The sequence below is a fragment of the Magnetospirillum aberrantis SpK genome (assembly GCF_011022235.1).
Lineage (GTDB): Bacteria > Pseudomonadota > Alphaproteobacteria > Rhodospirillales > Magnetospirillaceae > Magnetospirillum > Magnetospirillum aberrantis.
In genome coordinates, this window is sequence record NZ_JAAIYP010000034.1 from 172,831 (window position 1) to 288,173 (window position 115,343).

General features: G+C 62.4%; 111 protein-coding genes, 1 tRNA gene and 2 pseudogenes (2 of these 114 only partly in view). 28 read left to right on the forward strand and 86 right to left on the reverse strand.

Going from position 1 to position 115,343, the window contains the following annotated elements:
• The 3 genes in view from G4223_RS07085 to G4223_RS07095 are tightly spaced (each overlapping or abutting the next) and all read left to right on the forward strand, a layout consistent with a single transcriptional unit that may run on beyond the window.
• A protein-coding gene (locus tag G4223_RS07085; RefSeq protein WP_163677032.1) for a site-specific integrase crosses the window boundary here: on the forward strand, positions 1-167 show its 3' end. 1,381 nt of this gene lie to the left of the window's left edge; the window shows 167 of its 1,548 coding nt (coding positions 1,382-1,548); the start codon falls outside the window, past its left edge; it ends in the stop codon at positions 165-167.
• Positions 164-2,389, forward strand: coding sequence for a hypothetical protein (locus tag G4223_RS07090; protein ID WP_163677034.1), 2,226 nt, complete (start codon positions 164-166; stop codon positions 2,387-2,389). Before G4223_RS07085 ends, G4223_RS07090 begins: the two co-directional genes overlap by 4 nt.
• Positions 2,376-2,870 carry a hypothetical protein gene (locus tag G4223_RS07095; RefSeq protein WP_163677036.1) on the forward strand — a complete coding sequence of 165 codons (495 nt, stop codon included), beginning with the start codon at positions 2,376-2,378 and terminating at the stop codon, positions 2,868-2,870. The genes G4223_RS07090 and G4223_RS07095 overlap by 14 nt, the downstream gene beginning before the upstream one ends.
• 56 nt (positions 2,871-2,926) lie before the next feature.
• Here G4223_RS07095 and G4223_RS07100 read toward each other — a convergent pair whose 3' ends face one another.
• Together G4223_RS07100 and G4223_RS07105 are read right to left on the reverse strand one after the other, a co-directional pair.
• Entirely contained in the window at positions 2,927-3,307 is a 381-nt protein-coding gene (locus tag G4223_RS07100; RefSeq protein WP_163677038.1) for a hypothetical protein, read from the reverse strand.
• Positions 3,308-3,458: 151 nt separating this feature from the next.
• A complete protein-coding gene (locus G4223_RS07105; protein WP_163677041.1) occupies positions 3,459-3,839 on the reverse strand; it encodes a hypothetical protein in 381 nt (126 codons plus the stop codon).
• An 80-nt stretch (positions 3,840-3,919) separates the two neighbouring features.
• Between G4223_RS07105 and G4223_RS07110 the strand changes: the two genes are divergently transcribed.
• Positions 3,920-4,159, forward strand: coding sequence for a helix-turn-helix domain-containing protein (locus G4223_RS07110; protein ID WP_163677044.1), 240 nt, complete (start codon positions 3,920-3,922; stop codon positions 4,157-4,159).
• Between the two features lie 239 nt (positions 4,160-4,398).
• Here G4223_RS07110 and G4223_RS07115 read toward each other — a convergent pair whose 3' ends face one another.
• From G4223_RS07115 to G4223_RS20435, 11 genes and pseudogenes are all read right to left on the reverse strand, one after another.
• Entirely contained in the window at positions 4,399-5,511 is a 1,113-nt protein-coding gene (locus tag G4223_RS07115) for a helix-turn-helix domain-containing protein (protein ID WP_163677047.1), read from the reverse strand.
• Between the two features lie 66 nt (positions 5,512-5,577).
• Positions 5,578-6,174, reverse strand: coding sequence for a hypothetical protein (locus tag G4223_RS07120; protein WP_163677049.1), 597 nt, complete (start codon positions 6,172-6,174; stop codon positions 5,578-5,580).
• Between the two features lie 148 nt (positions 6,175-6,322).
• Entirely contained in the window at positions 6,323-9,973 is a 3,651-nt protein-coding gene (locus tag G4223_RS07125) for an AAA domain-containing protein (RefSeq protein WP_163677052.1), read from the reverse strand.
• Between the two features lie 247 nt (positions 9,974-10,220).
• Positions 10,221-12,848, reverse strand: coding sequence for a GAP1-N1 domain-containing protein (locus G4223_RS07130; RefSeq protein WP_205762416.1), 2,628 nt, complete (start codon positions 12,846-12,848; stop codon positions 10,221-10,223).
• A gap of 2 nt (positions 12,849-12,850) precedes the next feature.
• Positions 12,851-13,696 carry a TRAFAC clade GTPase domain-containing protein gene (locus tag G4223_RS07135; RefSeq protein WP_163677055.1) on the reverse strand — a complete coding sequence of 282 codons (846 nt, stop codon included), beginning with the start codon at positions 13,694-13,696 and terminating at the stop codon, positions 12,851-12,853.
• Entirely contained in the window at positions 13,693-14,721 is a 1,029-nt protein-coding gene (locus G4223_RS07140) for a TRAFAC clade GTPase domain-containing protein (protein WP_163677057.1), read from the reverse strand. The genes G4223_RS07135 and G4223_RS07140 overlap by 4 nt, the downstream gene beginning before the upstream one ends.
• Complete coding sequence (locus tag G4223_RS07145; RefSeq protein ID WP_163677061.1) at positions 14,718-15,743, reverse strand: GTPase-associated system all-helical protein GASH; 1,026 nt, start codon at positions 15,741-15,743, stop codon at positions 14,718-14,720. The genes G4223_RS07140 and G4223_RS07145 overlap by 4 nt, the downstream gene beginning before the upstream one ends.
• Positions 15,743-17,098 carry a metallophosphoesterase gene (locus G4223_RS07150; protein ID WP_163677064.1) on the reverse strand — a complete coding sequence of 452 codons (1,356 nt, stop codon included), beginning with the start codon at positions 17,096-17,098 and terminating at the stop codon, positions 15,743-15,745. The genes G4223_RS07145 and G4223_RS07150 overlap by 1 nt, the downstream gene beginning before the upstream one ends.
• Before the next feature lie 320 nt (positions 17,099-17,418).
• A complete protein-coding gene (locus tag G4223_RS07155) occupies positions 17,419-18,834 on the reverse strand; it encodes a hypothetical protein (protein ID WP_163677067.1) in 1,416 nt (471 codons plus the stop codon).
• Positions 18,827-19,858 carry an AAA family ATPase gene (locus tag G4223_RS07160; RefSeq protein ID WP_420844439.1) on the reverse strand — a complete coding sequence of 344 codons (1,032 nt, stop codon included), beginning with the start codon at positions 19,856-19,858 and terminating at the stop codon, positions 18,827-18,829. The genes G4223_RS07155 and G4223_RS07160 overlap by 8 nt, the downstream gene beginning before the upstream one ends.
• Before the next feature lie 216 nt (positions 19,859-20,074).
• Positions 20,075-20,245: pseudogene (locus tag G4223_RS20435) on the reverse strand (translation initiation factor IF-2 associated domain-containing protein); the annotation flags it as partial.
• Positions 20,246-21,031: 786 nt separating this feature from the next.
• Here G4223_RS20435 and G4223_RS07165 point away from each other — a divergent pair.
• The 6 genes from G4223_RS07165 (at position 21,032) to G4223_RS07190 (ending at position 28,126) form a co-directional block, all read left to right on the forward strand.
• A complete protein-coding gene (locus tag G4223_RS07165; protein ID WP_163677072.1) occupies positions 21,032-23,278 on the forward strand; it encodes an alpha,alpha-trehalose-phosphate synthase (UDP-forming) in 2,247 nt (748 codons plus the stop codon).
• 11 nt (positions 23,279-23,289) lie between these two features.
• The gene (otsB, locus tag G4223_RS07170) at positions 23,290-24,036 is read left to right on the forward strand and encodes a trehalose-phosphatase (protein ID WP_163677075.1); all 747 of its coding nucleotides are present in this window, start codon (positions 23,290-23,292) and stop codon (positions 24,034-24,036) included.
• A gap of 5 nt (positions 24,037-24,041) precedes the next feature.
• Positions 24,042-25,850 (forward strand): glycoside hydrolase family 15 protein, encoded by a 1,809-nt coding sequence (locus G4223_RS07175; RefSeq protein WP_163677079.1) that lies wholly within the window; start codon positions 24,042-24,044, stop codon positions 25,848-25,850.
• Positions 25,851-25,921: 71 nt separating this feature from the next.
• A complete protein-coding gene (gene mazG / locus G4223_RS07180; protein WP_277395022.1) occupies positions 25,922-26,722 on the forward strand; it encodes a nucleoside triphosphate pyrophosphohydrolase in 801 nt (266 codons plus the stop codon).
• Positions 26,719-27,354: a hypothetical protein gene (locus G4223_RS07185; RefSeq protein WP_163677082.1), complete on the forward strand. Its 636-nt coding sequence runs from the start codon at positions 26,719-26,721 to the stop codon at positions 27,352-27,354. The genes mazG and G4223_RS07185 overlap by 4 nt, the downstream gene beginning before the upstream one ends.
• A 4-nt stretch (positions 27,355-27,358) precedes the next feature.
• Positions 27,359-28,126, forward strand: coding sequence for an SDR family oxidoreductase (locus G4223_RS07190; RefSeq protein ID WP_163677085.1), 768 nt, complete (start codon positions 27,359-27,361; stop codon positions 28,124-28,126).
• Here G4223_RS07190 and G4223_RS07195 read toward each other — a convergent pair.
• The 12 genes from G4223_RS07195 to G4223_RS07250 form a co-directional block, all read right to left on the reverse strand.
• Positions 28,123-28,890 (reverse strand): inositol monophosphatase family protein, encoded by a 768-nt coding sequence (locus tag G4223_RS07195; protein WP_163677088.1) that lies wholly within the window; start codon positions 28,888-28,890, stop codon positions 28,123-28,125. The two genes, G4223_RS07190 and G4223_RS07195, sit on opposite strands and share 4 nt — an antisense overlap.
• Positions 28,887-30,203 (reverse strand): GTPase HflX, encoded by a 1,317-nt coding sequence (gene hflX, locus G4223_RS07200; protein ID WP_163677090.1) that lies wholly within the window; start codon positions 30,201-30,203, stop codon positions 28,887-28,889. Before hflX ends, G4223_RS07195 begins: the two co-directional genes overlap by 4 nt.
• Positions 30,204-30,458 carry an RNA chaperone Hfq gene (gene hfq / locus G4223_RS07205; RefSeq protein ID WP_163677094.1) on the reverse strand — a complete coding sequence of 85 codons (255 nt, stop codon included), beginning with the start codon at positions 30,456-30,458 and terminating at the stop codon, positions 30,204-30,206.
• Positions 30,459-30,540: 82 nt separating this feature from the next.
• Complete coding sequence (locus tag G4223_RS07210; protein ID WP_163677097.1) at positions 30,541-31,209, reverse strand: HAD hydrolase-like protein; 669 nt, start codon at positions 31,207-31,209, stop codon at positions 30,541-30,543.
• The gene (locus G4223_RS07215) at positions 31,206-32,054 is read right to left on the reverse strand and encodes a D-amino-acid transaminase (RefSeq protein WP_163677100.1); all 849 of its coding nucleotides are present in this window, start codon (positions 32,052-32,054) and stop codon (positions 31,206-31,208) included. Before G4223_RS07215 ends, G4223_RS07210 begins: the two co-directional genes overlap by 4 nt.
• Positions 32,054-33,430: a Trk system potassium transporter TrkA gene (gene trkA, locus G4223_RS07220; RefSeq protein ID WP_163677103.1), complete on the reverse strand. Its 1,377-nt coding sequence runs from the start codon at positions 33,428-33,430 to the stop codon at positions 32,054-32,056. Before trkA ends, G4223_RS07215 begins: the two co-directional genes overlap by 1 nt.
• A 24-nt stretch (positions 33,431-33,454) precedes the next feature.
• On the reverse strand, positions 33,455-34,858 hold the full coding sequence (ntrX, locus tag G4223_RS07225; protein ID WP_163677106.1) for a nitrogen assimilation response regulator NtrX: 1,404 nt from the start codon (positions 34,856-34,858) through the stop codon (positions 33,455-33,457).
• Positions 34,848-37,088: a sensor histidine kinase NtrY-like gene (locus G4223_RS07230; RefSeq protein ID WP_163677109.1), complete on the reverse strand. Its 2,241-nt coding sequence runs from the start codon at positions 37,086-37,088 to the stop codon at positions 34,848-34,850. The genes ntrX and G4223_RS07230 overlap by 11 nt, the downstream gene beginning before the upstream one ends.
• 4 nt (positions 37,089-37,092) lie before the next feature.
• Positions 37,093-38,544 carry a nitrogen regulation protein NR(I) gene (ntrC, locus tag G4223_RS07235; protein ID WP_163677111.1) on the reverse strand — a complete coding sequence of 484 codons (1,452 nt, stop codon included), beginning with the start codon at positions 38,542-38,544 and terminating at the stop codon, positions 37,093-37,095.
• Positions 38,545-38,547: 3 nt separating this feature from the next.
• Positions 38,548-39,666 carry a two-component system sensor histidine kinase NtrB gene (locus G4223_RS07240; protein WP_163677114.1) on the reverse strand — a complete coding sequence of 373 codons (1,119 nt, stop codon included), beginning with the start codon at positions 39,664-39,666 and terminating at the stop codon, positions 38,548-38,550.
• Positions 39,666-40,673, reverse strand: coding sequence for a tRNA dihydrouridine synthase DusB (dusB, locus tag G4223_RS07245; RefSeq protein ID WP_163677116.1), 1,008 nt, complete (start codon positions 40,671-40,673; stop codon positions 39,666-39,668). The genes G4223_RS07240 and dusB overlap by 1 nt, the downstream gene beginning before the upstream one ends.
• A gap of 79 nt (positions 40,674-40,752) precedes the next feature.
• Entirely contained in the window at positions 40,753-41,433 is a 681-nt protein-coding gene (locus G4223_RS07250) for a cytochrome C assembly family protein (RefSeq protein WP_338086838.1), read from the reverse strand.
• 229 nt (positions 41,434-41,662) lie between these two features.
• Here G4223_RS07250 and G4223_RS07255 point away from each other — a divergent pair, with 229 nt between their 5' ends.
• Complete coding sequence (locus G4223_RS07255; RefSeq protein WP_163677122.1) at positions 41,663-42,814, forward strand: bifunctional 2-C-methyl-D-erythritol 4-phosphate cytidylyltransferase/2-C-methyl-D-erythritol 2,4-cyclodiphosphate synthase; 1,152 nt, start codon at positions 41,663-41,665, stop codon at positions 42,812-42,814.
• Here G4223_RS07255 and cutA read toward each other — a convergent pair.
• The 10 genes from cutA to G4223_RS07305 form a co-directional block, all read right to left on the reverse strand.
• A complete protein-coding gene (gene cutA / locus G4223_RS07260; RefSeq protein ID WP_163677124.1) occupies positions 42,811-43,134 on the reverse strand; it encodes a divalent-cation tolerance protein CutA in 324 nt (107 codons plus the stop codon). The genes G4223_RS07255 and cutA overlap by 4 nt on opposite strands.
• On the reverse strand, positions 43,131-44,222 hold the full coding sequence (locus G4223_RS07265) for a hypothetical protein (RefSeq protein WP_163677127.1): 1,092 nt from the start codon (positions 44,220-44,222) through the stop codon (positions 43,131-43,133). Before G4223_RS07265 ends, cutA begins: the two co-directional genes overlap by 4 nt.
• A 133-nt stretch (positions 44,223-44,355) precedes the next feature.
• Positions 44,356-44,432 (reverse strand) — tRNA-Pro (locus tag G4223_RS07270).
• 130 nt (positions 44,433-44,562) lie between these two features.
• Positions 44,563-45,123, reverse strand: coding sequence for a MerR family transcriptional regulator (locus tag G4223_RS07275; protein WP_163677129.1), 561 nt, complete (start codon positions 45,121-45,123; stop codon positions 44,563-44,565).
• Positions 45,123-45,443 carry an integration host factor subunit alpha gene (locus G4223_RS07280; protein WP_163677132.1) on the reverse strand — a complete coding sequence of 107 codons (321 nt, stop codon included), beginning with the start codon at positions 45,441-45,443 and terminating at the stop codon, positions 45,123-45,125. Before G4223_RS07280 ends, G4223_RS07275 begins: the two co-directional genes overlap by 1 nt.
• A gap of 138 nt (positions 45,444-45,581) precedes the next feature.
• Positions 45,582-46,556: a beta-ketoacyl-ACP synthase III gene (locus G4223_RS07285; protein ID WP_163677135.1), complete on the reverse strand. Its 975-nt coding sequence runs from the start codon at positions 46,554-46,556 to the stop codon at positions 45,582-45,584.
• Between the two features lie 9 nt (positions 46,557-46,565).
• Positions 46,566-47,621 (reverse strand): phosphate acyltransferase PlsX, encoded by a 1,056-nt coding sequence (gene plsX, locus G4223_RS07290; RefSeq protein ID WP_163677138.1) that lies wholly within the window; start codon positions 47,619-47,621, stop codon positions 46,566-46,568.
• Between the two features lie 31 nt (positions 47,622-47,652).
• Positions 47,653-47,841, reverse strand: a complete 189-nt coding sequence (gene rpmF, locus G4223_RS07295) for a 50S ribosomal protein L32 (RefSeq protein ID WP_163677141.1) — start codon at positions 47,839-47,841, stop codon at positions 47,653-47,655.
• An 89-nt stretch (positions 47,842-47,930) separates the two neighbouring features.
• A complete protein-coding gene (locus G4223_RS07300; protein WP_338086839.1) occupies positions 47,931-48,476 on the reverse strand; it encodes a YceD family protein in 546 nt (181 codons plus the stop codon).
• Complete coding sequence (locus G4223_RS07305; protein WP_163677144.1) at positions 48,473-49,012, reverse strand: ubiquinol-cytochrome C chaperone family protein; 540 nt, start codon at positions 49,010-49,012, stop codon at positions 48,473-48,475. The genes G4223_RS07300 and G4223_RS07305 overlap by 4 nt, the downstream gene beginning before the upstream one ends.
• Positions 49,013-49,148: 136 nt before the next feature.
• Here G4223_RS07305 and G4223_RS07310 point away from each other — a divergent pair, with 136 nt between their 5' ends.
• Positions 49,149-49,610: an outer membrane protein assembly factor BamE gene (locus G4223_RS07310; RefSeq protein ID WP_163677146.1), complete on the forward strand. Its 462-nt coding sequence runs from the start codon at positions 49,149-49,151 to the stop codon at positions 49,608-49,610.
• 102 nt (positions 49,611-49,712) lie between these two features.
• On the opposite strand, the gene G4223_RS07315 is transcribed toward G4223_RS07310, so the two are convergent.
• The 11 genes from G4223_RS07315 to rpiB form a co-directional block, all read right to left on the reverse strand.
• Positions 49,713-51,794, reverse strand: coding sequence for a sodium-translocating pyrophosphatase (locus tag G4223_RS07315; protein WP_163677148.1), 2,082 nt, complete (start codon positions 51,792-51,794; stop codon positions 49,713-49,715).
• Positions 51,795-52,050: 256 nt separating this feature from the next.
• Positions 52,051-52,503, reverse strand: a complete 453-nt coding sequence (locus G4223_RS07320) for a flagellar basal body-associated protein FliL (RefSeq protein ID WP_241004001.1) — start codon at positions 52,501-52,503, stop codon at positions 52,051-52,053.
• Positions 52,504-52,517: 14 nt separating this feature from the next.
• Positions 52,518-53,543 carry a thiamine-phosphate kinase gene (gene thiL / locus G4223_RS07325; RefSeq protein WP_163677149.1) on the reverse strand — a complete coding sequence of 342 codons (1,026 nt, stop codon included), beginning with the start codon at positions 53,541-53,543 and terminating at the stop codon, positions 52,518-52,520.
• Positions 53,544-53,552: 9 nt separating this feature from the next.
• A complete protein-coding gene (nusB, locus tag G4223_RS07330) occupies positions 53,553-54,050 on the reverse strand; it encodes a transcription antitermination factor NusB (protein ID WP_205762417.1) in 498 nt (165 codons plus the stop codon).
• Positions 54,047-54,505, reverse strand: a complete 459-nt coding sequence (locus G4223_RS07335) for a 6,7-dimethyl-8-ribityllumazine synthase (RefSeq protein WP_163677150.1) — start codon at positions 54,503-54,505, stop codon at positions 54,047-54,049. Before G4223_RS07335 ends, nusB begins: the two co-directional genes overlap by 4 nt.
• 17 nt (positions 54,506-54,522) lie before the next feature.
• Complete coding sequence (gene ribB / locus G4223_RS07340; protein WP_163677151.1) at positions 54,523-55,674, reverse strand: 3,4-dihydroxy-2-butanone-4-phosphate synthase; 1,152 nt, start codon at positions 55,672-55,674, stop codon at positions 54,523-54,525.
• Entirely contained in the window at positions 55,646-56,239 is a 594-nt protein-coding gene (locus G4223_RS07345; protein WP_163677153.1) for a riboflavin synthase, read from the reverse strand. The genes ribB and G4223_RS07345 overlap by 29 nt, the downstream gene beginning before the upstream one ends.
• A 13-nt stretch (positions 56,240-56,252) precedes the next feature.
• Positions 56,253-57,329 (reverse strand): bifunctional diaminohydroxyphosphoribosylaminopyrimidine deaminase/5-amino-6-(5-phosphoribosylamino)uracil reductase RibD, encoded by a 1,077-nt coding sequence (gene ribD, locus G4223_RS07350; RefSeq protein ID WP_163677155.1) that lies wholly within the window; start codon positions 57,327-57,329, stop codon positions 56,253-56,255.
• Positions 57,330-57,345: 16 nt separating this feature from the next.
• Complete coding sequence (gene nrdR, locus G4223_RS07355; protein ID WP_163677157.1) at positions 57,346-57,813, reverse strand: transcriptional regulator NrdR; 468 nt, start codon at positions 57,811-57,813, stop codon at positions 57,346-57,348.
• Between the two features lie 63 nt (positions 57,814-57,876).
• Complete coding sequence (gene glyA, locus G4223_RS07360) at positions 57,877-59,154, reverse strand: serine hydroxymethyltransferase (RefSeq protein WP_163677159.1); 1,278 nt, start codon at positions 59,152-59,154, stop codon at positions 57,877-57,879.
• 50 nt (positions 59,155-59,204) lie between these two features.
• A complete protein-coding gene (gene rpiB, locus G4223_RS07365) occupies positions 59,205-59,654 on the reverse strand; it encodes a ribose 5-phosphate isomerase B (RefSeq protein ID WP_163677162.1) in 450 nt (149 codons plus the stop codon).
• A 353-nt stretch (positions 59,655-60,007) separates the two neighbouring features.
• Between rpiB and G4223_RS07370 the strand changes: the two genes are divergently transcribed.
• Positions 60,008-60,463, forward strand: a complete 456-nt coding sequence (locus G4223_RS07370) for a Ros/MucR family transcriptional regulator (RefSeq protein ID WP_163677164.1) — start codon at positions 60,008-60,010, stop codon at positions 60,461-60,463.
• Positions 60,464-60,559: 96 nt separating this feature from the next.
• A pseudogene (locus G4223_RS07375) lies at positions 60,560-60,724 on the forward strand (IS5/IS1182 family transposase); the annotation flags it as partial.
• 82 nt (positions 60,725-60,806) lie between these two features.
• Here the strand turns inward: G4223_RS07375 and G4223_RS07380 are convergent.
• From G4223_RS07380 to mce, 11 genes are all read right to left on the reverse strand, one after another.
• Positions 60,807-62,555 carry a glycoside hydrolase family 17 protein gene (locus G4223_RS07380; RefSeq protein WP_163677165.1) on the reverse strand — a complete coding sequence of 583 codons (1,749 nt, stop codon included), beginning with the start codon at positions 62,553-62,555 and terminating at the stop codon, positions 60,807-60,809.
• Between the two features lie 33 nt (positions 62,556-62,588).
• A complete protein-coding gene (dnaE, locus tag G4223_RS07385; protein ID WP_163677167.1) occupies positions 62,589-66,053 on the reverse strand; it encodes a DNA polymerase III subunit alpha in 3,465 nt (1,154 codons plus the stop codon).
• Between the two features lie 4 nt (positions 66,054-66,057).
• Complete coding sequence (locus G4223_RS07390; RefSeq protein WP_163677169.1) at positions 66,058-67,323, reverse strand: HD-GYP domain-containing protein; 1,266 nt, start codon at positions 67,321-67,323, stop codon at positions 66,058-66,060.
• 37 nt (positions 67,324-67,360) lie between these two features.
• On the reverse strand, positions 67,361-67,654 hold the full coding sequence (locus tag G4223_RS07395) for an HNH endonuclease signature motif containing protein (protein WP_163677171.1): 294 nt from the start codon (positions 67,652-67,654) through the stop codon (positions 67,361-67,363).
• The gene (locus G4223_RS07400; protein ID WP_163677173.1) at positions 67,651-67,848 is read right to left on the reverse strand and encodes a hypothetical protein; all 198 of its coding nucleotides are present in this window, start codon (positions 67,846-67,848) and stop codon (positions 67,651-67,653) included. The genes G4223_RS07395 and G4223_RS07400 overlap by 4 nt, the downstream gene beginning before the upstream one ends.
• Positions 67,849-67,865: 17 nt before the next feature.
• Complete coding sequence (locus tag G4223_RS07405; RefSeq protein ID WP_163677174.1) at positions 67,866-68,552, reverse strand: ABC transporter ATP-binding protein; 687 nt, start codon at positions 68,550-68,552, stop codon at positions 67,866-67,868.
• On the reverse strand, positions 68,545-69,771 hold the full coding sequence (locus tag G4223_RS07410) for a lipoprotein-releasing ABC transporter permease subunit (RefSeq protein WP_163677640.1): 1,227 nt from the start codon (positions 69,769-69,771) through the stop codon (positions 68,545-68,547). Before G4223_RS07410 ends, G4223_RS07405 begins: the two co-directional genes overlap by 8 nt.
• Before the next feature lie 65 nt (positions 69,772-69,836).
• Positions 69,837-71,315: a proline--tRNA ligase gene (gene proS, locus G4223_RS07415; protein WP_420844437.1), complete on the reverse strand. Its 1,479-nt coding sequence runs from the start codon at positions 71,313-71,315 to the stop codon at positions 69,837-69,839.
• Positions 71,245-72,132 (reverse strand): hypothetical protein, encoded by an 888-nt coding sequence (locus tag G4223_RS07420; protein ID WP_163677179.1) that lies wholly within the window; start codon positions 72,130-72,132, stop codon positions 71,245-71,247. Before G4223_RS07420 ends, proS begins: the two co-directional genes overlap by 71 nt.
• Before the next feature lie 284 nt (positions 72,133-72,416).
• Positions 72,417-72,974, reverse strand: a complete 558-nt coding sequence (locus tag G4223_RS07425; protein WP_163677182.1) for a DNA-3-methyladenine glycosylase I — start codon at positions 72,972-72,974, stop codon at positions 72,417-72,419.
• 65 nt (positions 72,975-73,039) lie between these two features.
• Positions 73,040-73,444, reverse strand: coding sequence for a methylmalonyl-CoA epimerase (gene mce, locus G4223_RS07430; protein ID WP_163677184.1), 405 nt, complete (start codon positions 73,442-73,444; stop codon positions 73,040-73,042).
• A gap of 147 nt (positions 73,445-73,591) precedes the next feature.
• Here mce and G4223_RS07435 point away from each other — a divergent pair, with 147 nt between their 5' ends.
• A complete protein-coding gene (locus G4223_RS07435) occupies positions 73,592-75,976 on the forward strand; it encodes a penicillin acylase family protein (RefSeq protein WP_163677187.1) in 2,385 nt (794 codons plus the stop codon).
• A gap of 3 nt (positions 75,977-75,979) precedes the next feature.
• On the opposite strand, the gene G4223_RS07440 is transcribed toward G4223_RS07435, so the two are convergent.
• The 4 genes from G4223_RS07440 to yajC form a co-directional block, all read right to left on the reverse strand.
• Positions 75,980-76,357 carry an Mth938-like domain-containing protein gene (locus tag G4223_RS07440; protein WP_338086840.1) on the reverse strand — a complete coding sequence of 126 codons (378 nt, stop codon included), beginning with the start codon at positions 76,355-76,357 and terminating at the stop codon, positions 75,980-75,982.
• Between the two features lie 52 nt (positions 76,358-76,409).
• A complete protein-coding gene (gene secF / locus G4223_RS07445) occupies positions 76,410-77,351 on the reverse strand; it encodes a protein translocase subunit SecF (RefSeq protein WP_163677190.1) in 942 nt (313 codons plus the stop codon).
• A 14-nt stretch (positions 77,352-77,365) separates the two neighbouring features.
• Entirely contained in the window at positions 77,366-78,934 is a 1,569-nt protein-coding gene (gene secD, locus G4223_RS07450; protein ID WP_163677192.1) for a protein translocase subunit SecD, read from the reverse strand.
• 99 nt (positions 78,935-79,033) lie between these two features.
• Positions 79,034-79,390 (reverse strand): preprotein translocase subunit YajC, encoded by a 357-nt coding sequence (yajC, locus tag G4223_RS07455; RefSeq protein WP_163677195.1) that lies wholly within the window; start codon positions 79,388-79,390, stop codon positions 79,034-79,036.
• A 171-nt stretch (positions 79,391-79,561) separates the two neighbouring features.
• On the opposite strand from yajC, the gene G4223_RS07460 reads away from it, so the two are divergent.
• Positions 79,562-80,416, forward strand: coding sequence for an ATP-binding protein (locus G4223_RS07460; protein ID WP_163677198.1), 855 nt, complete (start codon positions 79,562-79,564; stop codon positions 80,414-80,416).
• Here the strand turns inward: G4223_RS07460 and G4223_RS07465 are convergent.
• From G4223_RS07465 to G4223_RS07480, 5 genes are read right to left on the reverse strand one after another with little or no spacing between them, the layout of a single operon-like run.
• The gene (locus G4223_RS07465) at positions 80,413-81,072 is read right to left on the reverse strand and encodes a DUF2461 domain-containing protein (protein WP_163677201.1); all 660 of its coding nucleotides are present in this window, start codon (positions 81,070-81,072) and stop codon (positions 80,413-80,415) included. The two genes, G4223_RS07460 and G4223_RS07465, sit on opposite strands and share 4 nt — an antisense overlap.
• A 60-nt stretch (positions 81,073-81,132) precedes the next feature.
• The gene (locus tag G4223_RS20200) at positions 81,133-81,258 is read right to left on the reverse strand and encodes a hypothetical protein (protein ID WP_277395023.1); all 126 of its coding nucleotides are present in this window, start codon (positions 81,256-81,258) and stop codon (positions 81,133-81,135) included.
• 34 nt (positions 81,259-81,292) lie between these two features.
• Positions 81,293-82,393 carry a M23 family metallopeptidase gene (locus G4223_RS07470; protein ID WP_163677204.1) on the reverse strand — a complete coding sequence of 367 codons (1,101 nt, stop codon included), beginning with the start codon at positions 82,391-82,393 and terminating at the stop codon, positions 81,293-81,295.
• Positions 82,394-82,441: 48 nt separating this feature from the next.
• Complete coding sequence (locus G4223_RS07475) at positions 82,442-83,056, reverse strand: response regulator transcription factor (RefSeq protein ID WP_163677208.1); 615 nt, start codon at positions 83,054-83,056, stop codon at positions 82,442-82,444.
• Entirely contained in the window at positions 83,046-84,680 is a 1,635-nt protein-coding gene (locus tag G4223_RS07480; protein WP_241004002.1) for an ATP-binding protein, read from the reverse strand. Before G4223_RS07480 ends, G4223_RS07475 begins: the two co-directional genes overlap by 11 nt.
• A 196-nt stretch (positions 84,681-84,876) precedes the next feature.
• Here G4223_RS07480 and G4223_RS07485 point away from each other — a divergent pair, with 196 nt between their 5' ends.
• A complete protein-coding gene (locus G4223_RS07485) occupies positions 84,877-85,725 on the forward strand; it encodes a universal stress protein (protein ID WP_163677211.1) in 849 nt (282 codons plus the stop codon).
• 4 nt (positions 85,726-85,729) lie between these two features.
• Positions 85,730-87,484 carry a YbaL family putative K(+) efflux transporter gene (gene ybaL, locus G4223_RS07490; protein WP_163677214.1) on the forward strand — a complete coding sequence of 585 codons (1,755 nt, stop codon included), beginning with the start codon at positions 85,730-85,732 and terminating at the stop codon, positions 87,482-87,484.
• Here the strand turns inward: ybaL and G4223_RS07495 are convergent, their stop codons facing one another.
• The 13 genes from G4223_RS07495 to G4223_RS07555 form a co-directional block, all read right to left on the reverse strand.
• Positions 87,485-88,129, reverse strand: coding sequence for a protein-L-isoaspartate(D-aspartate) O-methyltransferase (locus G4223_RS07495; protein ID WP_163677217.1), 645 nt, complete (start codon positions 88,127-88,129; stop codon positions 87,485-87,487).
• A gap of 31 nt (positions 88,130-88,160) precedes the next feature.
• The gene (gene surE, locus G4223_RS07500; protein WP_163677220.1) at positions 88,161-88,949 is read right to left on the reverse strand and encodes a 5'/3'-nucleotidase SurE; all 789 of its coding nucleotides are present in this window, start codon (positions 88,947-88,949) and stop codon (positions 88,161-88,163) included.
• On the reverse strand, positions 88,949-90,211 hold the full coding sequence (gene serS, locus G4223_RS07505; protein WP_163677223.1) for a serine--tRNA ligase: 1,263 nt from the start codon (positions 90,209-90,211) through the stop codon (positions 88,949-88,951). Before serS ends, surE begins: the two co-directional genes overlap by 1 nt.
• Before the next feature lie 48 nt (positions 90,212-90,259).
• Positions 90,260-91,057 carry a twin-arginine translocase subunit TatC gene (gene tatC / locus G4223_RS07510; RefSeq protein WP_163677226.1) on the reverse strand — a complete coding sequence of 266 codons (798 nt, stop codon included), beginning with the start codon at positions 91,055-91,057 and terminating at the stop codon, positions 90,260-90,262.
• A 36-nt stretch (positions 91,058-91,093) separates the two neighbouring features.
• Entirely contained in the window at positions 91,094-91,501 is a 408-nt protein-coding gene (gene tatB / locus G4223_RS07515) for a Sec-independent protein translocase protein TatB (RefSeq protein ID WP_163677228.1), read from the reverse strand.
• A 45-nt stretch (positions 91,502-91,546) separates the two neighbouring features.
• Positions 91,547-91,762: a twin-arginine translocase TatA/TatE family subunit gene (locus G4223_RS07520; RefSeq protein WP_163677231.1), complete on the reverse strand. Its 216-nt coding sequence runs from the start codon at positions 91,760-91,762 to the stop codon at positions 91,547-91,549.
• Between the two features lie 99 nt (positions 91,763-91,861).
• Positions 91,862-92,512: an SMC-Scp complex subunit ScpB gene (scpB, locus tag G4223_RS07525; RefSeq protein ID WP_163677233.1), complete on the reverse strand. Its 651-nt coding sequence runs from the start codon at positions 92,510-92,512 to the stop codon at positions 91,862-91,864.
• Complete coding sequence (locus G4223_RS07530) at positions 92,509-93,294, reverse strand: segregation and condensation protein A (protein WP_163677236.1); 786 nt, start codon at positions 93,292-93,294, stop codon at positions 92,509-92,511. The genes scpB and G4223_RS07530 overlap by 4 nt, the downstream gene beginning before the upstream one ends.
• On the reverse strand, positions 93,294-93,980 hold the full coding sequence (locus tag G4223_RS07535; RefSeq protein ID WP_163677239.1) for a site-2 protease family protein: 687 nt from the start codon (positions 93,978-93,980) through the stop codon (positions 93,294-93,296). Before G4223_RS07535 ends, G4223_RS07530 begins: the two co-directional genes overlap by 1 nt.
• Positions 93,977-94,999, reverse strand: coding sequence for a beta-N-acetylhexosaminidase (nagZ, locus tag G4223_RS07540; protein WP_241004003.1), 1,023 nt, complete (start codon positions 94,997-94,999; stop codon positions 93,977-93,979). Before nagZ ends, G4223_RS07535 begins: the two co-directional genes overlap by 4 nt.
• Positions 94,986-95,951 (reverse strand): SPOR domain-containing protein, encoded by a 966-nt coding sequence (locus G4223_RS07545; protein WP_163677242.1) that lies wholly within the window; start codon positions 95,949-95,951, stop codon positions 94,986-94,988. The genes nagZ and G4223_RS07545 overlap by 14 nt, the downstream gene beginning before the upstream one ends.
• 1 nt (position 95,952) lies before the next feature.
• On the reverse strand, positions 95,953-97,704 hold the full coding sequence (argS, locus tag G4223_RS07550) for an arginine--tRNA ligase (protein WP_163677245.1): 1,752 nt from the start codon (positions 97,702-97,704) through the stop codon (positions 95,953-95,955).
• Positions 97,701-98,903, reverse strand: coding sequence for a deoxyguanosinetriphosphate triphosphohydrolase (locus G4223_RS07555; RefSeq protein WP_163677248.1), 1,203 nt, complete (start codon positions 98,901-98,903; stop codon positions 97,701-97,703). Before G4223_RS07555 ends, argS begins: the two co-directional genes overlap by 4 nt.
• 177 nt (positions 98,904-99,080) lie before the next feature.
• On the opposite strand from G4223_RS07555, the gene erpA reads away from it, so the two are divergent.
• Positions 99,081-99,434: an iron-sulfur cluster insertion protein ErpA gene (gene erpA / locus G4223_RS07560; RefSeq protein WP_163677251.1), complete on the forward strand. Its 354-nt coding sequence runs from the start codon at positions 99,081-99,083 to the stop codon at positions 99,432-99,434.
• 3 nt (positions 99,435-99,437) lie between these two features.
• Here the strand turns inward: erpA and G4223_RS07565 are convergent, their stop codons facing one another.
• Positions 99,438-100,109, reverse strand: coding sequence for a hypothetical protein (locus G4223_RS07565; RefSeq protein ID WP_163677254.1), 672 nt, complete (start codon positions 100,107-100,109; stop codon positions 99,438-99,440).
• A gap of 89 nt (positions 100,110-100,198) precedes the next feature.
• On the opposite strand from G4223_RS07565, the gene xth reads away from it, so the two are divergent.
• The 3 genes from xth (at position 100,199) to G4223_RS07580 (ending at position 104,445) form a co-directional block, all read left to right on the forward strand.
• Complete coding sequence (gene xth / locus G4223_RS07570; RefSeq protein WP_163677257.1) at positions 100,199-100,972, forward strand: exodeoxyribonuclease III; 774 nt, start codon at positions 100,199-100,201, stop codon at positions 100,970-100,972.
• Positions 100,973-101,107: 135 nt separating this feature from the next.
• Positions 101,108-101,884, forward strand: coding sequence for a ferredoxin--NADP reductase (locus G4223_RS07575; RefSeq protein ID WP_163677259.1), 777 nt, complete (start codon positions 101,108-101,110; stop codon positions 101,882-101,884).
• 125 nt (positions 101,885-102,009) lie between these two features.
• Positions 102,010-104,445 (forward strand): HAD family hydrolase, encoded by a 2,436-nt coding sequence (locus G4223_RS07580; RefSeq protein ID WP_163677262.1) that lies wholly within the window; start codon positions 102,010-102,012, stop codon positions 104,443-104,445.
• Here G4223_RS07580 and G4223_RS07585 read toward each other — a convergent pair.
• The 3 genes from G4223_RS07585 to G4223_RS07595 form a co-directional block, all read right to left on the reverse strand.
• Complete coding sequence (locus G4223_RS07585) at positions 104,442-106,259, reverse strand: glycosyltransferase family protein (RefSeq protein WP_163677265.1); 1,818 nt, start codon at positions 106,257-106,259, stop codon at positions 104,442-104,444. The genes G4223_RS07580 and G4223_RS07585 overlap by 4 nt on opposite strands.
• A gap of 60 nt (positions 106,260-106,319) precedes the next feature.
• Complete coding sequence (ilvD, locus tag G4223_RS07590) at positions 106,320-108,170, reverse strand: dihydroxy-acid dehydratase (protein WP_163677268.1); 1,851 nt, start codon at positions 108,168-108,170, stop codon at positions 106,320-106,322.
• A gap of 85 nt (positions 108,171-108,255) precedes the next feature.
• Positions 108,256-110,178, reverse strand: coding sequence for a lytic transglycosylase domain-containing protein (locus G4223_RS07595; RefSeq protein WP_163677271.1), 1,923 nt, complete (start codon positions 110,176-110,178; stop codon positions 108,256-108,258).
• A gap of 251 nt (positions 110,179-110,429) precedes the next feature.
• Between G4223_RS07595 and dapA the strand changes: the two genes are divergently transcribed.
• From dapA to G4223_RS07620, 5 genes are all read left to right on the forward strand, one after another.
• Positions 110,430-111,302, forward strand: coding sequence for a 4-hydroxy-tetrahydrodipicolinate synthase (gene dapA, locus G4223_RS07600; protein ID WP_163677275.1), 873 nt, complete (start codon positions 110,430-110,432; stop codon positions 111,300-111,302).
• A gap of 55 nt (positions 111,303-111,357) precedes the next feature.
• A complete protein-coding gene (gene smpB, locus G4223_RS07605) occupies positions 111,358-111,822 on the forward strand; it encodes an SsrA-binding protein SmpB (protein WP_163677278.1) in 465 nt (154 codons plus the stop codon).
• 25 nt (positions 111,823-111,847) lie between these two features.
• Positions 111,848-112,507, forward strand: a complete 660-nt coding sequence (locus G4223_RS07610; RefSeq protein ID WP_163677281.1) for a sulfite oxidase-like oxidoreductase — start codon at positions 111,848-111,850, stop codon at positions 112,505-112,507.
• Between the two features lie 192 nt (positions 112,508-112,699).
• A complete protein-coding gene (locus G4223_RS07615) occupies positions 112,700-113,194 on the forward strand; it encodes a phosphatidylglycerophosphatase A family protein (RefSeq protein WP_241004005.1) in 495 nt (164 codons plus the stop codon).
• The gene (locus G4223_RS07620) at positions 113,191-113,679 is read left to right on the forward strand and encodes a CinA family protein (protein ID WP_163677287.1); all 489 of its coding nucleotides are present in this window, start codon (positions 113,191-113,193) and stop codon (positions 113,677-113,679) included. Before G4223_RS07615 ends, G4223_RS07620 begins: the two co-directional genes overlap by 4 nt.
• Here the strand turns inward: G4223_RS07620 and G4223_RS07625 are convergent.
• Entirely contained in the window at positions 113,659-113,970 is a 312-nt protein-coding gene (locus G4223_RS07625) for a hypothetical protein (RefSeq protein WP_163677290.1), read from the reverse strand. The two genes, G4223_RS07620 and G4223_RS07625, sit on opposite strands and share 21 nt — an antisense overlap.
• 102 nt (positions 113,971-114,072) lie before the next feature.
• Between G4223_RS07625 and G4223_RS07630 the strand changes: the two genes are divergently transcribed.
• Positions 114,073-114,711, forward strand: a complete 639-nt coding sequence (locus tag G4223_RS07630) for a cyclic nucleotide-binding domain-containing protein (protein WP_163677293.1) — start codon at positions 114,073-114,075, stop codon at positions 114,709-114,711.
• 27 nt (positions 114,712-114,738) lie between these two features.
• On the opposite strand, the gene G4223_RS07635 is transcribed toward G4223_RS07630, so the two are convergent.
• Positions 114,739-114,900 (reverse strand): hypothetical protein, encoded by a 162-nt coding sequence (locus G4223_RS07635; protein WP_163677296.1) that lies wholly within the window; start codon positions 114,898-114,900, stop codon positions 114,739-114,741.
• Positions 114,901-114,948: 48 nt separating this feature from the next.
• On the reverse strand, positions 114,949-115,343 hold the 3' portion of the coding sequence (msrA, locus tag G4223_RS07640) for a peptide-methionine (S)-S-oxide reductase MsrA (RefSeq protein WP_163677298.1). It continues 247 nt past the right edge of the window; 395 of the gene's 642 nt are visible here — the last part of the coding sequence; its start codon lies off the right edge, out of view; the stop codon is at positions 114,949-114,951.

Sequence of the window (115,343 nt, forward strand, 5' to 3'; positions counted from 1 at the left end):
ACATCCATCGGCAGGTTCTTGCCGATCTGAGGGGCGTGGTGCAGTTCTTCTTCGACGAAGCCCGCGGCGGAATTCAATCGCAGTCGTACAGGCAACTGGCATCGACGTTGGAAGCAATCCAATCGGTGATCAAGAGCGTCAAGATGACCGGCGAGGTGCCAGTATGATAGAGCCTTTTACCTCATTCGTTGCCACGCAGAAGGCCATTGCCGATCAATGGGGAATTGGCTGGAAACTGCCCCTGAAGCCAGACGGGAAAATCCGCCCGGGCCACGAATGGAATCTCTCTAAATTGGTTGGTGCGCCGGGGCCGGTCCATTGGCTTAGCGACCTTGGGTTCGATGCGAAGACGCTGACGGTGCTGAACCAGAGGCTGGCCGCGAAGGGGCGAGCACCTCTCAAGAAAATGGCTCTATCCAGTGGCTGGCAGGATCTGATCAAAAGCGTCGTCATCGAGCAGATCCTTGTCCGAAAAAACACCCCTTCGCACGCGGCCCTTCAGGTGATGCGGCCTATGAAGGTTCTGGGCACCTGCGTCCAAGGCTTGTCGGGGAGTGAACCGTGGGACATGAATGGGGATGACGTGCAGTTCGCATGCGAGGTTGCTGCCGGCGTCCAGCCCTCCGGGAAGCTCGGTGAACTGGTTATCAGCAACATCAGGTCGGTGATCGACGCGAAGCACCTGTGCTCCCGAGGTCCGTTCTTCCACCTTGTCACGTGCGAGACCAACGTTAGACGGAAACGCGGACAGCAGACGCTCGGCAGTTTATCTGAGCGTAAGCATGCCGAGCTTTTGCCCGATGTCCGCGCCCTATGGGAGTTGGTGCGCATTGTATTCACGGAGAAGCCTCGAACATTCATCGACGCAATCCGCTTCGCCCAGATACGAGTTATGTTCATCTGCGGCTTCAGGGTCGGTGAGGTGTGCCGCATACCGCTCGACTGGCGGCGGACGCGCGAATACGTCTCGGTTGATGGTGTGCCGCTCGGCGAACTGGGCGGGGTGTCGAAATCCTTAATGATCAGGCACTTCGCAGAGAAGATGAAGGGACGCGAGACCAATTCAGTCGAGCTTATAGAGGCGGCCCAGCATGTGCCGATCATCTTCGAGCAGATATTGTCCGAAACTTTGGACCGGATCGCCACCATGACGGAGCCGCTACGCGAGCGGCTCCGCCTGCAATTCGAGACGGGACGGTGCTTCCCCGAGTTTGCCGAGAACGAACGATTGCGTATCGAAGACCTGTACGTCCGGCTATCAGGCAACCCCGAAACCAGGCGCAGTACTCCTGACCATCTTATTGCAGACTACCGCGAAAGCTTCAGCCGATCAGCTCTGGAAGCCATACGGCAATATCAGGAGCAATCGCCATCAGGCCTGAATAAGGCGGTCCATCGTTTCTGGGCTCGCGCAGCCGAGAACGGACTCGCCAAGCTCCTCGTTCGCGACGTTGAAGTTTACGTGCGCAAGAACCTGCCCACCAAGCTGCCCGACACCGCTCCATTGCCCCTTCATGGCGGACGGAAGATGCCGCCGCACGAGATGCTGTTCTTGGCCCCGAAGCGTGCTCTGATCGAAATGCGCAACGGCGGCATCTGCGACATTACCAGATATTTCTCGGTCGGGCTCGTGACGGCCGAGGACATTATACTCAACCTGTCTGCGGCCAAGGGAAGCATCTTCGACCGCTATGGCGACACCGAAGAGGATAGGAAGCTCGGACTGAACACCCACTCCCTACGACACCTTCAGAACACCGAACTGTTCCGCCAAGGAATCGCCGATACAATCATCACCAAGCGGTTCAACCGCCGCAGCGTTAAGCAGAGCTACGAGTACGACCACCGAAGCTTGGCTGAGCAACTCACCGCCATGGACCTTCCCAAGTCCGCCCGCCTCATGCATCCGAAGGCACAGGGACTGGCCGGGTTAATTAAGATAGGTAAAGCCAGCGGGCCACTCGTCGATCAGTTTAAACGCATCCAGAAGGATCGGGGCGACGACGAGGCCTTTTTGTTCCTCGCTGGCGAAGCTAGCGGCTTCCACGCGACGCCTTATGGGTTTTGCATCAATGACTTCATGGTCGACCCCTGTGCGAAGCATCTACAGTGCTTCGACGGCTGTAAGTATCTAGTCGCTTGCATGCTGGACCGGCAGCGGTCCAACCTTGAGAAGTTGCGAGAGCGGATACTGCGAACCATCACGGAAATTGAGCACCGGCGTAAGGGAATTGGCCGGGATAACCAACTGAAGCATGCTGAAAGCTTGCTGGCCAATATCGAGAAGTTGCTTGCAGCCGAAAACGGCGACCTCGTTTTTGAGGATGGGCGTGATCTTTCAGACCGCCTGGGCCACAACCAAGGACCGTTGATCGATGCCGTCATTTGAATACCCAAATCGCCGCAGCTCTGCCGCACATCAAGTTGATATCGATTTGGTGAGCGCTCTCGAAAAGATGTTGGAAAACAATCAGAGCATTTCCCTTCGGTCGGTCATCAGCCAACTGGACGGCATCGGACAACCTTCATCCATCAGTCGCGACGAATGGCGGAACAGCATCCTGCAAAGCTATCAACATCGACAACGCGAGGTGCGGGCGTTGATGGAGCGTGCAGATAAAACCTCAAAGGCAAATGTTCTTGGCCAATTGCAGAAGGCCAAGAAGCGGATAAGCGAGCTAGAAGCCCAGGTAGAGGCCCTCACAGCCTCCCATAAAGCCCTCATTCAGGCCGTTGGCCAAGTGGGCGGCATGTCCGCTTGGAAGGCGTTTTATGATCGGTACCAGACGGTTGTCGATGACCTTAATCGACAGGCAGCTTCCCCCATGGCGGAGGTAGTTCCTCTGCGGGCGGCCGACGAATGTGTATGAGGGCATCGCGGCAGGAGGTCCTCCTTCACACCTGATCGCTTATGCGCCGTTGTAGATTAGTGCCGTTTGGAAACAAGGTGCTCCATAGAAAAAACGCGGGGCCCGTCCTGATGCTTATCTGGCATGATGTGGTTGGCAAATACAGCCATCGCCTTTAGGTAGATCGCGACGCCATTTTTCTTACCGTGCTTAGAAACATAATGGCGTTTAAGGTCAATTATCCAGTCAGGCAGCGTTATCGACACCATTTTTCCGTCATCGGATAACTCTACATCGTCGATTAGGCGCGCCTCCCCCTCCTCGGCCAATAAAGTCACAAGATCGTGCATGTCGCTTTCCATGCCTGCCCAAGGACGCAAGAGCTCCCTCTGGTATGCGTGGGGGTCTTTTTCCATTAATTCACTGAGCTGCTGATCATCTAGTATGGGTTCGGACATGCCCCCCCTTCCCGCCCCCAATTGGGAGGCTTTTGTAAAAGGTTGTAGGTGCCTTCGACGACCAGGTTCTCCCGTCGTTGTGCCCCATATTGCGCGTGCGACGGCTTGCCACTTAGGTAGCCCTTCAGGCAGACCGTCGGATTTCACGCGCTCATTTTGCTCCTGAGCTATAGCTCGTTCCGCCGCCAAAATTCATGCTCTGGCTTGAATAGGAAGCCAGGGTTCCATCGGTCGCAAACGTGATGGACACGGTAGCGGTTGAATAGCCGGACTCGTTCGCGAACAGGCCCACGATAGGTATGGCGGCTTTTGGATCCATACGGACCTTCTGCTGCGTGTAAACGAGGACGCGCTCCCCATTCGGCATCAATTGGGCGGCGCTGGGCTGCCCGAATTGTGCGGTCACATCTTGGATCGTAGCCCTACCCTTCTTGAGCTCTGCAAGGCGCTCCTCACTTATGCTCGTGCCGGTAGTCGAGGTGCACGCGGCGACCATCACCACAGCTACGCAGGCAAAGAAAAGCCTTCTCATGATCTCCCCCTTCGGTTTCGAGTGCATTTTGTTCAATATATCGAGGTGCGCGAGCGGAGCAAGCCGGTTGCCATGTGGGGATGGATCTCAGGCAGCTGTTCGCAACCAATTTGCGCCGATTGCGCCACGCTAAGGGCTGGTCACAAGACGAGCTCGCCCTTGAGGCTGAGATGAGTCGCAGCTATCTCAGCCAGATCGAAAAAGGGAAATTCTATGTGAGCCTCAAGGTGCTTGGGCGCTTGGCAGAGGCGCTTAATGTCGAACCGGTTGAGTTCTTGAAGCCGCCAATGTCTCCTTCTCGGGAGACTGGCGTTGAATGAGCCATCAATGGCGGTCCGATCTGGACTGGCAGAGGCTCAGAACAGAACGAATTCCCGCGGAGGCCGATCCCTTAGGGCAAATCCGACAAGGAGGCTCGCTCCTTATCGGTCCCTCTCAAACCGCCGCGGCGCAAGGGTCCACGCTTGGCCACCATTAGGTGCTCGTTCAGATCAACGGGGACCAGTAGGGCATGGCCGCGATGTACGCTAACAGCGCTACGTCGCCCACGGAAGGGAGCCTACCCTCGTGCCGGGAACCGGATAATATTACCCGTCTCGATTACCCCATCCTCTGGCAGCTTACGCCCAGCAACCATTTCAAACAGCCTTTCGCCTAGCCCCATGCTCCGCGCGAGAGCCCTAGTTGACCCAGGTTTTGATCTTTCGAGCTTATCGAGCGCCGCGTCAAAGAGTTCGGGCGGCTCCATTGGCAGTTGATCGTCGTAGCGCTCACACTTGGCCTGGCCGGATTTGACCAAGTGGATGTTCGCCGTTCGGTATTGTGCGGCCGAGATCGCGCCGAGGTCGTAGGCGCGACGGACAATCGCTCTGGCAGCTACCTTCCAGCGAAGCTTCATGTTGAAAATTTCGGTCCAGTTAAGCGTCCTTCCTCGTGGAAATTCACGAAGAAACGCAAAACGTGGGAGAAGAAACGCACTCGCAAAGCGGTTCGCCTGATCTTCTGTCTCTCGATCACCCGTTTGGAGGCCTCGGTGCATGACCAAATGGCCAGTCTCATGGGCGAGATCGAAACGCAGTCGGCACAGGCTCTCCTTTGCGGCGCTCCTAACAATGATCGGCCGCGGCCTGTCCATCGAAAGTGCGTCCACTCGCTCAGAGATACCGCCCAAACAGGTCACGACCGCGCCAGCGTTTTCGACTACGCGCATCATGCTGATGATGGGTCCATCCGCCCCTAAGCCCCAGTGCCGGCGAGTTTCCTCAGCTGCCCTTTCGATTTCTTCCGGTGCGGAAATTGGAATGTCAGGAAAATTTACAGTTGGCAGCCGCAGTAAGCGATCAAGCTCCCCGGCTAGACGGTCCAAGATGCTCCCCCGCGCCAGTACTAAGCTGGTCACGGAAACGGGCGTAGTCATTTGTTTCCGGAAGTGGCACTGCTCCGGCTTGACACTGCTACGGATATGCGACCGAAGGAACAAAGGCTCGATACCCAGAACATCTGCCAATGCGGCAACCATGTCCGAGTTTGGCTTCTTAGCACCTGTTTCCAGTTGCTGAATGTACTGCCTTGTCGCTTGGACAGCTTGACCCACTTCCTCCAAGGATAGCCCCCACGCAATCCTTGCAAGGCGCAATTGCTCTCCGACAAAAGCTTCGACGTCTCTTTCCATGCAGGAAAAGCCGGCTCATTCGCCGGCGCCCTCTCAATGTCATCAAATTCCCGTTCCGCTTGAAAATTAACCCGCCTTACTATCTTCGGCGGCTTCATCTTCTGGCAGCCCCACATGAGGGGGCGGCAACTCTACACCGCCCGCAGACGTGGAGCCAAGCGGGTACAGAGTGGTAACGGAGTGTGCGAGCGGAACATCCCAAACGTGCACAGGTTCTTCCTCTCGGAGGGCCACGAACTTGATGCTCGTGATCTCGCCGTCGAGGCCCGTTTCCACGGCAAACCGGAACAGGAAATCGCTCGCGTCCGCGTCATGCGGAAAAATGAACGAGAGCTGGCGCAATTCTGGGAAAGATTGTCGCAACGTCCTGTCGGTAGGCTCGTCCGCGATTCCCTTGTAGAAGCGGACGGGTACCTCCCCAATCTGGAAGATCAGCCGCAGACTGCCGTCCACGATCTGAAGCCAAGGGTATTCGCCGCTTTCGGCTCCCACGAGAATTTGATGTCGGCCAAACTGGAAGGCGCGGGTTCCGAGGGTCCACCCGTTGTCGCCGATCTCCGGTTCATATCGGTCAAGAGCATCATTTCGGCCCTTGGCGATCAGACGGGCGACGTCAACCAGGCGCTCTTCGGTAAGATCAGGGTGGATCAGCCAGGGTTCCATGGTAGCTCCTTAAGCGGAGCCCCATGATATGCAAATTTATGATTTTGTCAACCTTCCCTACATTTGTAAACGGAGTGCACAGATGTCAACCTGCTCCGTCGAAGACAACGCTCCCGCATGAGATCTTCGGTCGCTCTGTCCCTCCCCGTCATCCCAAAACTTCGCGCCATGCATCCTTGACGAACTCCCCCGCATCGGGCCCCTGATAGCGCAGTGAGCGCTCCATTCTGGCATAGGGAAGGCTTGGATCACGGACTGCGGACAGCCAATTAAACGATCCCTCGACTATCCATGAATCATCCACCGCCAACGTCTTGTTGTGGATGCGGGAACGTTCGACGATTTCGGCGCCGGCTCGGGCGAGCGCACCCGCAGCTTCGATACAGGCAGGCTTGAGGTGGCCGGATTTCCGGTTCAGTTCGGGATCGAAGGCGATCGTGACGGCGACCCTCCGGCCGCGCGCTGCGGCGATGAGCGCCTCGACGTCATCGCGGGAGAGCGCGTCGGGCGACAGGTAGGGGGACACCACCAAGACCCTGCTGGTGGCACGCTCGAACGCCTCGCGCAGGGTTTCCCGATGGGCCTCAAGGCTGTCGAGGCGAATGGTATGCGCCGCGACTCCCTCAGCGACGAAATCAGGACGAGTGAGAGCGTCGAGAATTTCATACTCTGGCCGTCCAAAGAGGTGCTTGGCCAGAACGCCCGACGGCACTTTTCCAACGGCGCGTTCAGGATCGAACACCCGCATATCGCCGAACACAAGGAAGGTGTGGCGCGCACGCGACACTGCCACGTTGACCATGTTGGGGCCGCGGTCAAAAAACGGTCGACCTCCGTCCTCGGCCGTATGGACCGGCGAGAACAGCACGATTTCACGTTCGGCACCCTGCAGCGCATGCACCGTGCCGACTGTCAGATCGCCATCAATGCCATGGCGGCCCAGCGCCGAGCGGATCTCGCCTTTCTGTGCGCTGAATGGTGTAACGATCCCGACCAATTCGTGGATCGGTTTGCCATACCGTTGCTCGATTTCTCCGCGGTGCCGCTCCAGCCATTCGGCAATGGCCTCGGCCTCGCCCGCGTTGAAACGGCTTCCGCCCCGACGCCCTGACGGAGATCGAACATTAGCCCAGCCGAGCGGCGGAAGGATGGGCTCGGAAAGCGTCGGCGTGCATGGGACCAGTCGGTTGGCGTAAACCAAATCGTTGCAGACGGCGACGATGGGCGTCTGGCATCGCCGATGCTCAGCCAGGAAAATGCCGGGGTCGTTTTTGGTCTCGCCGACGAAGGCGCTTGCGTGCCGGGCCACCCTCATCAGACTGCCGCTGGAGGCGCGGCAGCCTGCCTCATCCAACTGGTCGGCTTGGTTCCGCAGGCCGTACCGGCTGATATTGCCTTCATCGATGTGCTGCCCGACCGACCAAACCGGCTCGATCTGGTGAATGTCGCCGACCACCAGCGCCTTACGTCCCAAAGAAAGGCCGACGCCGCCAATCTCTGCGGGCACCTGGCCCGCCTCGTCGACGATCAGCAGATCGACGAAATCGGTCAGGGGCGGATTCTTGTTATCGCCGTCCGGATCATAGAATTGCAGGTGCTTCGGCAGCATGAACAAGGTCGAGACAAAACAGGGCGTCAGACACGCCATCAGACGCCAGCGTTCCTCGGTTCGCTGGCGAGACTTTCGCGATATGGCCTTCACCGGATCGTCCGCGTCGTCCACCAGCGCTTGAGCTGATTGAAGCCAACGCGCCTCCCAGTAATGGGTCGCAAGCAGAAACAGGTCGTGTCGGAGGGTGACATCGAGCAGCCTCTCGACACAGTCCGGACGGGCAATCAGTTCGGCGCGCGATATCTTTTTCACCGAGTCGATGCCGGCGGCCGCCGCGCAAAGCTCTTCCGCCGCCAAGGCCCACTGCTGCTCGGCGGAAAGCCATGCCTCGGCCTCGACGTTGAGGGCGTCCACCCGGGCGCGAATGGCCGCAGCCGCTTTCCCCGCCTCACGCTCGACTTCGCCGGTACGGCGATCCTCAGCATCGGCCCTTTGACGCAAAGAGGCCAGGCAGCCGTCAAGGTGCAGGCGAAGCGCATCGAGATTGGTGGGCACCAACAAGGATGCAAACGGCCCGTCCTCGATACCAACCTGGCGAACAATGCGACGGCACCGCTCCCAGCGTCCCGCTCGCACAGACGGCAGGAATCCGAGCAACCATCCCAGCAACGCCCCCAGACCGCCTCCAGATGGAAACAGCTCTTCTAATCCCCGTCCAACCCCGATGTCTGCCATCTTCCATTGTTCGCGGGCAGCATCGGCCTCGCCACGGGCGGTAGCTACGGCCTGAGTATGCGCTGCGATGCGCTCCTCTGCGGCGGCTGCCTCGGCCTTGACCCAGGAGGCAAAGTCTACAGCAGTATGGTCCGGTCGGGCCGCGCGCCGGGACACCAGCGCACTGACCAGTGCTACACGCTCCCTGAGCCGGGCGGCGCCAGCCGCCAGCCTATTGCCCAGTTCGGCAGCGACATCGGCTGCGGCAGTGAACTCCTTGCCAAAGGCCGCCCCGGCGGCAGCGAGGAACGAGACCTCGGCCGCGGCGACGGCTTCACCTTGCAGCATATCAGCCGGCATGCCGGATAACGGTTCGCCATATTCCGGCAGGCGCGCCACGTGATATTTGCCCTCGTCCACTTCCTTCGAGGCCGCCGGCAGGTAGAGCGCGAACGACTTCACCCCAGGCAACCAGCGCCCTTCAAGCGGATCATCCTGGCGATGGGCTGGAGGCTCCACCTTGGCGAAGCTGTCGATGACGTTGGTAACCGCCTGATTGTTGGTGGACGTTACGGCGATCACCGGCGGTTCGCCGCCGGCCAACGCGGCCTCGACCACCATGGTGGCGACGATGCTCTGCAGCAGAGTGGTCTTGCCGGTTCCGGGCGGTCCGTTGACCGGCAACACATCGCCTTCCGCGCAGGCGCCGAGGTGATGAACCGCGTCACGCTGACGGTCCGCCAGCGGATAATCAGCGCCCATCTGGCCATAATGACGGGCGGAGGCGTCCCAGCGGTCGGAAATCCCCATTTGCGGGCGCAGCGGCCCACTACGGCATGCCGAAACAAGGGTTGCAGGAAGGCTTGCGTCCTCGGCGGTAAGGGCATCAGCCAACGCGATAAGGTGTTTGGAAGGCGAAGACGGCGGAAAGGCGGCCAAAACCATGGCCGGGCCGCGATCATAACCATCGATGGCCACATCGGCCAACGCGGCTCCGGTCAACGCCTTGCACAAGCCCTCGGTGTATTCGATCAGCTTGCCCCAATCGGAATCCTCGGGACGCGGAGTCGAGGACCTGAATGCGTCGAACTCATCCAATGAGCCTAGCGGCGGCTCTGGCGCCGCCGAAGGCTCCAGCGCGCCGCGCCACATCCACGGTTGGTGCTTGGCCGGATCGAAGGACAGTTTTCCGTCGGTAGCCATCTGCGCCGGGACGATGAGCGGTGCATAGGGCTTATCGCTGTTGCGGCCTGAGTTGCCGTGATGGTGGCGGGCGATGAACACGAGCGGCGCGATCAGCACCGGCACTGAAGCCGGTTCACCCTTGGCTCCTGCGCGATTGCCCTTGGCCTTTCCGTTACCCGAAACCTGCCAGTCACCGACCAGCGCCTTGGTCACATCGGCGACAATGCGCCCGGCGCAGACCGTATCCCACGCGACTTCACGCATGGGGACCTTGTCGGGAAGCGAAGGCAATTGTCCATCCGCGAGGCTCGCGCGCCAGTAGCGGAGGATATCAATCGGGGCAGTCATAACGGCATCCGGTCGGGTCAGGAAGGGAGCCGAAGGATAGTCAAAATTACCAGCTAGCGCCACTGCTGCGGGTAACTTGTGGAAGCAAACGCCCCTCCGGCCATGAACGGGGAATTCCGGCAGATTTCGACACCGGACGCGGTCGGTGATATGAGCCGGGCAACTGTCAGGCCTGAGGCTGACGCCTCCGATCACCACTCACGCGGGACCCGCCAACGGGGGAAACAGAAAGCCCCCGTTCATACATTCAGCGGTTAGACCTGATGTTTGAAATAGCATGCTGGACGGCAGAGCGGCATTTGTCCGGTAGATGGCCAATCTCCATCTCGACCCTGTCGATGTACTCCCCACCTCCGAAAGATGCAGCCGCACGACGGAGAATCTTGTCGACATCACCACATCGGCAGGCAGTCAGCGCGAGGTCAGCGGGCGACCAGGATGAGGACATAAAGGCGTCTACCAACTCGGAGCGCGCAGCCTTGCAGCGGTCCCAGTCAAGAAACGGGATAAACTGCAGGAGAATCGGGACGTCATCCTGTTTCGCCAACTCACGGTAGATCATCGGGAAAGTGGCCGCGATCATCGGCGAGACTGGCTCGCGGCGATGTCGCATGAGCATCGGGAGGATACGGCCGGCCGCATTCAGCAACGCCCCGGGGGCCGCCTTCTCCGCCTCGAACATGAAAAGCGCGCACGCCTCCAACGCCTCCACGTCAAGATCTATAGTGCGCCGATCGCAAATCGCTTGGGCGAGTTCCGCAATCGCCCATACGACGCGAAGGCGTACCGGCGCTGGAGCATTATGGAACGCAATCATGTTGCGGCTGGCCGCCGACGCTGGCACTGCGCGCCCCAATCCAATACGCACAGCCCAAGCCCCGTCGAGCCGTTCTCCCACTATGTCGATGAGCTGAGCAATAAAGCTCATCTCGTCACCATCGAAGTGCATCGGAAGACAGCGCCGGAGTGCCTCTTGCGCGACGCGAATCCTTGTCGCGGCATCGGCCTCTTGAAGGACCACGCGAGCCATTCGGACGAACGCGTCGATGGGTAGCTCACATGCGAGGACGGCACGCTGGATCAGATCGGGCGCACCGTCCTGCACCCTTGCCAATACTTCGTCCCCGAGGCGCGGCTCACCCAAGATAACTGATAGTTGGCGGTCGGCGGCTCTGTGTAGCAGCGAGGTCAGGAGAGCGTTCGCTGTATCTGAGGATAGTTCGGGTGTGTCTAGCAACCACGTCACGTCCGCCACCGTCGGATCGAGGGTCGCGGCAAGCAGCGCATCCCGGCGTTGAGACGGTGGCGACGCGACAATCGCGGTCATCGCATCCCTTTTTGTACCGATGGCGCGGGCACGCTCAACGACCATCTCGGCAAACTGGACAGCCTGGAAGTCATTGGCGACGGCAAGGCGGGATATTGCCGCCACGAGCCCCTGCCCGTCTAGCCTCGCCACGAGCGGCGCCGCAGCTGGCAGTTGCCAGTCTTCGACGAGATGGGGCAGAAGGCTAATGCCCACAGCATCGGCCAACGCCGGCTCCTCAGTTTCAAGCGCCCTGCCAATCCGCTTGATGAGTTCACCATCAGCCGCAGCGCGCTCGGAAAGCCGCTCGTCAGCAGCCAAAAGGCGCAAAATGAGCTCTGGTGGCGCCGAAAGCAGGGCGCGCTCACCTTGTCCCTCCCCGGCTTCGCCGAGGCCGCAGGCGATCCTCGGCAGAAGTCCCTTTACAGCATCCGTTAGCTCCGGACGGGACAGCAACGCGACGGCTCCCTCAGGTGCCCGCGCGGCTAATGTTTGTGCAGCAGCAGCTGTCGCCTTTTTTCCGTCCGGCAGAGGGCGCGCCCGCATCTTGGCGACGATAGCGCTCAGAAATGCCCATGCATCAGGCGCAGGAAGTTCCGTCGATGCACGAAGAATGGCGCGCGCAAGAGCGGGATCCAATGAACTGATTGCCTGCGCGTTTTGCACCTTACCGGAGTTCGCAATGTCGAGAAGCCCCAGCGCGGCCATCGGCGTCCGATCCAGCTTCTCAATGAGCTCATCCCACAAGAGCGCGATGCGGAGCATGGCCGCATTGTCGATATCGCCGCCGCCCCCGCCCCCGTCATCAACGAGGCGAATTTCCGATGACCTTAGCAAAGCAGGGCGCGCCTGCTCGAACACCCGGCTGACAACGGTATCTGTCCAGCGGTGTCGAGCATCCAGGTTAGCTCGCCCATCGATTCGCCGACCGTCCCAATCCGAGAACTTCGACCTCGCGTCCTTCGGCGCGAAAACCAAGTCGAAATCGCGCCCCCCGATCTTGCGAGGAGAGAGCGCAAAAGTGGACATTGCGAACTTCCGCCGCATCGATGGCCACAGTGCGGTCAGGAGTCGTAACGCAATCAGCTCAGGGGCTGGGGCGTCAAACACGACTACGGGCTGCGCCTCCTCTAAGAACAATGCCTCCACCAATTCGCCTGCCCTGAAGTCTAACACGGGCGGCAGCGGCTCTGTTGATGAGATGGAAACGGAACACCTCGTCGCATCGACCTGCTCGGGAAGGTTGTCGATTTTGAGGAGGTCGAGAAACGGAGGCAGGCTCTCTGCCCGCGACCAGTCCTCCGTGCCAATAATCAGGCTCAGCGTTCGGACACAACCGGCTCGAGAGGTGGTGGTGTCCTGCCACGTTCTCGCCAACACGTAACGCTCGCCGCTCGGCAGCGGATAGGCTGTTAAGTACGGTTCGAAGCGCTCCCGCGGCCGCAGCGGACCGGCGACATCGGAAAGTCTGTCGATCACGGACTGGTCTAGCTTTGGCAGTTGAGCGGAGGCGGCCAAGAGCTGGTGCCCCTGCCGGTATCCGTGAACCTGGCGCTCGACGATGATCATGTTCAGACGCCGACTACCCATGCCACTGGCAGTGTGAGATCGCCGTCCTTTCTCCAAATGCCTAGCTCATCCTCCAGGGTGACCCAGCCATGACCGTCAAGTCCAACCTCCAGGAAATCTTCGCGATAGGCAGCATCTGCCTTGAGGTCCCCACCTACGACGCTCAGCCCAAACACACGCACGTCAAGCCGGTCGATATCCGCCAGCCGCCCCGCCAACAGGGGATACTCCCGTTCCAGATAGGCCCTCGGCCCCTGGGCGAACTTCTGCGCGTCGACGAGATCCCACGCGCTTACCACCACGGAAAGGCGGGGAAGGCTACCGTCCGCGCGTTCTGCAAGCGTGACCTCAAGAAAACGGATCAACTCGCACAACATCACCTGCGTGGCGAGTCCCGGCGCTTCGGTCCCGCCGAGCTTCGCCAACATTCTCTGCGAGGTAACCCAATCGAGAGGGCGCACATCCTGATCCGAGCCGACCCGAATGAACAGCAGAGCACCATGGGCCCGCCGCAATTCCTCCATCCAATCTGGTGCGATCTCGCAATCCAGCACGGCGTTGCGCCAGAGTTCACCCGAAATGTCAGGGACCACGATTGCCGTTTCCTGACCTCCCGCCTGATCAACGACGACGACTTCAAAGTCTCGGCGCTGGTCGGTGTGCTCCGAACGGGGAGCGAAGTTGCCTGAGTAGAGGTGGTCGGCAACCTCAAGAACAAACGTGATGTCATCGGGCTGCTGCGCGGCCTTGAGTTGCCCACTGCCCGCATCTAGTGCAGTCCAGAGCCTACCGACATAGTTAGTCTTGCCCGAATCCGGACCGCCGAGCAGTATTACCGAATGGGTCATCGATCCCTCCTGAAGGCAATATAGGATCGTGAGCCCTCCTCGGGGGCACTGCTCGGCCAGAAATCAACTTCGCAACGCAACTGCTCCACGGTTGCTTCCATCAGCTCCGAGAGGCCGAAGCCGGCCCTCACATCGCCGCATTCCGAGAAGGGCGCGATTTGACAAATCCTCGCGACCACATCGCGTTTCGCTAGCTCTGCGGCAATCCGGGTCTCGATCGACTCACTCAGTTCGCCGTGGTCACGATGGGTGACGACGATCATCATGCGAGGGATCTCGCCATCAAAGATCGACTTGATCCTGCCCGCAAGTTGCCCCAACCGACTGATGACGCCTTGCCGCCGTTCCCTGTCCATCAGCGCTCGCCCATCGACAACCACCCATATCACCTCGGCCGATTTTAAGAAATCAAAGCGGTCGGCACGCGCCGAGCAAACAAGCTCCGTAGTCCACTCGCCAGGTAGGTCTGGAAGCGCAAAATCAACACGGCGACCATCGGCCTGCCTTAACAGGCGCAAGTGCAGGAACCCTGGACGGCGATCATCCGCCATCTCAGTGTGCACCGTCATCTGCTCCGGGGGTTCTCCCTCGTTCCATTCGCGGGCACCACGCGCGATCTCATCGAACCCGATCAGGCTTCGGCTGTCGGCGAAGGACCAGCCTTCGAGCTGTGCGTTGGAGACGAGGAGGTAGAGGCTCGCCAAACACGCAGTTTTGCCAGACTCGGGATCTCCAAGAATTCCCACAACGGTTACATACCGCGAGCCCATCATGCTGGAAACGAAATCGGGGCCCAGCGTTCGGCTCGACGGAAATGAAGCCGCTCCAGCCGGCTTCTCGAGAACCGGAGCGCCAGGATCATCCGTGGGCTCAGCTCGATCCGACTCGCTCTCGACCTCATCAGCACTGCCGATGGCCTTGTCCCCGGCGGCAACGTGATGTTTGCAGGTGGCGGGGTCGTGTTCCAGCGCACACACACCGGTCTCGCCCACGGTGCAGCCATCGAAGGTGCAGGCGCGGCTCATAGACGTCCCGGCCCTTTGGTAACGAGACGAGCCAGCGTGCACTCCACAAGCGCGCGACAACCCCATGTCGAGGCTTTCCGCTTCTCCTTCACCCCTTCACCGGAGAACAAACCCGTAAAAAGAGCGTTCAGCAATGGATAAACCGTTGGCGCAGACGTGACCGCTTCCGGAATCCACCCGATAAGTGCATCGCGATCTTGCCCGATCACTTCGACAAGCTCCCGAAGATCGAGCTCGGGGTCTGCGTCGACGGTACGCAGGACGATTTCACGATGGACGTCGGCGGGCAGGCGACGAAGCAGGTTCGCAGCCTCAATACCCATCGTCACCAAACGTGTCGCTTCAGGAATATCAGACAGTGGCCGACCGAGTACACGACTCCGGCCCAGTTGGGCCCACCAGAGGACGTCGAGTTCTTCTCGATCGAGCGCAGCATTGCGTCGCAACGGATCGACAATCTCAGCGACGATTTCCTTGAAGTCCGACGTAGCCTTCCTCTCGCTATCGACGGTAATCTCTAGATCTTGAACCTCCGGTACCGGTTCGCGCTCGCGTGCTCTGTTAGCGCTTTCGAGGCTGCGTTCTCTAGCGCGCTCGAGCACTTCACGGCGGAGCGCCTCCCTTTTCTCCTCGGGAAGTGCCGGCTGGAATGCAAGCGAAAGCCACAGCGCATTTGAATAGATATCCGCTCTCGTCCAGCCCCCGGTCCCAGGCTTTTCCTCGATCACGGACAGCGCGGCCATGCCCGCACAGACCCCGACCTCCAAGGGGCGCTCAGAGCTCAGAAATGCGGAAGCGTGCTTCTGCACCGCATCCTCAATCTCTTCCGCAAGACTCTCAGGCGGCGTACCGTCTCCGCCCAGTGAATCCGCAATTTCCGCTGCCTTGGCGATGATTTGGGGGCTATTGTCAATCTTACCCCAAGCGGCTGCGAGCTGCTTAACCGCCTTCTGCCGCGAGTCCACGTCCTCGTTGCTCGGCGAAAGACCGCTGATCCGCATGTGAACCGAAAGCCTACTCATCAGTTCTGCCCCCCGTCTCGTTCTTCGATCAGCTTATCGATCATCCGGTCTAACTCAAGAAGTCTGCCCTCGCGCGCGAGCCAATCGAATAGCTTGCGCTCAACCCCCTGGGTCATCCGTTCGTCGGAGTCCGCCGGGATCGCGTTGAGTTCCACAAGTATGCGGAGTCTTTCATTTTCCAGTAGATCGCGGAAGAAACGCAACAGCGTGAGCTCGTAGCCTTCAATGGGCGGTGGCATGGGCGGCGTCTCCTCGGCAATTTCCTTGGCGACAAACTCCACAACCTGCTGATCCGACTCTTCATCCCTCACAGGGGCACGTTCTCCTGCGGCCAAACCGTTCTCGTTCCGCTGCGTGCACTTCCTGAAGTTGGGCGAACCCAGCACGAAGCGAGGCTGGCTTCCACCGAGACGTTTGGTGTCGGCCTCAAAGCGTGTCTGTTTAGGGTTCCAGGCCCGGGGATGCATCGTGACCGCGAGGGCATCGGCTTCCTCGTCCCAGTCGAACTCGATGATGTTGTATGTGTAGGTGTAAGCCTCGTTCGACTTAAATGGGACGGCGGCGCCTGCGGCGACCATCATGACGTCACACCTATCGTCGACCGGATCTATCGTGACCTTGGGATCATGCTCGTGCCCGGAGATGAACACGCGCGCACGGTTACGCACATATTGCCGGACCTCGTCTGCATCCCTGTACCAGTTTAGGGGGTGGTGGACGAGGAGGACGTTCTCCTCGCCAGTATTCCGTGGAATGGTAAATTGCCGCGCACCGATCATGAGTTCAGGGGCGTCATCCCGCTCTTTCCCATGGCAGAGTAGAGCCGAATTCATGCGAATGAAGCGGATCCATCGGCCGGGCGCCAACTCGATTCGACGGTTTGTGGCAAAGCGCGCTTCGTCGTCGAGCGCGCAATCATATCCGCAAGAGAAACGCCCATAATCTTCGAAGCGGGCAAGGAGCGAGGCCCGGTCCGCCGGGTTGTTCACCACCCTCTCATACTCAGCAGCGCCGCCCGCGCGAATGTAGTCGAGCAATTGAGAGCCACCGACCGAAAGCTTGTCCCGGTCCACGTCGTGGTTGCCAGGTACCATTTGCACCATATGGATCGGGCAGCCGATGCTTCGCGCCAGTTCATCGAGCCAGCGGCCAGCGTCATCGTACTGCGCCCGCTTGCCCGAATAAGCAATATCCCCGGTAACTAATATCCCCTGAGCCACGCGGCCCGGAAGGTTACCAACGACCTCAGCCGCATCCGCGATCAATTGCTGTTTGACGTCATCATGGATGTGGACGGTGTCGTCACGTTCCTGGCCGAAATGGATATCAGAAAGATGGACAAAGGCTGCTGACATCTATTCACCATGTCGACAGGGACAGCGTTCGGCGCAAATTTAGCGCCAGAAAACCCTCAGTGCCACAACTAACGAGGCAGGGCATGACCCGGCCCACATTGCCATTACCGCCCTTTTCAGGCATCACAGAGAAGATGAGACTCCACCTCTGACCGGACACAATCAGGGGAACAGGTCAACATCCTTCCGGCAGGATCTTTCGGTCCAGGGTCATCCATCGACGGCCTCTACCTTAGACCTGACAAAAATCTATCTCTGACCGAGAATAATCTGGAAAACAGGACAATAAGGCAGTTCCCCTTTCCGTAGAGCATCATTTCTCAGTCCGGATTGAAGGGTGAAAATCCCTCCGCATAAGCAGCGAGAAGATCAAGAGCATTCCGCTGCCTTATACGGAATTTCACTCCGCTCAATATCGGAGATGCGCCAAGCTCTGCCTCCATTAACGATTTGCATAAATTATACAGTTTTTTGCTGTGTTCGTTTGATCCTGAGAGCCCCTTTAAGTACCCGAGCATGCTCTCAAACATAATGTTTTCTTGCACTTCCTCTGTGGCGTCCTCGCCCGCAGGAAACCAAAGCTCATTTTCAGGCTCAGAACCTACAGCAATACGCCGCAGAATCCATGAATAAATATATTGTTTTGTGTACAATTTGGGGTCTGTTTTTGCATCTTCGTAGAGCCTGTATTTCGCATCCATTAGGCCACCGTCACCTTCAAGCCAGACTGCGTCAGGTCGCATCGGACTAAACATCTGCTCTAACTCTTCGTGGCGACGGTGACTGGCAATTTGCATTGCACGAGCCCTCGTAAGGTTCGCAGTATCCGCCAAAGCAACTCTGCGGCCTTCCCGGATTAGCCCCTCGATGCAGGCCGCTTCCCAAACGCAGGAAAATCCGGCAATACCCCACGCTTCCTTGGTATCTGCTACAGATACACCGTTTAGAAAATGGTCTGCAGCTTCATAGAAATCTAGATACACGTCATCCCTTATAGAGTGTGCATCAATGCGCTCAAGGTGGTCACAGAGTGTTTCTCGCGTCTCACGCCATTGTTCTATTTTGAATAAGCTAGCGTCTGACGAAAGATGATCGGATCTATACTCTTGTGAAAGTGCAGATACAACTTCAGTGCACTCCCACCCCATTTGGTTGGAAATTTCATATGCAATGAAGCAGCACATCCGAACCAAGTCTGATGGGCATTCCCCAGGAAGCGTTCTCCGAGTGAGGAAATCCTGGTCAACGATTGCCGTGCCGTCCTCTAGGAAATTTGCTCTGTGAAGGTTGCGATGGAAGCCCCCCCAGTCCACTGCGTCTTTTCTGCCCGCCCGCTCAACCAGCTGGAGTAAATATGGCTCTTCCTGCAGATTAAGAACTCCCCAAAGGCGGTCGAGCGCCGAAAACATTACGCTGGGGGCGTCACCTTTCTGTTTAATTGCGTTAAATTCCGAACGGCCATGTTGCTTATTTTGCCGAGCGAGGAAGTCCTGGAGGACACTTCCTTTCATGGAACTTCCGGTGCGCGCAAAGGCTCTTAGGGCTGAATATAGAATAAAATATACAGACTTGACGCGCTCGTACCGTTCCTCGGCGGGCAAACCATTAATCGTATCCAGAATGCTCTCGAAACCGAGAGGCATGCGAAGAGTAGGCGTGCCATTGCGCAACAGCAGCCCAACGAAGGCAGATTTTCCATCGGCCATTTCCAGAGTAAGTGATGAAAAATCAATCATCTGGTGTCAGCGCCGCCGACCGAAAATCCCAGAGCATGATCATAAAACGATCCAGGTGGTCACTGAGATCTGCAAAGGTACGCAAGCTGACGCCCATTGCATCTGCTAGCAAAGACCGGTGACGAGGAAATACGGTATCCCACAGAAAAAACAGCAACTTATTACGGATTTTGCTCGCAGGTATGGCAACGGCGTCATTCACCACCTCAGGGCGGATGAAGCGGTAGCCGATTTGCTTATCCTCGATATGCCTGATGCTCTCCGAGTGAGAAAGAATGAAGGAGTTTACTGCATCGACAAAATCCACCCACTTCCAAGCTGCAGACAGTGCGGGCTCCACATCGTCAAAAATTTGCACATTGACTAAGTCTCCGGCTCGTCCTCGGGTGCCCGCGGCCAGGTATTCCCATTCCCAGCGCCGCTTGAACGCGCTATCCATATAATAAATCGAATCATCAGATGTATTCATCGTGGCAAATATGGAGAGATTACGAGGGATTACAATTTCACCAGACCGCATCAACTCCAGTAGGTGCCGCCCTTCCGCCGTCGAAGCTTGATCTATGTCGGAAATTTCAGCCTGTTCCCTTAGGGCCATAAGTTCCATCTCCGGCAGATGGATGCGATAGCTTGAGCGCCCCCGTGTATCCCGGTCTAACAACTGAAAGATTGAACCGAAAATCGAGGCGCAGTTTCCCCGGTTCAGTTCATCGATCACCAGCGCTACGTTGCGGACCACTCCTGCGGGTACCAGGATTGCCTCGCGATAGGCCTTCGCTAAAGCCAGCAAAAAATGGCCTGGGTAGAATCTATAGGTAACAGTGGACCTTCCGGGGCTATTCAGATCCGGCACGCTGAGTGGCAACAGCTTTCCTACGAAATCGCCATAGGTGTACTCGGGATGAAAGATGGTTTGGACGACGCATTCGCGCTCAATACGCAACTTGTTGAGATAAGTGCTGCGGAGAATGTGGCTCTTGCCAGTACCCGGCGGACCGAAAATGATCAATTGTTCAGGGAGCATGGACGCGGCCGCTTCCAGTTGGGTCTGCAATTCATCTGCTCGCCACCGAATGGTGCACGCCAACCTGCCACGCCCATCCAATTGGCTAAGGATGGCTGCTCGGATGGCGTTCAGTTGGTTCTGTTCAACCCGCCGCCGCTCATTTTCGCGCCGCGCGCTGTCCAGAGCTTCTTCTAGCGGGTTAGCAGACGCACCTTCTGAACTACCAATATCACCCGCGTTTGTTGCAGATGAAAACGTCCGTTTTTTACGCACGTCTACCGTAACGACCTTTGAGCGTCCGTGACTAAAACTTTGGCGAACCTGCCCGGCTTCAACGGTTTTTTTAAGCTCAAGCTTGCCTGGCTGCGAAAGCTTTAGAGGCGCTTTTCTTTCTTGATCGCTCATTTGCTTAACTTTATAGGCAGTGATGCGTCCGCGCGCTTAACAAGCGTGACGGCGTGAGATTGACACGCATATCATATGCAAAACGTTGTGGGTACATCTAAAGATGGGGTGCTCAGCGGGCTGCCAGGGTGTGGAATTATCGTTCTTTATAAGGCAACTGACCTGGCTCAACGTTCTGCCCGAACAAGGCGGATTTGCCGCAGTGCGTGAGGTGGCGGCAGGCTGTATTGGGAACAGCTTGAGCCCGGGAACATCAAACTGTCCCTCAGTTCTCAGAAAGCTCGCTTTGCCCGGTTTGTTGCATTTGGTAAAGTCGCGAAGCGCAACATTTTTGCGGTGTTGCTCCAGCAACGGCAGAGCCAGAGAATGGTTGCGCCCGATCCACTGCGAAGTGAGCCTTCGGCTTGCACTTCGCAGCGCCTCGGTCGCCCGAATTAAAGGGCAACAATGCCCGAAACTGCACTATTTGGTGCAAATGCATGCGGGGGAAAACACCCCTAACCCGCTGTGACCCACAATAATGAATTGAAATAAATAGATATTTCTTGGATAGCCCTCGTCACGAACCGACACTGGTCGTTCGTGGATTGTCGCCCGTGGCCTGAACGTTTTCACTGTACATGGGCCCGACACTGCGCATGCGGGGCGATCACCTGTTCCCGTTTAAACGGCGGCTGCCACTTTTTCGCCACAATCGTAAAATCAAATATATCTAATCGAAAATGCAGATTACGCACCAGCCTGTCCACTGATATGCTGGGTCGCGTTTCCGTTGGAGGTGTACGCATGAGATTGGCCTTCAGGTTCGTTCTTCCCCTGATGTTGCTGTTGGGGGGTATCGCCTGGGCCGCGGCGCCACTGGTTGGCGATTTGATTGGCCGCTGGTTTCGTACGGATGTGGAATTGCGGTCCCGACTGATCTTTCATTCCGTCCATGATTCCCTTTTGTCTTTGGTGCTGACGACAGACGACCGCCGGGCGGGTCGCAAGATTGACGAGTTGTTCAGAAGGATCAGCCAGGACGAGCGTCTGCTGGCCATCGGCCTGTGTTCGCCGGAAGGAAAGCTGCTGCACAAGTCCGCCGCTTGGCCCAAGGCCCTGCCCTGTCCTCCTGCCCCTGTCGCCGGCCAGGAATTCGGCCAACGGCGGTTGGATACTGGTACGGTTCTGGCCGCCGCCTTCTCGCTGACGTCCGACCGGGATGATTTGGGTTATCTGGTCATCCTGCACGACCTGAGCTTCATCGAAAAACGCAGTTCCAGCGCCGAAATTTATCTGGCCGTTTTTCTTGGGTTGCTGGGAATGGCGGCGGCAGGTGTCACTTTGCTGATGGCTCGCCTTACCTTGCATTATTGGCTGAAGGCGATGCGTAAGGGCCTGGTCTATCGTCCCAATGCCGAGGGCGAGGACGGCAAGGTGCCGGTGGAAATCCAGCCATTGGTACGCGAAATGCGGAAAGTGATGCGGCAACTGGACGCTCCGCGTTCGCTGACCGAGGCAATCCGTGTGGAATGGGGGCCGGACAGCCTGCGCAGTCTGTTGCGCAACGAATTGCCCGACGCCGAAGTGATGGTGGTTTCCAACCGCGAGCCCTATATCCACAACATGGAAAGCGACCAGATCACCGTGCAGCGTCCGGCAAGCGGCTTGGTCACCGCGCTGGAGCCGATCATGAGGGCTTGCGGCGGCACCTGGATCGCGCATGGCAGCGGCAGCGCCGACCAGCTCAAGGTGGACAGCTCCGACCGGCTGGGCGTACCGCCGGAAAAGCCCAGCTATACCTTGCGCAGGGTCTGGCTGTCCGACGCGGAACAGGACGGATATTATTACGGCTTCGCCAACGAAGGCATGTGGCCGCTATGCCATATCGCCTTTGTCCGCCCCAATTTCCGCACGTCCGATTGGGAGCATTATGTGGCGGTGAACCGCAAGTTCGCCGACGCCGTGGTAGCTGAAGCCCGCACCTCAAACCCCATCGTTTTGGTCCAGGACTACCATTTCGCCTTGCTGCCGCGCATGGTGCGTGAGCGTCTTCCCGACGCGACCATCGTCACCTTCTGGCATATCCCCTGGCCCAATGCCGAAGTCTTCAGCATCTGCCCATGGAAAGAGGAAATCCTCTCTGGCCTGCTGGGCAGCTCGATCCTGGGATTCCACACACAATTCCATTGTCTGAACTTCGTGGAATCGGTGGACCGTTTCATGGAATGCCAGATCGACCGCGAGCACAGCACGGTCAGCGCCAGTTCGGGAACCACGTTGGTTCGTCCCTACCCCATTTCCATCGAGTGGCCGCCGGCGGCCCTGGCCGGCCAGCCGCCGGTAAAGGAATGCGGCGATCTGGTTCGCAAGAAATACGGCTTGAAAGCGGATGTCCGCATCGCCGTGGGTGTCGAAAGATTCGACTATACCAAGGGCATCGCCGACCGTTTCCGCGCGGTGGAAAGCCTGTTGGAAAACCATCCCGAATGGATCGGCCATTTCACCCTGGTCCAGGTCGCCGCCCCGACGCGCAGCCGCCTGCCCGCCTATCGCGACACCCAGGTCGAGGCGGAAACGCTGGTTCAAAGCATTAACGCCCGATTCGGGCGGGACGACTGGCAACCGATCATCCTTGCCGCCACCCACCACGAACCGGACGCGGTGTTCACCCTGTTTCGTTCCGCCGATTTGTGCATGGTGTCCAGCCTGCATGACGGAATGAATCTGGTGGCCAAGGAATTCGTCGCCGCACGCGACGACGACGACGGCGTGCTGATCCTGTCGACCTTCGCAGGCGCCTCGCGCGAATTGCACGAGGCGCTGATCGTCAACCCCTACGACATTCATGCCATGGGGGAAGCCCTTCACATCGGCCTGTCCATGCCGGACGATCAGCGCCGGGACCGCATGCGGCTGATGCGCGAGATGGTAGGCGAACACAACATTTATTTCTGGGCGGGCCGCATGCTGCTGGATGCCGCCCGTATCCGCAAACGGCGGCATATCGAGCGCCAGATCGCCGACGTGTCGAAGGAGGTTGCCGCAAAGTGAAGGTCAAAAATATGAACGATGCCTTTGAACTGACGCCACGCGACTGGAAGGACTGGGCGCTGTTTCTCGACATCGACGGCACGTTGCTTGATCTGGCGCCAACGCCGGACGCCGTTTTGGTTCCTTCCACCCTGCCGGCGGTGCTGAACGGCTTGTCGCGGCGACTGTCCGGGGCCTTGGCGCTGATCAGCGGCCGTGAACTCGCCGCCATCGAACGGCTTTTCCCCGAAATGCGTGACGCCGCCGGGGCTCATGGCGCCCAATGGCGCCTGAATGGTCGGGGCATGGACGGCATCGACGGCTGGCCGCGGTCCTTGGCCGACGAGGTGGCGGCCCGCGCCGCAGCCATCGCCGGCGTTCTGGTCGAACGCAAGGCTTGTTCGCTGTCGTTGCATTATCGTGACAATCTGCCCCTGGCAGACACCATTCATGCTCTTGCCGAAGACGTCGTCCGCCGTTCACCGCACCCGCTTCGGCTTTTGCATGGAAAAGCGGTGGTCGAGCTGATCCCCGACGCGGCCGGCAAGGGACGCGCCATCGAACGTTTCATGGCGGAGCCGGCCTATCGCGGGCGCATCCCGGTTTTCGTCGGTGACGACGTGACCGACGAGGAAGGCTTTGCCTCGGTCAATCGTTTGGGCGGCATTTCCATTCATGTGGGCGGTGGCCGACCGACGGCTGCGCGGTTCCACCTGTCCGACCCCGAAACAGTGCGGCGCTGGCTCGCGCGCCTGAACGACTTGCCAAGAGGAGCATGAACGTCATGAACTCGCTCGAACTGGGAGCCATCGGCAATTGCTCCATCGCCGCCCTGATCGACGGCGCCGGCACGTTGGTTTGGGGGTGTTTTCCCCGGATGGACGGAGACGCGGTGTTTTCAGCCCTGCTGAACGACGCCCGCACCGCTCATGATCCCAGGGCCCATGATCCCAGGGAAGGCACCTTCTCGCTGGAACTGGTTGACCAGTTGCATAGCGACCAAAGTTATCTCGCCAACTCGGCCATTCTGCGGACAACGCTTTACGACCACCACGGCGGCGTGGTCGAGATCACCGACTTCGCGCCGCGCTTCGCCCTTTACGAACGCATTTACCGGCCGCCGATGATCGTCCGTCGCATCCGTCCGGTGAAAGGGCGCCCCCGGCTGACGGTTCGGGTCCGGCCCCGTTTCGACAATGGCGGCATCCGCCCGGAAATCACCCGTGGCAGCAACCACATCCGCTATGTCTCGCCGGCCCAGACGCTGCGTCTGACCACCAACGCCCCCATCTCGTACCTGATCGAGGAACGGCCCTTCCTACTGGATCGGCCGGTCGACCTGTTGCTGGGAAGCGACGAAAGCCTTCAGGCCGGCATCGAGACCACGGCCCGCGACCTGTTCGAACGGACCTGGGACCATTGGCGCAGTTGGGTCCGTTCGCTGTCCATCCCGTTCGAATGGCAAGACGCGGTCATCCGGGCCGCCATCACCCTCAAGGTGTGCAATTTCGAGGAAACCGGCGCCATCGTCGCGGCGCTGACCACCTCGGTTCCCGAGGCGCCGGAAACCGAACGGAACTGGGATTACCGTTTCTGTTGGCTGCGCGACGCCTATTTCGTCATCCATGCGCTCAACCGGTTGGGTGTGACGCGGACCATGGAAGACTACCTTCGTTTCATCAACGACATCGTTGAAGAAGCGACCGAAGGCGAATTGCGCCCGGTCTACGGCATCGCCCGCGACACCGCCATCGAGGAAGTGGTGGTCCCTCACCTTTCCGGCTATCGCGGCTTTGGGCCGGTCCGTGTCGGAAACCAAGCCTATCTTCAGGTCCAGAACGACGTCTATGGCAGCGTGGTCCTGGCCTCGACCCATGCGTTCTTCGACCAGCGTCTGGGATATCCCGGCGGCAATACCTTGTTCGAACAGCTCGAACGCTTGGGCAACCGCGCGGTGGCGCTGTTTGACAAGCCGGATGCCGGGCCATGGGAATTGCGCACCATCGCCTCCGTCCACACCTTCTCGGCGGTCATGTGCTGGGCGGCCTGTGATCGTCTGTCCAAGATCGCCAACCGCCTGGGCATGGCCGACCGCGCCTCTTATTGGCGGCGCGAGGCCGACCGTATCCACACCATCATTTGCGAACAGGCCTGGAACCCGGATGTGGGCAGCTTCGTCTCGACCTTCGGTGGCCGCGACATGGACGCCACCTTGCTGTTGCTGCACGAGGTGGACTTCCTGTCCGCCGACGACCCACGCTTCGCCGCCACGGTGGATTGCGTCGCTCGCACCCTCAAGGTCGGCGACTATCTCTACCGCTATGTCGCCGAGGACGATTTCGGCAAGCCCAAGACGGCTTTCGTCATTTGTGTCTTCTGGTACATCGACGCCCTCGCCGCCCTGGGCCGCCGCCAGGAAGCCCGTGAATTGTTCGAAACCGTCTTGCGTCAGCGTAACGCCCTGGGGTTGCTGTCCGAAGACATCGACCCGCGCAGCGGCGAATTGTGGGGCAATTTCCCCCAAACCTATTCCATGGTCGGCCTGATCAATTGCGCGGTGCGGCTGTCCCGTCATTGGGAGGAAGCTTTCTGACAAAAGCGCATGCCCTGGCGGACGGACTGCATTACCTTGCCGATGCGGCACCGTTTCCTCAGGAGGTTTCCTTGCGTCCCATCGACCGTCTGCTGGACATCATGGTCACCTTGCGCGATCCCGAGCGCGGCTGTGCCTGGGATCGCGAGCAGACCTTCGCCACCATCGCGCCCTACACCATCGAGGAAGCCTACGAGGTCGCCGACGCCATCGACCATGGCGACATGGCGGCGCTGAAGGACGAGTTGGGCGACCTGCTGTTCCAGGTGGTGTTCCATTCCCAGATGGCATCCGAAGCCGGTTCCTTCGTGTTCGACGACGTCGCAAAGGCTATTGCCGACAAGATGGTCCGTCGCCACCCCCACGTTTTCGGCGACGCCGAGATCCGCGACGCCGATACCCAAACGGTGGCGTGGGAAGCCACCAAGGCCGACGAACGCGCCGCCAAGGGGCATGACAGCGTGCTTGATGGCGTGGCCCGTTCCCTGCCTCCCATGACACGTGCGCTGAAGTTGCAGAACCGTGCCGCCCGCGTCGGTTTCGACTGGGCGGGGCCTTTGGATGTGATTGCCAAGATCGTCGAAGAAGTCGATGAAATAAAACATGAAATCAATATCGAGGCAGAGTTCGACCGTATCGAGGACGAGATGGGCGACGTTCTCTTTGCTTGCGTCAACCTTGCCCGCAAGCTCAAAATCGACCCGGAAGGCGCGCTGAAGCGTGCCAACGCCAAGTTCGACCGTCGCTTCCGCCATGTGGAACGCGAGTTGTCTGCCGCCGGACGCCGGCCCGAGGATGCCACGCTGGACGAGATGGAAGCGCTGTGGATCGACGCCAAAGGGATCGAGCGCAAGGGAGAGCGCAAGGAATGACCCGGTCTTTTCTGGCCCGTGTGGCGACGGTGGTCGCCCTGACCCTGGGACTCGCCTCCTGCTACATCCCGGATAACTTCCACAGCGAATTGCGGCTGTCACGTTTCGGCGATTGGGCGGTTACCTTCGATGGCGACCTGATCTATGCGCCGATCATGCACGATTATGCCGAAGGCAAGATCACGGCCGATAACGAAGAAGAGAAAAACCAAAATATCTACAAGGACTTGGTGCGCGATCCTGCCATCAAGGCCATCCAGCGGATCGGCAAGGGCCGTTTCAACATCAAATACGAACGCATGGGGCGGTTGGGCAAGGTTCAGCTTTCCGCCCTGTTGCGGCGAGACGCCCGTCTGTTGGCGCTGAAATCGGCCGAGGACGGCACCATCACCATTGCCGGAAACGGCGTGCGACCCGGCGACGCCCAACGCATGACCGAATTGGGGATCGGCATGCGCGGCGAGTTCCGTATCACCACCGACGGCAACGTCTTGCGCCACAACGCCAACGAGGTGCGGCCGTTCGGGCAGTACCGCGTTTACATCTGGAAGGTGGAAAACGCCTTCTCGCCCTCGCCTATCCTGGTGATGCAGCGCGAGGACGACCCGCAACGTCCGCTTGAGGAGAAATGATTCCATGACCGATTGGAGCCAGCGCACGGTGCTGATTACCGGCGCCACTGCCGGTTTCGGCACCGCCATCGCCCGCCGTTTCGCCGCGCTGGGGGGCCGGTTGGTACTCAGTGGCCGCCGTGGCGACCGTCTGGAGGAATTGAAGGCCGAGTTGGGAGTGCCGGTACATCCGTTGGTACTGGACGTGCGCGACCGCCAAGCGGTGTTCGACGCCGTCGCCGCCCTGCCCGCGCCGTTCGCCGATATCGACGTCCTGGTCAACAACGCCGGCTTGGCGCTGGGGCTCAATCCGGTTGACTCCGCCAATGTCGAGGATTGGGAAACCATGGTCGACACCAACCTCAAGGGGGTGATGGCGGTGACCCGTGCGGTGTTGCCCGGCATGGTGGCCCGCAATCGCGGCCATGTGATCAACATTTCCTCGACAGCCGGCTCCTACCCCTATCCCGGCTCGACCATCTACGGCGCCACCAAGGCGGCTGTCACCATGTTCTCGCTGAACATGCTGGCCGATCTGGTCAAGACCAAGGTACGGGTGACCAACATCGAACCGGGCTTGTGTGGCGGCTCGGAATTCTCGTTGGTGCGGTTCAAGGGCGACCCTGACGCGGCGGCCAAGGTTTATGCGGGCACCGAACCTCTAACGCCAGAAGATGTCGCTGAATCAGTGGTCTGGGCAGCAACATTGCCGCCGCATGTCAACATCAACCGCATCGAGATGATGCCCACTTGCCAGGCCCCGGCAGGGCTGGCGGTGCATCGCGAGGGCTAATCGATCAGCGGCGCCAGATCCCACCAACTGGCTTGACCGGGGGCCAGCAAAAGCTGGCCGTCGGCATGCAGGACCGGTGTATAGGCCGATCCGTCCATCATGGCGCCATATCCGCCAGCCTCGGCGTGGATCAGCACGCCGGCGGCGTGGTCCCACGGCATCAGCTTCTTGAAATGGGCAAAATGCAACTTGCCGGTGACCAGATCCAGGTAGTCGTGGGCGGCGCTGCCGCGTCGGGCCACATGCAACACATGCTCGGCCACCCGGCCCCGTTTCTTCACTGAACCAGCCATTTGGGCCAACGGTACCTCGGCCGACACGCGCAGACGGGTATCGGCGCGCCAAGCGCCCTGCCCCCTGTGAGCGGTGATGGTGCGGTTGGGCACCGGATCGTGAATCCATCCCGCCTGGGTGACACCATCGATCACCAGGGCGACCACCACCGCGAAACGCGGGTTGTTGTGGGCGAAGTTGGCGGTGCCGTCCACCGGGTCGATCACCCACACCACGCCGGGGCGTTCCAGGGCGGTCATCAAGGCCGGATCGGCCTCGACCCCTTCCTCGCCGACCACCGATCCGGGCATGACCTCGCACAACCGGCGCGCCAGCACCTTTTCCGCCTCGATGTCGGCTTCGGTCACCAGTTGGTTCGGTTTCTTTTCATGGATCTGGGCAGCGCTGAGGTTCTTGAAACGCGGCAAGATTTCACTTTCCGTCGCTTCGCGAATGATTCCGCAGACCAAATCCATGTCGACGACGCTCATCCCCGCCTTCCTTCGGCCTGACGTTGCTGGAAGCGCTGCACGTCAACGGGATCGAGACGCACGCGCACATGCGCGACGGATTCGTCGTCGTGCCGCTCGGTCACCTCGCCATGGCGGTACAGCCAAGCCAGGGTGGCGCCATCGCTCAACGGCACTTCGGCATCCAGTGTTTCACGGCCCGCCGACAGGCTTTGGTCAAGGCAAGCCAGCAACTCGTCCACCCCCTCGCCGCTCAGCGCCGAGACCGGCAGGGTCAGGGGGCGGCGTCGGGCCTGGTTCAATACCTCGACCCGTGCCGTGTCGTCCAACAGGTCGATCTTGTTCAACGCCTCGACCAAACCGCGATCGACCACTTCGGACAGGCCGAGATCCTTCAGCACCAGTTCGACGTCGGTCGCCTGGGCCACGGTGTCGGGATGGGCGACATCGCGCACATGGACGACGACATCGGCCTCCAGCACCTCTTCCAGGGTGGCGCGAAAGGCGGCGACCAGTTCGTGCGGCAGGTCCGACACGAAGCCCACGGTGTCGGACAGGATGATTTCGCGCCCCGACGGCAGCTTGAGGCCGCGCATGGTCGGGTCAAGGGTGGCGAACAACATGTCCTTGGCCATCACCTCCGCCCGCGTCAGGCGGTTGAACAGCGTGGACTTGCCGGCATTGGTGTACCCGACCAAGGCGACGATGGGATACGGAATTTTGCGCCGCGCGCTACGGTGCAATTCGCGCGTCCGTTTGACCTCGTCCAATTCCCGCTTCAGCTTGACGATGCGCTCGCCGATCATGCGGCGGTCGGCCTCGATCTGGGTTTCGCCGGGGCCTCCCATGAAACCAAAACCGCCGCGCTGGCGTTCCAGGTGGGTCCATGATCGCACCAGCCGCGAACGCTGGTAGCTGAGCGCAGCCAATTCCACCTGAAGCGTACCCTCGCGGGTACGGGCCCTTTCGCCGAAAATTTCCAGAATCAGGCCGGTGCGGTCGATGACCTTGCACGCCCAGGCTTTTTCCAGATTGCGCTGCTGAACCGGCGACAAATGACCGTCGACGACGGCCAGGGAAATCTCGGTGTCCTTGATGATTTCCGCCAAACGTTCGACCGCGCCCTTGCCCAAAAGCGTGGCGGGCCGGCGTTTGGCGACCGGCACCACCTGAGCCTCGACCACGTCAAGGTCGATGGCGCTGGCCAACCCGACCGCTTCGTCCAACCGCGCTTCAGGCAGGCGGACACCACCCTCCGCCGCCTTCAGGGCGGGGTGGACGACGATAGCGCGCTGGCGGGGGGAACCGGTTGGCCCGGCCTGTCCGCTGGACACTTATTCTTCGCCGCCTTCCTTGGCCGACGGCTCGAACAACTGGACGGGGGTGGACGGCATCACGGTCGAGATGGCGTGCTTGTACACCAATTGGGTGTGACCGTCGCGGCGCAGCAGCACCGAGAAATTGTCGAACCAGGTGACGATGCCTTGCAGCTTCACCCCGTTGACCAGGAAGATCGTAACCGGAGTCTTGTTCTTGCGGATGTTGTTGAGAAACACATCCTGTACGTTTTGCGACTTTTCGGCGGACATGGTGGTAATCCGTTCTTATTGCCCGAAGGACATCGTGTGATAGGCCTTGGGAAGATCCTCCCCAAAGTCACCTTCGTTACCATCAAATTGGGGATATGGGAACCGCAAGTTCGCTGACAAGAGCGACCATTGCCGCACAATTTTCCAGGTAATACACCGGCGGGTGGGACGGGAACTCACCCGGTCGGGGAGGTTCTGGTCTGACCAGTACCGGAACGCAGCCGCAATTGACCGCACATTGCAGGTCGATATGGGAATCGCCGGCGAACCACACCGACTGCCCCGGCGCGATGCCCGAGCCGTCAAGCGCCATCAACACGGGTGCCAGGGCCGGTTTGTCGGCTTCGGCGTCGTTAGCGCCAACCAGGGCGGCGAATAGATCGGTCCAACCCAGCACTTCGGCTTCCTTGCGCAGAAAGGTGCCGCGTTTGTTGCTGACCACGCTCAGATGGATGCCGGCATCCTTGAAGGCCCTCAACATCTCGGCTGCGCCGGGCAGAGGCCGCAGGTGCGAGAGATGGATGGATTCGAAGCTTTTGGTAAAGACGTCACGGGCCTCGGGCCAGCGTTCGCCGAACATCTGCGGAAACGAATCGCGCATCGAGGCGGCGACGTTGGCCTGGGTCTCGACCATGTCCCATTCCGACATGCCGAAATGGCGGAAGGTCATATTGTAAGATTCCTGGATGCATACCCAGGAATCGACCAAAGTGTTGTCCCAGTCGAAGACGATGGCGCGTGGCCTGCTCACTTTTTGCGAAGCTCCTGGTAAAGGGCCCTGAGATGCAAGGTGATGGGGCCGGGATGCCCCTCACCTACCCTGAGGCCGTCGATCCGGGTGACCGGCAGCACGGTGACGGTGGTGCCGGTGACGAAGGCTTCGCGGGCGGCCATGGCCTCGGTCACGGTGAAGGGACGCTCTCCCACCTCGATACCCGCCTTGCGCGCCAGTTCGATCACGTTGGCCCGTGTCACCCCGGACAGGATGGCGCCATCGGCCGGATGGGTCAGAAGCGCGCCGTCCGCGGCGACGATAAAGGCGTTGGCCGCCGTCGCCTCGGTGACAAATCCGCCGGAATCCACCAGCCACGCCTCGGCAGCGCCGCTTTCTTTGGCCGATTGCCGGGCCAGCAGGTTGGGCAACAGGCCGACTGTCTTGATGTCGGGCCGCCGCCACCGCTGGTCGGACCGGGTGACCACGGCGATTCCCTTCTCCACCGCCTCGGTTGACGGCCCCTTGCTGGTCCAGGCGCCGACCACCAGGGTCGGCGGCGTTTCGGCGGGAAAGGTATGGTTGCGGGGTGCCGTACCGCGCGACACCTGGACATAGACCACGCCGTCGCGCACCCGGTTCATGTCGGCGACACGGCCCATGATCAGGGCCAGCACCGCCCGACGCACCGGCCAGGCGATGGCCAGCGCCCCCAAAGAGCGCTCAAGACGGTCCAGATGTTGTTCTAGATGGCACAACCGGCCGGTAACCACCGGGGCCACTTCGTAGACGGAATCGGCGAATTGGAAGCCACGGTCTTCCACATGCACCGCCGCTTCGTGGTGCAGGCAATATTGACCGTTCACATAGGTCACACGGGCCATCAGAAATACTCCAACCGCACCGAGAACATCTTTTCGACCTTCTTCACCGCTTCGGCGGTGGCGAACAAAACGACACGGTCGCCGGCCTGGACCACGGTGTTGCCGCGCGGACTGATGACCGTGCCATTGCGCACCACGGCCCCCAACAGAACCCCGACCGGCAGCTTGACGTCGCGCAGCGGCTTGCCCACCAGGCTTGAGGTCTCGAGCGCATCGGCCTCGATCAGTTCGCCGAACCCTTCGTGCAGGGAATGGACGGCATGGATGCGGCCACGGCGCACGTGCTGCAAGATGTTCGAGACGGTGATGGCACGCGGGTTGATCACCACGTCAACCCCCAAGGGGCCGACCAACGCCTTGTAGGACGCCTTGTTGATCAGGGTCATGGCGCGGCGCGCCCCGCTGCGTTTCGCCAGCAAGGCCGCCAGGATGTTGGTCTCGTCGTCGTTGGTGACCGAAACCACGGTTTCTGCGGTGGAGACCCCGGCTTCGGTCAGGATCTCCATGTCCAGGACGTCGCCGTTCAGGACCACCGAGCGGGTCAGGGTCTTGGCGACGAACTCGGCACGTTCCTTGTTGATCTCGATGATCTTGATGGCGACGTTGGGATGCTGGGCCTCGATCTGCTGCGCCAGGAACAGACCGATATTGCCGCCGCCGAACACCACGATACGCCGCGCTTCCTGGTCTTCGCGGCCGAACGCCGCCAACGCCCGGCCCACATGCTGGGTATCGACGACGAAATAGACCTCATCGCCTTCGAGCATCTGATCCTCGGCGGTCGGCACAATGGGCTTGCCGTCGCGGACAATGCCGATAACCACGATGGTCAGGTCGGGAAACAGCACGGTCAACTGTCTCAGCGGCGTGTTGATCAAGGGGGTATCGGGATTGCAACGCACGCCGATCAGCCGCACCTTGTCGCCGGCCAGCGGAATGACGTCGATGGCGCCGGGCACCTGTAGACGCCGGGTGATGGCCCGCGCCACCTCGATTTCCGGGCTGATGATGACGTCGATGGGCATGTGCTCGCGCGAGAACAAGGTCGCCCACATGGGCTGAAGATAGGATTGCGAGCGGATACGCGCGATCTTCGTCGGCACGTCGAACAGCGAATGCGCCACCTGACACGCCACCATGTTGACTTCGTCGGCATGGGTGACGGCGATCAGCATGTCGGCGTCGCCGGCACCGGCCTGTTCCAGAACAGACGGCTGCGAGGCATGCCCCAGCACGGCCTGGACATCCAACGTGTCGGTGATCTTGCGGATCAGTTCCGGCCGCTGGTCGATGACCGTGACGTCGTTGTTCTCGCTGGCCAGGTAATGGGCGATGTTGAAACCGACCTGGCCGGCCCCGCACACGATGACCTTCATGCCCGTCCCCTTAAAGTGTGGCCGTCAACTGCGGGCCTTTTCGTCGGTGTTGACCCCAAGCAGCTTGAGCTTGCGGTGCAGCGCCGAACGTTCCATGCCGACAAACGCGGCGGTTCGCGAGATGTTGCCGGAGAACCGGTTGACCTGAGCCAACAGATACTCGCGTTCGAACAATTCGCGGGCCTCGCGCAGCGGAAGCGTCATGATCTCGCTGGATTTCTCCCAACGCAAGACCACCGGGGTAATCGCATTGATTTCATTGGGCAGCATGTCGGCGCGTACCGGCTCGGACGCGTCGCCCGGCGCCATGATCAGAACCCAATCGATGGCGTTGCGCAACTGGCGCACGTTTCCCGGCCAGTCATAGGCCTGAAGGGCCGCCAACGCGTCCTCGCCCAACTGACGCGGCTGGGTGCCGGCGGCCTGGGCGGCAAGATGCATGAAATGGCGGGCCAGGGCCGGGATGTCTTCCTTGCGCTCACGCAAGGCCGGCACCCGGAACGGCACCACGTTCAGGCGGTAATAAAGATCCTCACGCAGACGACCGGCCGCCATCTCGGACTGAACGTCACGGTTGGTGGTGGCGATCACCCGCACGTCCACCTCGACCCGCTGGCCTCCCCCCACCCGCTCGAACGTCTGGTCCTGAAGGACGCGAACGATCTTGCCTTGGGTCTCAAGCGGCATGTCGGCCACTTCGTCCAACAGCAACGTACCGCCATGGGCCATTTCGAACGTGCCGATCTTGCGCGGGCTGTCCGGGGTTTCGCCATGTTCGGTACCGAACAGCTCGATCTCCATGCGGTCGGGATGCATGGCGGCGCAGTTCAGCACCACGAACGGTCCCTCGGCCCGGCGCGACCGGTTGTGGATGATCCGGGCCACCACTTCCTTGCCAGAACCGGCCGGCCCGGTGATCAACACACGGGAATTGGTCGGCGCCACCTTGTCCAACGCCTGACGGACCTGCTGCACGAACGGTGAATTGCCGACAAGTTCGGTCACCGGCGCCGCCGAGCCGGCACGCAAGCGCAATTCCTTGTTTTCACGACGCAGGTTGGCGGCCTCGATGGCGCGCTCGACGATGATCAACAGGCGGTCGGTCTGAAACGGTTTCTCGATGAAGTCGTAGGCACCGATCTTGATGGCTTCGACCGCCGTCTCGATGTTGCCGTGACCCGAGATCATCACCACCGGCACGTCGGGATGGTCGCGCTTGACCTCGGACAGGATGCCCAGCCCGTCCAGCTTCGACCCTTGCAACCAGATATCTTGGACGATCAGGCTGGGTCGTCGGGCACGCACCGCCTCGATCGCGGCGTCGGAATTGGCCGCCTCGCGGGTGGAATAGCCTTCGTCCTCAAGGATGCCGGCGATCAGGGCGCGAATATCGGCCTCGTCGTCGACGATCAGAATGTCATGCGCCATGGGTTGCCGTGTGCTCTGCGGACGCGGAAGCGGCCGGTTTCTCGGTATCGCGGAAGATCAGACTGACGCGGGCACCGCCACCGGAAGCGTCCTCCAAGATGAGATCACCGCCATGGTCTTCCATGATTTTCTTGACGATGGCAAGACCTAATCCGGTGCCCTTGGCCCGCGTCGTCATATAGGGTTCGGTCAGGCGGTCGCGGTTTTCCTTGGGCAATCCCTTGCCGTTGTCGGTCACATCCACCCGCCAGAAATCGCCATTTTGTTCGAGACGCAAACGGATGCGCCCAGGGGCAAGATCCTGTCCCTCGCGGCCGTGGATGGCCTCGACCGCGTTCTTCAGCAGGTTGGTCAGCGCCTGTCCGATCAGACGGCCGTCACAGGTCTGAGGCGCCGGACCATCGGGAAGCTCTGCCTCGAAGGAAACGTCTGGATAGCCGGTGCGTTGCAGGAATACCGCATGGCGGCAAATCTCGGTCAAATCCTCGGGCTTCATCTGCGGCGCCGGCATCCGCGCGAAGGATGAGAACTCGTCCACCATGCGGCCGATGTCGCCGACCTGACGCACGATGGTTTCCACAAGCTTTGAGTAAGTCTCAGGATCGCTTTGTATCTCTTTGAGATATTTGCGCTTCAGCCGCTCCGCTGAAAGTTGGATCGGAGTCAGCGGGTTCTTGATCTCGTGGGCGATACGCCGGGCCACATCGGCCCAGGCGGCGGTGCGCTGGGCCGACACCAATTCGGTGATGTCGTCGAAAGTGACCACATAACCGATGGTTTCGCCGGCCAATTGCTCGGCTGCCGCCCGCACCAAAAGGATACGTGAGCGGCCGTCGCGGAACAGCTTGATCTGTTGCTGCCCCAACCGGTCGGGACGGCGGCGGCATTCGTCGACACATTCCGCCAGTTCGGGCGCCACCACCGGCAACGGTTTGCCCACAGCCTGTTCGGGGTCCAGTCCGAGCATGTCGCAGGCGGAACGGTTGGGCAGATGCACCAGCCCGTCGCGATCCAACCCAATGACCCCGGCGGAAACGCCGGACAGCACCGTTTCGGTGAAGCGCGACCGTTCGTCCAGTTCCCGGTTGGCCTCCACCAGATCGCGGCGCTGGCTTTCCAATTGTTCGGTCATGCGATTGAAGGCGCGGGCCAGGGTGCCGACCTCGTCGGCGCCTTCTTCCGCGACCTTGACGTTCAGATTGCCGGCGCGAACCTTGTCGGCGGCGTCGATCAGTCGGGCGATGGGGGTCGCCAGAGACCGGGCCATGGTCAACCCCACCCACACCGCCGCCAACAGCAGCAACAGCGAGATCACCGCGAACACCAACGAGAACGCCCGTTCCAACCCGGCCCGGCGCCCCTCCAGGCGTTCGTATTCGGTCACCGCCGCCGACGTCTGCTCCATGTGGCCGATCACCTTGGGATCGACGAAGCGGCCAACGAACAGGTAGACCTCGCCATAGAAGTTTTGCAGGCGGACCAAAGCACGGACTCGGTCGTCGTCGTCGCTGGTCAGCACCGCGACTTCGCCGGAACGGGCTTTCTCATAGGCCCAATAAGGGATTTGTTCGACCCCGGACTCGATCGAGAATGCCAGCCCAGAGCGCGCCAACACCCGCCCTTGGCCTTCGAAGACAATGGCTTCGGTCAGGCCGCGGATAGCCGCCTGGTTGCCGATGAAGGCGGAGAAGCGCGGGCTGGAACGCACCAACTCGGCGCCTTCGCGGTTGATGTCGTTGGCCATGGCCAACGCATCGCCGCCGACGATCTGTTGATGTTCCTCAAGATAGGCCTTGGCCACCTGACGCGAGGCTTGAAGCGCGGTGCGGACCCGGTCGGAAAACCAGCTCTCGACACCGTAGCGGAAAAAGACGGTGGACCCCACCGACACCACGATGGCCGGCGTCACCGCCACCAGCGCGAACAAGATGACGAAGCGCAGATGCAGTTTCGAACCGGTGCTGCCTCGGCGCCCGGCCTGCCACACCGCCAGGATGCGAAGGCCGACGACCACGCCCAACGCCAGCAGCAAGCCCAGATCCAGCCCCAGCAGGGACAACACGGTACGGGGGTTGGGACCGATCGGGCCGGACACCGTCATGGCCAGGAAGGTCGCGGTCACCGACGGAATCACCGCCAGCGTCAACCCCAAGGCCACCTTGCGCGCCAGCCCCACCTGACGCGCCCACACCATCAAACGCGGGAACAATCGGCGACGGTCGCTGGACATGGCGTTACTTCAGGCCGCCGCGCGCCACTGGAATGTCGAGATCGCGGATCTTCTTGCGAAGCGTGTTGCGGTTGAGCCCCAGAATCTGCGCGGCCTTGATCTGGTTGCCGCGCGTCGCCTCAAGCGCCAGGGTGATCAACGGCCGCTCCACCTCGCGCAGGACGCGGTCATAAACGCCGGGTGGAGGCAGGTTGTCGCCGTGGCTGTTGAAATATTCCCGCAAGTGCCGCTCGACCGTGCTCGACAACCCCTCGCCTTCCACAGCACCCATGGCATCGACGGTGGGCATGCCACCGGCCAACTCGGCCTCGATCACCTCGATGCCGATGACTTCCTGGGAATAAAGCGCGGCCAGACGGCGTACCAGATTTTCCAGCTCGCGCACGTTGCCCGGCCAGCGGTGGCGCTTGAGCCGGTCCATGGCCTGGGCGTCGATGGTCTTGGCCGGCAATCCCTCTTGGGCGGCCAGGGACAGGAAATGACGCACCAGTTCCGGGATGTCTTCGGCGCGTTCGCGAAGCGGCGGCAAACGGATCGGCACCACGTTCAGGCGATAGAACAGATCCTCGCGGAACAGCCCTTGGCGAATCAGTTGGGTCAGGTCGCGGTGGGTGGCGGCGACGATCCGAACATTGGCCCGGATGGGGGTGCGGCCGCCGACGGTGGTGTATTCGCCTTCCTGCAACACGCGCAACAGCCGGGTCTGTGCCTCGGGCGGCATGTCACCGATTTCGTCCAGGAACAAGGTACCACCCTCGGCCTGCTCGAACCGACCGGCGGCACGTTGGGTGGCGCCGGTGAAAGCCCCCTTTTCGTGGCCGAACAACTCGCTTTCGATCAGTTCGCGGGGAATGGCTGCCATGTTGATGGCGACGAACGGGCCGTTGCGGCGCTTGCCATAATTGTGCAGCGCGCGAGCCACCAATTCCTTGCCGGTTCCCGATTCGCCGGTGATCATCACCGTCAGGTCGGTGCCCATCAGGCGCGCCAGCGTGCGGTAAATCTCCTGCATGGCCGGCGAGCGGCCGATCAGCGGCAGCTTCTCCTCATCCTCCGGGCCCTCACCACCATCGGCCGGATTGTTGCGCGGAGCCGTCAATGCTCGGTTAACGACGGCCACCAGTTCCTTGAGATCAAATGGTTTTGGCAGATATTCGAAGGCGCCGCGCTGGGTCGCCTTGACCGCCGTCAGCAGCGTGTTTTGCGCGCTCATGACGATGATCCGCATGTCGGGGCGGATCTTCTTGATGCGTGGCAACAGGTCGAGACCGCTTTCGTCGGGCATCACCACGTCGGTGATGACCAGATCCCCTTCGCCCTCGGACACCCAGCGCCACAGCGTCGAGGCGTTGCCGGTGGTGCGAACTTCGTAGCCGGCGCGTCCCAGCGCCTGGGCAAGAACGGTGCGAATGCCGCGGTCGTCATCGGCGACCAGAATGGTGGAAGTGGTATTCATCGCTTAGATGTCGTCCCCTTCTTGGACCATGGGCAACATGACCCGGAAGATGGTGCGGCGTGGCATGCTGTCGAACTCGACGATGCCGCCATGGTCACCGACAATTTTGGCGACCAAAGCAAGTCCCAATCCAGAACCGGAAGCCTTGGTGGTCACGAACGCATCGAACAGATGCGAACGCAAATCCTCGGGGATACCGGGGCCATTGTCCTGAATGCTCACCACCAGCGGCAGGTGGCGCCGGGTCTCGGACCCCGCCACCGCCAGACGCACCCCGTGCTGATAGGCGGTGGAGATGACGATTTCACCGCCATCGGCGGGAACCGCCTCGGCGGCGTTCTTCACCAGATTCAGGAACACCTGGATCAATTGGTCGCGATTGCCGAAAACCGGCGGCAAGGACGGATCGTAATTCTCGATGATACGGACGTTACGGCCGAAACCGTTTTCGGCCAGCCGGCGCACGTGTTCCAACACCTGGTGGATGTTGATGGCGACCCGGTCCACCGGCGGCTTGTCGGAAAATACTTCCATACGATCGACAAGCGCCACGATGCGGTCGGCTTCATCCACGATCAACCGGGTCAGCACGCGGTCGTCCTCGTTGGCGGTGCCTTCCAGCAATTGGGCGGCACCGCGGATACCAGACAACGGGTTCTTGACCTCGTGCGCCAGCATGGCGGCCATGGCGGTGACCGAGCGAGCCGCGTTGCGGCTGGCCAACGACCCGCCGATCTTCAGCGCGATCGATTGTTCGTGCAGCGAAAGCACCACATGGCCCGGAGTTTCGGCGATGGGAGCCGCCTGAACGGTGACCGTGCGATGGCCAGTGCGCGGCGTATCGAGCGCGATGCCATATTCCGAAACCACCAGGGCATTGTCGCGTGCCTGGAAAACCAGGGACAACACCGGGCTGTCGGCCGGCAACAGGTCGGTAAGCGGGCGGCCGCACAGATAGCTGGCGCCCGACTGGAACAATTGTTCGGCGGCGGCGTTGACGTATTGGATGACGTCGCGCCCGTCCACGGCGATGACCGCGCTGGCCAACGCCCCCAGCACGACGGCCGGGTCCATGGCGGTTTGGGGGGGGCGCGGACGGAAGATGGCGGTGGCCTTACCCATCAAGCGGCGACCTTTTCCAGCAAAGGAAGATAAAACGACCGGACGGCCTCGCGCACGGCTTCGGCGTCGTGCATGCGGTTGACCTGAGCCCGGAAATCGGTGGAACCGCGCAAGCCCTTGGAATACCAGGCGATATGCTTTCTTGCCATGCGAACACCGGTTTCGCGACCGTAATGGTTCAGCATGGCCTCGAAATGCTCAAGCACGATATCCAGCTGTTCGGCCAGCGTAGGGTCGGCCAAGTGTTCGCCGGTGGCCAGAAAATGGGCGACCTGACCGGGAAACCACGGACGGCCATAGGTTCCGCGCCCGATCATGACACCGTCCGCGCCCGATTGCTCAAGCGCACGCACCGCGTCTTCCTGCGTCTCGATGTCGCCGTTGACCACCACCGGAATGGAAACGGCTTCCTTGACCTGACGCACGAATCCCCAATCGGCGGTGCCGGTATAGAATTGCTGGCGGGTCCGGCCGTGCACGGTGACCATCTTGATCCCGCATTCCTGGGCGATCCGGGCCAGACGCGGGGCGTTCAGGCTGTTTTGGTCCCAGCCCATGCGGCACTTCAGGGTGACGGGAACATCCACCGCCTTGACGGTGGCTTCCATCAGCTTGCCGGCCAGCACCTCGTCCTTCATCAGGGCCGACCCAGCCTCGCCCTTGACCGCCACTTTCTTGACCGGACAGCCCATGTTGATGTCGATGATCGCCGCGCCGCGACCGGCGTTCATCCGCGCGGCTTCCGCCATCACTTCCGGTTCGCAGCCGGCAAGCTGGACCGAAATGGGCTGTTCGACATCGGTGTGGGCAACCATCTGCATGGTCTGGCGGGTTTCACGGATCATCGCCTGACTGGCGATCATCTCGGACACCACCAAGCCGGCCCCCATACGCTTGACCAGACGGCGGAACGGCATGTCGGTCACCCCCGACATGGGGGCAAGGATCACCGGGTTGTCGAGGGCAACCTGACCGACGGCAAGGGAATGACGAATTCGTGTCTGCATGAGTGCGTATTTATTATGCAGACCATGCCCAGCGCAACGGCAAAAGCCATTTGACACTGAACATTTTCGCGGCAAATGCCTAAAGCACCACCTGGGTAACGAATTTCACGCCGGGAAAAGCCAGGACCAACAACAGATACGCCACCAGAACCACACGGGCGGCGATGCGTCCACGCACGCCGCAGACACGGTGCCCCAGCAAAAGCGCACTGATCAGGCCAAAGGCGATCAACGACAGCAGGGTCTTGTGGTCCAATTTCCAGACCACCCCGGTTTCGAAATACTGGGTCGCCAGTCCTGAAGCGATTCCAAGGCCCAGGATCACCTCGCTGGACAGCAAAAGCCACCCCGACAGACGCTCGGAATCCACCACCGACGGCAACATCCTGGTCAGACGGGTCGGCCGCTTGCGTTTAAGCGCCCGTTCCTGAAGGAACACCGCCAGCGAGGCGACCGCCGCCAGGGTCAGCAAGGCATAGGTCAGAACCGAAACAAGGATGTGCAGGTCGATCCAGAACGCCGGCGCGCCACCGGCCATGGGCCGGGGTTCGCCACGGGCGATCGAAGCCACAAGGCCGACCGCCGCGAGATAAGGCATCAGCAATGGCCCCAGACGCCAGCCGGACGGCACAACCGCCGACAAAACCGCGAACAGTACGGTGGTGGTGGCGACGCTGACCCACAAGGCGGTGCCGAGGTCGGTCTGCCACGCCCCCGAAACCAGTGCCAGGGAAAAGACCGAGGTCGCGATGACGGCCATCCCGACAACGATCCAAAAGGCAGCGTCCCGCCGTGCGCCGCCGCGCAGCGGCACAAGAGCGGCGGGAACGAGGGACGCCAAGGCGACAGCGTTGAGGAGCACGGGTGTAGACATGGCGCGACTATACCACCGTTTGCGAATGGGAAAAGGCCGAGCCTGCGAGCACCTGCTCTTGGCAGACGCGGCGCGGGCGCATAGGCTGCTCGGCCACGGGCAAAGGAGGACAGGAATGGCGAAAGTGGTGGCGTTGGTGGTGGCGGCCGGACGTGGCCGCCGGTTTGGCGGCGACATGCCCAAGCAATACCAATCCCTGGCTGGCCGGCCGGTGCTGCGTCACACCCTGGCCCGTCTTGCCGCCAATCCGCAGGTGGACGCGGTCCGCGCCGTCATCCATTCCGACGACCTCGATCTCTATGCCGAGGCGGCCGCCGGGCTGGGATTGCTGGAACCGGTATTCGGCGGCGAAACCCGCCAGGACTCGGTGCGTCTTGGCCTGGAAAGCCTGTCTGCCCTGGGATGCGAGGTGGTGTTGATCCATGACGGCGCCCGCCCCTTTGTCGACACGGGAACGATCGCCCGCGTGGTCGCCGCCTTGGACAGCCATCCCGGCGCCGTCCCCGCCGTGGCGGTGGCGGACACCTTGAAACGGGGAAATGCCGGCCTGGTCGCCGGGACGGTCGACCGGGCGCATCTGTGGCGGGCGCAAACCCCGCAAGGTTTTCGCTTTCAGGACATTCTAGCCGCCCATCTGGCGGTCGCCGGCCAGGAACTGACCGACGACGCGGCCGTGGCGGAACAGGCCGGCCTGTCGGTCGCCCTGGTCCAGGGAAGCGAAGACAACTTCAAGATCACCACCACCGCCGACCTTGACCGTGCCGGCCGGGCTCTGTCCGGCCCCGGTGAAACCCGCATGGCCACCGGCTATGACGTCCATCGTTTCGCGCCGGGAACAGGGGTGTGGCTGTGTGGCGTCCAGATTCCCCACGATTTCGGGCTCGAGGGCCATTCCGACGCCGACGTGGCGTTGCACGCCGCCACCGACGCCCTGTTGGGAACCATCGCCGCCGCCGATATCGGGCGTCACTTCCCCCCCAGCGACCCGAAATGGAAGGGCGCCTCGTCCGACCGGTTCCTGGCCCATGCCGGGGCGTTGGTGGCGGGACTGGGCGGCCGCGTCGTCCATCTCGACATCACGGTGATCTGCGAACGCCCCAAGATCGGCCCCCATCGTGCCGCCATGCAGGCAAGGGTGGCGGAAATATTAGGCCTTTCCTACGACCGGGTCAGCATCAAGGCCACCACCACCGAAGGCCTGGGCTTCACCGGTCGGCGCGAGGGCATTGCCGCCCAAGCGGCGGCAACGGTGTGGCTTCCCGGTTAAGACCGCGTTTCGGCGGCGATCCAGGCCAGGAAAGCCGGATTGCCGCCGTCGATGGTCAGCGACACCACACAGGGGCAATCATAGGGGTGGCTGGCGCGCAACCGTTCGGTCAGGGCCGGGACCAGATCGGCGCGGGTCTTGAACAGAACGGCAATTTCGTCGTCCTGGTTCAGCTTACCGTCCCACCAATAAACCGAATGAATGGCTCCCAGCACGTTGGCGCAGGCCGCCAGACGTTCGGACACCGCCAGATTGGCCAGCCGCAAAGCCGTGTCACGGTCGGGCGCGGTGACATAGATCAGCCGGGCTTCCTCGCTCATTCCCCGCCTCCATTCGATACTGCCGCGTCATGATCGCGGCGCGCCTCAACTGCCATGGATGTTGCCGAGCGGCGATCCAGGATGTCTTCCAACACGTCCACACCTTCCACGACCCCCGAAGGTACGGCAACCTTCTGATCTGGAAGTGAAAACAACTTATGCAGTAGCCCCTCAAGCCCCCCTGTCAATTCCTGCGCGGTCGTCGGCAGGCACCGGCAGTGACGGGCCAGCCAGCGTTCGAGCGGCGGCGCCTCGGGCCAATCCGGCCGGGGCTCGTACAATACCGGCACACCGGCCAGACCGGCTTCACTGAAGGTCCCGTAGCCAGGTTTTCCAACAATCAGGTCGACCGAGGCGAACAGATCGGAGAAGGGCACGCCGGCCTTCTGCCACCGGGCCATGTCCGGCCGTCCCTCGGGAGTCGCGGCAAGCGTGCTGAGCCAGAACCAGCCAGGAACCTTCGGCCATCGTTCCTGATCGAGTCGGGGATCCACGCCGCCAAAAGCGATCATCCCCACCCGCACCCCGTTTTCCACCCGCAAGTTCCTGCGGATTTCACCACGCCGGTCGGCGCCCAATCGGGCAACGGGGCCGATGTCGCGAACGTTCGGCAGGCTCATGCTCTGAGCAGGTTGCGGCCGAAGAAACAGTTCGGCCTTGGCATAGGCCGCGCGCATCTCGGCCCGGAAAGGCTGACATTGCGGCAGATCGGCGAAAAAATGGTCCGCCAAGTCGGCCCAATTCAACGAGGAAAAGGCCACCACCGGAATGCCCGCCATCTCGGCGGCGGCAATGGTGACATAGGGCACGTTGGCCAACACCAGATCCGGGGCGGCGGACCGCAGCCGCTCCGCCTCACGCGCGACCAGAGCCGGAAAATCGGCATGCAGCGCCAGATAACGTTCGGCGCTGGCCGCAACGTCGACGGCGATGTCCGGGGTCATGACGAAACCGAAATCGGGAATGTCCGTCACATGTTCGAAATCGTCATAGCGGGTCGCCAGGAAATCGCGCGGCATGCCTGTTTGGATGGTCAGGCGCAGGTCGGGTCGCCGACGCCGCAACTCGGCCACCAACGGCGCGGTCATGGTGGCATGACCGAACCCATGCGGTGACAAGGCCACCCACAGATGCGGGGAAGAAAGGATCATGGCGGAAATAAAAGCATGGAGGATGAAAATGATAAAGCCCTGAAACCGGCTCGGCTTCAGGGCTTTATAATGGTCGGAGCGGCGGGATTCGAACCCACGACCCCCAGTCCCCCAGACTGATGCGCTACCGGGCTGCGCTACGCTCCGACCGGGCCAAGGACGATGAAATCCCTGGCATTTTATCCGAAGGAAACTCTTTCGGATGGGGGCTTTCGGCGGGTACCGCCGGAAGAGGGGCGCACTATACTCAGGAGCCCCCTGCCCCGCAACCCCCAAATTAACGGGGCTGCAAAAGACCGCGCAGGTGTTCCAACTCGCCCAGAAGGGCCTGCAATTCGCGGCGGGTTTCCGGCGAAATTTCCGGTGTGTGGGCGGATTGAACCACCGCGTCCTCCACCTCGACCGTGACGGGGGCAACCTCGCCGTCGTCCATGCCGCTGTCGTCCCCGGCCGCGTTCTCCGGTTCAGGCATGGGTTCGGGCTCGGCATCGTCCTCGGAATCGTTCCCCAGCGGCAATTCCACCTCGGCGGTCCGCACGGCCGCTGCGACGGCATCACGCACGCCGCCTTCGCGCAGCAGCTTCTGCACGCCCTTGATGGTATAGCCCTCACTGTAAAGCAGGTCACGGATACGGCGCAAAAGCACCACATCCTCGGGGCGGTAATAGCGCCGGCCGCCACCGCGCTTGAGCGGCTTGACCTGAGGGAACTTGCTTTCCCAGAAGCGCAGGACGTGCTGGGGCACGTCCAGTTCGTCGGCCACCTCGCTGATGGTGCGGAAGGCGGATTCCGACTTGCCGGAACGGCGGACTAAAGGAAGTTCGCCGTCGGCGGTCATCACAGCCCAGCCTTGGCCGAGGAAACCGGCCCTTCGTTGATCTTTTTCTTGAGCAGTTGCGACGGACGGAACACCAGAACCCGGCGCGGCAGAATGGGCACTTCCTCGCCGGTCTTGGGATTGCGTCCCACCCGCTGCCCCTTGGCGCGGACGGAGAAGCTGCCGAAAGACGAAATCTTCACCGATTCGCCGCGGGCCAGCGCCCCCGACAGCTCATTCAACACCGCTTCCAACAGATCCGCGGATTCATTGCGGGAAAGACCCACCTCTTGATAGATCGCCTCGCTCAACTGGGCGCGTGTGATGGTCTTTTCCGACATGACGCGACTTGCCTGAAAATGAAAGGGAATGGGATACAGACCCTATCCGCTTCGCGGAAAAGGGTCAATATCAAAGGGATGTGGGAAAACCTTAGCTCGGTTGCGCAAGAAAGCCTTGCCAGATACCGCAGCGCGGGATCAAAGGCGCGCCAGCGCCGACCCCCAGGTGAAACCGCCACCCATGGCTTCGAGCAGAACCAGATCGCCACGCTTGACGCGGCCATCGCCGAAAGCTTCCGCAAAGGCCAGAGGGATCGAAGCCGCCGAGGTGTTGGCGTGACGGTCAAGGGTGACCACCATGCGCTCCATGGGAAAGCCCAGCTTCTTGGCGGTACCTTCCAGGATGCGGCGATTAGCCTGATGCGGCACCACCCAGTCGATGTCAGCAGCGGTCAGGTCGTTGGCTTTCAGCGCCTCTCCCACCACTTCGGCCAGGTTCACCACCGCATGACGGAAAACCTCGCGCCCCTCCATCCGCAAATGCCCGACGGTCTGGGACGAGGACGGCCCGCCATCCACCTTGAGCAGGTCGTAGTGGCGACCATCGGAATGCAGGTGGGTGGACAAGATGCCGCGATCGGTGTTGCTGCCCTTTTCCCACGAACCGCGCAGAACCATGGCGCCAGCACCGTCGCCGAACAGAACACAGGTACCGCGGTCGTTCCAGTCGAGGATGCGCGAAAAGGTCTCGGCCCCCACCACCATGGCGGTCCGCACCTGCCCGGACTTGATGAAGTTGTCTGCCACCGACAGGGCATAGATGAAACCCGAGCACACCGCCTGGACGTCGAAGGCGAACCCAGAATTCATGCCCAGGCGCTGTTGCACGCGGGCGGCGGTGGCGGGAAAGGTGTTGTCGGGGGTGGCGGTGGCCACCACCAGCATATCCAGGTCCTCGGCCTTGATCTCGGCCGATTCCAGTGCCTTTCGCGCGGCGGCGACGGCAAGGTCGGAAGTGGTTTCATCCTCGGCCGCGATGTGGCGCTGGCGGATGCCGGTGCGCTCGATGATCCATTCGTCGGACGTGTCGACCATGCCCGCCAGTTCGGCGTTGGTCAGGATGCGGGACGGCAGATAGGAGCCGCAGCCAACGATGTGGGAGCGCAGAATCATTTTGCGGGATTATCCGTTTCCGGCGACACGCTGCGCGGCAGCGGCCTCCTGAGGTTTCAGGTGCTCCAGCTCCCGCCGGATGCGGTCGTTGTAGCCATGAGCCACCAGATCGACAGCGACGCCGACCGCGTTGGCAAAGCCGAAAGCGTCCGTGCCGCCGTGGCTTTTGACCGCGATGCCATTGAGGCCCAGGAACATGGCGCCGTTATAGCGACGGGGGTCGGTGCGCAACTTGACCTTGTTAAGGGCGCGGCGCGCCAACAAGTATCCCAACTTAGCCAGCAACGAGCTGCCGAACGCATGACGCAAAAAGCCCGAGAAGAACTTCACCGTGCCTTCGGCGGTCTTGAGCGCGATATTACCGGTGAAGCCATCGGTAACCACCACGTCCACGGTCCCGGCGCAGATGTCGTTGCCCTCCACGAATCCATGGAAACGGATCGGCAACTGGCTCTCGCGCAGGATGTTGGCGGCACCGCGCACGGCATCGTTGCCCTTCAACTCCTCGGCACCGACGTTGAGAATGCCGATGGTCGGCTTTTCCAACCCCAGCACGGCACGGGCGAATACCTCGCCCATCACCGCGAACTGCACCAGATTGTTGGCGCCGCATTCGACGTTCGCGCCCAGATCGAGCATGACGGTTTCACCGCGCTCGGTCGGGAACAGGCCGGCGATGGCCGGCCGGTCGATTCCCGGCAACATGCGCAGGACGAACTTGGATACCGCCATCAGGGCGCCGGTATTGCCGGCGGAAACCACGCCCGCCGCCTCGCCCTTGACCACGGCGTCCACCGCCAGCCACATGCTGGTGCGACGCCCTGTCCGCAGAACCTGACTGGGCTTGTCCTCCATCGACACCGATTCCTCGGTGTGGCGAATCTGACAGATACCCTTGAGTTCCGGGTAACGTTCAAGAAGCGGTTCGATACGGCGGGTATCACCGAACAGCAGATAGCGGACGTGCGGAAGCCGCACGTGCGCCAGCCGGACCCCTTCGACGACCATGTCAGGGGCGTGGTCGCCCCCCATGGCGTCGATGGAGATGGTTACGGGTGCGCTCACCGTCTTGCGCTCCACCGAACGTTATGCCGGATCAGGCGTTGGCTTCGCCCTGGGCGACGACCTCGCGACCATCGTAATGGCCACAGGAACCGCAAACGTGATGGGGCAGCTTCTGCTCGCCGCAGTTCGGGCACTCGATGCCGGAAACGTTCGGCAGGCCATGATGCGCGCGGCGCATGTTGCGGCGGGACTTGGAGGTCTTCTTCTTCGGGACAGCCATTTTGTGTACTCTCTGCTCAGGAGGCCCTGATGGGGAAAGGGGCCTTTATTAGCCAAAAAGACCGGATGGTTCAAGGGTATGGTGAACCATCACCCCTTATTTTTGTGCAACTGTGCCAATACCGCGAAGGGATTGGGCCTCTTCTCCTCTTCCACCTCGCGGTCATCGCCGCTTTCAAAGGTGATTCCCGGCTTTCGTGGAAATGGGTCGAGCGCCAGCGCCACATGCTCCGCCACCGCCTCGCCGACGTCAATCGTTCCGTCAAGGATGGGGTCCGGCGGGTCTTCCTCGTCAAGGGATAATTCGATTTCAGTCATGGGCTGTTCGTCGGATTGTTCGGTTCCGAAACTCAGGACGAAATCCTCGGATACCGTCTGGGCGACGGGCTCAAGGGTGACGACGCAGGTTTGCACCACCTCGGCCTCGACATGGCCGTTCACCCGGACCACCGCGCCGCCGGCCAGAACCCGAAGCGTCAGTTCGGCCCGCAGAACGCCGATGGATTGGATGGCGAAACGATCGGCCAAAGCCGCGCGCTCGGCAGGCTTCGCCTCGATGTCCAGATGCATGCCGGAAGCGGGAATGCGATCAACACGGACGATTCGGCTGAATTCTGGAACCACAGCGTCGCTCACAGCGTCCCCTCCGGGTCCTGGAACGCAACTTTTCCCTGGGTCATGGCGTCGCCGTCCTGTGTTTCCAGAAAAGCCAGCTGTGCCAGGACATGGCGAGCCAGCGCCGCCGGGTCACCCTCTCCGCTTTTGCCGGACTGGAACACGTTGCGTTCAAGCGCCGCCGTCAGGGCCCCGGCTTCCTCCGCCTCAAGCGCACGGTCATACGCTCCGGCACGGCCATAGAACGCCTCAGCCATGTTCAGCACCCTTTTGCCGACCCGCAGGTCGGTGACCCCCATTTCCCGCAAATTGCGATCCATGTCGGTGAACATGAGCTCGACCAGCGCGCGGGCCACCGGTTCGGCACCGGCGCGGGTCAGCCTGCGCATGACCATCCACACATGCAAGATGATCATGTCGTAGCGCCCCTCCAGGGTATCCGGCACCCCGAAAGCGGTGTAGTAGACCGGGCGGCGCGCTTGCTCCACCGCGCTGAGATAAAGGTCTGACGCGGCCTGCTCGCGCTGGCGTCGTTCCCGAAAACGGTTGAAAAGCATGAATCTCGTTCCAGTAAGTGTCCTGGGGTGAGGGAATTCGGCTGCGACGATTGACAACGCCGCGCCCAGGAGTGCAATGTTGGCCCACACTTTGGCTTCCGCGCTGGCGCGCGTCAATGCTTCGGCTTAGAACCGGATGAATGTCCTGACCCGTCCCTCGCCCTTCGCCCTCGCCCTCGTCGCCGCTCTTGCCCTTGGCGCCTGTACGCCAACGGTGGATTTGCGCGGCAACCTGCCCACTCCGGAAAACCTGGCCGAGATCAAGCCGGGCAAAACCACCCGCGACGAGGTCCAGCAATTGCTGGGAACGCCTTCGACCACCTCCACTTTCGGTGACGAAAGCTGGCAGTACATCTCGGCGCGGACCGAGACCAAGGCGTTCTTCAAGCCCGAGGTCAAGGACCGCAAGGTGGTGTCCATCACCTTCGACCGTTCCGGCGTGGTCAAGGACGTGATCGAGCGTGGCCTTGAAGACGGCGTTGCCATCAATTCCGTCGAACGCGAAACCCCCACTGCCGGCAAAGAGCTGAGTATCCTTGAGCAGCTGGTGGGCAACATCGGAAAGTTTTCCAAGGACAGCAAGGGCAACAGTCCCTGACGGCCGCGACGCTCGCCTCAGGCGAGGCGGCCAAATCCATTTCGCCAACGAAAAAACCCCGGCCTTTCGGCCGGGGTTTTCCGTTTCAACGCGAGCTTCGGATCAGCCCGCCACCATCGCCAGCAACAGAATGGCGACGATGTTGATGATCTTGATCATCGGGTTGACGGCCGGGCCGGCGGTGTCCTTGTAGGGATCGCCGACGGTGTCGCCGGTCACCGCCGCCTTGTGGGCGTCGGAACCCTTGCCACCATGATGGCCGTCCTCGATGTACTTCTTGGCGTTATCCCACGCACCGCCGCCCGAGGTCATCGAGATGGCGACGAACAGGCCGGTGACGATGGTGCCCAGCAACAGGGCGCCCAACGCGGTAAAGGCCGCATTCTGGTCGGCAACGAGCAGAATGACGAAGTACAACACCACCGGCGACAGCACCGGCAGCATCGAGGGGATGATCATTTCGCGGATCGCCGCCTTGGTCAGCATGTCCACGGCACGACCGTAGTCGGGCTTGGCAGTGCCAGCCATGATGCCGGGGATTTCCTTGAACTGACGGCGAACCTCGACCACCACCGAACCGGCGGCACGGCCGACCGCCTGCATACCCATGGCACCGAACAGGTAGGGCAGCAGACCGCCAAGGAACAGGCCGATGACCACATAGGGATCCTCAAGGCTGAACTTGACGTTCAGGTTGGGGAAATAATGCTTGAGGTCTTCGGTATAGGCGGCGAACAGCACCAGCGCGGCCAAGCCGGCCGAACCGATGGCGTAGCCCTTGGTGACCGCCTTGGTGGTGTTGCCGACGGCGTCCAGCGCGTCGGTGATCTTGCGCACGTCCTTGGGCAACTCCGCCATTTCGGCGATGCCGCCGGCGTTGTCGGTGACCGGACCATAGGCGTCCAGCGCCACGATCATGCCGGCCAGCGCCAACATGGTGGTGGCCGCCACCGAGATGCCGAACAGGCCGGCGACGTTGTAGGCAAGGATGATGGCAATGGAGATCACCAGCACCGGCAAGGCGCAGGCTTCCATGGACACCGCCAAGCCCTGGATCACGTTGGTACCGTGACCGGTGGTCGAGGCCTGGGCCACCGACTTGACCGGACGGTACTCGGTGCCGGTGTAGTATTCGGTGATCCACACCAGAAGGCCGGTGACCGCGAGACCGATCAACGCGCAGGCATAAAGCCCGCCGCCGGTGATGGTATGGCCGGCCGTTTCGAAGGTGGTGGCGAAGCCGTCTTCGAACATGACGCTGATGATGGCGGCGATCAAAATCGCCGACAGCACGCCGGTAACCACCAACCCCTTGTACAGCGCCTTCATGATCTTGCCGGAAGCGTCCAGCTTGACAAAGAAGGTACCGACGACGGAAGCGAAGATGCACACGCCGCAAATGACCAGCGGCAACATCATCATGGCTTCCTGGGCGGCACCGGTGAAGAAGATCGAGCCCAACAGCATGGTACCGACCACGGTCACCGCGTAGGTTTCGAACAAGTCGGCGGCCATGCCGGCACAGTCGCCCACATTGTCGCCCACGTTGTCGGCGATCACCGCCGGGTTACGCGGATCATCCTCGGGAATGCCGGCTTCCACCTTGCCCACCAGATCGGCGCCCACATCAGCACCCTTGGTGAAGATGCCGCCGCCCAGTCGGGCGAAGATGGAGATCAGCGACGCGCCGAAGGACAACGCCACCAGCGCTTCCAACAGGTCGCGACCGCCAACGCCGGTATTGCGCAGCAGGCCGTAATAGCCGGCGACGCCCAGAAGACCCAGGCCGACCACCAGCAGGCCGGTGATGGCGCCGGACTTGAAAGCGACATCAAGGGCCTGCTGCATGCCGCCGGAACGGGCCGCTTCGGCCGTACGCACGTTGGCGCGCACCGAAACGTTCATGCCGACATAGCCGGCGATGGCGGACAGAACCGCACCCAGCACGAAGCCGGCGGCTTGGAAAACGCCGAGACGCCAGGCCAGGATGGCCGCGACCACGACGCCGACAATGGCAATGGTTCGATATTGACGATTAAGGTAGGCCTTGGCGCCCTCCTGAACCGCCGCCGCGATTTCCTGCATGCGTGGTGTGCCTGCAGGCGAAGCTAGGACCGACTTGATGGCATAGGCGCCGTACAGCACCGCCACCAAGCCGCAGGCGATCACAAAGAGTGTTGTCATTGTGTATTTATCCCCTGAGCAGCTTTATTGACTTTCGCGCCTCGTATTTCCGTCCGGCGAAAACTGCTGGTTGGCTGAGAGGACAACGCAAGCGCGGAAAAAGTTGCCAGAAGACATGGGACGATGCAATGCATAGCTCACCAAACTATGCCTTTATGGTATTTATCCACCGTTTTTTGATGGATAATTGGGATAATTCCAAAACAAAAAAGGTTGCCATAGGAAATATCCACCCCATCACACGCTCAGCGGAGGGTCATTTCAGGCTGGACTGCTCTATCGAAACGTCCTTGACCCAGCCGGGGGCCAAGACCTTGTCGCAGATGACCTGCATGCGGCGACGGATGGCCGCATGGTCCAGATCGGAACGGTCCCGCAACTGGTAGGGCAAGAACGCCATCATGTCCTCGAGAAATGCGTTCTGAAGACGCGGTAGATTCTGGGCGACGATTTCCTTTTTCTCGAACGGCACCTCGAGCCGGATGATCATCTCCGCCTGTTTGCGAACCTCGCGATCCTGGACGATGGGCACGATCAACAGCCCGAAATCCACGAAGGACGGGGGCGTCACCGAGGGCACGACGGGCTCCCCCTCTTTATGGGCCGGCGCCTTGCCGATCAACTGGTTGAAACGATCCAACGGATCGATGCCCCAGAAATACAGGCCCCCGATGATGGCTCCCACCATCATCAGGAATGCGATTACCATGAAGATCAATCGAATCACGCGCCGGCCCCCGTTTCCGTTGCGCTGAAATGCCGCCAGCCGCCATGGGGCAAGGACAGCGTACCGCCATTGGCGTCCACCACCCGAACCCCCTCCCCCTCGGCCATGCTGCCGATGGCGGTCACCGCAACTCCGACGCGGCGCCCCAGGTTCAAGACAGCCTCTGTGGCGTGGGCCGGCGCGGTGAACAGCAACTCGTAATCATCACCGCCGGCAAGAACGCTGGCAAGCAATGTCTGGTCGGTGGCCAGGGCAGCGGCGGTGGCGGCAGACAACGGCACCTTGGCTGCCTCGATCCGCGCGCCCAGCCCGGACGCCCGACAGATGTGCCCCAGATCCTGCACCAGCCCGTCCGAGACGTCCATGCCGGCATGGGCAAGGCCGACCAGCCCAGCCCCCAGCGACAGCCGCGGAGACGGCAGGCGATAACGGCCCGCCAGAAAGGAAACATGCCCGGCCGCCAGTCCCGGCCATCCGTCGCGCGCCGCCCGCAGGCCCAAGGCGCCGTCGCCGATGCTGCCGCTGACCCACACCACGTCCCCGGCCTGGGCACCGGAACGTAAGATCGCCCTGCCCTTCGCCACCTTTCCCAACGCCGTCAGAGCCAGGGTCAAGGGGCCCGGCGTGGACACGGTGTCGCCGCCGATCAGGGAGACGCCGAATTCCGCGACGTCCGCGGCCAAACCGGCGGCGAAACGTTGCATCCAGTCAAGGTCGGTGCCACGGGGAAAGGCCGCCGCCAGCATCACGGCGAATGGCCGTGCCCCCTTGGCGGCCAGATCGGACAGGTTGACACGCATCAGCTTGCGCGCCACCAGATCGGGCGGATCGTCGGGCAGGAAATGCACGCCCGCCACCATGGCATCCATGGTGGCGGCGGTTTCATGATCGGGATCTGCGGCTAAAAGCGCCACGTCGTCGGTCAGGTTCAGGGCACCGGGATAGCCGCGCGACAACGGCGCGAACAGATCGGCGATGATCTGGAACTCGTCAACCGACGAAGCAGGAAGGGTGCCGCTCAAGCCCCCTCCTCAGCCCGGCCGCGTCGCGTCGCCTTCGAACTCCTCGGCGCGCAGCACGCGGGCGACTTTGTCCAGCACCGCGTTGACCATCTTGGGCTCGGGCCCGGCATAGAACGCGTGGGCGACGTCGACGAATTCGGTGATGGCGACGCGGGCCGGCGTCTGCGGCCTTGCCTTCAGTTCGAACGCCCCGGCACGCAAGATGGCCCGCAGCACGGCCTCGAGCCGGTCCACCGTCCAGTCGCGCGACAAGGCATGACCGATCATCTCGTCCAACAAAGGACCTTCTGTGGTGGCTCCGTGCACCAGGAACGTGACCAGATCGCCGTCAGGCTGAGCCAGACGGCCCTTGGGCTCGTCCTCCTGGCGCTGACGGAACTCGTCGATGGCCTGTTCGGCGGGAACGCCGGTGATTTCCATGGAATAAAGCGCCTGAACCGCGGCAAGACGGGCGGCGGAACGGCGAGTGGCGTTGGGATTGGGCTTGCGCACTTGGATTTTGCTCAACGGGTCAGTTTCAGGGTGCGCTTGAGATCAAGCATGCGAAGACAGGCGCGGGCCGCTTGGCCGCCCAAATTCTTACGGGCGGGGTCGGCACGATTCAGCGCCTGGGTTTCGTTGTGGACGGTCAGCACGCCGCTGCCGACGGCCAGATGGCGGCGGGTCGCCACCTCGGAACAGCCGTTCACGCAAGCGGTCGAGACATGGTGGTAATGGTCGCTTTCGCCTCGGATGGCCGTGCCCAGAAGCACGAAGCCGTCATAGCGGATATCGGCGGTGCCCAATTCCTGGGCTGCCGCGAACATTTCAAGCGCCGCCGGCAGTTCCAAGATGCCGGGAAGGGTCACCTTGTCCCAGGCCACGCCCGCCGTTTCCAGCGTCTGGACCGCGCCGGCCAACAGCATGTCGGCCAGATGGTCGTAGAAACGCGCCTCGATGATCAGGACGCGGGGCTCGCTCATGGTCGGATCCTTTTTCCTCAGGCCACCGGGATGGGGCGCTGTTCCACCACTTCCAGGCCAAAGCCGTCAAGGCCGATGATGGTTTTTTTGGTGTTCGACAACAAGATCATGCGATCGACGCCAAGATCCAGCAGCATTTGCGCACCAACGCCGTAATCGCGCAGCTCGGTCGGCACCGGACGCTGATCCAGTTGCGCACGCACGCGGTCGGACAGGCTGGTCGGACGCGGTTCACGCACCAGGACAACCACCCCGCGCCCGTGGGCGGCGATCATTTCCATGGCGGTATGAAGCTCTCCGGCCTTGCCGGACCCCTGGTCGCCCAGAACGTCGTCAAGGATGTTGACGGCATGCACGCGGACCATGACCGGCTGATCGCCGCTCAGATCGCCCTTCACCAGGGCGACGTGCTCCACATAGGCCAGTTGATTGGCATAGATCACCATTCGCCATTCACCCCCCCATTTCGAGGTGAGCGGCGCCTCGACCTCGCGGCGGATGATCTTGTCATGGCGGCGGCGATAGGCGATCAGATCGGCGATGGTGGCGATCTTGAGACCATGCAACTGGGCGAACTTCACCAGATCGGGCATGCGCGCCATGGTGCCGTCGTCGTTCATGATCTCGCAGATCACGCCCGAGGGATTGAGGCCGGCAAGGCGCGAGATGTCCACGGCCGCCTCGGTATGGCCGGCGCGCACCAGCACGCCGCCATCGCGCGCCATCAGCGGGAAGACGTGGCCGGGGCTGACGATGTCGGACGCTTCTTTTTCCGGGTCGATGGCGACCTGGATGGTGCGCGCCCGGTCGGCGGCGGAAATGCCGGTGGTCACCCCTTCGCGTGCCTCGATGGACACCGTGAAAGCGGTCTGCATGCGGGTGCCGTTGTCCGGGCTCATGGGCTTGAGCCCCAGATGCTCGCACCGGGAACGGGTCATGGACAGGCAGATCAGGCCGCGTCCATAGCGGGCCATGAAGTTGACCGCCTCGGGCGTCGCCATCTGAGCGGGAATGACCAAGTCACCCTCGTTCTCGCGATCCTCGTCGTCGACCAGGATGAACATGCGGCCCGACCGGGCCTCGGCGATGATCTCCTCGATCGAGGAAAGCTGGTCGTGATACTCGGACAACGCCACCGGATCAGTCCTTTTCCAGAAGGCGCGCAACATAACGTGCGAGCATGTCGATTTCCATATTGACGCTGTCCCCTTCGCGCAAAATCCCGAACGTGGTCACCGCCTGGGTATGGGGAATGACATTGATGCCGAACAGACGTCCGTCAACCTCGTTGACGGTCAGCGACACGCCGTCCAACGCCACCGATCCCTTGGGAGCGACGAACTTGGCCAGCGCCTCGGGCGCTTCGAAAGTGAAGCGTAGCGATTCGTTCTCGGGGCGGATCGACATCACGCGGGCGACGCCGTCCACATGCCCGGACACGATATGTCCGCCCAGTTCATCACCCACCCGGCAGGCCCGTTCCAGGTTGACCCGCGTTCCCACCTGCCAGTCGCCCAGAGTGGTCTTGGACAAGGTCTCGGCCGAGGCCTGGATGACATAGGTGTCGGCGGCGGTCTCGATCACCGTCAGACACACGCCGTTATGGGCGATGGAAGCGCCGATCTCGACCGAGGACAGGTCGTAATGGGTGGCGATCTCGAAACGGGCGTCCTGGCCCTGATCCCGCGCAACCTTGCGCACTTCACCAAGATCGGTGACGATGCCTGTGAACATCGGCCCGTACTCCTTAGATTTTTCTATAGATTTCCATCACGTCGCCACCGACCGACTGGGTCGTGACACGTTCGAAATGCGGTGTCTGCGCCAAATGATCAACGCCGAAGCAGACCGCCGCCGGCAAGCCGTCGCCCCCCATCATGCGGGGCGCCCGAAACCATACCAAACGGTCCACCAGACCATCCCGCAACAACCCGGCGGCAAGATGAGCGCCGCCCTCCACCAAGACGCGGGTGACGCCGCTCTCGGCCAGGATTTCCAGGGCCGCTTTGAGATCCAGGGAATGGTCCGTCCCTTCCGGCACTTCCACCACATCGACACCGGCTTCCTGATAGGCGGCGATGCGGTCAGAATCCCCGCCCTCCAAGGTCAGCAGCCATGTGGGAATCTCGGCAGCCCCCACCACCAACCGATTGGTCAAAGGCAGACGCATGCGGCCATCCAGAACCACGCGAACCGGCGAACGGTCTTCAAGACCCGGCAAGCGGCAGGTCAGTTCAGGATCGTCGGCCAGCGCGGTCCCGCTGCCGACGACGATGACGTCGTTTTCCGCCCGCAACAAATGTGCGGCCTGACGCGCCGGTGCGCCGGTCACCCACTTGCTTTCGCCGGAATGGGTGGCGATCCGGCCGTCCAGCGTGGTCGCCACCTTCAGCGTCACCAACGGCCGGCCTTCCCGTTGACGCATCAGGAAACCGGCATTGAGGTCGCGGGCCTCGTCGGCACAGACCCCGGTCTTGACCTCGACCCCGGCCGCGCGCAACAGGTCGAAACCACGTCCCGACACGCGGGGGTCCGGGTCTTCGATGGCGGCGACGACACGGGAAACGCCCGCCGAAATCAAGGCTTCGGCGCAAGGAGGCGTCTTACCGTGATGGGAACAAGGTTCCAACGTCACATAAGCGGTGGCGCCACGCGCCGCCTCGCCGGCCATGGCCAAGGCTTCGGTCTCGGCATGGGGACGCCCCCCCGGCTGTGTCCAGCCGCGCCCGACCACCCGGCCGTTCTTGACAACGACGCATCCCACCGCCGGATTGGGCCACACGTTCCCCAGGCCGCGCCGGGCCAGGCCCAAGGCGGCGCGCATGTGGGCGCGGTCAATATCAGTCGTCGTCGTGGCTGCCACCGACCATCTTTCCCAGGAAATCCTCGAAGTCTTTTGCTTCGCGGAAGTTGCGGTAAACCGAGGCGTAGCGGACGTATGCAACCTTGTCCAGGTCCATCAGCACGTCCATCACCAATTCGCCGATGTACTTGGACGGCACCTCGTTCTCGCCCATGCTTTCCAGGCGACGATGGATGCCGTTGGCGATGCGTTCGATCTGTTCTTCCTCGACCGGACGCTTGCGCAACGCGATACGCAACGACTTGACCAGCTTTTCGCGGTCGAACGGAATGCGGCCGCCGTCCTTCTTGATGACCACAAGGTCGCGGATCTGAACGCGTTCGAAGGTGGTGAAGCGCGAACCGCACGCCGGGCAGGAACGGCGGCGGCGAATGGCCGAATTATCCTCGGTCGGTCGCGAATCCTTCACCTGGGTATCGTCATGACCACAGAACGGACAACGCATCTGTCTGTTTCCCCTTGAGACGAAAGGGGCCGTTCCTCCCCAGGAACGGCCCCGCCCGCTTGTTTACGAGTAGATCGGGAACCGGCGGCACAATTCCGCCACGTCCTCCCGCGCCTTCTTTTCGGCGGCGGAATTATCTTCGGGATTGGCGGCCAGACCGTCGAGCACGTCGCCGATCAGTTCGCCCACCTTCTTGAACTCTTCGACGCCGAAGCCGCGCGTGGTGGCGGCCGGCGTGCCCAGACGCACGCCAGAAGTGATCGTCGGCTTTTCCGGGTCGAACGGGATGCCGTTCTTGTTGCAGGTCATGCCGGCGTGCTCAAGGCTGGCCTCGGCGGCCTTGCCGGTCAGCTTCTTGGGGCGCAGGTCAACCAGCATCAGGTGCGAATCGGTGCCGCCCGACACGATGGCCAGACCGCGGCGCACCAGGGTGTCGGCCAGTGCCTTGGCGTTGGCCACCACCTGGGCGGCGTATTGCTTGAATTCCGGCTGCAACGCCTCGCCGAAAGCCACCGCCTTGCCGGCGATGACATGCATCAGCGGGCCACCCTGGATGCCCGGAAAAATGGCCGAGTTGATCTTCTTGGCGATCGCCTCGTCGTTGGTCAGGATCATGCCGCCGCGCGGGCCGCGCAGGGTCTTGTGGGTGGTGGTGGTCACCACATGGGCATGGGGAAACGGGCTGGGATACTGGCCACCCGCGACCAGACCGGCGAAATGGGCCATGTCGACCATGAACAGCGCCCCCACCTCGTCGGCGATCTTGCGGAAGCGGGCGAAGTCGATGGTACGCGGATAGGCCGAGCCGCCGGTGATGATCAGCTTCGGCTTATGTTCCTTGGCCAGTTGCTCGACCTCGTCGAAATCGATCTGGGCGTCCTGAAGGCGCACACCGTACTGCACCGCCTTGAACCACTTGCCCGACTGGTTGGGGGCCGCGCCGTGAGTCAGGTGGCCGCCAGCCGCCAGGCTCAGGCCCATGATGGTGTCGCCGGGCTGGATCAACGCCTGGAACACGCCCTGGTTGGCCTGGGAACCGGAATTGGGCTGGACGTTGGCGAACTGACAGCCAAACAGCTTGCAGGCCCGCTCGATGGCCAGTTGCTCGACGATGTCCACGAACTCGCAGCCGCCGTAATAACGCTTACCGGGATAACCCTCGGCGTATTTGTTGGTCATCACCGAGCCCTGCGCCTCGAGAACCGCCCGCGAAACGATGTTTTCGGACGCGATCAGCTCGATCTGATCCTGCTGACGCTTCAGCTCCTTGGAAATGGCGGCGAAGACGTCGACGTCACGCTCGGCCAGGGAGGTGCGGAAGAAAGTGTCGGTGGCGGTCATCGGTGAATGTCTTTCGTGCAAGGTCGACAGGGAATGGGCAGTCAATCGGCTCAGCGCTCGCCGTTCTCGGCCAGCTTGGCGACACGCCGGGCGTGGCGGCCACCTTCGAATTCGGTCTGAAGGAACAGATCCAGGCAGTCCTTGGCGATTTCGGGGCCGACGGTGCGCCCCCCCATGACCAGGACATTGGCGTCGTTATGCTGGCGGCACATCTTGGCGCCGTAGGCGTCGTGCACCAGCGCGGCGCGCACATGCGCGAAGCGGTTGGCGGCGATGGAGATGCCGATGCCGGAACCACACATGAGGACGCCACGGGTCGCGCGCCCTTCTTTCAACGCCTCGGCCATGGCGACGGCGAAGTCGGGATAATCCACCGATTGCGCGCCATCCGTGCCGAGGTCGAGCACCGCATAGCCCAAGCTTTCCAGATGCCGGGCCAGAAGCGTCTTGAGCTCGACGCCGCCGTGATCCGAAGCCAGTGCGATGGTTTCCTTAGTCATGCCGAAAAATACCTACGGGATCAGGAAGTACGGGGATCGCTTCAATACCATATCTCGGCACATTTTGCCAACGTGCCACCATCTCGTGGGGCATCCGTCACAGCATCGCCGCAATGCGTCGGTAGAATGACGAAATCATTCATCCCCTCGCTGCGATCATTCCGTTTCGACAAGTGAACAGCCGGCCATGACACAGACCATTGGGGTATAGCCCGCTCCAGTGCGCCGGCATTTATTGAAAATCCCAGTCGCCGAAAGAATTGATTATTCTTATGGCTCAGATAGGAATTGACAGCAAAGATAAGCCGTGCATCATTGATACAGTTTCGGCAAGAACCTGCGTGGACAAGCCAATGACCGACATCACCGCCGACAAAAGCAACCGCGACGACATCCTGCGCATGGCCGTGGACGTCGTGGCCGCTTACGTGAGCAAGAATCCCCTGCCCGCCGGCCAGATCCCGGAGGTCATCCACACGGTTTACTCTTCCTTGGCCTCGCTTGAGACCGGCGCGCCGGAAGCCAAGTCCGAAGCGCCGAAGCCTGCCGTTCCGGTGAAGAAGTCGGTGACCCCCGACTACATCATCTGCCTCGAGGACGGCAAGAAGCTCAAGATGCTGAAACGGCATCTGCGCACCACCTACAACATGACTCCCGACGAATATCGGGCCAAGTGGGCGCTGCCGCCGGATTATCCCATGGTCGCCCCCAACTACGCCGCGCAGCGTTCCGACTTCGCCAAGAAGATTGGCCTGGGCCGCAAGGCCGGAGAGACAGACGAAAAGCCGGGGCGCCGCAAGACCCGCTGAGGAATTCGCCCCCCCCCAAAGCCGCGTCGTTTCCGACGCGGCTCAGGTTGCTGACAAAGCCCTCGCCCTTGGCGGGGGCTTTTGATTCAATAGGGCATGCTCAGGAAACCGACGCCCCAACAGACGGAACTGGAGATGGTGACCATCGCGTCGCTGGTTCCGTCGGATCACCTGCGGCACAAGATCGCCGCGGCGATCGACTTTTCGTTCATCCGCGAGCGGGTGGCGCATCTATCCTGTGCGGACAATGTACGGCCGTCTGACGTGCACAAAAAAACAAACCCCGCCGGAAATCGACGGGGTTCGTCAGCAGTCTGAGGCCCCGCTTTCCCGTGGCTTTCTTTTATTTTTGCAGCCGCCATTCAGCCCAATAGGGCAGCGCCATCAGCGCCAACATCGCCGACCACACCAACATTTCGCCATTGGCGAAAAAAATGCCGGCCAGCAACGGCGCCTGTTCGGCCAGGGTGGCATGCATGGCCTGGAAATCCTCGCCTAGATACAGCGCCAGGGATTCGGAAGCCGGGGCCAACACCATCGCCACCATCAAGACCCCGGCCATTTCCCGTCCGGCAAGGCGGCGGGCGGGAACGCCGCTGGAGAACATCTGGCCGATGGCGAAAGCCTGACGCCACGGCAAGCCGAACGCCCACACCCTGATCAGCCCCCACAACGCCAACCCGACACAGGGCGCCAGATATTCCACGTTCGGAATGTCGCGGTAACGGCCGTTGAAGAACAGCAGCAGGGTCGCCACCCAGGCCATGACGGCATAGAAGATGGCGACGCGCTCGCTCCAGACACAGCGGCACGAAACGGCGCCGGTCCTGAGCGACAGCCCGGCCACCCGCACCAGCAATACCGCGAAGACCGCATGCACCGCGATGCGCGCCACGGTGACGGCGTCACGCACCAGCGGTTCGACCGCCAGCCACGCCTTGGACCCCGGCAACAGGGTCGCCACCAGCCAGATCGTGCGATCGCTGTCGCGCGTCACCCAGGCGTTGGTCGCCTGCCACACCACGGCCGAGGCGAGGATTTGGGCGAACACCGCCAGCACCAGGGCACGGGCCGGGGTATAGTCTCCGGCACGGCGCAGAAAGACCAAGGCGGCGATCAGCCCCAGCCCAGCGGCCCAGGCGGCATGACGCGGCCAATCGGGATTGTCCTGGACCGGCCCCGACATGGTGAACTTTACCGCGCGGTCCACGTCCTCGACGCCCCAGAAGGCACCGACCGTACCTTCCAGCTTGGCTTTCCACGGCTGGTCGAAGGCTTCGACCAGATTGTAGTCGAAGCCGTTTTCCTTGGACACCTTGGCCAGGGTGCGCACGAACTTGGCGGCGCTTTCCATGTTGACCGCCGCCGGCCCACGGTTACGCCCCTTGGTCGGCCATCCCGCCTCGCCGATCAGGATCGGCTTGCCGGGAAAGCGTTCCTGCATCAAACGGTAGATCTTGACGATATGTTCGGCGGCGCCTTCCACCCCGATGGGCTCGTCCTCCCAATAGGGCAGAATGTGGATGGTGATGAAGTCCACCTCGTTCGCCACCTGGGGATAGCGCAAATAAAAGGCCCAGACGTCGGCATAGGACACCGGCTGTTTGACCGCCGCCTTGACCTTGCGGATATAGGCGATCAGTTCGTCGGGCTTCAGGTCCTGGCGCAGCAACACCTCGTTGCCGACGATCACCCGTTTGATGGAATCGGGGTTGGCGTTGGCAGCCGCGATCAGTGCGTCCACCTCGGCGGCGTTGATGTCCAGCTTCTTGCCCAGCCAGGCCGAGTGGGTGACGTCGATGCCGTATTTGCGAGCCAGTTCCGGGACGATTTCCATGCCTTCGCGCGCGGTATAGGTCCGCACGCCCTTGGCCACGCCCACCAGCCCCTTGAGGTCTTCCTCGATTTGCTGGGGCGGCGGATAGGTTTGGGAAATCGGGCTTTGGCCGCGACGGAACGGCGCGAACGACACCGACGGAAACGGTTCGTCAAAGGAAAGCGCGACCGGCACCGGCCGGTTGAACCAGCCCCAGCCGGCGACACTGGCCACGGCCGAAACGAACAAGATCACAAGAATGGAAGCGATGCGCATGGATCGGGCCCCAAAAGACGGCAGCCCGTCATACTAGATTTCTTCCACCTCGGCCACACCGGGAACCGAGCGCAAGGCGTGCATGAACGTCGGGTTCAGTTGGATGGTCCGGTCGATCGACAACTCCACCTCGCGATTTTCCGTCTGCGCAACGATCAAGATGCGGTTGCGCCCCCTGCCCTCGTTGGCCACCAGTTGCGCCAAGGTGGGCAGCGGCGCCTCGTCGCGCACGAAAATCCTGAGCCCGGCGGCAGCCCGCGCCGCCTCCTGGTCCAGCGAGGCGATGCGTTGGCAGGTCATGCGTACCTGTTCATCCTCGAGCTTGGCATCCACCTCAAGCAACAGCGGTCCACCCGTCTCGAACAACTCACGCGAGGCGGCCAGGGTTTCCGAGAACACCGTCACCTCGAACATGCCCGACGAATCGGACAGCGTCAGGAAGGCATAGCGGCTGCCCTTGGCCGAGGTTCGTTCCTGTTTGGCAAGAAGGGAACCGGCCAGTTTGACGCGCCCCTTGCCGCCGCCCTGAAGGTGGCCGACCAGTTCGGCGATCTTGACCACGCCCAGGCGCTTGAGGCTCTTGGCGAAGGCGTCGAGCGGGTGGGCCGAAAGATAAAAGCCGATGGCGTCGAATTCCTGGCTCAACTTTTCGTGCGGCGACCAGTCGGCGGCGTTTTCCAGCTTTGGCGCCGGGGCGATGTTGCCACCCAACAGGCTCATCTGGCTGGAATCGCGCTGTTCCGCCTCGGCGGCACCGTAACGAAGCAACGCTTCGCAATTCTTGAACACCTTGCCGCGATTTTTTTCCAAGGAATCGAACACGCCGGCCCGGACCATGTTTTCCATCTGGCGGCGGTTCAGTTGCTTGGTGTCGAGACGGCGGGCGAAATCCCACAAATCCTTGTAGGGACCGCCGCGGTCGCGTTCCTCGACGATCTGACGGCACGCCCCCTCGCCCACGTTCTTCAACGCGGCCAAGGCGTAACGAACCGCCAACGAGCCGTCGGACAATTTTTCCACGCTGAAATCATGCCGCGACTTGTTGATGTCGGGCGGCAACAGCTTGATTTTCAGACGATCCAGTTCCTGACGAGACGAATTGAGCTTGTCGGTGTTGCTCATTTCGTAAGTCATGGTCGCCGCCATGAACTCGGCCGGGTGGTTGGCCTTGAGCCATGCCGTCTGATAGGCGATCAGCGCATAACAGGCGGCGTGCGACTTGTTGAAACCGTATTCGGCGAATTTAGCCACCTTGTCGAAGATCATCGAGGCCTGGTCGGCATCGACACCACGCGCCACCGAACCGTCGACGAACAGCTTGCGCTGGGCTTCCATCTCCTCCCGGATCTTCTTGCCCATGGCGCGGCGCAACAGGTCGGCGCCGCCAAGCGAATAACCGGCCAGTACTTGGGCCAACTGCATGACCTGTTCCTGGTAGACCATGATCCCGAAGGTTTCCTTGAGAATCGGCTCCAGCAACGGGTGCATGTAGTCCGGTTCCTCGCGCCCGTGCTTACAGGCGATGTAACGCGGAATCTGGTCCATGGGACCGGGACGATAGAGCGCCACCACGGCGATCAGGTCTTCCAGACGGTTGGGGTGCATCTTGCGCAGAACATCGCGCATGCCCGCCGATTCCAGCTGGAACACACCGGCCGTGTCGCCACGGGTCAACAATTCGTAGGTCAGCGCGTCATCCAGGGGCAAGGCCGACAAATCGACCTCCAGACCCTTGGTTTTCTTGATGTGCTTGCAGGCAGTGACCATGACGGTCAGCGTCTTGAGACCCAGGAAGTCGAACTTGATCAGACCGGTGCTTTCCACCCATTTCATGTTGAATTGGGTAACCGGCATGTCGGAACGCGGATCTCGGTAAAGCGCGACCAACTGGTCCAGCGGCCGATCACCGATCACCACGCCAGCGGCATGGGTCGAGGCATGGCGGTAAAGCCCCTCCAGCTTCATGGCCATGTCGATCAGGTGGCGGACCGTTTCGTCGCTTTCGCGCGCTTCCTTCAGCAACGGCTCGATCTCAAGCGCCTTTTCCAAGGTCACCGGATTGGCCGGGTTGTTGGGCACCATCTTGCAGATGCGATCCACCTGACCATAGGGCATCTGAAGGACGCGGCCGACATCGCGCAGGACGGCACGGGCCTGAAGCTTACCAAAGGTGATGATCTGGGCCACCTTGTCGTGGCCATACTTGTCCTGGACGTATTTGATGGTCTCTTCGCGCCGGTCCTGACAGAAATCGATGTCGAAGTCGGGCATGGACACGCGTTCGGGATTCAGGAAACGCTCGAACAGCAATCCCCAACGCAACGGGTCGAGGTCGGTGATGGTCAAGGCCCAGGCCACCGCCGAACCGGCACCCGAGCCACGGCCCGGCCCCACGGGGATGTCGTGAGACTTCGACCACTGAATGAAGTCGGACACGATCAGGAAGTAGCCGGGAAAGCCCATCTGTTCGATGATGCCGATTTCGTATTCGATACGCTCCCGGTACGGTTTGGCCGCGTGCTCTTTCTCCGCGTCGGTCATGCCGGGCTGGAAGACGTGTTTTTCCAGCCGCATGGCCAGACCGTCCCAACATTTCTTGCGCAAAACCTCGGGCTCGGTCAGGCCGTCCATGTGATAGGGCGGCAGCAACGGCTTGCGCTTGGTGACCATGAAGGCGGTGCGCCGCGCGATGACCAGGGTGTTGTCGCAAGCCTCGGGCAGATCGGCGAACAATTCGCGCATTTCCTGGGGCGACTTCAGGTAATGCTCGGGCGTCAGGCGGCGGCGGTCGTCTTGCGACACATAGGCGCCATCGGCGATGCAGATCAGCGCGTCATGCGCCTCGTACATTTCGCGGTTGGGGAAATAGGCCTGGTTGGTGGCGACCAGCGGCAGGTCGTGCTTGTAGGCCAAGTCCACCAGCGCGGGTTCGACCTTGTCCTCTTCCTCCAGACCATGGCGCTGAAGCTCGACATAGGCGCGGCCGGGAAAGGCCTGGGCCAAGCGCACCAGAACGATTTCGGCCCGCTCCTTTTGCCCTTCCAGCAACAGGCGGTTGACCGGACCGGCGGTGGCACCGGTCAACAGGATCAGGCCATCCGCATGGGTTTCCAGGTCGCGCACCGCCACCTGCGGCGTTTCACCGCCAGGAGTCTCCAGATAGGCCTTGGACACCAGCTTCATCAGGTTGGCGTAGCCGACCTCTGACTGGCACAACAGGACGATCCAATCGGGGTCTGGCCGACGGCCATCCTTGTTCGGTCCCTCGCCCTCGCGCCGGACGGCCAGTTGCACACCGATGATCGGTTGGACACCAAAATCAGAGCAATAGGTGGAAAATTCCAACGCGCCGAACAGGTTGCCTTTGTCGGCGATACCGACGGCGGGCATGCCCTTCTTGTCGCACATCTTGACCAATTCCTTGATCCTGATGGCGCCTTCGGACAGCGAATAGGCGGTGTGGACGCGAAGATGAACGAAATCGGCGTGGGTAGACATCCGCCTATGATGCCGCGTCTTCACCCTCTTCGGCAATCGCGTCCTTCCAGCATCCGTCAAGATCGGCCTTGGCCGCCTCGACCACCGTGGCATCCAGCTTGCCGCCGAATACCATGCCATCCAGGATGGCGACGATCTCGGGTGGGGTCAGCGGCTGGCGATAGGGGCGCCTTTGCGCCAAAGCCTGCAATACGTCGGCCACGGCGATGATCCGCGCCTCGAGCGGCAGGCTGCCGTTCTCCAGGTGGAAGGGATAGCCCTGGCCCGAGACGTATTCGTGATGAAAGGCCGCCCACTGCGCCATCGGCCCGTCACCAAAGGCGCGGCGCAACACCTCGTAGGTGTCGAAGGCATGACGCGCCATGCGGCGGCGTTCGTCGGCACTGAGCGGGCCTTGCTTGTCCAGCAATTCGTCGGGAATGCGCAACTTGCCGATGTCATGCAACAGTGCCGATATTTCCATCATGTCCAGGGTTTGCCGCGACAGGCCGAACCCCCGCCCCAACCGCATCGCCACCGCCGCCACCCCGACCGAATGACGCTCGGTATAAGGGCTCTTGGCGTCGATCACCCGCCCGAACATGGTCGCCAAAGCCCGCATGTCGGCAATGTTCAGCACCACCGGCGGGCCTTGGCACAAGCGCTCACGCAAGCGCTCGCGCAAGGACGGTTCCTCCTGATAGAACCAGAATGCCTCGCGCTGGGCGATATCGTGGAAAACCGCCATCAATTCGGGGGCGAAATGGCTTCCTTCGTAACGGCGCAACACGTCGATCACCGGCCGCCCCTCGGCCACGCCGCGCGCCCGCACCGCATCGGCGCGGTCCACCAGGAAGATCAGGTTGGCGTCAAGCGCCAGACCCGGCGCGACGCCACGGTGGCGCAAATGTGCCCATGGGGTGTGATGCTCAAGGACGATCGGCGCCAAATGGGACAGCAACGGCACCGATTGCAGATAAAGGCAGCCCCGTTCGCAATGGGCATGTTCGCCTTCCCACAAGATGTCGTTGACCAGATGGCGGTGTTCGCGCGTCGATGACACCCCGCAATCGTGCAATAACCCAGCCTGTAACAACAGATGGATGCGTTCAGGGGGCCATTCCATCTCGTCCGCGCACAGCGCGGCCATCAACGCCACGCGATGTCCATGGCCGATCTCGTCGACTCCGATGAAGTCCAGAGCGTCGGCAAGGGCCAGAATGACACGGTCGAGATCGACGATCCCGAGTCCGGGAAAAGCGGCGGAAGCAGCATCGGCGTTGGGGGGCATGGCCGGCCTCCTTTGCTGGGACCAGTATAGCGCAAACTCAGCGTTTACGCACATCCCGCGGCCAATCCACATATTCGGGCGGACGCTTGCGCACCCAGGCGACGAAACGGGCGATGGCCGGGTCGGCCCGCACCTGTTGCGGCGTGGAAAAGTCACCTGCCAGTTCGCGTTCGGAAAAGCGCGCGTGCAAGGTGCGGTGACAGACACGGTGCAGGAAAGCCGTTTCCCGCCCGCCCTGGGACTTCGGAATCCAATGGTGTTCGTCCACGGACGAACCGGCCACCATCGGCCGGCCGCAAATGGGACAAGGACCAAGCTCCGTCCCGATCATTCCCGTTCGAGCATGTCGGCCAAGGCGTCAAGCACCGACGCATCCTCGGGCCGGACCCGCAGCTCGGCGCTGTCGTCGTCTTCCTCTTCCAGCAGATAATCCAGCCTGGGATGGGTGGACACCAGCCAGCGTAACGCCTTGACCCGTTCTTCGGGTGCGATTTCCAAGATCACGGGATACTCGGCATAGAACACGGCCGCCCCCTTGTTGATCAGACCGGCAACAAGACACCGTCTTGTAACCGTACCATCCGATCCATGCGGGCGGCCAGTTCGGGGTTATGCGTAGCGATCAGGGCAGCCACCCCCGACGACCGCACCAAGGAGATCAGTTCGCGGAACACCCCTTCGGCGGTGTGGGGATCAAGGTTGCCGGTGGGTTCGTCCGCCAGCAACACCTTGGGCGCGTTGGCCAGCGCACGGCAAATGGCGACGCGCTGTTGTTCACCGCCCGACAACTGGCCGGGACGGTGTTCGGCGCGCGGCGCAAGTCCCATGCGTTCCAGCAGTTCCAGGGCCCGTTCGGCAGCCGCCTTGCGTGACGTTCCGGCGATCATCTGTGGCAACACCACGTTCTCCAGGGCCGAGAACTCCGGCAACAGGTGGTGATATTGGTAGACGAAGCCGAGATGGGAGCGGCGCAAGGTGGTGCGGCGATCCTCGCTCAACTTGCCGCAGGCCTCACCGCCCAGCCACACCTCGCCCTGGTCGGGACGTTCCAGAAGGCCGGCGATGTGCAGCAACGTCGACTTTCCCGCCCCCGATGGGCCGACAAGGGCGACGATCTCACCGGGTTCAATGGACAATTCGGCCCCGTTCAGCACATGCAATGTGTCCTTGCCTTGCGAGAACGAGCGCGAGATGGTTTCGAGACGCAATCCGGCGGAACGGTCACTCATAGCGCAGCGCCTCCACCGGATCGAGCTTGGCCGCCCGCCAGCTGGGATAGATGGTGGCGGCGATGGACAGGCCCAAGGCCATCAGCACCACCGCCACGACTTCGCCGGGATCGACGCGGGCCGGTAGTTGGGTCAGGAAGTAAATCTCGGCGGCGAACAACTCACGGCCGATGACGGATTGGATGAACTGGCGGATGTTCTCGATGTTGGTGGCGAACAGCACCCCCAACACCGTTCCGAACACCGTGCCGACCACGCCGACCGAGGCGCCGGCCAGGAAAAAGATGCGCATGACCATGCCGCGCGTCGCCCCCATGGTGCGCAGGATGGCGATGTCGCGCCCCTTGTCCTTCACCAGCATGATCAGGGACGAGATGATGTTGAACGCCGCCACCAGGATGATCAGCGTCAGGATCAGGAACATCACGTTGCGTTCCACCTGGATGGCGTTGAAGAAGCTGGCGTTGGCCTGTTGCCAGTCGTAGATGCGTACGCCCCCCGTGGCGGTGGCCGCACGGTAGATGGTGGTCCGCAGCTCGGGCACCCGGTCGGGATTGTCGGCGAACACCTCGATCTGGGTGACCGCGCCGGGCAGCTTGAAATAGGTTTGAGCGGCATCGAGCGCCATGAACACGAAGCCGGAATCGTATTCGAACATGCCGATGTTGAAGGTGCCGGCGATGCGATAGCCGCGCAGGCGTGGCACCGTGCCGAAAGCGGTGGCGTTGCCCTTGGGCGAGATCAAGGTGATGGTGTCGCCGACGCCGAGCCCCAGCTTTTCCGCCAGACGATAACCGATCAACACGGATTCGCCGTCGCGGAACTCCTCGAACGGGCCGCTCAGCCCTTTCCTGATGATCTCGCGCCCCAACAGATCGTCAGGGCGGACACCACGCACGATGGCGCCGGCCGCGCCGCCTTGCGACGTGGCCATCACCTGCCCTTCCACGGTGGGGATGACGCGGGTCACGCCCGGCAACTGGCGGATGGCCTCGGCCAGCGGATCAAAGCCGATCAAGGCCGGTCCGGCGCCATAGACCCCAAGATGGCCGTTGATACCCAAGATGCGTGACAGCAATTCCTGGCGAAAGCCGTTCATCACCGCCATGACCACGATCAACGTGGCGACGCCAAGCCCAATTCCCAACAGGGAAAAGCCGGCGATGACGGAAATGAACCCTTCCTTGCGGCGGGCACGCAGGTAGCGAAACGCCACCATTCTTTCGAAGGCATCGAACACGGGCACAATTCCTTACGCGGTCTGGTCCTTACGCGGTCTGGACCTCAGGCGGTCAGGCGGGCAAGCGCGGCTTCCACCGACAATTCCACCTTCTCGCCGCTTAGGCGGTTCTTCAATTCGACCACGCCGACGGCCAGTCCCTTGGGGCCCGCCACCAGTTGCCACGGCAGACCGATCAGGTCCATGTCGGCGAACTTGACACCGGCCCGGTCGTCGCGGTCGTCGTACAGCACCTCGACACCGTTTTCCGACAAGCTGCGGTAGATATCCTCGCAGGTCTTGTCGCAGGTGGCGTCGCCGGCCTTGAGATTGATCAGACCAACCTTGAACGGCGCCACCGCTTCCGGCCACTTGATGCCACGGTCGTCGTGGTACGCCTCGATAATGGCGCCCATAAGGCGGGAAACGCCGATGCCGTAACAGCCCATCTCGGCCAGGACCGTCTCGCCGCCCGGACCGGGAACCACGGCGTTCATGGCCTTGGAATACTTGGTGCCAAGATAGAAGATGTGGCCGACCTCGATGCCGCGCGCTTCCTTCAGGCGCTCGGCCGGGGGACAGTTGGCGGCCGAGGAATCATGCTTCTCGTCGGTGACGGCATACAGCTTGGACAAGGTTTCAAGGTCGATCTCGTCCTTGGCGGCCAATTCGTCATAGGCGACGTCATAGAACACGCCCGATTCGCCGGTTTCGGCCAGGATGTGGAACTCGTGCGACAGACTGCCGCCGATGGCCCCCGAATCGGCGGCCATGGGGATGGCGGTCAGCCCCATGCGCTTGAAAGTCTTCAAATAGGCGTTGAACATCACCTCGTAAGCCTTTTTCGCGCCTTCATAATCCATGGCGAAGGAATAGCAGTCCTTCATCAGGAACTCGCGGCCGCGCATGACGCCGAAACGCGGACGAACCTCGTCGCGGAACTTCCACTGGATCTGATAGAGAATCTTCGGCATCTCGCGATAGGAGCGGACGTTGTCGCGGAAGATCTGGGTGATCAGTTCCTCGTTGGTCGGGCCATACAGCATTTCGCGTTCGTGGCGGTCGGTGATGCGCAGCATCTCCTTGCCGTAGGCGTCGTAACGGCCGCTTTCCCGCCACAGATCGGCCGATTGAATGGTCGGCATCAGCAATTCCTGGGCGCCGGCCGCATTCTGTTCCTCGCGCACGATGCGCTCGATGTTCTTCAGCACGCGCAGACCCAGCGGCAACCAAGTGTAGATACCCGAGGCCGACTGACGGACCATGCCGGCGCGCAGCATCAGACGATGCGAGGCGATCTGGGCCTCGGCCGGGGTCTCCTTGAGGGTCGGCAGGAAATAGGTGGACAGACGCATGATTTCCTCGGGTCGGGAAAGGGAAAAACAGGAATGGCAGGTCACGTGGGGTGCGCCCCGTTCGGCGGCTGCGACTTTAGGCAAAGCCCAAGGCGATGACAAGCGGGTGCCGGTCGCTTCAGCGCACGCCCCGCTTTTGACAGGCGCGGGCCAGTTCCTCCTGGTCCTCGGGAAGCAACGGCTGATCATTGAAAGTGAAGGTGCCCTTGGCCACGTCGTAGCGCACGGTGCCGACCTTCATGGTGGTGCTGTCCAACCCCTTGGCCGAGATGGTCGCCAGCTTGGCCTCGGCCGCCGCCTGGGCTGCGGTGTACTGCTCGGTCTTGGCGGCACTGCCGTCAACGATGGCTTGCTGGGTGGCGATGGCTTTGGTGGTCGCCGTCTGGCTGGCGCTGTTGGCGCTGATCTCGGCCTGTTTGGCGTCGACCAGGGACTTCTGGGCCGTCACCGCACGTTTGGCCGCCTGATAGTCGCGGCTGGACGCCGTCCTTGTTCCAGCATCCACCTCGGCTTGCAAGGTCGCCAGCGTGGTCGTCGCGGTGGTGTAGTCGGCGTCAAGCGCCGCCTTTTCCGTCGCCAGGGTCGCGGCTTGAGTGGTCAGGGTGGTTTGTTGCGCGGTCAAGCTGGTGATCTGCGCCTGGGCAGCCACCTTGCTGGTGTAGGTCGAGGATTGCCCTTCCAACGCCGCAGCCTTTTCACGTTGGGCCAAGTTCCTGGCCCCATAGGAAATGGGGTTGATGGTGATGGGAAATTCCAGAACGTCGGGCAACAGGCCGGGAATAGCGTCGGCGCCGCTTCCCGGCATGTCGGCCGGCGCCACCGCCCGGCCATGCACGTCCACCCCCGGCTTGTACGCCACGTCGGGGGCCGGAACGTGGCGGATCAAACGCGAGCAATCGGTCTTGGTGATGACGATGCGCAACGGTTGCGCCGATTGCTCCGCTTGGGCGAACGCCATTCCCGACAGCAGGCAGAAGCCGGCGGCGAGACCAAAAATTCGTCTCATAGGCACACTCCTTGCGCGCTAAGGACAACCCAGCCATGCGGGAACATTGGCCGAAATCCGCCGTTTCAGCAAGGTTATCCACCGCTCACGAAATTTTTTAAAAAAAAGTTGGTGACGAGAGTTATGAAATTGCGTAATGTTCTTTCAAGCCCAACACGGGATGGGGCAGACCGAAAAAAATAGGCACCCCGATGCGGCTCAAGTTTAGGGAGGAGTCGCCAGCGTCCGCAACGCGGAGACGCAGGGATGGCAAGATCAGAGAACTGATCTTGCCATTTTGCATTTCAGTTCCCCGTTTCCAACCGCACCGGGTCCAACCACGCCGGACACGCGGCCCGGATTCGCTCCTGAACCGGGCAATCGTCGCGATGGGCACCGGCCAGCACGCCGATGCTCATCAGGAACTCTCCCACCACTTCTCCACCCATGAAGACGAAGCTGCGGCGGAACAGTCTGACCCATTCCTCTTTGGATAACGGGTGATGGGCGGCGATCCAGGCCGCGAACGAACCGTGCTGGTGCCTGATTTCCTGCAAACGGCGCGCGTTCTCGATGATCGCTTCGATCTTGCGGCGGTTGCGGATGATGCCGGAATCGGCCATCAGCCGCAGGATATCGTCCTCGCCATACTGAACGACACGGTCGATTGCGAAACCGTCGAAGGCGGCGGCCAAGGCGGGCCGTTTCTTGAGGACGATCAGCCACGACAGCCCGGCCTGGAAGATTTCAAGCGCCAGACGCTCGAACAGGACCGCGTCGTCCGTTACGGGAAAACCGTATTCGTGGTCATGGTAGGGACCATGGAAGGGATGGCCAGGCGCGACGTCGCAATACCAACTCATGCCCCCTCCCCTTGTCCATCGACGCCCGGACAGCCGTCAAGCCATCCGGGCGCGGGTCAAAAAGCTCAAGCCTGCTCCAACTCGACCAGGGTACCGAAAAAATCCTTGGGATGCAGGAACAGCACCGGCTTGTCGTGGGCGCCGATCTTGGGCTCGCCATCGCCCAGAACGCGGGCCCCCTGGGCCTTCAACTGGTCACGGGCGGCGTAGATGTCCGCGACCTCGTAACAGATGTGGTGGATGCCGCCCGAGGCGTTCTTTTCCAGGAAAGCGGCGATGGGCGACTTTTCCCCCAACGGATGCAGCAACTCGACCTTGGTGTTCGGCAACTCGACGAAGACCACGGTGACGCCGTGGGCGGGCTGGGGAACAGGGGCGGAAACCTTGGCGCCCAAGGTGTCGCGATAAAGCTTGGTGGCGGCTTCAAGGTCCGGCACGGCAATGGCGACGTGGTTAAGCTTACCGATCATCGGGTCCTCGTCAGGGTTGTTTCAGAAACTCCTTATAGCATGATGGCGGTTTCGGGAAAATGCACAGGCGAAATGCTTTTAGAGTCTTGCGCAGCCCAGCCCTTCGGACTACCACTGGCGACGCATACCGTTGCGGAGACCGCACTTGTGAAGGACCCCACGTCAGACGCCGATGATCGCGCCCCCGCGCAGGAGACGCTGTTCTTCTCGGCGGAAATGGGGCCATGGACCAAGCTCGCCAACGCCATCGTCCTGATGGTGCTGATGCTGGTCGCGGTGTGTTTCGTGTGGATGATGAGTTCCCTGCCCCGTATCGAGGGGCGGTTCCCGGTCAAGGGGCTGGACTTGCCCGCGACCGTGGCCCGTGACGAAGCCGGCATCCCGCATGTCACCGCGCGTTCGGTCCGCGACGCCTATTTCGCCATCGGCTGGACCCATGCCCAGGACCGCCTGTGGCAAATGGAACTGCAACGCCGCGTCGCCGCCGGCCGCCTGGCCGAGACGGTGGGCGCCGCCGGCCTGGACAGCGACCGTTTCCTGCGCACTTTGGGGATCCGCACCCTGGCCGAAAGCGGCCTCGACAAGTTGGACAAGCCGACCCGCGACGTGCTTCAGGCTTATGCCGATGGCATCAATGCCTGGTTGCGCGACCACTGGCACCGCCTGCCTCCCGAATACATCATCTTGGGCATCCGGCCCGAGCCGTGGAGCGCGGCCGACAGCTTGTCCATCGGCCGCCTGATGGCGCTGCAACTGACCAACGACTGGCGCGCGGAATTGTCGCGCGGCAAGCTGGCGGGGCGCTTCGACGCGCGCCGTTTGGGCGAATTGTGGCCTGACGTGGCGACGGATGCGCCCGTCACCTTGGGCGCGGTGGACACGGATCGCGTGCTGGCGGCGGTGCCGGATACCGCGTCCCCCCGCCTTGCCTCGAACGTCTGGGCGATCTCGGGCGAGCATACCGCCAGCGGCAAGCCGCTGCTGGCCAACGATCCGCATCTTGGCTTCCAGGCGCCGGTGCAATGGTATCTGTTGTCCGTGGACGCTCCTGGCCTGTCGCTGAGTGGCGGCACGATTCCGGGAATCCCCTTCCATCTGGTCGGACACAACGGCCGCATCGCCTGGGGCACCACCACCACCCACGCCGACACCGTCGACCTGTTCGTGGAAAAGCTGGCCGGCGAAGACAGCTACCTCACCCCGAAAGGGCCGGAACGTTTCGCCGAAAGGACCGAGACCATCAAGGTCAAGGGCGCCGCCGACGTCGAGTTGCGGGTGCGCACCACCCGCCATGGACCGGTGATCTCCGACCTTTCCGGTGGTCAGGTGGTTTCCGGGCAAGTGATCGCCATGCGGGCGACCGCGCTGGCCGCCGACGACCTGACGGCCCAGGCCTATCATCGCCTCAACCGGGCCATCGACTGGCGCGGGTTTTCCGGTGCCCTGCGGGATTTCGGCGCACCGGTCCAGAATTTCGCCTATGCCGACATGACGGGCGCCATCGGCTTCGCCACCGCCGGCCGCGTCCCGACCCGGCCGAAAGGGGTCAACAGTGCCGTGCCGGTGCGCGGCTGGACCGCCGAGGGAGACTGGACCGGCTGGATTCCCGCCGACAAGATGCCGCAACAGCTCAATCCCAAGAGCGGACGTGTGGTCAACGCCAACAACGCCGTGGTCGGCAACCGCTACCCCTATCAGATCGCCAGCCAATGGCCCGAGGCCCATCGCGCCGAACGCATCGAACAGGTGCTGGCCGGCCATGACGGCTGGACCGTGGCGGAAACGGCCGCGCTGCAACTGGACGAGACATCCCTGCCGGCGTTGACGCTGAAGGAAGAACTGGTCTCGGCCCCGCTTTCCGATCCCCTGGCGCAACAGGCGGCCCGGCTGATCGCCGATTGGGACGGCCGGATGGATCGCAGCCGCGCCGAACCGTTGATTTTCGCGGCGTGGCTGGATCAATTGTGGCGTGATTTGCTGGCGGACGAACTTGGCGACGATTTCGCCGCCTATGGCCGCCCAAAGGCCGATGTGGTGAACAACATCCTGAACCGCAACCGCCATTGGTGCGATGACGTTTCCACCACCGAGGCCGAAACGTGCGAAACCGTCGCCGGACGCGCGTTGGAACGCGCCGTGCGGACCCTGGCCGAACGTCACGGCGGCAACATGATGACCTGGCGATGGGGCGACGACCACCTGGCCCGGTTCGACAATGCCGTCATGGGGCGCCTGCCGCTGGTGGGAGACGGCATGAACCTCGCCATCGCCACTGGCGGCGACGACTTCACCGTCAATCGCGGCAGCTACCTGCCCGGCAGTTTCCGCCATGTCCACGGTCCCGGCCTGCGGGCCGTCTTCGATCTGTCGGATTTGAACAACAGCCGCTTCGTCATCGCCACCGGGCAATCGGGCAACGCCTTGTCGCGCCATTACGACGACATGATGGCGGCGTGGCGCGACAATCTTGGCCGCACGCTGGAACGTCGCACCATCGGCGGAGCCGTGCTGCGGCTTGAACCGGGATACTGATTCTTAAACCGCGATCAGCGCGGCGGCGACGTCACGCCCTTCGGTCAGCAGCACGTTGTAAGTCCGACAGGCCGCGCCGGTATCCATGGGTTCGACCACGATACCGGCCGAGCGCAGAGCGGCCCGCACCTCGCGCGGGACCGGCTGCATACCTTTTCCGCACCCCAACAGCAACACCGCCGGACGAGGCTGAGCCTCCAGGATCGGCGCAAGGGATTCGACGCTGAGAGCAGCCATGTCCCCGACTTCCCACGCCAGCGTGGCGGATGGCAGCACCAGGACGGACCCCTCGTACCGGATAGCGGTGATGGTGAAGCCGCCATCCCCATAGCCATGGATGAGCTGACGGTCGGCGGCGACGACAGGAGTGATATCCATCATGGCCTCAAGATGGGGGGAAACTCCCCCCACGGCAAGAGATCGGAACTAAAAGTCAGGGAGCGGCCGGTTCGGCCCCTTCCTCGCCCTCCTTGTCAGCGCCGGACCGCAGATCGAAATACAGCAGCACCGGAATGGCGACATAGATGGACGAGAACGTGCCGATGACCAAACCCCACAGCATGGCGATGGAGAATCCGCGAAGCACTTCGCCCCCCAGGACCAACAGGGCGACCACGGTCACCATCACGGTCGCCACCGTCAGAATGGTTCGTGCCAGCGTCTCGTTGACCGACAGGTTGAGCAGGTCATAGACCGACATGGTCTTGTATTTGCGCAAGTTTTCGCGCACGCGGTCATATTCCACCACCGTATCGTTGATGGAATAGCCGGCGATGGTCAGAATCGCCGCTACGGTGGTCAGGTTGAATTCGAGCCCGGTGACGGAAAACAGCCCGAAGGTCAGGATGACGTCGTGGAAGGTGGCGGCCAGGGCGCCGACGCCGAACTGCCACTCGAAGCGGAACCACACATAGGCGGCGATGGCCAGAACCGCCAGGCCGACAGCCAAGGCTCCGTCCACCTTGAGTTCGTCGCCGACCTTGGGACCGACGATTTCCACCCGGCGATATTCGTACCCGGCGCCCAAAGCTTCCTTGACGCGGGTCAGCGCCACCATCTGCGCCTTCTCGTCGCCTTCCTGACGCTGGATGCGGATCATCACGTCACGGCCGGTGTCGCCGAATTCCTGCAACGACACCTCGCCCAGGTTCAAGGTGTCGAGCACATTGCGCATGTGGCCGACATCGGCCTTTTCCGCCGTCTGGGTCTCGATCAACAGGCCGCCTGCGAAGTCGATGCCGAAGTTGAACCCCTTGAGCCCCATCGAGGCGAAGGAGCCCAGGATCAACAGGACGGTGAGCGTCAACCCAAAGACGCGCAGGCGCAGAAAGTCGAATTTAGGAGTGTTGCCGATCAGGCGGGAATAGAACGTCATGGATCGAACCTTCCTCAGAGCGGCAAAGTCTTGGGGCGACGCACGGAAACCCACAACGCCACCATCAGGCGCGTCACCGTGATGGCCGTGAACATGGACGTCAGCAGACCGAGCGTCAGCGTCACCGCGAAACCCTTGATCGGGCCAGTGCCGAAGCTGAACAGCAGGGCAGCGGCGGCCAGGGTCGTCAGGTTGGCGTCAAGGATGGTACCGAAGGCGCGCTCGAACCCGGCCTGGATGGCACTCAGCAACGAGCGGCCGTTGCGGCTTTCCTCGCGGATGCGTTCGTAGATCAGGACGTTGGCGTCCACCGCCATGCCCATGGTCAGCACGATACCGGCGATACCCGGAAGGGTCAGCGTCGCGCCCAAGGCGCTCAGCAACGCCAACAGGATCACCAGATTGAGGACCAGCGCCACATCGGCCAACAGTCCCAGGATGCCGTAGATCAAGGCCATGAACACCACGACGGCGACCAGGCCAACCACACTGGCGATGGCACCGGCCCGGATGGAATCGGCACCCAGGTCGGGACCGACGGTGCGTTCCTCGAGCACGCCGAGCGGCGCCGGCAAGGCGCCGGCACGCAACAGCATGGACAGGTCCTTGGCCTGCTGCACGTTGAAGCCGCCGGAAATGACGCCCGAACCGCCCAGAATGGGTTCGTTGACGCGCGGCGCGGAAATCACCTTGCCGTCCAACACGATGGCCAGGGCCTTGCCCACGTTTTCCTTGGTGGTGTCGCCGAACTTCTTGCCGCCGGCGGCCGAGAACTTGAAGGACACCACAGGGTGGCCATCCTGGAAAGTGGCTTGGGCGTCGGTCAACAGGTCACCGCCCACTTCCACGCGCTTCTTGACCACATAGGAAGTGGGAAGGCCGCGTTCGTTCTCGGCGGACGGCAGCAACATCGATCCCGGTGGCAGACGACCGGCGCGGGCGTCGTCGGGGGTGGCGGTGTCGTCCACCATATGAAAGGTCAGCTTGGCGGTCTTGCCCAGCAATTCCTTGATGCGGTCGGGGTCCTTGACGCCGGGAAGCTGAACCACGATGCGTTCGGCACCCTGACGCTGGATCGACGGCTCGCGGGTGCCCATCTCGTCGATACGGCGGCGCACGATCTCGATGGACTGGTCCACCGCTTGGTTGATGCGCGAACGCAGGGCGTTCTCGTCATAATACCAGGTCACGGTGCCGTCTTCGGTCATGTCGAAGGCCGCGGTGCTGTCCAGCTTGCGCAACTCGGGACGGATTTTTTCGCGGTCACCGGCTTCGAGGATGCGGACCTTGACCGTGTCCTTGCCGGAAAGGCCCAACTCGGCGTACTTCACCCGCTCCTTGCGCAAGGTGGCGCGCACCGTTTCCACCAAGGAATTCAAATGTTCCCGGACGACGTAAGAGGTATCCACCTCAAGCATCAGGTAGGAACCACCTTGAAGGTCCAGCCCCAGGCTGACCGGTTGCCACCAGGACGGCATCTGGTCGGTGGTTTCGCGCGGCAGCAGGTTGGGGGCCGACCAAATGAAGCCGGCCAAACTGACCACAACCGCCAGGATGATCTTCCATTTTGGGAAATGGGCCATGTCCGTCCCGTCGTCAGGGAAAAGGAAAAAAGGCGCCGAAACGCCGTCTCCCGCCCCCGCCGCCCGGCGGCGGAGGCGGAATAAACAATGCGCGGGGGCTTACTTGCCTTCGACCTTGTCGGCCTCGGCCGCCACCGGCTCGGTCTTGGACACGATGTCCTGAATGGTGGCGCGCAGCACGCGAACACGAACGCCCTCGGCGATCTCGACCACCACTTCCTTGTCGTCAACCACCTTGTTGACGGTGCCGAGAATGCCGCCCGAGGTCACGACGCGGTCGCCGCGACGCAGTTGGCCCAGCATTTCCTTGTGCTGCTTCATCCGCTTTTGCTGCGGACGGATCATCAGGAAATAGAACACCACGAAAATCAGAATGAGCGGCAGGAAAGCCTCGATCCCCCCGGCGATGCCACCGGTTTGACCAGCGGCCTGAGCGAAGGCGGGTGACACGAACATGGAGGGTCTCCTTGGCATGGTAGGCTTGGGAAAGTCTGCGGAATATAGCGGCAAGCTTGAGGGATGCAAACCTTAACTCCCCAGAAAATCTCCATATCAAGTCCTCTTGCGATGCGGCGCCCGTGTCCCTAACCTTTCCCCGGTCTGTTCCCGCCACCGTTTGGAAGCACAATGACCACGGACGCCATCGCCCTGCTCTCCCGCATCGCCGACGCACTCGACCGACTGGCGCCGCCGCCGCCGCCGGCGACCGACCTGTCGGCCGCCGACGCCTTCATCTGGCACGCCGATCCAGACGAGCTTGAGCCAGTACACAGCGTCAACCGGGTAGACCTGGACCTGCTTAAAGGGATCGAGCGTCAGCGTGCGCAATTGCTGGACAACACCCGGCGCTTCGCCGACGGTTTGCCGGCCAACAACGCGCTGCTGTGGGGAGCGCGCGGCACCGGCAAAAGCTCGCTGGTCAAGGCGGTGCACGCGGTGCTGAACGCTGAAAGCCCCCATAGCCTGGCCCTGGTGGAAATCCACCGCGAGGACATCCCGTCCCTGCCCCGGCTGCTGCGCATCCTCAAGGATTCCGGGCGTCGCTGTCTGCTGTTCTGCGACGATTTGTCGTTCGAAGGCACGGACGAGGCCTACAAGTCGTTGAAAGCCGTGCTGGAAGGCGGCATCGAGGGGCGGCCGGGCAACGTGGTGTTCTATGCCACCTCCAACCGCCGGCACCTGCTGTCGCGCGACATGATCGAGAACGAACGCTCGACCGCCATCAACCCGCACGAGGCCGTCGAAGAAAAGGTGTCGCTGTCCGACCGTTTCGGCCTGTGGCTGGGTTTCCACCATGTGGCCCAGGACACCTATTTCGACATCGTCGAGGGATACGTCAGCCGCTACGGCCTGCCGATCGACGTCGAGACCCTGCGGGCCGAGGCCAATGAATGGGCGATGACCCGCGGGTCACGCTCCGGCCGCGTGGCGTGGCAATTCATCCAGGATCTGGCCGGCCGCCTGGGTAAGGCCCTGGTTTAACGCAACAAGGCATAGAACGGCGCCAACGCCACCCATCGCGTCCGTAATTCGTCGATCAGCCCGGAATTGAACAGCACCGGCTCCAGGGGACGGTTGGCAACCAGGAAGGGCGACTTGCGCGACAGCCATTCGACCAGAACGGGTTCCAAGCCATCCGGCAGTTTGGGCCGGGCGTAAAGCTCGCCTTCGACGTGGAAACCGGCGTCATGGGCCTGTTCCAAAGCGTCCCGGTAACGGCCGGGACGCGCCAGGATGACCGAACGCATGGCCTTGTTTGCGGCTGGCGGCAAGGCATAGCATCCCATGCCGTGGCGCCAGCCATTGGGGCCGATCTCCAGGAAATAAGCGGGATGTTCCTGCCACCCTTCGCCATGGCGTTTGAAACAAAGCCATTGGGTGATGCGATAAGGGGACTTGTCGCGCGAAAACCGGACGTCGCGATTGATGCGTGACACCGCCGCCCCTTGCGGGTTGACGTCGAAGGCCGGATCGATCTCCAGCATCGCCGGAGCCAGGGCGGCGACCAGCGCACGCAATGGATCACGCACGGCCGCCACGTATTCGTCCCGGTGCGCCTGGAACCAGGCACGCTCGTTGTTTGCCGCCAGTTCCGCCAGGAACCGGGGCAGTTGCGCAGGCAGACCGTCAAAGTTCATCCTTGCCCCCTCTGGATGCCGACCAGAGTGGCGGATGGCCTCCCCTTTGGGCAAGACCATTCAGCGCCGGGCCAACCAGTGCGCCAGCCACAGCGTCAGCGCCAGCAGGACGATTCCGCCGACAATGATGCCGCCGCCGGCCATCAGCGCCTGGAAAGGGGTAAGGGTGGGAGCCGTTTCGAACATGCCCCACCATCCCCCGGCGGCGGCAACGTGGTCCTTAGCCTTGGTCAAGTCCGGTTGACGACAGCAAGCGGCTTACCATGTCGGCCTTGATGTAGTCGAACGGGTTGACCGCCTGGGTTCCGCGACGCAGTTCGAAATGCAGTTGCGGCTGGGTGACATTGCCGGACGCCCCGACCGTGGCGATCTGTTGGCCGCGCCGCACTTGGTCCCCTTTACCCACCAGCAGATGGTCGTTGTGGGCGTAGGCGGTCATCCAGCCGTCGGCATGCTTGATCAGCAACAGGTTGCCGAACCCCTTGAGCTCGTTGCCCACATAGGCGACCACGCCGTTTTCGGCGGCCAGAACCGGCGTCCCGCGTGGGGCCGCGATGTTGACCCCATCGTTGTGCTGTCCTTTGGCCATGGGGCCGAATTCAGCCAGCATCTCGCCCCGTACCGGCCACACGAAACCCTTGCCGGCCATGGGCGGCGGCGGCGGTGGCGGCAGAGAGGCCTGCTGCGACGTCCGGGTTTGCGTCCCGGATGGCGTGGAGGGGCCCGATGGCGGGGGCGCACTTTGCGCGTTTTTCCCCGAGGAACCGCTGTCGGGAAGACGGCTCATGATCGTGGTGGAACCGCGCGACGGGGCATGCGAACCGCTGGCATTGGGCGAGGCGATGACCAAGGTGCCGCCGTTGGAATCGCGGCCGGCCACCGCCCCGCCATTATAGGCGCCGGGAACCCGCAGAGTTTCGCCCACATAGATGGTGTAAGGCGGGGTTTTGCCGTTGGTCCGGGCCAAGGTCTGGAAGTCCACCCCCAAACGACGGGCCAGCACCAGCAAGGTGTCGCCGCGCCGCACCACGTATTCGCCGCTGCCTCCGGGAACGCGCAACGCCTGCCCCGGATAGATGACATAGGGCGCGCGGATGCGGTTCGCCTCGATCAACTCGCGGACCGAAACGTTGCAGCGCCGGGCGATGGAATAGACGGTGTCGCCGGAATAGACGGTGACGGAGCCGGCACACCCGGCGGGCGGACGCCCCCGAACCACCGGGGAACCGCCGCGCATGTTGGGATCACAGGCGGTCACCACAAGCGGCACCAGCGCGACCAGCGTCAACCGCCGGACAATATGGGGTAGGAACGCGCTCATGCGGCGCACTATACAGGCCGATCCCCGCCACCGGCAATGGCCCATGGCTCAGGCACCGTCCAGTTTCATCTTCATGCGCGCCAGTTCCGAAGCGGAATGCGCCCCCATCTTTTCCAACACCTTGGCCCGATGGGTTTCGACCGTCCGCACGCCGATATCCAGCCGCAAGGCGACGACCTTGTTGGAACAGCCAAGCGCGATCAGTTCCAGAACCTCCCTTTCCCGCGGAGTCAGGCCGCCGTACAGCCGGCGCAGTTGCGCCAGTTCCGACGATTGACGGCGGGCCTTGCCGTCACGCTCCAACGCCTCGCGGATGCGTTCGATCAGGTGATCTTCGTCAAAGGGTTTTTGCAGGAAATCCACCGCCCCCGCCCGGAACGCCGAGACCGCAGCCGGCACGTCGCCATGACCGGTGACGACGATCACCGGAAGGGTGATGCCGCGTGCCGCCATTTCCTGTTGCAGGGTCAGGCCGTCCATCTCGGGCATGCGGATGTCGAGTACCGCGCATCCGGCATGGTCCGGGTCGATGGCCGACAGGAATTCGCGCGCCGAGGCGAAGGTGCGGACCGGCAACCCAGCCAGTTCCATATGGACCGCCAAGGCGTCGCGAACCGCTTCGTCGTCGTCGACCACGAAAACCGTCGGGAGATCATCTCTCATCGGGGCTCACCATGGGCAGCGTGAAGCTGAAAGAGGTCCCTCCTGCGGCCAAGCGTTGGGCGGACAAGGTGCCTCCGTGGATTTCGATGATTGAACGGGCGATGGACAGCCCCAGCCCCATGCCCGTTTCCTTGGTGGTGACGAAGGGAGAGAACAGATGACGCTCCACCAGTTCGGCAAGGCCAGGACCGGTGTCGCGCACGCTTACCTCGACGCCGTTCTGGCCAGCCGCGTTGGCGACAATGGTAAGCTGACGACGGTTTGTCGGGCAATCGGCCATGGCCTCGGCTGCATTGCGCATGAGGTTCAGCAGAACTTGCTGAAGCTGAATGGGATCGCCTTGCACCCAGGGCAATCCCGCCTCTATTTCAGTGACGACGCTCGCCCCCGTCTGTTCGACGACGGGGCGGGCCAACGCGATGGCGTCGGCGATGACGACCGCCATATCCAGTTTCTCCCGGCGGCTTTCCCCCTTGCGCACGAATTCCCGCAAACTGCGGATGACCCGGTCGGCGCGTTCGGTCTGGGCGACAATCTTGTCCAGGATTTCCGACAATTGCGATGGGGCACCGTCACGCTGGGCGATCTTGCGGGCGGCACGGGCATAACTCATGGCGGCGGTCAGCGGCTGGTTGATTTCATGGGCCAGCGCCGCCGTCATTTCGCCCGCCTCGGTCAGGCGCGACGCATGGGCGAACTCGGCCTGACGTTCGCGCACCCAGGCTTCGGAGCGGCGCCGTTCACTGACCACCGCGCCCAGCAACAATGCGGTGATAGTCAGCGCCAACATCAGAAACTGGAAATGGGTCATGCGCGCCGTTTCGATCTCCATGACCTGAATGGCAACGATCAACCCCACCTGTGTCACCAGCACAGCCGCCGTCGCTCCCGGCAACCCATGACGCGACGCCACCCAAACCACCGGCAGGAACAGAATGTAGAAATATTCGTACTGGTCGGATGCCAAGGGACCGAAATCCGCCCACAGCGCCAAGGCAATGGCCGCCCCCTGCGCCAGCACTTCGGCCACGCCGCGCCACGACCAGTGAAGCGATGGCATCCTCAACCACACCAGCAAGAACGGCGAGAGCACCGTGATGCCGATGACCTCTCCCACCCAATGGCGAACCAGGATCGGCCCGAAAGCGGACCACGGAAACAACCCCTGAAGAGTGAACAGGCCGATATAGCCGAATCCGACCACCGCCGCCGCAATGGCGGCGACGGCCGCCAGGGACACGACGTCGCGGACCCGGCCAAGTCCCGCCGATACCCCGAAACGGCGGCACAGAACCCAAGCCGCGAAGCCGTAGGTGCCGGCGATGACGGCGTTGGACAACAGCGTCGTCCCGAAATCGACCGGCAAACCGCGCACCAAGGCGTCACCCGCCGTCAGCGACAGCCAGACCACCGGCACGGCGCGTGGTCCGACAATGGCCAGCACCGCCACCGCCAGCCCCGAGGGAGGATTCCATGGCGTGATGTTGAGAGGCGGCAATTCGTGGATGAAGCTGATCCAGTCCAGGAACAGATGCACGAACGGATAGACGGCCAGAAGCCAACGCGAAGAAACGCGCACGCCCCACTGGTCCCCTTGGACGGTCATCGTCACGATCTTGGTCATATCCATCGCAGCCTAGCACCGGCTTGCGATCCGTGCGACCAGACCACTCTCCGTACCATTACGGACCACCATGGTAAAATCATTTAATAACATATACTTATCACGATTCTTGAAAATCCGCTCCGTAATCGACGGGATAGACGCCCTCCCCCTCCAGGCCCGATCCTAAAACCATCGTCGCTTGATGGGGATCGTCATGTCTTCGTTCAAACGCCTTTTGCTGGCGACCAATCTGGAGCCCCATTCGGATCGCGCCATGGAGCGCGCGGTACAACTGGCGCAACAATTCGACGCCGGCCTGACGGTTCTTTACGCGGTCGGCAGCGGCGGCATTCGTCGTCTTCGCGACACCTTGCCCTTGCACCACATCGAGACCGAGATGCGCCGCCACCTGGACACCATTCCGGGTGCGCGCGACGTCGCCCCCATGGTGGTGGCGGTACGGGGAGAAGTGGAAAACGCCATGGCCGAATATGCCAGGCTGTGGAAGGCGGATCTGATGATCGCCGGTCGCCCTCAACCGCCCGACATGCCGTTTTCCGTCACCAGCGTCGAGCGGATCTGCGTCGCCAGTTCCCTGCCGTTGTTGACGGTTTCCTCGAAATGTTTCGGCCCTTACGGCAACGCACTGGTCCCCGTGGATTTTTCCCCGATCGCACGCAAGGTGGCGGCAACGGCTGCCGCCATGGTGCCGGTCGGCAGCATGGAATTGCTGTACGTCTACGACCTGCCGTCGTCGGCTGGCGACATCAGGCTTGAAGCTGACGCCTTCGCCGACGACTTCGCCCCCCTGTTGGGGGAAATCGGCGTCAAACACCGTCTGGTCTCGACCCGAACCATGGTCGGCACTCCGGTCGAATCCATCGTCCGTGCCGTCAGCGCCCCCCCTGCCACCGAACTGGTGGTCATGGGAACCTCGGGCCGCTCGGGCGTGGGGCGCGCCCTGGTCGGCAGCGTCGCCCACGAAGTGCTGGAACGCCTGCCCTGCGACGTCTTGATCGTCAAATCCGACAGCCCCGTTCCGAACCAGCTTGGGAGTTCCTGAAGCGATGCCCCATTTGCCGCCCCTGATCACCACCATCGTCGCCGGCATCGGGCTTGCGTTCGTCTTTGGCGCCATCGCCGCGCGCCTGCGCATTCCACCGCTGGTGGGGTATCTGGTGGCGGGCATCGTCGCCGGCCCGTTCACGCCGGGCTTCGTCGCCGATCAGATGTTGGCGCCGCAACTGGCCGAGATCGGCGTGATCCTGCTGATGTTCGGAGTGGGGCTGCACTTCTCTCTCAAGGACCTTCTCTCGGTCAGCGCCATCGCCATTCCCGGCGCCATCGCCCAGATCGGCGTCGCCACCGTCTTGGGGTTGGGTCTCGCCCTGGCCATGGGATGGACGGTGACGGCAGGGTTGGTGTTCGGTCTGGCGCTGTCGGTGGCCAGTACCGTCGTCTTGCTGCGTGCGCTTCAGGAACGCCGTGAGTTGGACACCCAACGCGGCCGCATCGCCGTCGGCTGGCTGATCGTCGAAGACCTGGCCATGGTGCTGGCGCTGGTCTTGTTGCCGGCCCTGGCCGGAATCGTCAACGGTCAAGGCGGGCTGGAGCGGGACTGGCTTGCCTCGCGGCTGGATGTCGGGCTTGGCGGCATGCTGATACTCACCTTTCTCAAGGTGGCTGCCTTCGTGCTCTTCATGCTGCTGGTCGGACGCCGGGTCATCCCCTGGATACTGCACGGCGTCGCACACATGGGGTCGCGCGAACTGTTCCGGCTGGCGGTGTTGGCCATCGCGTTAGGGGTGGCGTTCGGGGCGGCGAAACTGTTCGGGGTGTCACTGGCGCTTGGCGCCTTCTTCGCCGGCATGGTCCTGAGCGAATCGGAACTCAGCCATCAGGCCGCCCAGGAATCCTTGCCGCTGCGTGACGCCTTCGCCGTCCTGTTCTTCGTGTCGGTCGGCATGCTGTTCGACCCGCATATCCTGATCGAGGAACCACTGCCGCTTTTGGCGACCTTGTTCATCATCCTGGCGGGAAAATCGTTCGCCGCCTTCGTGATCGTCCGGGTGTTCCGCCATCCCCTGCGCACGGCGCTGACCATTTCCGCCAGTCTGGCGCAAATCGGCGAGTTTTCTTTCATCCTGGCGGAATTGGGTATCGGGCTGGAGCTGTTGCCGGAACGGGCACGCGGCCTGATCCTGGCCGGAGCGATCATGTCCATCCTGCTCAACCCATTGAGCTTCACCGTCATGGATTGGCTTTTAAAAAAACTGGAGACCCGGCGCGACGGTTCCAAAGAACCGGCCGAAGCGGCGGACGAAACCCGATTGGACACGCCGCCCAGCCCGGTCCCCCAGAGCACCACGCTTCAGAACCACATCATCCTGGTGGGATACGGTCGTGTCGGCAGTCTGGTCGGCAACGCCTTGCTGGAAAAGAAGCTTCCGTTCCTGGTGATCGAGGACACCGACCTTATCGTCAAGCAGTTGCGCAAGAGCGGGATCGAGGTCATCGACGGCAACGCCGCCAAACCGGAAGTGTTGGCGGCAACCAACCTGCCCGAGGCGGCCTGCATGATCGTCGCCATCCCCAACGCCTTCGAGGCGGGACACGCCATCCGTCAGGCCCGCACCGCCAATCCGGCGCTTCGCATCATCGCCCGTGCCCATTCCGACCCCCAGGTCGAGCATCTGAGCGGATTGGGCGCCGACATCGTGATCATGGGGGAACGAGAGGTGGCGCGCGGCATCACCGAACGGTTGTTCGCGCCCATCGTCGTCGAAGAGACGGCAGAGCCCGAAACTCAGGCCGCCAGTTGATCATTCCTCGGCCAGACCTTCCACCAGCGGCACGAAGCGGACAGGGCCAAGGTGGTCGATATGCAGGTCGCCATCGGCCAGTTTGGTGATCTTGACCAGATCCTGTTCCAGGGCATGGGCCTCGCCCAACGGCAGGACCATGATGCCGCCGACCGCCAGTTGCGACAGCAGCACCGGCGGGATGTCGTGGGCGGCGGCGGTGACCATGATACGTTGGAACGGCGCCTGTTCCGGCCAACCGCGCGACCCGTCGCCGGGCTTGGCGGTGACGTTGTGGATGCGCAGCCGCTTGAAGCGCTCCTCGGCTTCCTTGAGCAGCGGCTTGTGGCGCTCGATGGTGTAGAGCCTGCGGCACAGTTGGGCCAGGACGGCGGATTGGTAGCCCGATCCGGTGCCGATCTCCAACACCTTCATGCGCTCGCCCACCTCCAGCGCCTGGGTCATCATGCCGACCACCAACGGCTGGCTGATGGTCTGGCCGCGCCCGATGGGCAGCGCCCGGTTCTCATAGGCCTGATCCAGGAAAGGCTGCGACACGAACAGGTCGCGCGGCACCTTCTCGATAGCCGCCAGGGTCCGGGTGTCGGTGACCCCCAGACCGCGCAATTCCATCAACAGGCGGATGACCCGAGCCTCGGCCGCCATGCTGCCCTCCCCCTTTTTCCCCCCGGCCCGTTTACATGCCGGAAAACACGCCCGCCAGCGTCGTCATGGTTTCGTGGTCGGTCAGGTCGACGCAAAGCGGCGTCACCGACACCGCGCCGCGCGCCACCGCCTCGATGTCGGTACCCTTGACCGACCGGTCCTCGGCCCGTTGGGCACCCACCCAAATATAGGGCTCGCCACGGGGGTCGAGCCGTTCCTCCAACTTGTCGCCGATCTTGCGCTTGCCCTGGCACGTCACCTCGATTCCCGTCACCTTGTCCGCCGCGACGTCGGGAAAGTTGACATTGATCAGTACGTTACGACCCCAGCCGACGCTGGTGACACGACGGATGATCTCGGGTGCCCAATGTTCGGCGGTGGACCACCGCACCGGATGGTCAGGGCCGTAATACTGGGAAAAGGCGATGGCCGGCAGGCCCAGGATGGTCGCTTCCATGGCCGCCGCCACGGTCCCGGAATAGGTCACGTCCTCGCCCAGGTTGCCGCCACGGTTGACACCCGACAACACCAGGGTCGGCTTGTTGTCGCGCAAGACGTGGTTGACACCCAGCAACACGGAATCGGTGGGCGTGCCGTCAACCCCATAGCGCCGACGCGACACCTGCCGCACCCGCAGGGGCCGGCGGATGGTCAGGGAATGGCCGGCCGCCGATTGTTCGGTTTCCGGTGCCACCACCCACACGTCCTTGCAAAGGCTGCGCGCCACTTTTTCCAACACCTTGATGCCGGGCGCCTGGATGCCGTCGTCGTTCGAGATCAGGATGCGGGCGTCGGCAAGATCGGGAATGGGCGCGAACATCAGCGGATGACGTCCAACCCGCCCATGTAACCGCGCAGCACTTCGGGCACGACGATGGAACCATCGGCCTGTTGGTAGTTCTCCAGTACCGCCACCAGGGTCCGGCCGACCGCCAGCCCGGAACCGTTCAGGGTATGGACCAGACGGTTGCCCTTGTCCGACTTGAACCGCGCCTTCATGCGTCGGGCCTGGAAGTCGCCGCAATTGGAACAGGACGAAATCTCGCGATAGCGATCCTGACCGGGCAGCCAAACCTCGATGTCATAGGTCTTCTGCGACGAGAAGCCCATGTCGCCGGTGCACAGCACGATGACCCGGTACGGCAGGCCCAGACGTTGCAGGATGGTCTCGGCGCATTTGGTCATCCGCTCGTGTTCTTCTTCCGAACGGTCGGGATGGGTAATGGACACCATCTCGACCTTCCAGAACTGGTGCTGGCGGATCATGCCGCGGGTATCCTTGCCCGCCGCGCCCGCTTCCGAGCGATAGCACGGCGTCAGCGCCGTCATGCGGATGGGCAGCGCCGCCTCGTCAACGATGGAATCGCCCACCAGATTGGTCAGCGGTACCTCGGCCGTGGGAATCAGCCAATGTCCGGTGCTGGTCTTGAACAGATCCTCGCCAAACTTGGGCAACTGGCCGGTGCCGAACAGGGCGGAATCCTTGACCAGGGTCGGCGGGTTGACCTCGGTGTAGCCGTGTTCCTCGGTCTGGGTGTCCAACATGAACTGGGCCAGAGCGCGTTCCAGCCGCGCCAGCTTGCCCTTGAGCACCACGAAACGCGCGCCTGACAGCTTGGCGGCACCGTCGAAATCCATCAGCCCCAGGGCGGTACCCAAGAAATCGTGCTCCTTGGGTTCGAAATCGAACATGCGAGGCGTGCCCCATTTGCGCAATTCGACGTTATGGTCCTCGTCCGGGCCATCGGGAACGTCGGCGGCCGGCAGGTTCGGCAGGCTGGCCAGGATGGCGTCAAGCTGTTCGCCCAACTCGCGGTCCTTGACCTCGAGCGCCGGCACGTCGTCCTTGAGCTTGGCCACTTCCTCCATCACCGCCGAAGCGTCCTGGCCTTGCTTTTTCAGCATGCCGATCTGCTTCGACGCCTCGTTGCGGCGGGCCTGCATCTCCTGGACACGGGTCTGGACCGAACGGCGTTCGGCATCCAGCGCCAAAATCTCGGCGGAGCGCGGTTCAAGCCCCTTGCGGGCCAATCCGGCGTCGAACGCGGCGGGGTTTTCGCGAATCCACTTGAGATCGTGCATGGCAAACCTGTCGGAACAATGGGTGGTATGGCTTATAGGCCGTGGGCTTCAGGAATTGAAGTCAGTTTCGTCGGCCACCGGCTCTTCGTCCTCGTCATCCTGCGCTTCCGCGGCTCGCTTGCGCTCGGCCATGCGGGCCGCCAGGATCGACACTTCGTACAAAAGCACCATGGGCACCGCCAACGACAACTGGCTGACCACATCGGGCGGCGTGACGATCGCGGCGAACACGAACACGCCGACGATGGCATAGCGGCGTTTTTCCCCCAATCCCTTGGCGGTCACCAGACCGACACGGGCCAGAAGAGTCAGCAATACCGGCATCTGGAAAGCCAGACCAAAGGCGAACACCAGCGTCATTACCAACGACAGCGACTCGCTGACCTTGGCTTCAAGCTGGATGGCCAGTTCGTCGGTGGCCGGCATCAGCCGCTCGAAGCCCAGAAGGTAGGTGTAAACCATGGGCAGAACGAGATAATAGACCAGGGCCGCGCCAGCGGTGAACAGCACCGGCGTCGCCACCAGGAACGGCGCGAAGGCCTGTTTCTCGTGCTTGTAGAGACCGGGGGCGACAAAGGCCCACAATTGGCCGGCCCAGACCGGAAAGCACACCACGGCGGCGGTGAAGGCCGCGACCTTGACATAGGTGAAGAACGCCTCGGTCGGCGCGGTGTAGATCAGCCGGCGCATGCCGCCCTTGGCCAGGGCGACCTTGGCGTAAGGCTCAAGCAAAAAGCTGTAGATGTCGCCGGCGAAATAGAAACACGCCGCGAACGCGACGATGAAAGCCAGCATGGACCACAAAAGCCGGCTGCGCAACTCGACCAGATGTTCGAGCAGGGGCATGGTTTTGTCGCTATTGGGACCGCTCACCATGATTCCTCAAGGCTCCGGCGGCTTGCGCGGCGCCTCGAAAGGCGCGTCGGCGGGCAATTCCGCCGGTGTCGACAACTCGGGCTGGGACACAGGCTCGACCTTGACCGGGGACTCGGCCGGCATCGTCGGCGGTTCCAGGCTGCGGGCGATGTCGCCGGTGGGATCGACGGTCTTTTCGACCTCGCGCCGCAACAGGTTGGGATCGGTCGCCTTCTCCACCTGCGTCTTGATGTCGGCAAGCTCGCTTTCGCGCACCATCTCGTCAACGCCGCGCTGGAACTCGCCAGCCAGATCGCGGGCCTTGCGGGTCCAGCGACCGACCTGACGCAGCACGGCGGGAAGGTCCTTGGGGCCGATGACGATCAACGCCACCACGGCCACCAACGCCATCTCATCCCAGCCGATGTCGAACATAGGCGCGAAAACTCCCTGTCGCCGTCGCGTTCACCGTGAACGGCGTCAGTGCTTGACGGTATCCTTGTCCGCCGTCTTGGCGGCGTCCTGAGCGTCGATCTGCTGCGGCTTTGCCGCCTCGTCCTCGTCGGACAGACCCTTCTTGAAGGCTTTGACGCCCTTGGCCATGTCGCCCATCAACGCCGGAATCTTGCCGGCGCCGAACAGCAACAGCACGATGACCAGAACGATCAGCCAGTGCCAAATGCTGAAACCACCCATAGAGCGTTACTCCTGCTCTTTGCGTTGCTGGAAACGGGTCGGGCGCGGATCATCGCAGAGAAGCGAAGGCACCGCAACCGCCCTGGTGCGGGAACATTTTTACTCGGTCAGGCCCAACAACATGTCGTCATCCAGCGGTTCGACCTCTGGTTCATCGTCGTCCAGCGTGTCGACCGGAGCGTCGCCTTCCACCGCGCGGTTGCCATAGGCATCGGCCGCCGGACGGGTATCCAACAACCCCGCCGCCTTGAGTTCCTTGAGGTTGGGCAAATCCTCAAGGCTTTCCAGGCCGAAATGGTCCAGAAATCCATCGGACGTCGCCCATTGCAAGGGACGGCCCGGCGTCCGCCGCCGCCCCTTGGGCCGGATCCACCCCGCCTCGAACAACAGGTCCAACGTCCCCTTGCTGAGCGCGACACCGCGCACTTCCTCGATCTCGGCGCGGGTGATGGGCTGGTTGTAGGCGATGATCGCCAAGACCTCGATGGCGGCACGCGACAGACGCCGGGTCTGGGTCTGTTCGATCATCAGTTGCCCGGCCAGATCGGTGGCGGTGCGAAAAGCCCATTTCCCCTCACGCCGCATCAGGTTGACGCCGCGCGGCGCGTATTGAGCCTGAAGCTCGGCCAACACGTCGGCCACCGCCACGCCCTCGGGCAAGCGTTCGGCCAAGGCGCGTTCGTCCAAGGGCTCGGCCGAAGCGAACAAGATCGCCTCGATCAGTCGCAAATGCTCCATCTCGACGTTCATGCCCTGTCCCCTCCCTGGGCCTTGACGTAGATGGGACTATAGGGACCGCCGTCCTGACGCAGTTGCAACCGCCCCTGCTTGGCCAGTTCCAACGCGGCGATGAAGGTCGAAGCCACCGCCGACTTCATCTTGAGGGCATCACCGGCGAGTTGGGGCAGATAGGACGACAGTACCGACCAATCGGGCATGCGCCCCAACAGGTTCTCCAGCCGTTTCAAGGCGTCCTCGACCGAATAAAGGTCGGGGGCCTCGATGGTCAGCGTGCGAACCGAAGTGCGAACCACATGGTCGGCATAGGCCTTGAGCAGATCGAACAATTGCACGTCAAAGATCGAATGGGTCACCACCGACACGGAATCCGGGGCACCTCGGCCGAAGAAGTCGCGCCCCAACTGGGCGCGCGTCATCACCTGGGTGCCCGCTTTCTGCATGGCCTCAAGGCGGCGCAGGCGAAAAGCCAGGATTTCCGCCATCTCGGCGGCCGAGGGCAGCCCCTCCTCCACCGGTTCCGGCTCGGGCAGCAACAGGCGCGACTTGAGATAGGCCAACCAAGCCGCCATCACCAGATATTCAGCGGCCAAATCCAGGTGCTTTTGACGCACCCTCTGCACGAACACCAGATATTGGTCGGCCAGCCGTAGGATGGAAATCTTGGCAAGGTCAACCTTCTGGTCACGGGCCAGCGACAACAGCACGTCAAGCGGCCCCTCGAAACCATCAAGGTCAAGCAAAAGCCGCTCGCCCTCGGCCCGGCCGTCGCCCTCTTCGTCTTCCTGGAACATCAAACGTCCCCGAACACCGCGATCAAGCCTTCGAGCAGCAGGTTCATCGCCGGTTGGATGACCATGTCGAAGGGGTCGAACGCCACGCCGACCGCTTGCCCCAGCAACGGCAACACCACCAGCACGCCCAACAGGATCAGTACGCCGTAATTTTCCAGCCGGGCCACCTGCATGGCCAGAGGACGCGGCAAGACCCCCACCAACACGCGGCCACCGTCCAGCGGCGGAATCGGCAGCATGTTGAACACCGCCAGCAACAGGTTGATATAGATGGCGTTGGCGAAATTCAGTCGCGCCCAGTCCACCACCGCATGGGGCAAAAGGGTGACGTAACGGATCGCCAGAATGGCAAGCGCCGCCATCACGATGTTGGCCATGGGGCCGGCGGCGGCCACCGCCACCATCCCCCAACGCGGCGAACGCAGGCGCGAGACGTTGACCGGAACCGGCTTGGCCCAACCGAACAGGAAATTGCCCATCACCATCAGCATGGCCGGAAGGATCAGGGTGCCGAACGGGTCGATGTGCCGCAAGGGGTTGAGCGACAACCGTCCCAACCGTTTGGCGGTGTCGTCCCCCAAGGTGTTCGCGACATAACCGTGGGCGGCTTCGTGCAGGGTGATTGCGAACACCAGGGGTAACGCCATCACCGAGATTTGCTGAAACAAGCCGCCAAGATCGATCATGCCAGCATCCCGTCAACCTGGTTCACGGCGGCGGCAAGGTCGAACGGCTGAGGGGCACGCTTTTGCCGCGCCGCCACCACCAGACGCTCGCGCGCCAGATCGCTCAACGGCCGCAACGCGGCGGCTACCGCCTGCATCTCGGCCATGTCGCCATTGCAGTGAAGCACCAAGTCGCAACCGGCGTCCAGCGCGGCGCGGGTCCGGTCTTCGAACCGTCCGCCCAACGCCTTCATGGACAGGTCGTCGGAAACCAGAACTCCGCTGAAGCCGATGCAGCCCCGGATGACTTCCTCGATCACCCGGACCGAGGTGGTGGCCGGCGCCCGGTCGTCGATGGCTTTGTACACCACATGCGCGGTCATCGCCCAAGGGGCGTCGGCCAGGGCGCGGAACGGCGGGAAGTCCTGGGCTTCCAACTCGGCACGGCTGGCTTCGACCACCGGCAGGTCGAGATGGCTGTCCACCATGGAACGGCCATGACCGGGAATGTGCTTGACCACCGGCAACACCCCTTCGTCCAAAAGACCGTCGCACACGGCGCGGCCCAAGGCGGCGACCATGTCCGGGGTGTGACCGAAGGCGCGGTCGCCGATGACGTCGTGGGCACCGGGGACCGGAACGTCCAGCACCGGGGCGCAATCCACGTCGATGCCAAGATCGGCCAGCTCACGGCCGATCAGCCGGTAATTGAGGCGCAACGCCCGTTTCGCGGCATCCAGATCGCGCGCGGCCAGACGGGCGAAAGGCTCGCCGGGCGGCGCCTTGCGCCAATGCGGCGGCCGAAGCCGCTGAACCCGCCCACCTTCCTGGTCGATCAGTACGGGAGCGTCGGCGCGGCCGACACAGTCGCGTAAGGACCGCACCAGGGCACGAACCTGGTCGGGATTGTCCACGTTGCGGGCGAACAGGATGAAGCCAAGCGGATTGAGCGTCTCGAAGAACCGGCGTTCGTCGTCGCTGAGCGTCAGGCCGCCGCAGCCCATGATCGCGGCGGCGGGCGGCAGGTCATTTGCGGGCAATGATACATCCCTGGTTACGAGATTTCAGGTCGGCGCACATCTGCCGGGCGGCCTGTTCCGACAGCGGACCGGCGCGCAACCGCCAGAACGTCCCCTTTTCGCCCAGCTCCACCCGGACCACGTCGGATTTAAGGGCCCCCAGCAAATCGTGATGGGTGCGTTGGATACGGTTCCATTCCTTTTCCGCGTCGGGCGCGGAACGAAGCGCCCCCAACTGGATCAGCCAATCGCCACTGGCCGGCGGCGCCTTGGCCGGCACGGCAGCCGGAACGGGCGGTGCGACGGCCGGAGCCGGAGCCGGTGCCACCACCGGCGCAGCGACGGGCTTTGCCGACGGCGGGGCGGCAACCGGGGCGGCAACCGGGGCGGCGGGGGCGCGGGCCTGGGTCGGCACATAGCCACCGGTGGCCGGTGGTGCCACCGGCGCGGCCGCGACAGGTTCCTGTGGGGCAGTGGCCGCCAATGGACGCGGCACCTCGGACGGCGGCTGGCGCGGCGGCGCCACCGGCTGTCCGGGCCGCATGACCTCTGGCGCGGAAGACGTCGCCACGGTGTCTGGCTGAGCACCGCCCTTGACCGGCACCTGCGGCTGTTCCGGCGGCGGCAGAAGGCGTTCCACCTTGGCGTCGCCCTCGGCCTGATCCAGACGTTCGTAAACCAGCTTGTCCTGGTTGGGAACCTGCATGCCGCCTCGGTCGTCGGGGCGAATCTTGATCGGCCGCTCGTCCGCCTTGATCACCGGAATGCCGGGACCGGCACCGTCCTTGCCGCCCAAGAAATGCAGTCCCACGGCGACGATGGCGCCCACCGCCACTACCGCGACACCCAGCGTCAGATAGGACCGCAAACGGTGGCCGGCACGGGCTTGGCGCGAATCCGCGTCGGCGTCGAACCGCTCGGGGATGATGTCGAGAATGTCGCGGTCGAAATCGTCGTTGGGACTGCCTGCCATGTCAGCGCATCTCCTCCTTGGGCTCGACGCCGAAGATACCCAGGCCCGAGGCGATTACCTGGGCCACCGCGCGCAACAGGCCCAAGCGAGCCAGCGACACCTCGCGGTCACCCTCCTGAAGGAAGCGCAGGCTGGTGTCATCCTTGCCCTTGTTCCACAGGCCGTGGAAACCGGCAGCCACGTCGAACAGGTAGAAAGCGACACGATGGGGTTCGTGGGACTCGGCGGCACTTTCCACCAGACGCGGCCAGCCGGCCAGCAGCTTGATCAAACCAAGCTCGGCCGGATCGGTCAAGCGAGCCAGCGGCACCGCCGCCAGCGCCGGGCCCGACACGTCCAGGCCGGGCCACATCTCGGTGGCGTGACGTAGCACCGAATGGCAGCGGGCGTGGGCGTACTGGACATAAAACACCGGGTTGTCGCGCGATTGTTCCAGAACCTTGTCCAGGTCGAAATCCAACTGCGCGTCGTTCTTGCGGGTCAGCATGATGAAACGGACCACGTCCTTGCCGACGGAATCCACCAGATCGCGCAAGGTGACGAAGGTTCCCGCGCGTTTGCTCATCTTGTAGGGCTGCCCGCCCTTGAGCAGGTTGACCATCTGGCACAGCTTGACGTCGAGGGCGCCGCCACCTTCGCTGATGGCCTTGACCGCCGCCTGCATGCGCTTGACGTAGCCGCCATGGTCGGCCCCCATGACGTCGATCATCTCGGGACAGCCGCGCAGGAACTTGTCGTAGTGATAAGCGATGTCGGAAGCGAAATAGGTGTAGCTGCCATCCGACTTCTTGAGCGGGCGATCCACGTCGTCACCGAAACGGGTGGCCCGGAACAGCACCTGGGGACGCGGTTCCCAATCGTCGGGGGTCTTGCCCTTGGGCGGCTCCAGAACGCCGACATACACCTGATCGCGGTCTTCCAGGAACTTGAGGGCGGCATCCACCTTGCCCGCCTCGACCAGGGCGCGCTCCGAGGTGAAGACGTCGTGCCGGACACCCAGCGCCGCAAGGTCTTCGCGGATCATCGCCATCATGGCGTCAACCGCATGTTGACGGAACGGCACCAGCCATTCGGATTCGGGCGCAGTCTTGTAAAGGTCGCCGAATTGCTTGGCCAGCGCCTCACCCACCGGCTTCAGGTATTCACCGGGATAAAGTCCCTCAGGGATATCGCCGACCACTTCCCCCAGCGCCTCGCGATAGCGAATGTGGGCGGACCGGGCCAGAACGTCCACTTGGGCGCCGGCGTCGTTGATGTAGTATTCGCGGGTCACGTCGAACCCGGCCTTGGCCAGCAACAAAGCCAGGGCGTCGCCCACCACGGCGCCGCGCGCGTGGCCGATATGCATGGGGCCGGTGGGATTGGCCGACACGTATTCCACGTTGACGCGGCGGTTCTTGGCCTCGCCGTCGCCATAGGCGATGCCAGCCGCCAAAATCTCGGCCAAGCGCTCGTACCAGAAAGAATCGGCCAGACGCATGTTGAGGAAACCGGGGCCGGCCACCTCGACTGCGGTCACCGCCGGATGCTTGGCCAGTTCCCCGGCCAGGGCGTCGGCGATGTCACGCGGCTTCTTGCCGGCCGCCTTGGACAGCACCATGGCGGCATTGGTGGCGACGTCGCCATGGGCCGCCTCACGCGGGGGCTCGGCCGTCACCTTGCTGGTGTCGATCCCCTGAGGCAGGGTGCCATTGGCCACCAGACGGTCCAACGCAACATCAATTTCACTCTTGAAGTATTTGAAAAGGTTCATGGTTTCTCTTGCATGTCAAAAAGTCGCCGGTATTCGTCCAACGCAAAGCGATCGGTCATCCCGGCAATGTAATCGGCCACCACGCGGGCGGTCTTGGGGGTTCCGGCGCCATCGCACTGCCGCCGCCAATCGGGCGGCAAGCAGCCGGGTTCGGCGTGTAACAGGGTAAACAGGTCCTTGACCACCCGCCGCGCCTTGGACGTCATGCGGTTGACCAGGAAATGACGGTACATGTTGGGGAACAGGAATTCCTTGAGCGCGCGGTCATTGGCCTTCATGCCGTCCGAGAACGCCACCAGGGGCTGTCCCAACCGCCGCACGTCGTCGGCGCTTTTCGGGCGGAAATCGGCCAACCGGCGCCGCGTCTCCTCGATCATGTCGCCGATCATCAGGCCGATCATGCGGCGTACCGTTTCGTGAATCTGGACGCTGCGGTCGATGCCGGGATGATCACGCGCCACCTCGAACAACACCGGCCCGACCAGGGGCACGTCCTTGAGGTCGTCCAGGGTGAACAGCCCGGCGCGCAAGCCGTCCTCGATGTCATGGTTGTTGTAGGCGACATCATCCGCCAGCGCCGCCACCTGGGCCTCGGCGCTGGCGAAAGTATCCAGTTCCAGGTCGTGGCGGGCGACGTATTCGGTGATCGCCCCAGGCACCAGCCAGTCTTTCTTCACCGCCTGCGACCCGACCAGCGGGCCGTTATGCTTGACCAGCCCCTCCAGCGTCTCCCAGGTCAGGTTGAGGCCGTCGAAGGCGACGTAACGCTTTTCCAGCTTGGTCACAACCCGAAGCGACTGAGCGTTGTGGTCGAAACCACCATAGGCGCCGGCCACCTCCTGAAGCGCGTCTTCGCCGGCGTGTCCGAACGGCGTGTGCCCCAGATCGTGGGCCAGCGCCAGGGATTCGGCCATGTCCTCGTCCAGCCCCAACACACGGGCGACAGAGCGCGCGATCTGCGACACCTCAAGCGAATGGGTCAGCCGGGTACGGAAATTGTCGCCTTCGTGGTAGACGAAGACCTGGGTCTTGTACTGAAGCCGGCGGAACGCCGCGCAATGGATGATGCGGTCGCGGTCGCGCTGGAACGGGGTGCGGGTCAGGCTTTCCGGTTCGGGATACAAACGGCCGCGCGATTCCTCGGGCCGACAGGCATAAGGTGCAAGAACGGCAGAACGGGCAAGCGGCGTCGCGGTCATGTGCGGACACTACAAGCGGGCGGGCACGAACGCAACCTCGCACCCCGGCCGGCACTGGACAAGAACGGGAACGATCCCCAGTTAAAGGGCAACAAGCCTGACTTTTCTATTCCGGGGCCGATGGAGTTTGCTATGGTTCAAGACAATTCCGCCTCGCCCCCATTCGATGGAGTTCCCATGGCCGAAACGGCAGCCGCGACCGAAACCCGCGTCGTCATCACCCCCAGCGCCTCCCAACGGGTGCAGACCCTGATCAAGATGGAAGGCAAGCCCAACCTGATGCTGCGGCTGTCGGTTTCCGGCGGCGGCTGTTCGGGCTTTCAATACGGCATCACGCTGGACGACCAGATCAACGAGGACGACGTCGTCACCGAACAGCACGGCACCAAGGTAGTGGTCGATCAGACCTCGCTGGACCTTCTGGCCGGAACCGAGGTCGATTTCGTCGAGGATTTGATGGGAGCGTCCTTCCAGTTCCGCAATCCCAACGCCACCTCGACCTGCGGCTGCGGCTCCAGTTTCTCGGTCTGACCGTCACCAGTCCTTGCAGCGCGCCGACACCGCCCGATAGCTTTCCGGCGTATCGATGGCGGCGTTGGCGCGTCGGGTGTCGCGCCGGTATTTTTCCAAGGCCGGCTCGGCCGCCGCCATGAACCGCTCGGCCATCTCCTTGGCCGCCCTTTGCATGTCGTTACGCGACACCGCAAAAGGCCGGACCCGTGCCGCCAGGGCCGTAAGGTCACGTTTCAGGCTTTGTTCCGCCTCGCGAAAGTTACGTTGGGCGATCGACACATGCTCGTTTTCGTGGCGTAGAATCTCGGTATAGGGGCACGACCCCTTGCCATATTCCACCGCCACATCCACCTGTAGCATGGTCATCTCCCACTTGGCCTCGACGTCGCGCACCTTGGCGCAGATGGTGCCGTCCGACAATTTGGCGAAAGCCAGGGTTGGGCGAACGGTGAAATGGGTCTTGGCCTGGGTCAGGCCGGCATGACGGCGGTCCGAGGTCATGTGCCCGTTGCCGCCCAAGGCACCGATTCGCGGCCGGGTCAATGCGTGGCGGATGTTGGGAGGTGGCAGGTCGGAAACCACCCGGACCTTGGGCGGATCGGCCCCCGGACAGGTTGCGGCAACGGCCGGCACCATTGTCGCCAGGATCAGGGCGCCCCCCAAGACAACGGCGGATATGCTATGCTGCGCCACGGTCGCCCCTTACCCACGAAGCCAAAGCGATCTTGTCGTTTTTCCGCCGGACCCGCAACCATCCGGCCAACCCGCGAGAGGAAGCACCGGTGAGAATCGCCACCTTCAACGTCAATTCCGTGCGCGCCCGCCTGCCCAACCTGTTGGAATGGCTGGGCAGCGCCGCTCCCGACGTGGTGCTGTTGCAGGAAATCAAATGCCAGGACGAACAGTTCCCGGCATTGGAATTGGAAGCCGCCGGGTATCACGTCGCCGTGCACGGCCAGAAAAGCTATAACGGCGTCGCCATCTTGTCGCGCGCGGCCATCGAAGACGTGCGACGCGGTCTGCCCGGTGCCGAATCCGAGGGCGACGAACAGGCCCGCTACATCGAAGCCACCATTGGCGGCATCCGTGTCGCCTCGCTTTACCTGCCCAACGGCAACCCCGCGCCCGGCGAGAAGTTCGATTACAAGTTGCGCTGGATGCGCCGGTTGATTGACCATGCCCGCACGCTTCTGGCGACGCAAACGCCGTTCGTCCTGGGCGGCGACTACAATGTCTGCCCCACCGACGCCGACGTCTACGACCCCGTCAACTGGCAAAACGACGCCTTGTGCCGCCCGGAAAGCCGCGCCCTGTTCCGCGAGCTCTGTCACCTTGGGTTGACGGAGGCGTTCCGGGCCCTGCACCCGGAACCGGGCCGCTATACCTTTTGGGATTACCAGGGCGGTGCCTGGCAACGTGGTCAGGGATTGCGCATCGACCACCTGTTGTTGTCGCCACAAGCCGCCGATCGTTTGGTTGCCTGCGACATCGACAAAGAGCCGCGCAGCCGTGAAAAGGCTTCCGACCATACGCCGATCTGGGTGGAACTGAGCTAACAACGCTATCTGTGTGTTATTTCATGCTCTATATACAACATTTTTGTTGTTGTTGAGTTTTAGAATTGATATGACATTATGACGTCACGTTGCGGCGCACACTTGCATCCCCCCTATCAGCCATCGAGTAAGGGCATGTCCTCGAATATCCTGGAAAAGACGGTCATCGACGTCCACCACTGGACGGATTCCCTGTTCACCCTCAAGCTGACGCGCGATCCTGGATTTCGCTTTGAAAGCGGCCAGTTCGCCATGATCGGCCTGATGGTGGATGGCCGGCCGTTGATGCGGGCCTATTCCATGGCCAGCGCGGCCTACGAGGACCATCTGGAATTCCTGTCCATCAAGGTGCCGAACGGTCCCTTGACCTCGCGCCTTCAGCACGTCAAACCGGGCGACACCATCTTGGTGAACAAGAAGACCACCGGCACCCTGATCCTCGACAATCTGCTGCCGGGCAAGCGCCTTTACCTGCTGGCCACCGGCACCGGCTTGGCGCCATTCCTGTCGATCGTCAAGGACCCGGCGGTGTACGAACGCTACGACCAGGTCGTGCTGGTGCACGGCGTGCGCCGGGTGTCCGATCTGGTCTATGGTGATTTCATCCAATACCACCTGCCCGAGAACGAGTTCTTTGGCGAGGAAGCCCGCCACAAGCTGGTCTATTACCCGACCGTCACGCGCGAGCCTTATGTCCACCAGGGACGCATCACCGAATTGGCCAAGTCGGGAAAATTGTTCGAGGATTTGGGCAACCCGTTCATCAACACCGCCGAGGATCGGGTGATGATCTGCGGCAACCCAAACATGATGAACGAGTTGGCGGAATGGCTGGACGGCGCAGGCTTCAAACAAGGCAGCAACGCCGGGCCGGGCCATTACGTCATCGAAAAGGCTTTTGCCGAGAAATAGGCCCGTCCTCACCTTTCCTCAGGCGGCGCAATCATCGCGCCGCCTTTTTTATGCCGGTTTTCCAGCTCTCGCCCGTTTTATCCATCGGGGAAGAATGTTCCCCGCTCGGGCTGGAGTTCCTTGGCATGCATGTTCAAAGTCTGACCACCGCACGCACCTTGCTGGCGCGGGGGAAGCTGGAAGTCTTTTCCTTCGACGTCTTCGACACTGTCTTGTTGCGTCGCTGTACCTCGCCCGAAGCGGTTTTCGAACGTGCCTTTCAACTGGCCCCCATTCCGGCCGGTCGCCAAACGGCCGTGGAATCCTTTGTCCAGAATCGCAAGCTGGCGGAAACCAAGGCGCGCAAAGCCGCCGTGGCAAGCGGGAAATCACCCGAAATCCATATCGCCGACATCTACCGGCATTTCCCGACCACCGTCTTCGGCCTGAAACGGGATGCCTGGACCGATCTGGTCGAGGCGGAATTCCAGGCGGAATGCGAATTGTGTTTCGCCAACCCGGACATCGTCGCCCTGATCGCGGACACACGGGCAAAAGGCATCCGTACCGGTTTCCTGTCCGACACCTATTGGAACAGTGAGCGGCTCGCCCACCTGCTGCACATCTGCGCCCCCAGCCTTGAGTGGGACTTTTTGTACGCTTCGTGCGACCATCGCAGCGGCAAGAACGAGCAATTGTTCCCCCAATTGTTGGCCGACCGACATGTGGACGCCAAGCATGTGGCGCATATGGGCGACAATCCGCGATCCGACGTCCGCTCGGCCAAACGCCACGGCATCCAGGCGGTGGCCTATCCGCAGGCATCGGCACAATTGGCCGGCATCTTCGAACGCGAGGGGGCGGTGTTTCCTCTGGTCTGCGGGCACAACACCGCGTCGAAGCGGCTGGATCGAGGATTGCGGACCCTGCGCCGACGGGTGGCGGCATGGGCGCCCGAGGATACCCCTGCCTTCACTTACGGTACCCAAGTTCTCGGCCCGGTCATGGCGGCTTTCGACCATTTCGTCGCCCGCCGTGTGGAGGAACTGAAGCAGGGTGACCGCAAGACGGCGATGATTTTCCTGGCCCGCGACGGCTTGCTGCCGTTTCAGATCTGGCAGGCGAACCGTGACGATGGCGCCAGCTATTGCGAGATCAACCGGCGGATCGCCCTGATCGCCGGATCACGCGACACCCAGCCGTTGGCTAAGCTGTTCCGTCAGGTTCCTTTGGTCAACCGCATGGTGACCAAGAGTTTTTTCAAGACGGAGCCCATCCGTGTGGCCAATTTCATGGAGAAACTGGAAGGGCAAAGCATATCCGGCAAGGATTTTGCCGACGCCCTGCCGTCGTTGTTGACGGACAGCGACATAACGGGCATCGCTGGCGAATTGCGGGCTGGCATCATGGCCCATTTGCGCGCCGTTGTCCCCGATTTCGATCGATGCACCGACCTGATCCTGGTGGATTTGGGATATGGCGGCAGCGTGCAAAAGGGATTGCGCGCCATCCTGGACCTGGAGGGCCTTTCCCCTCGTCTGCACGGCCTGTACCTGATCACCGAGGATTTTTCCCTTCATGAATTGGATGAACGGGACACGGCAGAAGGCTTGTTGGCCGATTGGGTCATGTCCCCCCATGTCAAGCGGGCCTTGCTGAACAACATCTCGATCGTCGAACAGATGTGCAGCGCCCCCGAGGGGTCGGTCAGCCAATACGCCAGGGACGGTTCGGTACAGCGGGAAAACGATCCCCGCCCACAGGCACAGCTTGCGCTTTGCGCGGATATCCGCCGAGGTGCGGCCCACTACATCCAGGCGGTGAAGCCCCTGATGGACGGCGGTTATCCCGATCCTCTGGCCACCGAAGAGGATTGCGCCTCTTGGGCAGGAACCATCTTGGCCCGTGCCTTGTTGCTGCCGACAGACGCGGAACTGGCCCTATTGGGAACACTCAAGCATGACATGAACCTGGGCTCTCAAGCCCTGGCCCCCATGGTTTCGGTTTCCTCCGCACACTCCTTTGTCGCCGCCCAATCCCTTCCCATGGCCTTTTCCCTCAAGGGACCGCAGATGTGGCCGGCGGCCAGCATGGCGGCGCTCTCCCCTCTGCATGGCTATCTCTACGCGTTCAACGGCATGGGTTTACTGTCCACCGACGTGGTTGGCGAGCTGCCATGCGGCGAAGCCGAAGTGACGTTGCTGAGCGACCGGCAAGCCTATCCGCTCAAGGTCACCTGCCTGCGCGACGGATTTGGCCACTTCCGCCTGCGCGTTCCCGTTCTCAAAAACAGCAACTTCACCGCCATCGCCATTCCAGCGGAAACGCTGCCTGCCGAAGGGCGTATCCGTTCGCTGAGCTTGCAACAAGGGAACGGCGCGTTGGAAGCTACCCCGGAAAACGACATCGTCGAACTGCCTTTCGACAAGATCACGGGGCTGGACATGCTCTTCGCCGATGGGGTCTATCGGGCGGAGCCGCAAGGGATGCTCCTGCTCCAGTTTCCCCCGCTGGCCAAGAGAATCGGCTTGGTCACCTTGACCATCGCGCCGCCGGAAGGGAGCAGGATCCTGGCATTCTAAGCCACCACAGCCCGCACCAGCGCCCCCAGTTCCGCCGCGTAATCCTTTCCATCCTCGCGCAGTCCGGCGATGGCCCGACGCTGGCGTTCGGCCAAAGAGGAATCGGCCACAGCGGCAGCGAGAGCCGTCCAGAAATCCCCCAACCCATCCACACGCGGGAAAACATCAGGCCAATGCGACGCGCCCATGACGTCCCCCAGGCACAGAGCCGGCCGCCCCAACCGTACGGCATCAAGCAGCGCCGTCGAAAAGGTGTTCAGGGTGACAACCACATCGGCGGCGGCCATCTGTTCGAACAGATCGTTTCCTTCGTAGCGGCCGTTCAAGACCGACACCGCTGGGGGATCGCCCAACAGGCGCAAGATTGTGGGGTAAAATTGTGGGTCGTCCCAATAGGGCTTAGGCCGCACCGCCACATGGAACTCGTCGGGCACTCCTCCCAACAGGGTTTGCAAAGCGTCCAGATGATCCCCAAAATGAAGCTGAGGCACGTCCCCCAGCCGCACGGCCGAGGACAGCAGCAAGACGACTTTCTTGTCTGGCGGCAATCCCAGGCACCCCCGCAGGGTGGCGATGTCGGGTAATGCCTGTTCCGCCGGTTCAAGATGACCGGTGACCCGTTTTACCGCGTTTCGTCTGACGACCGGAAAGGCGTCCGCGTCCCGTCTGGACCAGAATCCGACCCCTTCGGCGTCCGCGAAAAAGGGATCGGGGTGAAACGGAACCCCATGCGGCAACAGGATGCGGCGGGCACCGGCCTCGCCCAGGGCCTTGAACACAATCCGTCCCGAGGGTGTGTCGATGGCGGACAGCAACCAGGCGTCCACATCCAAAGCCTTGGCGACGTCGCGGGTGGCCTGTCCCAAAGCGGCCAAAGCGGGCCAATGCCGCCCGGCATGGAAAAGGTAGTTGGACTTAAGGAAGGGATTGGCGAACAGATCACCCTCCCCCTCTGCGGGCAATGCCTCGGCGAATGCGATCCATTGTGGGTCCGGTGTCCCTTCGTCGGAACGGGTGATCTTGAAAACCGGCCCCAAATTGTCCAGAACACCCAAACCGTGGTGGGGCTGGGACGGGCCGTGCAACACGAAAACCGTTTCAATTCCCTGTTCACGCAGCGCTTGCGCCACCTGGACGGGGCGATACACCCAAGTCACATCCAAAGCCACCCGATGCCGTCCGGCAAGGCGCGGATTATGGCGCTGATAATGGGTTATGGCATTCAGGCGAGGACCAATGTTCCCTTCCATCCCGGCCAGATGCAAAGGCGACGGTCTATCCCTATTGGGCATGATGGCGTTGATCACGGAACGGCCGGTCAACACAGCTTGGTGGGCCGCGACGGCGGCGCCGACATCGGACGGCAGTTCCGCCTGTGCGGCCCGCGTGAAATTCCAGGTGGGAACAATGACCGTGCGAATTTCGGGATGGTCGGCCAGGAACCGTTCCATCACCTCGGCGGTGATGGCAACCTGTTGCGTGAAAAGGCGGAAACCATAAGAACAGATTCGGGGAATGTCACCCGCAGGGCCGGACAGGGAATGATCCAGTTTTTCCCAGAAAGACTGGTTGGCGCGGGTTTGCCTGTTCCCGTTTTCCGGTCCCAGAAGTTCCCAATAAGGAACCACGGGAATCCCCACGGCCGCCAATTGCAAGGCCACATCGGCCAACAGGGGCAACAAAGCTTGCGCCCCCAGAAGATGCGGGGCATGGGCAGCGATGGCCTTGAAGTGCGGCAGGGACGGAATCACCAGAACGGCATCGTCCACCACCACATTCTCGGCCGCGCTCAGCGGAACATCGATAACCGTCACGGCCCTGATCCATCGAAGCCTCTTCTTCGATGAAACGGATCAGGGCCGGATATCCGGCGTTCAGCGATCCAGTTGCGACACGTCGCGCACCGCGCCGCGCGCCGCGCTGGTGGTCATGGCGGCATAGGCGCGCAATGCCTGGCTGACCGGGCGGTCACGGTCCACCGGCTTCCACGCGCTTCCGCCCTTGGCCTCCATCGCGGCGCGACGGGTGGCAAGGATTTCGTCCGACACGTCAACCCGGATGACGCGGTTGGGAATGTCGATGACGATGGTGTCGCCGGCTTCCACCAGACCGATGGCGCCACCTTCGGCCGCTTCGGGGCTGGCATGGCCGATGGACAGGCCCGACGTGCCCCCCGAGAAGCGGCCATCGGTGATCAGCGCGCACTTCTTGCCCAGGCCCATGCTCTTGAGATAGCTGGTGGGATACAACATCTCCTGCATGCCCGGACCGCCCTTGGGGCCTTCGTAGCGGACGATGACCACGTCGCCTTCCTTGACCACGCCGCCCAGGATCTTGGCCACCGCCTCTTCCTGGCTTTCGCAGATCACCGCCGGACCGGTGAAGGTCAGATTCGAGGCGTCCACGCCCGCCGTCTTCACGATGCAGCCGTCAAGGGCGATGTTGCCGAACAGCACGGCCAGACCGCCGTCCTTGGAGAAGGCATGCTCGACCGAGCGGATGATCCCCTTGGTACGGTCGGTGTCGATGGCGTCCCAGCGCTTGTCCTGGCTGAACGCCTCGGTGGTGCGCACGCCGCCGGGCGCCGCCTTGAAGAAGGTATGAACCGCCGGATCGTTGGTGCGGCACACGTCCCACTTGTTCAGCGCGTCGCCCAGGCTGGGCGCGTGCACGGTGGCACAATCGGCGTGAACCAGACCGCCACGCTCCAACTCGCCCAGGATGCCCATGATGCCGCCGGCGCGATGCACGTCCTCGATGTGCACGTCGGCGATATTGGGCGCCACCTTGCACAGGCACGGCACACGGCGGCTCAAGCGATCGATGTCGGCCATGGTGAAATTCACGCCCGCTTCCCCTGCTGCGGCCAGCAGGTGCAGCACGGTGTTGGTCGACCCGCCCATGGCGATGTCCAGCGTCATGGCGTTCTCGAACGCCTTCATGCTGGCGATAGAGCGCGGCAGCACCGTCTCGTCGCCCTTTTCGTAATAGCGACGGGTGATCTCGACGATACGGCGGCCGGCTTCCAGGAACAGTTCCTTGCGGTCGGCATGGGTGGCCAACTGGGTGCCGTTGCCGGGCAGGCTGAGCCCCAGCGCCTCGGTCAGGCAGTTCATGGAATTGGCGGTGAACATGCCCGAGCAGGAACCACAGGTGGGACAGGAATTACGCTCGAATTCCTCGGCCTCCTCGTCGGTCACGTTCTTGTCGGCACCCTTGATCATGGCGTCGATCAAATCGACCGCGTGGGTCTCGCCCTTGTAGGTGACCTTGCCGGCCTCCATCGGCCCGCCCGAGACGAAGATGGTCGGGATGTTGAGGCGCAAGCTGGCCATCAGCATGCCGGGCGTGATCTTGTCGCAATTGGAAATGCAGATCAGCGCGTCGGCGGTGTGGGCGTTGCACATGTATTCCACCGAATCGGCGATGATCTCGCGCGAGGGCAGCGAGTACAGCATGCCGGAATGACCCATGGCGATGCCGTCGTCGATGGCGATGGTGTTGAATTCCTTGGCGACACCGCCGGCCTTCTCGATCTCGCGCGCCACCATCTGCCCCAAATCCTTGAGGTGCACGTGGCCGGGCACGAACTGGGTAAAGGAATTGGCGATGGCGATGATCGGCTTGCCGAAATCCTCGTCCTTCATACCGGTGGCGCGCCACAGACCGCGGGCGCCAGCCATGTTGCGACCATGGGTGGAGGTACGGGAACGGTATTCCGGCATGACGGCGTAACCTTCGACTTAAGGAAAAACGGAAGAAGGGGAAAATACCCCTCGCCACCGCCGCTGCCTAGAAAATTCAAAAGTTCTATTGCTCGACCGGGGAACGGCGCGCGGCGCGCTTCAGGTCCTGTTCGAAGGACGTGCCCGTCACCTTGCCCAGCTTGCGGCGATAGATGGAGACGCTTTCCATCACCCGCTGCACGTAGTTGCGGGTCTCGGTGAAAGGAATCATCTCGATCCAGTCGATGACGTCCACGTTGGGGTCGCGCGGGTCGCCATATTCCTTGATCCAGCGCCGCGCACGCGACGGTCCGGCGTTGTAGCCGACCAGCGACAGGATGTAGGAGCCGTCGAAATCGTCGATCAGGTCGCCCAGATAGGCACGCCCCAAACGAACATTGAAGTCGGGATCGTCCAGATTCTTGGGGTTGAACTTGACCTTCAGCGACTTGGCCACCTTTTCCGCTGTGGCCGGCATCAACTGCATCAGGCCTCGCGCCCCAACCGGCGAGCGCACGGCTTGCATGAAACCGCTTTCCTGGCGGATGAGCGCCAGCACCAGTGCCTTTTCCGGCCCGTCCTCGGCCGAGATCGGCGGCACCGGCCAACCGGCGCCGACCAGGAACACGCTGTCGCGGTCGGCGCGGCGCGCCACCGTCACCGCCAGATCATCACGCCCGCCTTCCAGCGCCAGACGCCCAACCAAGGCACGTTCGCCCGGCGTCTGGGCGACGTCGTTGAGACGGATGAAGAAAGCCCGAAGATTTTCGCTCTCTCCAGCCTCCATCATAAGACGGATGGCGCGCACCAGTTCGTTGGCGTTGAAGCTTTTCCGGTCCTCGGCGGTGATCTGGGGCTCGGACGGCAACGGCCAATGATGGTTGTCCAGACGCGACGCCGAAAGCTGGCCGTAATAGGCGGTCAGATATTGCGCGCCTTGCCCATACCACGACCGGGCGGCGGCCGTGTCGCCCAGCGCCTCGGCGGTGCGGCCGGCCCAATAGGCGGCACGCGACCGTGACAGCGGCGTGGTGACATTGTCCCACAGTCGCTGAAAATGGGCCATGGCGGTTTCGCGGTCATCCAGGAAGCGAAGCGCCACCCAGCCAGCCATGAACTCGGCATCGGCATATTGGCTGGTGGAACCGTCCAGGGCATGGTCGGCGGCCACCTGATAGGCGCGCGAGATCAAGCCCTTTTGCAAGGCGCGTCGCGCCAGGATTCCCCGTTCCTGCCACCACAGGTCGGGACGGACCTTGTTGCGGGCGGGATGGGACAACAGCTCGATGGCGTCCTCGTCCAGATCCTTTTGCCGGCGCCAGCGCACACGGTCGTAGATCAGGCCGGGATCGTCGCGCAATTCCTTGGGCACCTCGGCCAGCAAAGGTTCGGGATTGGCCTTGCCGTCCTGAAGCGCCATGCGGGCACGGGCCAAGGCACGGTGGCCGCTTCCCACCTTGAGGATCATCCGCCCGGCCGGGCCGTCCTGTTTGTCCCACAACAGCCGGTCCAGACGCCGCCAATGGTCCTCGGGCCGCAGGAACTCGTCGAACAGCGTCAGGAACTGGCGTTCCTGCATGGTACCGAAGCCCCCGTCGACCCAGGTGGAGCGGATCACCTGGACGGCCTGGTCCTGCATACCCTCCGCCAACAGGGCGCGAGCATAGGCCATGCCGCCATCGACGGTCACCGGTTCATGATGGCGAAACCATCCCAGGATGCGGTCGTGAGGGGTGGCCGGGCCAATGGCCTCTTCCGCCCGTCGTTGAAGCTGGCTGGACAGCGGCCAGTCGGGCGACGAATCCAGAAACGAGGTGATTTCCTCGAACGACGCGCCGGAACGCGGCGAAACATAGGTGTTCCAACGTACCAGCTTGGCCAGAAGCCGATCACGCGCACGCATGGCTGTGCGTTCGGCCTCGTCGAAACGATCCTTGCGCAAGGCGGTGAAAACATCGCGGTAAAGTTTCGCTTCAGCCGAGACGTTCGCCGCCGACGCGGGTGCCATGCCCCCCAGCAACCAAACAGCCACAAGCAGGACGGATGTCGAAAGCTTCAACGCAGATCCCCGATCGCGACAGGTGCCGGCGGCGCCCCGGCGCCGCGTCTTTGCAGGCATTCTAGGGAAGGCGACGAAGCAGACGCAAGCCATACGCGCGCAGATCGGCAACTTCCTCGCCCCGCCCCTTGTCCCGGACGCTGCTTGGCGCTAATGTCGCAGGCTTTCCGCAAGCCACCTCTTCTTTTGGAAAAACGGCCATGTTCAAGGGATCGATCACCGCCCTCATCACCCCCTTCCGCGATGGAAGCGTGGACGAGAAGGCGTTCCAGGATTTCGTCGCCTGGCAGATCGCCGAGGGCACGCATGCCGTGGTCCCGTGCGGCACCACCGGCGAGTCCCCGACGCTGTCCCACGCGGAACACCACCGCGTGGTGGAATTGTGCATCGAGGTGGCCAAAGGAAAAGTCCCGGTGATCGCCGGTGCCGGTTCGAATTCCACCGAGGAAGCGATCCAACTGACCCGCCACGCCAAGCAGGCCGGCGCCGACGCGGCCCTGATCGTGGCGCCCTATTACAACAAGCCCAACCAGGAGGGCCTGTTCCGCCATTACGAGGCCATCGTCAAGGCGGTGGACCTGCCGGTCATCGTCTACAACATCCCCGGCCGCTCGGTGGTCAACATCTCGGTCGAGACCTTCCAGCGTCTGGCCAAGCTGCCGAACATCGTCGGCGTCAAGGATGCCACCGCCGATCTGGCCCGTCCGTTGCAAATCCGTACCGCCGTCGGTGCCGATTTCTGCCAATTGTCGGGCGAGGACGCCACCGCCACCGCCTTCCTGGCTCAGGGCGGCGTCGGCTGCATCTCGGTGACCTCCAACGTTGCCCCCAAGCTGTGCGCCCAGATGCACGATGCCTGGATGGCCGGCGATCTGGCCACCTGTTTCGCCCTGCGTGACCGGCTGATGGTCCTGCACGATGCCATGTTCGTCGAGGGCAACCCGGTGCCGGCCAAGTACGGTGCCAGCCTGCTCGGCAAGTGCCTGCCCGACGTCCGTCTGCCGATGGTCGGCCTGTCCGACGCCTCCAAGGCCAAGGTCGAAACGGCGATGAAGTCCGTCGGCCTGATCTGAGAAAGTCTCTTTATCGCCGCCCCGGCCGCCGCCGGGGCGGCCCGCAAGGTCCAAGATGTCCCTTCCCGAGCATATCGCCGCGCAAAACCGTAAGGCGCGGCATGAATATTCCATCACCGACACCGTCGAGGCCGGCATAATCCTGGTCGGCACCGAGGTCAAGGCGTTGCGCGCCGGCAAGGGCAACATCAACGAAGCCTATGCCGGGCCGTCGAAAGAGGGTGAAATCTTCCTCTACAACGCCTACATCCCGGAATACCAGTCCAGCATGCCGTTCCCGCACGAGACGCGGCGGCCGCGCAAGCTGTTGCTGCACCGTCGCGAGTTGCGCAAGCTGGCGGCGGCGGTGGCCAAGGAGGGAATGACCCTGGTGCCGCTGGATATCCATTTCACCCCGCGCGGCATCGCCAAGGTCACGCTGGGCATCGCCAAGGGCCGCAAGCACCACGACAAGCGCGAGGCGGTCAAGCAACGCGACTGGGCACGCGACAAGGCGCGCCTGATGCGGGAGAAGGGCTGAGCTTCTCCCGCCACAAGGAGAAGACATGGCCGAGGACGACGAGCCCCTGATGGGGCGCCCCCGACAAAAATTGGTGGAAACCAAGGAAAAATGGGCGCGTGAAGGCCGTGCCCTGACCGGTCGTGCCGGCAAGGACCGCCTGCCGCCCGGCCAGCGCCTCACCGCAGAATGGCCGGTGCTCGACCTTGGCATCTGTCCCAACCTGTCCACCGACGACTGGTCGCTCAGCGTCGGTGGTGCGGTCGAGACACCGCTGAAATGGTCATGGGCCGATTTCATGGCCCAGCCGCAGGTGGAGCAGACCAGCGACATCCATTGCGTCACCACATGGTCGCGTTACGACAACACCTGGAACGGCGTGTCGGCCCGCCATCTTCTGGCCTGTGCCCGGCCACGATCCAGTGCGGAATTCGTCATGTTCCGCTCGTATGACGGCTACACCACCAACGTCCCTTTGAAATATTTCGACGACGACGACGTATTGCTGGCCCATTCCTGGGAAGGCGCACCATTGACCCGCGACCATGGCGGGCCGGTGCGGGTGGTCATCCCCAAGCTTTACTTCTGGAAAAGCGCCAAATGGCTGCGCGCCATCACCTTCATGGACAAGGATTGTCCGGGATATTGGGAGGTGCGCGGCTATCACGACCGCGGCGACCCATGGCGCGAGGAGAGATATCGTTAGTGCATTGAAGCATTCAGATGATTCAATGTACCAAGCCTGAGCGGCGCCTGAGCCTGGCTTGTGCCGGAGGCACAGCCGCCAAAGGCAAACCTAGTGCGATGACGCATCTGAATGCGTCATCGCACTAGGCGACGGTCAGCCGGGCGATATGCTAGGCTTCGGCCCGGTTCCCATCCTGGCCGGAGTATCCTTTTGGTCCTCACCCCGCCCCGTCCCGGCATTTCCCCGTGGCATCCGGCCGCGCTGCTCGCCACCTGGTTCGGCAGCGGCCTGCTGCCCAAAGCCCCCGGCACCTGGGGCTCGTTGGCTGCCTTGCCCTTCGCCTGGGGATTGGGATTGGTCGGCGGGTGGCCGCTGTTGCTGGCCAGCTCGCTTGCCTGTTTCGTCGTCGGCTGGTGGGCGGTGGCGATTTATGTGCGGCGGACAGGTGCCGACGACCCGTCCGAGGTGGTGATCGACGAAGTGGCCGGGCAATGGCTGGTATTGGCCGCCGCGCCGCCCGAACCGTTGTTTTACGTGGCGGGCTTCGCCCTGTTCCGCTTTCTCGACATCACCAAGCCGTGGCCGGCCGGATGGGCCGACCGTCATGTCCACGGCGGAATCGGCGTCATGCTTGACGACATGTTGGCCGCCGTCTACGGCGCGGCCCTGGTAGCGCTGATCGCGTTGTGGGGGGCGTTGCCGTGATCGACGAAACCCAACGGCACGCCGCGCGACGGCTGTTGGATCTGTGCCGCGCCAAGGAGTTGCATGCGGTCACCGCGGAATCGTGCACCGGCGGCTTGGTGGCGGCGGCATTGACGGCCGTCCCCGGCTCCTCGGCGGTGGTCGATCGTGGTTTCGTCACCTATTCCAACGAGGCCAAGGCCGAGATGCTGGGGGTGGAGATGGCGTTGATCGAACGTTTCGGGGCCGTATCCGAGCCGGTGGCCCGTGCCATGGCCGAAGGGGCCTTGGCACATTCACGTGCCCAAATATCGGTGGCGGTCACCGGCGTCGCCGGACCCGGCGGCGGCAGCGCCGACAAGCCCGTGGGGCTGGTACATTTCGCCGCAGCCCGCCTGGACGGCACAACCTTGACCCGCCACCACGTCTTCACTGGTAACCGCGATGCGGTTCGCGGGCAATCGGTGCTGGCCGCGCTCGCCCTGTTAACCGAAATCGCCGGCTAAGACCGCGACAGCCGCCCGCAGAACGGCCAACGGCACGGTCGGCGCCGCCGCTTCCACATGCGCGCCCTGACAACTGAAAGCGGCGTAGGGCAGCACGCCCGAAACGTCGAACCCCACATGCATATGCCAGTCGGGTAAGGCGGCACGCGCCCAGGCCAAGGCTGCCTCGGCCGATTCGGTGACGCCGGGGCTCGCCAAGGCGGCATCAAGGGCAAAATCGGGACCGCTGGCAGCGTCGAGACGACGCTTGAGGTCATGCCAATCGGGCAGCGAAGAGAGATCGGCGACCATTCCTTGATCCTAACACAAGGGAACCGTCCGCATGTTCGATTTGAAAAAGCATGCGCTTTTCCCCTAATCTTCGGCGGCTTTCGGGGATTATCGGGCAAAAACATGACCGGCGACAATTGTGGTGGCGACATGGAAGAGATCGGCCGTCTTCACCTGAAATCAGGCGAACACGTCTTCAGCCAAGGCGATCATGGAGACGCCGCCTACATGGTGCAAAGCGGCTGTGTTTCGCTGAGCCAGAACTACGACGGTCGCCAGATCGACGTCGGCCGGGTTGGTCCCGGTGAAATTTTCGGCGAGATGACGCTGATGGACAGCGACCGTCACGGCGTCACCGCCACCGCCGCCGAAGATTGCGAACTGGCGGTGATCCCTCTGCGGGTGTTCCGCCACAAACTCGACACCGCCGATTGCGTCATCCGCGCTGTCATGGAAATGTTCGTCCGCAACATCCGCACATCACCGCGCCTGTTTCTTCGCCGACCACGCAGCCTACGCGACCATGTCCGGCAGATGTCGTCGTTTTCCTGGAACATACGCCGTTTCGCCAGCCGCACGGGCGACACTGCCACCGCCGAAAACATGATCAAGGTTCTCGACCGGCTGGACACGGTTCTCGACGATCTAGCCGAAATCGCCGAACTGACCGCCGACCAGCGTCATGACCTGATCGCCGACGAAGAACTGAACGGCGTCCAGTTCGAGCAGGTGGTCGGCAGCGAGGGACGGCGCAAGATATGACGCGCCGTTCCCCGAAATCCCCGCGTATCAGCCGTTCTTGACCCGTCCGAGAAAAGATTCCACCTGACGTGACAGGTTGTCCGCCTGTTCCGCCAAACTGGTCGCCTCGCCCACCCGTTCTTTCGAGAACTGCTCAAGGCGGTGAGCCTGACCGGAAAGGCCATAGCCGGAAGGTATACCCCCAGTCATAACCATTCTGGATCACGGCCCATCGGGCGGTGCCAATCCAGGGCTGTCCTACCGTTGCGGGCAGCGTATGCCGGTCCCACCCAAACCGCAATAGCCACCGGGATTCTTGGCCAGGTATTGCTGGTGATAGGGCTCGGCGTAATAGAACGGGCCCAGCTTGATGCTTTCGGTGGTGATGGCGCCATATCCGGCTGCGTTCAAGAGCCCCTGATAGGTTTGGCGGGCAGCCTCGGCCTCGGCCGATTGCGCGGCCGTCGTCAGATACAGCCCGGAACGGTATTGCGTGCCGATGTCGTTCCCCTGGCGCATTCCTTGGGTCGGGTCGTGGTTTTCCCAAAACACCCGCAACAACGTGGCGAAGCTGACGGTTTCTGGATCGAAGACCACCAGCACCGCCTCGGTATGGCCGGTCCGGCCGCTGCAAACCTCCTCGTACAGGGGAT

Coding starts and splice junctions, on each gene's coding strand:
- G4223_RS07275 (WP_163677129.1), bottom strand. CDS start 45,123: ATGACCGCCGACGGCGAACTTCCTTTAGTCCGCCGTTCCGGCAAGTCG.
- G4223_RS07480 (WP_241004002.1), bottom strand. CDS start 84,680: ATGACCAAGATCGTGACGATGACCGTCCAAGGGGACCAGTGGGGCGTG.
- G4223_RS07140 (WP_163677057.1), bottom strand. CDS start 14,721: ATGAGCCGCGCCTGCACCTTCGATGGCTGCACCGTGGGCGAGACCGGT.
- G4223_RS07305 (WP_163677144.1), bottom strand. CDS start 49,012: ATGCTTTTCAACCGTTTTCGGGAACGACGCCAGCGCGAGCAGGCCGCG.
- G4223_RS07405 (WP_163677174.1), bottom strand. CDS start 68,552: ATGAGTGACCGTTCCGCCGGATTGCGTCTCGAAACCATCTCGCGCTCG.
- argS (WP_163677245.1), bottom strand. CDS start 97,704: ATGAACCTTTTCAAATACTTCAAGAGTGAAATTGATGTTGCGTTGGAC.
- G4223_RS07150 (WP_163677064.1), bottom strand. CDS start 17,098: ATGTCAGCAGCCTTTGTCCATCTTTCTGATATCCATTTCGGCCAGGAA.
- scpB (WP_163677233.1), bottom strand. CDS start 92,512: ATGAACGTCGAGATGGAGCATTTGCGACTGATCGAGGCGATCTTGTTC.
- G4223_RS07265 (WP_163677127.1), bottom strand. CDS start 44,222: ATGACCGCGCCGTTGGTGGCCGAGTTGCGGCGTCGGCGACCCGACCTG.
- G4223_RS07595 (WP_163677271.1), bottom strand. CDS start 110,178: ATGGCACCCGCGTCGGCGGCGAACGTCTCGGCTGAAGCGAAACTTTAC.
- G4223_RS07175 (WP_163677079.1), top strand. CDS start 24,042: ATGAACTCGCTCGAACTGGGAGCCATCGGCAATTGCTCCATCGCCGCC.
- G4223_RS07420 (WP_163677179.1), bottom strand. CDS start 72,132: ATGAGACGAATTTTTGGTCTCGCCGCCGGCTTCTGCCTGCTGTCGGGA.
- G4223_RS07345 (WP_163677153.1), bottom strand. CDS start 56,239: ATGTTCACAGGCATCGTCACCGATCTTGGTGAAGTGCGCAAGGTTGCG.
- secF (WP_163677190.1), bottom strand. CDS start 77,351: ATGACGTTCTATTCCCGCCTGATCGGCAACACTCCTAAATTCGACTTT.
- rpiB (WP_163677162.1), bottom strand. CDS start 59,654: ATGACTAAGGAAACCATCGCACTGGCTTCGGATCACGGCGGCGTCGAG.
- G4223_RS07115 (WP_163677047.1), bottom strand. CDS start 5,511: ATGGAAAGAGACGTCGAAGCTTTTGTCGGAGAGCAATTGCGCCTTGCA.
- G4223_RS07195 (WP_163677088.1), bottom strand. CDS start 28,890: ATGAGCGTCGTCGACATGGATTTGGTCTGCGGAATCATTCGCGAAGCG.
- G4223_RS07285 (WP_163677135.1), bottom strand. CDS start 46,556: ATGATTCTGCGCTCCCACATCGTTGGCTGCGGCTCCTATCTGCCGTCC.
- G4223_RS07535 (WP_163677239.1), bottom strand. CDS start 93,980: ATGATCGATCTTGGCGGCTTGTTTCAGCAAATCTCGGTGATGGCGTTA.
- G4223_RS07335 (WP_163677150.1), bottom strand. CDS start 54,505: ATGAGCGAGCCCCGCGTCCTGATCATCGAGGCGCGTTTCTACGACCAT.
- G4223_RS07130 (WP_205762416.1), bottom strand. CDS start 12,848: ATGATCATCGTCGAGCGCCAGGTTCACGGATACCGGCAGGGGCACCAG.
- G4223_RS07410 (WP_163677640.1), bottom strand. CDS start 69,771: ATGGTGGCGTTTCGCTACCTGCGTGCCCGCCGCAAGGAAGGGTTCATT.
- surE (WP_163677220.1), bottom strand. CDS start 88,949: ATGTTCGCGCCCATTCCCGATCTTGCCGACGCCCGCATCCTGATCTCG.
- G4223_RS07110 (WP_163677044.1), top strand. CDS start 3,920: ATGGATCTCAGGCAGCTGTTCGCAACCAATTTGCGCCGATTGCGCCAC.
- G4223_RS07485 (WP_163677211.1), top strand. CDS start 84,877: ATGTCTTCGTTCAAACGCCTTTTGCTGGCGACCAATCTGGAGCCCCAT.
- tatB (WP_163677228.1), bottom strand. CDS start 91,501: ATGTTCGACATCGGCTGGGATGAGATGGCGTTGGTGGCCGTGGTGGCG.
- smpB (WP_163677278.1), top strand. CDS start 111,358: ATGTCCCTTCCCGAGCATATCGCCGCGCAAAACCGTAAGGCGCGGCAT.
- G4223_RS07390 (WP_163677169.1), bottom strand. CDS start 67,323: ATGCCCCCCAACGCCGATGCTGCTTCCGCCGCTTTTCCCGGACTCGGG.
- ntrC (WP_163677111.1), bottom strand. CDS start 38,544: ATGAATACCACTTCCACCATTCTGGTCGCCGATGACGACCGCGGCATT.
- G4223_RS07530 (WP_163677236.1), bottom strand. CDS start 93,294: ATGTTCCAGGAAGACGAAGAGGGCGACGGCCGGGCCGAGGGCGAGCGG.
- G4223_RS07230 (WP_163677109.1), bottom strand. CDS start 37,088: ATGTCCAGCGACCGTCGCCGATTGTTCCCGCGTTTGATGGTGTGGGCG.
- G4223_RS07190 (WP_163677085.1), top strand. CDS start 27,359: ATGACCGATTGGAGCCAGCGCACGGTGCTGATTACCGGCGCCACTGCC.
- G4223_RS07465 (WP_163677201.1), bottom strand. CDS start 81,072: ATGAACTTTGACGGTCTGCCTGCGCAACTGCCCCGGTTCCTGGCGGAA.
- dapA (WP_163677275.1), top strand. CDS start 110,430: ATGTTCAAGGGATCGATCACCGCCCTCATCACCCCCTTCCGCGATGGA.
- ilvD (WP_163677268.1), bottom strand. CDS start 108,170: ATGCCGGAATACCGTTCCCGTACCTCCACCCATGGTCGCAACATGGCT.
- G4223_RS07125 (WP_163677052.1), bottom strand. CDS start 9,973: ATGACTGCCCCGATTGATATCCTCCGCTACTGGCGCGCGAGCCTCGCG.
- hfq (WP_163677094.1), bottom strand. CDS start 30,458: ATGTCCGCCGAAAAGTCGCAAAACGTACAGGATGTGTTTCTCAACAAC.
- G4223_RS07105 (WP_163677041.1), bottom strand. CDS start 3,839: ATGAGAAGGCTTTTCTTTGCCTGCGTAGCTGTGGTGATGGTCGCCGCG.
- G4223_RS07495 (WP_163677217.1), bottom strand. CDS start 88,129: ATGGCGGCCGAGGCTCGGGTCATCCGCCTGTTGATGGAATTGCGCGGT.
- otsB (WP_163677075.1), top strand. CDS start 23,290: ATGAACGATGCCTTTGAACTGACGCCACGCGACTGGAAGGACTGGGCG.
- G4223_RS07135 (WP_163677055.1), bottom strand. CDS start 13,696: ATGACCCATTCGGTAATACTGCTCGGCGGTCCGGATTCGGGCAAGACT.
- G4223_RS07145 (WP_163677061.1), bottom strand. CDS start 15,743: ATGAGTAGGCTTTCGGTTCACATGCGGATCAGCGGTCTTTCGCCGAGC.
- secD (WP_163677192.1), bottom strand. CDS start 78,934: ATGGCCCATTTCCCAAAATGGAAGATCATCCTGGCGGTTGTGGTCAGT.
- G4223_RS07635 (WP_163677296.1), bottom strand. CDS start 114,900: ATGACTGGGGGTATACCTTCCGGCTATGGCCTTTCCGGTCAGGCTCAC.
- ybaL (WP_163677214.1), top strand. CDS start 85,730: ATGCCCCATTTGCCGCCCCTGATCACCACCATCGTCGCCGGCATCGGG.
- G4223_RS07425 (WP_163677182.1), bottom strand. CDS start 72,974: ATGAGTTGGTATTGCGACGTCGCGCCTGGCCATCCCTTCCATGGTCCC.
- dusB (WP_163677116.1), bottom strand. CDS start 40,673: ATGCAGACACGAATTCGTCATTCCCTTGCCGTCGGTCAGGTTGCCCTC.
- G4223_RS07215 (WP_163677100.1), bottom strand. CDS start 32,054: ATGGCCCGTGTGACCTATGTGAACGGTCAATATTGCCTGCACCACGAA.
- G4223_RS07575 (WP_163677259.1), top strand. CDS start 101,108: ATGTCCTCGAATATCCTGGAAAAGACGGTCATCGACGTCCACCACTGG.
- G4223_RS07580 (WP_163677262.1), top strand. CDS start 102,010: ATGCATGTTCAAAGTCTGACCACCGCACGCACCTTGCTGGCGCGGGGG.
- G4223_RS07310 (WP_163677146.1), top strand. CDS start 49,149: ATGAATGTCCTGACCCGTCCCTCGCCCTTCGCCCTCGCCCTCGTCGCC.
- dnaE (WP_163677167.1), bottom strand. CDS start 66,053: ATGTCTACCCACGCCGATTTCGTTCATCTTCGCGTCCACACCGCCTAT.
- G4223_RS07095 (WP_163677036.1), top strand. CDS start 2,376: ATGCCGTCATTTGAATACCCAAATCGCCGCAGCTCTGCCGCACATCAA.
- G4223_RS07255 (WP_163677122.1), top strand. CDS start 41,663: ATGGCGAAAGTGGTGGCGTTGGTGGTGGCGGCCGGACGTGGCCGCCGG.
- G4223_RS07120 (WP_163677049.1), bottom strand. CDS start 6,174: ATGGAACCCTGGCTGATCCACCCTGATCTTACCGAAGAGCGCCTGGTT.
- tatC (WP_163677226.1), bottom strand. CDS start 91,057: ATGCCCCTGCTCGAACATCTGGTCGAGTTGCGCAGCCGGCTTTTGTGG.
- mce (WP_163677184.1), bottom strand. CDS start 73,444: ATGATCGGTAAGCTTAACCACGTCGCCATTGCCGTGCCGGACCTTGAA.
- G4223_RS07090 (WP_163677034.1), top strand. CDS start 164: ATGATAGAGCCTTTTACCTCATTCGTTGCCACGCAGAAGGCCATTGCC.
- glyA (WP_163677159.1), bottom strand. CDS start 59,154: ATGACCGCCACCGACACTTTCTTCCGCACCTCCCTGGCCGAGCGTGAC.
- G4223_RS07610 (WP_163677281.1), top strand. CDS start 111,848: ATGGCCGAGGACGACGAGCCCCTGATGGGGCGCCCCCGACAAAAATTG.
- trkA (WP_163677103.1), bottom strand. CDS start 33,430: ATGAAGGTCATCGTGTGCGGGGCCGGCCAGGTCGGTTTCAACATCGCC.
- G4223_RS07395 (WP_163677171.1), bottom strand. CDS start 67,654: ATGATCGGGACGGAGCTTGGTCCTTGTCCCATTTGCGGCCGGCCGATG.
- ntrX (WP_163677106.1), bottom strand. CDS start 34,858: ATGGCGCATGACATTCTGATCGTCGACGACGAGGCCGATATTCGCGCC.
- G4223_RS07320 (WP_241004001.1), bottom strand. CDS start 52,503: ATGGTAATCGCATTCCTGATGATGGTGGGAGCCATCATCGGGGGCCTG.
- G4223_RS07380 (WP_163677165.1), bottom strand. CDS start 62,555: ATGCGCATCGCTTCCATTCTTGTGATCTTGTTCGTTTCGGCCGTGGCC.
- G4223_RS07370 (WP_163677164.1), top strand. CDS start 60,008: ATGACCGACATCACCGCCGACAAAAGCAACCGCGACGACATCCTGCGC.
- ribB (WP_163677151.1), bottom strand. CDS start 55,674: ATGTTGCGCGCCTTCTGGAAAAGGACTGATCCGGTGGCGTTGTCCGAG.
- G4223_RS07630 (WP_163677293.1), top strand. CDS start 114,073: ATGACCGGCGACAATTGTGGTGGCGACATGGAAGAGATCGGCCGTCTT.
- G4223_RS07315 (WP_163677148.1), bottom strand. CDS start 51,794: ATGACAACACTCTTTGTGATCGCCTGCGGCTTGGTGGCGGTGCTGTAC.
- erpA (WP_163677251.1), top strand. CDS start 99,081: ATGGCCGAAACGGCAGCCGCGACCGAAACCCGCGTCGTCATCACCCCC.
- proS (WP_420844437.1), bottom strand. CDS start 71,315: ATGATCAGCCGTTGCTTCCCGAGGACCAGGAGGAACTGGCCCGCGCCT.
- G4223_RS07440 (WP_338086840.1), bottom strand. CDS start 76,357: ATGATGGATATCACTCCTGTCGTCGCCGCCGACCGTCAGCTCATCCAT.
- G4223_RS07165 (WP_163677072.1), top strand. CDS start 21,032: ATGAGATTGGCCTTCAGGTTCGTTCTTCCCCTGATGTTGCTGTTGGGG.
- G4223_RS07100 (WP_163677038.1), bottom strand. CDS start 3,307: ATGTCCGAACCCATACTAGATGATCAGCAGCTCAGTGAATTAATGGAA.
- G4223_RS07470 (WP_163677204.1), bottom strand. CDS start 82,393: ATGAGCGCGTTCCTACCCCATATTGTCCGGCGGTTGACGCTGGTCGCG.
- G4223_RS07460 (WP_163677198.1), top strand. CDS start 79,562: ATGACCACGGACGCCATCGCCCTGCTCTCCCGCATCGCCGACGCACTC.
- G4223_RS07155 (WP_163677067.1), bottom strand. CDS start 18,834: ATGATTGATTTTTCATCACTTACTCTGGAAATGGCCGATGGAAAATCT.
- G4223_RS07625 (WP_163677290.1), bottom strand. CDS start 113,970: ATGGTCGCCGATCTCTCTTCGCTGCCCGATTGGCATGACCTCAAGCGT.
- cutA (WP_163677124.1), bottom strand. CDS start 43,134: ATGAGCGAGGAAGCCCGGCTGATCTATGTCACCGCGCCCGACCGTGAC.
- nrdR (WP_163677157.1), bottom strand. CDS start 57,813: ATGCGTTGTCCGTTCTGTGGTCATGACGATACCCAGGTGAAGGATTCG.
- G4223_RS20200 (WP_277395023.1), bottom strand. CDS start 81,258: ATGTTCGAAACGGCTCCCACCCTTACCCCTTTCCAGGCGCTGATGGCC.
- G4223_RS07250 (WP_338086838.1), bottom strand. CDS start 41,433: ATGGCCGTCATCGCGACCTCGGTCTTTTCCCTGGCACTGGTTTCGGGG.
- G4223_RS07280 (WP_163677132.1), bottom strand. CDS start 45,443: ATGTCGGAAAAGACCATCACACGCGCCCAGTTGAGCGAGGCGATCTAT.
- serS (WP_163677223.1), bottom strand. CDS start 90,211: ATGCACGATCTCAAGTGGATTCGCGAAAACCCCGCCGCGTTCGACGCC.
- G4223_RS07160 (WP_420844439.1), bottom strand. CDS start 19,858: ATGCTCCCTGAACAATTGATCATTTTCGGTCCGCCGGGTACTGGCAAG.
- G4223_RS07545 (WP_163677242.1), bottom strand. CDS start 95,951: ATGGCAGGCAGTCCCAACGACGATTTCGACCGCGACATTCTCGACATC.
- ribD (WP_163677155.1), bottom strand. CDS start 57,329: ATGCGCGCCGCCTTGGGCCTGGCCCGGCGCGGCCTGGGGAACGTGTGG.
- G4223_RS07520 (WP_163677231.1), bottom strand. CDS start 91,762: ATGGGTGGTTTCAGCATTTGGCACTGGCTGATCGTTCTGGTCATCGTG.
- G4223_RS07185 (WP_163677082.1), top strand. CDS start 26,719: ATGACCCGGTCTTTTCTGGCCCGTGTGGCGACGGTGGTCGCCCTGACC.
- G4223_RS07555 (WP_163677248.1), bottom strand. CDS start 98,903: ATGACCGCGACGCCGCTTGCCCGTTCTGCCGTTCTTGCACCTTATGCC.
- G4223_RS07475 (WP_163677208.1), bottom strand. CDS start 83,056: ATGAGAGATGATCTCCCGACGGTTTTCGTGGTCGACGACGACGAAGCG.
- yajC (WP_163677195.1), bottom strand. CDS start 79,390: ATGTTCGTGTCACCCGCCTTCGCTCAGGCCGCTGGTCAAACCGGTGGC.
- rpmF (WP_163677141.1), bottom strand. CDS start 47,841: ATGGCTGTCCCGAAGAAGAAGACCTCCAAGTCCCGCCGCAACATGCGC.
- G4223_RS07240 (WP_163677114.1), bottom strand. CDS start 39,666: ATGGGTAAGGCCACCGCCATCTTCCGTCCGCGCCCCCCCCAAACCGCC.